General features: G+C 49.6%; 98 protein-coding genes, 2 pseudogenes, 2 riboswitches and 1 other annotated feature (2 of these 103 running past the window's edge). Of the genes and pseudogenes, 72 read left to right on the top strand and 28 right to left on the bottom strand.

What is annotated here, in order from left to right; all coding sequences use genetic code 11:
- The 7 genes from ilvD to BMW55_RS05765 all read left to right on the top strand — a co-directional run.
- Window positions 1–1300: the 3' portion of a dihydroxy-acid dehydratase gene (gene ilvD / locus BMW55_RS05730; protein ID WP_089966251.1), read on the top strand. 371 nt of this gene lie to the left of the window's left edge; only the last 1300 of its 1671 coding nucleotides appear in the window; its start codon lies beyond the left edge, outside the window; its stop codon occupies window positions 1298–1300.
- Window positions 1301–1949: 649 nt separating this feature from the next.
- On the top strand, window positions 1950–3677 hold the full coding sequence (ilvB, locus tag BMW55_RS05740; RefSeq protein WP_089966511.1) for a biosynthetic-type acetolactate synthase large subunit: 1728 nt from the start codon (window positions 1950–1952) through the stop codon (window positions 3675–3677).
- The gene (ilvN, locus tag BMW55_RS05745) at window positions 3674–4174 is read left to right on the top strand and encodes an acetolactate synthase small subunit (RefSeq protein WP_089966255.1); all 501 of its coding nucleotides are present in this window, start codon (window positions 3674–3676) and stop codon (window positions 4172–4174) included. Before ilvB ends, ilvN begins: the two co-directional genes overlap by 4 nt.
- Window positions 4175–4307: 133 nt before the next feature.
- Entirely contained in the window at window positions 4308–5315 is a 1008-nt protein-coding gene (ilvC, locus tag BMW55_RS05750; protein WP_089966257.1) for a ketol-acid reductoisomerase, read from the top strand.
- A gap of 28 nt (window positions 5316–5343) precedes the next feature.
- Window positions 5344–6894, top strand: coding sequence for a 2-isopropylmalate synthase (locus BMW55_RS05755; RefSeq protein WP_089966259.1), 1551 nt, complete (start codon window positions 5344–5346; stop codon window positions 6892–6894).
- Window positions 6895–6915: 21 nt separating this feature from the next.
- Window positions 6916–8037 (top strand): 3-isopropylmalate dehydrogenase, encoded by a 1122-nt coding sequence (gene leuB, locus BMW55_RS05760; protein WP_089966261.1) that lies wholly within the window; start codon window positions 6916–6918, stop codon window positions 8035–8037.
- Window positions 8038–8196: 159 nt separating this feature from the next.
- Window positions 8197–8832, top strand: a complete 636-nt coding sequence (locus BMW55_RS05765) for a spore coat protein (protein ID WP_089966263.1) — start codon at window positions 8197–8199, stop codon at window positions 8830–8832.
- Window positions 8833–8887: 55 nt separating this feature from the next.
- On the opposite strand, the gene BMW55_RS05770 is transcribed toward BMW55_RS05765, so the two are convergent.
- The 3 genes from BMW55_RS05770 to thiD form a co-directional block, all read right to left on the bottom strand.
- Window positions 8888–9928, bottom strand: a complete 1041-nt coding sequence (locus BMW55_RS05770; protein ID WP_089966265.1) for an aldo/keto reductase — start codon at window positions 9926–9928, stop codon at window positions 8888–8890.
- A gap of 191 nt (window positions 9929–10119) precedes the next feature.
- Window positions 10120–10773 carry a thiamine phosphate synthase gene (thiE, locus tag BMW55_RS05775; RefSeq protein ID WP_089966266.1) on the bottom strand — a complete coding sequence of 218 codons (654 nt, stop codon included), beginning with the start codon at window positions 10771–10773 and terminating at the stop codon, window positions 10120–10122.
- The gene (gene thiD / locus BMW55_RS05780; RefSeq protein ID WP_089966512.1) at window positions 10770–11582 is read right to left on the bottom strand and encodes a bifunctional hydroxymethylpyrimidine kinase/phosphomethylpyrimidine kinase; all 813 of its coding nucleotides are present in this window, start codon (window positions 11580–11582) and stop codon (window positions 10770–10772) included. Before thiD ends, thiE begins: the two co-directional genes overlap by 4 nt.
- Before the next feature lie 466 nt (window positions 11583–12048).
- Here thiD and BMW55_RS05785 point away from each other — a divergent pair, with 466 nt between their 5' ends.
- Both BMW55_RS05785 and BMW55_RS19265 read left to right on the top strand, forming a co-directional pair.
- Window positions 12049–12729, top strand: a complete 681-nt coding sequence (locus BMW55_RS05785) for a DsbA family protein (protein ID WP_089966268.1) — start codon at window positions 12049–12051, stop codon at window positions 12727–12729.
- A 162-nt stretch (window positions 12730–12891) separates the two neighbouring features.
- Window positions 12892–13068 carry a hypothetical protein gene (locus BMW55_RS19265; RefSeq protein ID WP_170839750.1) on the top strand — a complete coding sequence of 59 codons (177 nt, stop codon included), beginning with the start codon at window positions 12892–12894 and terminating at the stop codon, window positions 13066–13068.
- An 84-nt stretch (window positions 13069–13152) separates the two neighbouring features.
- Here the strand turns inward: BMW55_RS19265 and sspI are convergent, their stop codons facing one another.
- Window positions 13153–13365: a small acid-soluble spore protein SspI gene (gene sspI / locus BMW55_RS05790; protein ID WP_089966270.1), complete on the bottom strand. Its 213-nt coding sequence runs from the start codon at window positions 13363–13365 to the stop codon at window positions 13153–13155.
- 106 nt (window positions 13366–13471) lie between these two features.
- Here sspI and BMW55_RS05795 point away from each other — a divergent pair, with 106 nt between their 5' ends.
- The 6 genes from BMW55_RS05795 to BMW55_RS05820 all read left to right on the top strand — a co-directional run bounded on the left by BMW55_RS05795 (window position 13472) and on the right by BMW55_RS05820 (window position 19616).
- On the top strand, window positions 13472–14137 hold the full coding sequence (locus BMW55_RS05795; protein WP_170839766.1) for a potassium channel family protein: 666 nt from the start codon (window positions 13472–13474) through the stop codon (window positions 14135–14137).
- Window positions 14130–14939, top strand: a complete 810-nt coding sequence (locus BMW55_RS05800) for a TrmH family RNA methyltransferase (RefSeq protein ID WP_089966272.1) — start codon at window positions 14130–14132, stop codon at window positions 14937–14939. Before BMW55_RS05795 ends, BMW55_RS05800 begins: the two co-directional genes overlap by 8 nt.
- Window positions 14940–14994: 55 nt before the next feature.
- Window positions 14995–15234, top strand: a binding site (T-box leader).
- Window positions 15235–15282: 48 nt separating this feature from the next.
- A complete protein-coding gene (pheS, locus tag BMW55_RS05805; protein ID WP_089966515.1) occupies window positions 15283–16284 on the top strand; it encodes a phenylalanine--tRNA ligase subunit alpha in 1002 nt (333 codons plus the stop codon).
- A gap of 17 nt (window positions 16285–16301) precedes the next feature.
- On the top strand, window positions 16302–18722 hold the full coding sequence (pheT, locus tag BMW55_RS05810; RefSeq protein WP_089966275.1) for a phenylalanine--tRNA ligase subunit beta: 2421 nt from the start codon (window positions 16302–16304) through the stop codon (window positions 18720–18722).
- 87 nt (window positions 18723–18809) lie between these two features.
- Window positions 18810–19061, top strand: a complete 252-nt coding sequence (zapA, locus tag BMW55_RS05815) for a cell division protein ZapA (protein WP_089966277.1) — start codon at window positions 18810–18812, stop codon at window positions 19059–19061.
- A gap of 18 nt (window positions 19062–19079) precedes the next feature.
- Window positions 19080–19616, top strand: a complete 537-nt coding sequence (locus tag BMW55_RS05820) for a CvpA family protein (protein ID WP_089966280.1) — start codon at window positions 19080–19082, stop codon at window positions 19614–19616.
- Between the two features lie 301 nt (window positions 19617–19917).
- Here the strand turns inward: BMW55_RS05820 and BMW55_RS05825 are convergent, their stop codons facing one another.
- Entirely contained in the window at window positions 19918–20532 is a 615-nt protein-coding gene (locus BMW55_RS05825) for a PH domain-containing protein (protein WP_089966282.1), read from the bottom strand.
- Between the two features lie 260 nt (window positions 20533–20792).
- Here BMW55_RS05825 and BMW55_RS19270 point away from each other — a divergent pair, with 260 nt between their 5' ends.
- The 4 genes and pseudogenes from BMW55_RS19270 (at window position 20793) to sleB (ending at window position 23803) form a co-directional block, all read left to right on the top strand.
- Window positions 20793–20954: a hypothetical protein gene (locus BMW55_RS19270; RefSeq protein ID WP_170839751.1), complete on the top strand. Its 162-nt coding sequence runs from the start codon at window positions 20793–20795 to the stop codon at window positions 20952–20954.
- A 28-nt stretch (window positions 20955–20982) separates the two neighbouring features.
- Complete coding sequence (polX, locus tag BMW55_RS05830) at window positions 20983–22704, top strand: DNA polymerase/3'-5' exonuclease PolX (protein ID WP_244527457.1); 1722 nt, start codon at window positions 20983–20985, stop codon at window positions 22702–22704.
- Window positions 22705–22876: 172 nt separating this feature from the next.
- Window positions 22877–23098, top strand: a pseudogene (locus BMW55_RS19925) (peptidoglycan-binding domain-containing protein); the annotation flags it as partial.
- A 51-nt stretch (window positions 23099–23149) separates the two neighbouring features.
- Window positions 23150–23803, top strand: coding sequence for a spore cortex-lytic enzyme (gene sleB, locus BMW55_RS05835; protein ID WP_425283824.1), 654 nt, complete (start codon window positions 23150–23152; stop codon window positions 23801–23803).
- Window positions 23804–23896: 93 nt separating this feature from the next.
- Here sleB and BMW55_RS05840 read toward each other — a convergent pair whose 3' ends face one another.
- On the bottom strand, window positions 23897–24238 hold the full coding sequence (locus BMW55_RS05840; protein WP_089966286.1) for a hypothetical protein: 342 nt from the start codon (window positions 24236–24238) through the stop codon (window positions 23897–23899).
- Window positions 24239–24378: 140 nt separating this feature from the next.
- On the opposite strand from BMW55_RS05840, the gene BMW55_RS05845 reads away from it, so the two are divergent.
- Both BMW55_RS05845 and BMW55_RS05850 read left to right on the top strand, forming a co-directional pair.
- A complete protein-coding gene (locus BMW55_RS05845; RefSeq protein ID WP_089966288.1) occupies window positions 24379–26736 on the top strand; it encodes an endonuclease MutS2 in 2358 nt (785 codons plus the stop codon).
- A gap of 291 nt (window positions 26737–27027) precedes the next feature.
- Entirely contained in the window at window positions 27028–27603 is a 576-nt protein-coding gene (locus tag BMW55_RS05850) for a hypothetical protein (protein WP_089966290.1), read from the top strand.
- 50 nt (window positions 27604–27653) lie between these two features.
- Here the strand turns inward: BMW55_RS05850 and BMW55_RS05855 are convergent, their stop codons facing one another.
- From BMW55_RS05855 to BMW55_RS05865, 3 genes are all read right to left on the bottom strand, one after another.
- Window positions 27654–28820 (bottom strand): S8 family peptidase, encoded by a 1167-nt coding sequence (locus BMW55_RS05855; protein ID WP_089966292.1) that lies wholly within the window; start codon window positions 28818–28820, stop codon window positions 27654–27656.
- Window positions 28821–29305: 485 nt separating this feature from the next.
- The gene (locus BMW55_RS05860; protein WP_089966294.1) at window positions 29306–29500 is read right to left on the bottom strand and encodes a hypothetical protein; all 195 of its coding nucleotides are present in this window, start codon (window positions 29498–29500) and stop codon (window positions 29306–29308) included.
- 125 nt (window positions 29501–29625) lie between these two features.
- A complete protein-coding gene (locus BMW55_RS05865) occupies window positions 29626–32154 on the bottom strand; it encodes a PIG-L family deacetylase (protein ID WP_089966296.1) in 2529 nt (842 codons plus the stop codon).
- Between the two features lie 402 nt (window positions 32155–32556).
- On the opposite strand from BMW55_RS05865, the gene BMW55_RS05870 reads away from it, so the two are divergent.
- From BMW55_RS05870 to BMW55_RS05895, 5 genes are all read left to right on the top strand, one after another.
- On the top strand, window positions 32557–33630 hold the full coding sequence (locus BMW55_RS05870) for an extracellular solute-binding protein (protein WP_089966297.1): 1074 nt from the start codon (window positions 32557–32559) through the stop codon (window positions 33628–33630).
- Between the two features lie 24 nt (window positions 33631–33654).
- On the top strand, window positions 33655–34758 hold the full coding sequence (locus BMW55_RS05875) for an ABC transporter ATP-binding protein (protein WP_244527458.1): 1104 nt from the start codon (window positions 33655–33657) through the stop codon (window positions 34756–34758).
- Window positions 34751–36460 (top strand): ABC transporter permease, encoded by a 1710-nt coding sequence (locus BMW55_RS05880; RefSeq protein ID WP_244527459.1) that lies wholly within the window; start codon window positions 34751–34753, stop codon window positions 36458–36460. Before BMW55_RS05875 ends, BMW55_RS05880 begins: the two co-directional genes overlap by 8 nt.
- A 27-nt stretch (window positions 36461–36487) precedes the next feature.
- Complete coding sequence (gene argH / locus BMW55_RS05885; protein WP_244527460.1) at window positions 36488–38002, top strand: argininosuccinate lyase; 1515 nt, start codon at window positions 36488–36490, stop codon at window positions 38000–38002.
- Window positions 38003–38644: 642 nt separating this feature from the next.
- The gene (locus BMW55_RS05895; protein ID WP_089966305.1) at window positions 38645–39613 is read left to right on the top strand and encodes an aromatic acid exporter family protein; all 969 of its coding nucleotides are present in this window, start codon (window positions 38645–38647) and stop codon (window positions 39611–39613) included.
- A 133-nt stretch (window positions 39614–39746) separates the two neighbouring features.
- Here the strand turns inward: BMW55_RS05895 and BMW55_RS05900 are convergent, their stop codons facing one another.
- The 5 genes from BMW55_RS05900 to BMW55_RS05920 form a co-directional block, all read right to left on the bottom strand.
- Entirely contained in the window at window positions 39747–40550 is an 804-nt protein-coding gene (locus tag BMW55_RS05900) for an energy-coupling factor ABC transporter ATP-binding protein (RefSeq protein ID WP_089966307.1), read from the bottom strand.
- Window positions 40531–41388 (bottom strand): energy-coupling factor ABC transporter ATP-binding protein, encoded by an 858-nt coding sequence (locus tag BMW55_RS05905; protein WP_089966309.1) that lies wholly within the window; start codon window positions 41386–41388, stop codon window positions 40531–40533. Before BMW55_RS05905 ends, BMW55_RS05900 begins: the two co-directional genes overlap by 20 nt.
- On the bottom strand, window positions 41385–42161 hold the full coding sequence (locus BMW55_RS05910; protein WP_244527461.1) for an energy-coupling factor transporter transmembrane component T family protein: 777 nt from the start codon (window positions 42159–42161) through the stop codon (window positions 41385–41387). The genes BMW55_RS05905 and BMW55_RS05910 overlap by 4 nt, the downstream gene beginning before the upstream one ends.
- Window positions 42162–42213: 52 nt before the next feature.
- A complete protein-coding gene (locus tag BMW55_RS05915) occupies window positions 42214–42816 on the bottom strand; it encodes an ECF transporter S component (RefSeq protein WP_089966312.1) in 603 nt (200 codons plus the stop codon).
- Window positions 42817–42966: 150 nt separating this feature from the next.
- Window positions 42967–43197: a hypothetical protein gene (locus BMW55_RS05920; RefSeq protein ID WP_089966316.1), complete on the bottom strand. Its 231-nt coding sequence runs from the start codon at window positions 43195–43197 to the stop codon at window positions 42967–42969.
- 183 nt (window positions 43198–43380) lie between these two features.
- Here BMW55_RS05920 and BMW55_RS05925 point away from each other — a divergent pair, with 183 nt between their 5' ends.
- Together BMW55_RS05925 and galU are read left to right on the top strand one after the other, a co-directional pair.
- Window positions 43381–51627, top strand: a complete 8247-nt coding sequence (locus tag BMW55_RS05925) for a glycoside hydrolase family 94 protein (protein ID WP_089966319.1) — start codon at window positions 43381–43383, stop codon at window positions 51625–51627.
- A 265-nt stretch (window positions 51628–51892) separates the two neighbouring features.
- Window positions 51893–52774 (top strand): UTP--glucose-1-phosphate uridylyltransferase GalU, encoded by an 882-nt coding sequence (gene galU / locus BMW55_RS05930; protein ID WP_139179452.1) that lies wholly within the window; start codon window positions 51893–51895, stop codon window positions 52772–52774.
- Window positions 52775–52879: 105 nt separating this feature from the next.
- On the opposite strand, the gene BMW55_RS05935 is transcribed toward galU, so the two are convergent.
- Window positions 52880–54262, bottom strand: a complete 1383-nt coding sequence (locus BMW55_RS05935) for an RsmB/NOP family class I SAM-dependent RNA methyltransferase (protein WP_089966323.1) — start codon at window positions 54260–54262, stop codon at window positions 52880–52882.
- Between the two features lie 21 nt (window positions 54263–54283).
- Complete coding sequence (locus BMW55_RS05940) at window positions 54284–55558, bottom strand: BaiN/RdsA family NAD(P)/FAD-dependent oxidoreductase (protein WP_089966325.1); 1275 nt, start codon at window positions 55556–55558, stop codon at window positions 54284–54286.
- A 139-nt stretch (window positions 55559–55697) separates the two neighbouring features.
- On the opposite strand from BMW55_RS05940, the gene BMW55_RS05945 reads away from it, so the two are divergent.
- Window positions 55698–56351 (top strand): ankyrin repeat domain-containing protein, encoded by a 654-nt coding sequence (locus BMW55_RS05945; protein ID WP_089966327.1) that lies wholly within the window; start codon window positions 55698–55700, stop codon window positions 56349–56351.
- 278 nt (window positions 56352–56629) lie between these two features.
- Here BMW55_RS05945 and BMW55_RS05950 read toward each other — a convergent pair whose 3' ends face one another.
- Both BMW55_RS05950 and BMW55_RS05955 read right to left on the bottom strand, forming a co-directional pair.
- Window positions 56630–57649: a tetratricopeptide repeat protein gene (locus BMW55_RS05950; protein WP_089966329.1), complete on the bottom strand. Its 1020-nt coding sequence runs from the start codon at window positions 57647–57649 to the stop codon at window positions 56630–56632.
- A gap of 69 nt (window positions 57650–57718) precedes the next feature.
- Complete coding sequence (locus BMW55_RS05955; protein ID WP_089966331.1) at window positions 57719–58024, bottom strand: hypothetical protein; 306 nt, start codon at window positions 58022–58024, stop codon at window positions 57719–57721.
- Between the two features lie 301 nt (window positions 58025–58325).
- On the opposite strand from BMW55_RS05955, the gene BMW55_RS05960 reads away from it, so the two are divergent.
- The 15 genes and pseudogenes from BMW55_RS05960 (at window position 58326) to trxA (ending at window position 71315) form a co-directional block, all read left to right on the top strand.
- Window positions 58326–58625, top strand: coding sequence for a hypothetical protein (locus BMW55_RS05960; protein WP_089966333.1), 300 nt, complete (start codon window positions 58326–58328; stop codon window positions 58623–58625).
- A gap of 78 nt (window positions 58626–58703) precedes the next feature.
- Window positions 58704–59009 (top strand): hypothetical protein, encoded by a 306-nt coding sequence (locus BMW55_RS05965; protein ID WP_089966336.1) that lies wholly within the window; start codon window positions 58704–58706, stop codon window positions 59007–59009.
- A gap of 21 nt (window positions 59010–59030) precedes the next feature.
- A complete protein-coding gene (locus tag BMW55_RS05970) occupies window positions 59031–59291 on the top strand; it encodes a hypothetical protein (RefSeq protein ID WP_089966340.1) in 261 nt (86 codons plus the stop codon).
- Between the two features lie 329 nt (window positions 59292–59620).
- Window positions 59621–60598: pseudogene (locus BMW55_RS05975) on the top strand (DNA glycosylase AlkZ-like family protein); the annotation flags it as partial.
- Between the two features lie 49 nt (window positions 60599–60647).
- Window positions 60648–61286: a dTMP kinase gene (locus BMW55_RS05980; RefSeq protein WP_089966344.1), complete on the top strand. Its 639-nt coding sequence runs from the start codon at window positions 60648–60650 to the stop codon at window positions 61284–61286.
- 107 nt (window positions 61287–61393) lie between these two features.
- Window positions 61394–62995 carry a B12-binding domain-containing radical SAM protein gene (locus BMW55_RS05985; RefSeq protein WP_170839767.1) on the top strand — a complete coding sequence of 534 codons (1602 nt, stop codon included), beginning with the start codon at window positions 61394–61396 and terminating at the stop codon, window positions 62993–62995.
- Window positions 62996–63007: 12 nt separating this feature from the next.
- Window positions 63008–63670, top strand: a complete 663-nt coding sequence (gene tmk, locus BMW55_RS05990; protein WP_089966348.1) for a dTMP kinase — start codon at window positions 63008–63010, stop codon at window positions 63668–63670.
- Complete coding sequence (locus BMW55_RS05995; RefSeq protein WP_089966350.1) at window positions 63667–64068, top strand: NUDIX domain-containing protein; 402 nt, start codon at window positions 63667–63669, stop codon at window positions 64066–64068. Before tmk ends, BMW55_RS05995 begins: the two co-directional genes overlap by 4 nt.
- 52 nt (window positions 64069–64120) lie before the next feature.
- On the top strand, window positions 64121–64561 hold the full coding sequence (locus BMW55_RS06000; protein ID WP_089966352.1) for an NUDIX hydrolase: 441 nt from the start codon (window positions 64121–64123) through the stop codon (window positions 64559–64561).
- Window positions 64562–64792: 231 nt separating this feature from the next.
- Window positions 64793–66280: a spore germination protein gene (locus BMW55_RS06005; RefSeq protein WP_089966354.1), complete on the top strand. Its 1488-nt coding sequence runs from the start codon at window positions 64793–64795 to the stop codon at window positions 66278–66280.
- Window positions 66281–66491: 211 nt separating this feature from the next.
- On the top strand, window positions 66492–68171 hold the full coding sequence (locus BMW55_RS06010; RefSeq protein ID WP_089966356.1) for a long-chain-fatty-acid--CoA ligase: 1680 nt from the start codon (window positions 66492–66494) through the stop codon (window positions 68169–68171).
- A gap of 224 nt (window positions 68172–68395) precedes the next feature.
- Window positions 68396–68980 (top strand): fatty acid metabolism transcriptional regulator FadR, encoded by a 585-nt coding sequence (locus BMW55_RS06015; protein WP_089966358.1) that lies wholly within the window; start codon window positions 68396–68398, stop codon window positions 68978–68980.
- A gap of 40 nt (window positions 68981–69020) precedes the next feature.
- The gene (locus tag BMW55_RS06020; RefSeq protein WP_089966360.1) at window positions 69021–69800 is read left to right on the top strand and encodes an electron transfer flavoprotein subunit beta/FixA family protein; all 780 of its coding nucleotides are present in this window, start codon (window positions 69021–69023) and stop codon (window positions 69798–69800) included.
- A 19-nt stretch (window positions 69801–69819) separates the two neighbouring features.
- Window positions 69820–70803, top strand: coding sequence for an electron transfer flavoprotein subunit alpha/FixB family protein (locus BMW55_RS06025; RefSeq protein ID WP_089966362.1), 984 nt, complete (start codon window positions 69820–69822; stop codon window positions 70801–70803).
- A gap of 188 nt (window positions 70804–70991) precedes the next feature.
- Window positions 70992–71315, top strand: coding sequence for a thioredoxin (gene trxA, locus BMW55_RS06030; RefSeq protein WP_089966366.1), 324 nt, complete (start codon window positions 70992–70994; stop codon window positions 71313–71315).
- 62 nt (window positions 71316–71377) lie between these two features.
- Here the strand turns inward: trxA and BMW55_RS06035 are convergent, their stop codons facing one another.
- Window positions 71378–72457, bottom strand: a complete 1080-nt coding sequence (locus BMW55_RS06035; protein ID WP_089966368.1) for a hypothetical protein — start codon at window positions 72455–72457, stop codon at window positions 71378–71380.
- 98 nt (window positions 72458–72555) lie between these two features.
- Here BMW55_RS06035 and uvrC point away from each other — a divergent pair, with 98 nt between their 5' ends.
- The 3 genes from uvrC (at window position 72556) to BMW55_RS06050 (ending at window position 76702) form a co-directional block, all read left to right on the top strand.
- Window positions 72556–74331, top strand: a complete 1776-nt coding sequence (gene uvrC, locus BMW55_RS06040; protein WP_089966370.1) for an excinuclease ABC subunit UvrC — start codon at window positions 72556–72558, stop codon at window positions 74329–74331.
- A 152-nt stretch (window positions 74332–74483) separates the two neighbouring features.
- Entirely contained in the window at window positions 74484–74975 is a 492-nt protein-coding gene (locus BMW55_RS06045; protein ID WP_089966371.1) for a hypothetical protein, read from the top strand.
- 257 nt (window positions 74976–75232) lie between these two features.
- Window positions 75233–76702, top strand: coding sequence for a phytoene desaturase family protein (locus BMW55_RS06050; RefSeq protein WP_089966373.1), 1470 nt, complete (start codon window positions 75233–75235; stop codon window positions 76700–76702).
- 69 nt (window positions 76703–76771) lie between these two features.
- Here BMW55_RS06050 and BMW55_RS06055 read toward each other — a convergent pair whose 3' ends face one another.
- Complete coding sequence (locus tag BMW55_RS06055) at window positions 76772–76948, bottom strand: twin-arginine translocase TatA/TatE family subunit (protein WP_089966375.1); 177 nt, start codon at window positions 76946–76948, stop codon at window positions 76772–76774.
- Between the two features lie 190 nt (window positions 76949–77138).
- A riboswitch (Lysine riboswitch) is annotated at window positions 77139–77323 on the top strand.
- Between the two features lie 113 nt (window positions 77324–77436).
- Between BMW55_RS06055 and BMW55_RS06060 the strand changes: the two genes are divergently transcribed.
- The 8 genes from BMW55_RS06060 (at window position 77437) to sdhB (ending at window position 86518) form a co-directional block, all read left to right on the top strand.
- Complete coding sequence (locus BMW55_RS06060) at window positions 77437–78678, top strand: aspartate kinase (RefSeq protein WP_089966377.1); 1242 nt, start codon at window positions 77437–77439, stop codon at window positions 78676–78678.
- A 233-nt stretch (window positions 78679–78911) separates the two neighbouring features.
- A complete protein-coding gene (locus tag BMW55_RS06065) occupies window positions 78912–79844 on the top strand; it encodes an ABC transporter permease (protein ID WP_170839768.1) in 933 nt (310 codons plus the stop codon).
- 2 nt (window positions 79845–79846) lie between these two features.
- On the top strand, window positions 79847–80770 hold the full coding sequence (locus BMW55_RS06070; RefSeq protein ID WP_089966379.1) for an ABC transporter permease: 924 nt from the start codon (window positions 79847–79849) through the stop codon (window positions 80768–80770).
- 15 nt (window positions 80771–80785) lie between these two features.
- Window positions 80786–81814: an ABC transporter ATP-binding protein gene (locus BMW55_RS06075; protein WP_089966382.1), complete on the top strand. Its 1029-nt coding sequence runs from the start codon at window positions 80786–80788 to the stop codon at window positions 81812–81814.
- 75 nt (window positions 81815–81889) lie between these two features.
- A riboswitch (SAM riboswitch) is annotated at window positions 81890–81999 on the top strand.
- A 90-nt stretch (window positions 82000–82089) separates the two neighbouring features.
- Complete coding sequence (gene metX, locus BMW55_RS06080) at window positions 82090–83160, top strand: homoserine O-acetyltransferase MetX (RefSeq protein ID WP_089966384.1); 1071 nt, start codon at window positions 82090–82092, stop codon at window positions 83158–83160.
- A gap of 166 nt (window positions 83161–83326) precedes the next feature.
- Window positions 83327–83977 (top strand): succinate dehydrogenase cytochrome b558 subunit, encoded by a 651-nt coding sequence (locus BMW55_RS06085; protein WP_089966386.1) that lies wholly within the window; start codon window positions 83327–83329, stop codon window positions 83975–83977.
- 16 nt (window positions 83978–83993) lie between these two features.
- Complete coding sequence (gene sdhA, locus BMW55_RS06090; protein WP_089966388.1) at window positions 83994–85769, top strand: succinate dehydrogenase flavoprotein subunit; 1776 nt, start codon at window positions 83994–83996, stop codon at window positions 85767–85769.
- The gene (gene sdhB / locus BMW55_RS06095; RefSeq protein ID WP_089966390.1) at window positions 85766–86518 is read left to right on the top strand and encodes a succinate dehydrogenase iron-sulfur subunit; all 753 of its coding nucleotides are present in this window, start codon (window positions 85766–85768) and stop codon (window positions 86516–86518) included. Before sdhA ends, sdhB begins: the two co-directional genes overlap by 4 nt.
- A gap of 332 nt (window positions 86519–86850) precedes the next feature.
- On the opposite strand, the gene BMW55_RS06100 is transcribed toward sdhB, so the two are convergent.
- The 6 genes from BMW55_RS06100 to BMW55_RS06125 form a co-directional block, all read right to left on the bottom strand.
- Window positions 86851–87759 (bottom strand): DUF1002 domain-containing protein, encoded by a 909-nt coding sequence (locus BMW55_RS06100; RefSeq protein WP_089966524.1) that lies wholly within the window; start codon window positions 87757–87759, stop codon window positions 86851–86853.
- Between the two features lie 217 nt (window positions 87760–87976).
- Window positions 87977–89521 carry a fumarate hydratase gene (locus BMW55_RS06105; protein WP_089966392.1) on the bottom strand — a complete coding sequence of 515 codons (1545 nt, stop codon included), beginning with the start codon at window positions 89519–89521 and terminating at the stop codon, window positions 87977–87979.
- A gap of 190 nt (window positions 89522–89711) precedes the next feature.
- Entirely contained in the window at window positions 89712–90308 is a 597-nt protein-coding gene (locus BMW55_RS06110; RefSeq protein WP_089966394.1) for a GNAT family N-acetyltransferase, read from the bottom strand.
- Between the two features lie 128 nt (window positions 90309–90436).
- Window positions 90437–90682, bottom strand: a complete 246-nt coding sequence (locus BMW55_RS06115) for a DNA alkylation repair protein (RefSeq protein ID WP_089966396.1) — start codon at window positions 90680–90682, stop codon at window positions 90437–90439.
- A 44-nt stretch (window positions 90683–90726) separates the two neighbouring features.
- On the bottom strand, window positions 90727–91473 hold the full coding sequence (locus BMW55_RS06120; protein ID WP_139179454.1) for a hypothetical protein: 747 nt from the start codon (window positions 91471–91473) through the stop codon (window positions 90727–90729).
- 120 nt (window positions 91474–91593) lie between these two features.
- Entirely contained in the window at window positions 91594–93162 is a 1569-nt protein-coding gene (locus BMW55_RS06125; RefSeq protein WP_089966401.1) for an alkaline phosphatase family protein, read from the bottom strand.
- 161 nt (window positions 93163–93323) lie between these two features.
- On the opposite strand from BMW55_RS06125, the gene BMW55_RS06130 reads away from it, so the two are divergent.
- The 17 genes from BMW55_RS06130 (at window position 93324) to BMW55_RS06205 (ending at window position 114862) form a co-directional block, all read left to right on the top strand.
- Window positions 93324–94523 (top strand): M24 family metallopeptidase, encoded by a 1200-nt coding sequence (locus BMW55_RS06130; protein WP_089966403.1) that lies wholly within the window; start codon window positions 93324–93326, stop codon window positions 94521–94523.
- A 220-nt stretch (window positions 94524–94743) separates the two neighbouring features.
- Window positions 94744–94962, top strand: a complete 219-nt coding sequence (locus BMW55_RS06135; protein WP_089966405.1) for a helix-turn-helix domain-containing protein — start codon at window positions 94744–94746, stop codon at window positions 94960–94962.
- A 146-nt stretch (window positions 94963–95108) separates the two neighbouring features.
- Entirely contained in the window at window positions 95109–96026 is a 918-nt protein-coding gene (gene metA, locus BMW55_RS06140; protein WP_089966407.1) for a homoserine O-acetyltransferase MetA, read from the top strand.
- A gap of 162 nt (window positions 96027–96188) precedes the next feature.
- On the top strand, window positions 96189–96920 hold the full coding sequence (locus tag BMW55_RS06145) for a MurR/RpiR family transcriptional regulator (protein WP_089966409.1): 732 nt from the start codon (window positions 96189–96191) through the stop codon (window positions 96918–96920).
- A gap of 128 nt (window positions 96921–97048) precedes the next feature.
- On the top strand, window positions 97049–98992 hold the full coding sequence (gene mngA, locus BMW55_RS06150) for a PTS 2-O-a-mannosyl-D-glycerate transporter subunit IIABC (protein WP_089966411.1): 1944 nt from the start codon (window positions 97049–97051) through the stop codon (window positions 98990–98992).
- A 43-nt stretch (window positions 98993–99035) separates the two neighbouring features.
- Window positions 99036–101645 carry a mannosylglycerate hydrolase gene (mngB, locus tag BMW55_RS06155; protein WP_089966412.1) on the top strand — a complete coding sequence of 870 codons (2610 nt, stop codon included), beginning with the start codon at window positions 99036–99038 and terminating at the stop codon, window positions 101643–101645.
- A 262-nt stretch (window positions 101646–101907) separates the two neighbouring features.
- Complete coding sequence (gene helD, locus BMW55_RS06160; protein WP_089966414.1) at window positions 101908–104253, top strand: RNA polymerase recycling motor HelD; 2346 nt, start codon at window positions 101908–101910, stop codon at window positions 104251–104253.
- A gap of 147 nt (window positions 104254–104400) precedes the next feature.
- Window positions 104401–104565, top strand: coding sequence for a hypothetical protein (locus BMW55_RS19275; protein WP_170839769.1), 165 nt, complete (start codon window positions 104401–104403; stop codon window positions 104563–104565).
- 322 nt (window positions 104566–104887) lie between these two features.
- Window positions 104888–105838: a sugar kinase gene (locus tag BMW55_RS06165; protein ID WP_089966526.1), complete on the top strand. Its 951-nt coding sequence runs from the start codon at window positions 104888–104890 to the stop codon at window positions 105836–105838.
- Window positions 105839–105873: 35 nt separating this feature from the next.
- Entirely contained in the window at window positions 105874–107022 is a 1149-nt protein-coding gene (gene dgoD / locus BMW55_RS06170; RefSeq protein WP_089966416.1) for a galactonate dehydratase, read from the top strand.
- A gap of 203 nt (window positions 107023–107225) precedes the next feature.
- Complete coding sequence (locus tag BMW55_RS06175) at window positions 107226–109007, top strand: B12-binding domain-containing radical SAM protein (RefSeq protein ID WP_089966418.1); 1782 nt, start codon at window positions 107226–107228, stop codon at window positions 109005–109007.
- 85 nt (window positions 109008–109092) lie between these two features.
- Entirely contained in the window at window positions 109093–109950 is an 858-nt protein-coding gene (locus BMW55_RS19645; RefSeq protein ID WP_244527462.1) for a M23 family metallopeptidase, read from the top strand.
- Window positions 109951–109998: 48 nt separating this feature from the next.
- Window positions 109999–110865, top strand: coding sequence for a fructosamine kinase family protein (locus BMW55_RS06185; RefSeq protein ID WP_089966420.1), 867 nt, complete (start codon window positions 109999–110001; stop codon window positions 110863–110865).
- 51 nt (window positions 110866–110916) lie between these two features.
- On the top strand, window positions 110917–112161 hold the full coding sequence (locus tag BMW55_RS06190) for a Cas10/Cmr2 second palm domain-containing protein (protein ID WP_089966422.1): 1245 nt from the start codon (window positions 110917–110919) through the stop codon (window positions 112159–112161).
- Window positions 112162–112169: 8 nt separating this feature from the next.
- Window positions 112170–113099, top strand: coding sequence for a hypothetical protein (locus tag BMW55_RS06195; protein WP_139179455.1), 930 nt, complete (start codon window positions 112170–112172; stop codon window positions 113097–113099).
- Between the two features lie 3 nt (window positions 113100–113102).
- Entirely contained in the window at window positions 113103–113939 is an 837-nt protein-coding gene (locus BMW55_RS06200) for a putative CRISPR-associated protein (RefSeq protein WP_089966426.1), read from the top strand.
- A 26-nt stretch (window positions 113940–113965) separates the two neighbouring features.
- The gene (locus BMW55_RS06205; RefSeq protein ID WP_089966428.1) at window positions 113966–114862 is read left to right on the top strand and encodes a tetratricopeptide repeat protein; all 897 of its coding nucleotides are present in this window, start codon (window positions 113966–113968) and stop codon (window positions 114860–114862) included.
- An 82-nt stretch (window positions 114863–114944) separates the two neighbouring features.
- Here BMW55_RS06205 and BMW55_RS06210 read toward each other — a convergent pair whose 3' ends face one another.
- Window positions 114945–115175 carry a hypothetical protein gene (locus BMW55_RS06210; protein ID WP_089966430.1) on the bottom strand — a complete coding sequence of 77 codons (231 nt, stop codon included), beginning with the start codon at window positions 115173–115175 and terminating at the stop codon, window positions 114945–114947.
- Between the two features lie 74 nt (window positions 115176–115249).
- On the bottom strand, window positions 115250–115343 hold the 3' end of the coding sequence (locus BMW55_RS06215) for a DUF2512 family protein (protein WP_089966431.1). Its footprint extends 260 nt past the window's final position; 94 of the gene's 354 nt are visible here — the last part of the coding sequence; the start codon falls outside the window, past its right edge — the gene reads right to left on this strand; it ends in the stop codon at window positions 115250–115252.

Here is a 115343-nt window from a genome sequence, read left to right on the forward strand (position 1 = left end):
GGGGATGATGATGGGAGCCATGCGGGTCAATATCCCCACCATTTTCATCAGCGGGGGGCCGATGAGGGCAGGGGTAACCCCGTCCGGTAAAAAAGTGGACCTGTCCTCTGTATTTGAAGGAGTGGGAGCGTACCAGGCCGGAAAAATTGATGAGCAGGGATTGCAGGAGCTGGAGGAGTACGGTTGTCCCAGCTGCGGTTCCTGTTCGGGAATGTTTACCGCCAACTCGATGAACTGTCTGGCCGAGGCGCTGGGATTGGCCTTGCCCGGAAACGGAAGCATCCTCGCCAATACGAAAGAAAGGGAAGAGCTGGCGAAAAAAGCGGCCCGCCAGATTATGGAACTGATCAAGGCCGATTTGAAACCCCGTGATATCGTCACGCAAAAATCCTTGGACAACGCATTTGTGCTCGATATGGCGATGGGCGGATCGACCAATACCATCTTGCATACCATGGCCATCGCCCATGAAGCCGGAGTGGACTATCCCCTTTCCCGCATCAATGAACTGTCCAAGAAGGTGCCCAACCTCTGCAAAGTAAGCCCTGCCGGCCAATGGCATATGGAAGATATCGACCGGGCCGGAGGCATCAGCGCCATCCTCAAAGAGTTGAGCAGAAAAGAAGGGCTTCTTCATCTGGACTGTCCGACGGTAACGCTTAAAACGCTGGGAGAAAACATCGCGGATGCGGAAATTTTAGACACCGAAGTGATTCATACGCTGGAGAATGCTTACAGTGAAACAGGCGGGATCAGTATCTTGTACGGAAATCTCGCTCCGGACGGGGCTGTGATCAAAACCGGAGCCGTCGATCCGTCCGTGAAAGTGTTCCGCGGTCCGGCAGTGGTTTTTGATTCTCAAGATTCCGCCCTTGCCGGGATTGCCCTCGGCAAAGTGAAAGCAGGGGATGTGGTTGTCATCCGCTATGAAGGCCCCAAAGGCGGCCCGGGAATGCCGGAGATGCTGTCCCCGACTTCGGCCATTGTCGGCATGGGGCTCGGGAAAGATGTGGCTCTAATCACAGACGGACGCTTTTCCGGGGCGACACGCGGCATCTGTATCGGCCACGTTTCTCCGGAGGCGGCGGAAGGCGGACCGATCGCGCTCATCCAATCGGGTGATATCATTGAGATTGATCTGGTAAGAGGAACGCTCCATCTGGAAGTGCCGGAAGATGAATTGAAGTTGCGCCGCGAACAATGGAAGCAACCGAAGCCAAAGGTGGAGGGAGCATTCTTGCGCCGGTATGCGCATCTGGTGACCTCCGCCAATACGGGAGCGGTTTTGAAAGAATACTAATTGGTTTAAAAAGTAAAAATAAACTCCCCGGGATAAAGGGGAGTGATCCTCTCCATGTGCTGTAAACGCTTCCATTTTTGTAACAAAAAAAGATGAAAATCTTTGTTGACAGGGAAAAAAGAAGCTGTCTATAATAACATTCAAATAATCGAAATGGTCGACAAAATAAATCGAATTCAATTTGCTTGAATCGAAAATCAGATGATTTGTCGGAAATGATCGGATCGAAAGTGACCATTTCGCCAACGATGTTTTCTTTTCAGCACTGATTTTGTAACAAACTACATCCATTACACAGAAAATTTGATATTTTAAGACGATGATGAGGACCGGTAGTTTACTCGCGCGATACAGAGAGTCCGGGGTGGCTGAGACCGGAACCGCGGGTTTACTAACTTCTCACCTCGGAGTCGGGTGTCGAAAGGCGCAATTGGCGCTCAGTAGTACACTGCCGGCCGTCGCCGTTATCGACGAGAGTCCTGGTAGGATACCCGGACTCGCTGAGGTCGGTTTTCGTGAGAAGCTGACGAAATTGGGTGGTACCGCGAACCTTTTTCGCCCCAATCGGAAATGGCTAAGCCAGACGAATGGGTGAAAAAGGTTCTTTTACTTTATCAAAAAAGAGGAGGAGTAACCGGTGGCTCCCCAGATGGAAACCATGACGAGTCAGTTAGAGGAGACCAAGAAAGCAGAGAAAGAGTACACAGGTTCAGAAATTTTGCTTCGATCGTTGATCGAAGAAGGAGTCGAGGTGATTTTCGGTTATCCGGGCGGAGCTGTATTACCCATTTACGATTCCCTCTATGAGGGGCATGTGAAACACCTGCTGGCCCGTCATGAACAAGGAGCGATTCATGCTGCCGACGGTTATGCGCGGGCAACAGGAAAACCAGGTGTGGTGATCGCCACATCCGGGCCCGGGGCGACCAATCTGGTAACGGGGATCGCCACTGCCATGATGGACTCGGTTCCGCTCGTCTGCATCACCGGAAACGTACCCCAAAACCTGATTGGAACCGATGCGTTTCAGGAAGCGGACATTACCGGGATCACCATGCCGATCACCAAACATAACTATCTGGTCCGCGATGTGCGGGATCTGCCGAGAATTGTCAAAGAGGCGTTTACGATTGCGACCCAGGGTCGTCCGGGTCCCGTCCTGATCGACATCCCCAAAGATGTTTCCAATGCCAAGGCGACCTTCCACTATCCCGAATCGGTATATATCCGGGGATTTCAGCCCAATACCGATCCGCACCCGCTTCAGGTTCAAAAGCTGCATGAAGCCATCGCCAAGGCCCAACGGCCGGTCATTTTGGCCGGGGGAGGCGTGGTCAGCTCCGGTGCTGCCGATGAACTCGTGAAGCTGGCGGAAACGGCGCAGATTCCTGTCACCACCACTTTGATGGGAATCGGCGGATTTCCCGGGACTCACCCGCTGTGGATGGGAATGCCGGGGATGCACGGGACCTATGCGGCCAACCATGCCCTGCTTGAGTGTGATCTTTTGATCGGCATCGGCGCCCGTTTCGATGACCGGGTGACGATGGGGCGCATCGACAAATTCGCCACCAAAGCCAAGATCGCTCATATCGATATTGATCCGGCGGAAATCGGCAAAAATGTGGAGACATTTATTCCGCTGGTGGGCGATGTCAAGAAGGTTTTGGAGGCGGTGAATGAAAACGTACCGCGCAGCCAGTCGGACGACTGGATCAAACAGGTCGATGAGTGGCGGAGGAATTTTCCTCTTACCTACAAACCATCCGCTGATACGTTGAAACCTCAATGGGTGATTCAGCATCTTCACGATTCCACAGGCGGTGATGCGATTGTGACCACCGACGTGGGTCAGCATCAGATGTGGGTGGCCCAGTATTACCGCTTTGTCCGTGCCCGTTCCTTCTTAAGTTCCGGAGGTCTGGGGACGATGGGCTTTGGTTTCCCCGCAGCGATCGGAGCCCAATTGGCCTATCCGGACCGTACAGTCATCGCGGTAACCGGGGACGGCGGATTTCAGATGACGGCGCAGGAGCTGGCAGTCGTGGCCCTCGAAAACATCCCGGTTAAAGTAGCCGTGATCAATAACCATTGTCTGGGCATGGTTCGCCAGTGGCAAGAAGTATTCTATGAGGAAAGGTATAGTGAAGTTGATTTATCCGGCAGCCCGGATTTTGTCAAACTGGCAGAAGCTTACGGTGTGAAAGGCTGGCGGGCCAAAACGCAGGAAGAAGCCGTCCGGGTGTGGGAAGAGGCACTCCGCCATCCGGGTCCGGCCGTCGTCGATTTCTGGGTCACTCCTGACGAAAACGTTTATCCCATGGTGGCACCGGGAGCGGGGCTTGATGAGATGTTGATGGGAGATGAGGAGAATTGAGGCATATCGTTTCCGTACTCGTAAACAATCAACCGCGGGTATTGGCACGCGTAGCCAGTTTGTTCGGACAGAGAAACTTTAACATCGAGAGCATCAGCGTAGGCGAGTCAGAAGAGCCCGGCCTCTCCCGGATGGTGATCGTCACCAATGGGGATGCGCGCACGATGGAGCAAGTGACCAAGCAGCTCAACAAGTTAATCGACGTGATCAAAGTGCAGGATTTAAGCGCAGATGCCGCAGTGGAGCGGGAGCTGTTGCTGGTCAAAGTGGGAGCCTCCCCCTCTTCCCGGGGGGAGATTGCGGGAATCATCGAACCGTTCCGCGCCTCCATCGTCGATGTCGGAACCCACTCTCTCATCGTCCAGGTGACGGGCGAACGTTCCAAGCTGGACGCGATCATCGAGCTTCTCCGTCCTTATGGAATCAAGGAGATGGCCCGCACGGGCGTAACGGCCCTCGCCAGGGGGAGTAAGGTCAAAACGCCTGTCCATTCCTGAGCGTGTATCACAGCAATCGTCCCGTTCCCGTCGGTTGGCTGAGATTGGATTGACAAGTTCGGGTTAAATGCTCAGACGTGGTAACCATTCAGCAAAATCACTGATTGATAAAAGATTTGGAGGATGGATGAACATGGCAAAAATGTATTACGAACAGGATGCAGATCTCTCTCTTTTGCACGGAAAAACGGTCGCCGTCATCGGTTATGGAAGCCAAGGACATGCTCAAGCGCAAAACTTGCGCGACAGCGGAGTCAATGTAATTATCGGATTGAGAAAAGGAAAATCATGGGAAAAGGCTGAGCAGGACGGATTTCAAGTGTTTGAAGTGGAGGAAGCAGCCAAGCGGGCCCAGGTCGTCCAAATTTTGCTTCCCGATGAGGCTCAGGCGAAGGTTTACAAAGAGCAAGTGGAACCCCATTTGAATCCCGGCGATGCACTTGTTTTCTCCCATGGTTTCAATATTCACTTTAATCAGATTGTTCCGCCTGCCCATGTGGATGTGATCCTCGTTGCCCCCAAATCCCCCGGCCATCTGGTAAGGCGGGTATATCAAGAAGGGTTTGGCGTTCCGGCGCTGATCGCTGTCCATCAGGATGCGACCGGACACGCGCACGCATTGGCCCTTGCTTACTGTAAGGGAATCGGATCGACTAAAGCGGGTGTGATTGAGACCACGTTTAAAGAGGAGACGGAAACGGATCTGTTTGGTGAACAAGCGGTTCTCTGCGGCGGAGTCAGCGCGTTGATCAAGTCCGGATTTGAAACGCTGGTGGAGGCGGGTTACCAGCCGGAAGTAGCCTATTTCGAATGCTTGCATGAATTGAAACTGATCGTCGATCTGATGTACGAACAAGGCTTGGCCGGAATGCGCTACTCGGTCAGCGATACTGCCGAATATGGCGATTATGTGAGTGGAAAGCGCGTCATAGCTGAAGCTTCCCGCCAGGCGATGAAGGAGATTTTACAGGAAGTTCAAGACGGTACGTTCGCGAAGAGATGGATTGAAGAAAATCAAAGCGGACGCCAAGAGTTCGAGAAGATGAGACAGCAGGAAAGAGAGCATGAGATTGAGAAAGTCGGAGCCAAGCTGAGAGAGATGATGGTATGGGTAAGCAAGAAAGAACCGGTGAATCAATAAAAACCGAAAAAATGGGGAGGAAGCGGTTATGCGAACGATTTACATTTTCGATACCACATTGAGGGATGGGGAACAATCACCCGGAGTCAACCTGAGCGCCAGAGAGAAGGTGGAGATTGCTTCCCAGCTGGAAAAATTGGGTGTAAATGTGATCGAAGCGGGATTTGCCGCTTCCTCTCCCGGAGATCTGGAAGCCGTGCGGGAAGTCGCCAAATCGGTCAAAAATGCTTCAGTGGCAAGCCTGGCGCGTTCTGTCCGGGGCGATATCGACAAAGCCTGGGAAGCCCTGAAAGTTGCCGAATCACCTTATCTGCACGTTTTCTTAGCCACTTCTCCGATTCACCGTGAATATAAACTCAACATGACCAAGGAGCAGGTATTGGAGCGGGCGGAAGAAGCGGTCCGCTATGGAAAAAAGTTTTTCCCGATCGTTGAGTTTTCGGCGGAAGATGCGGGCAGAACCGAAATTGATTTCTTGTGTGAAGTGGTCGACCGGGCCATTCGAGCCGGGGCGCAAATTATTAATCTGCCCGATACGGTGGGTTATCTCACCCCAGAGGAATATGCAGAAATGTTTGCCGAGATCAGAAGAAGGGTCCCCGGAATCGAGCGGGTGCGACTCAGCGCCCATTGCCATGATGATCTGGGCATGGCCGTGGCGAACAGTTTAGCTGCCATTCAGGCAGGAGTGGAGCAAGTTGAGGGAACCATCAACGGGATCGGTGAGAGAGCGGGAAATGCAGCGATTGAAGAGATCGCCATGGCCATTAAAACCAGGGAATCGTTCTATCAGGCGCAAACGACCTTAAATCTGAAGGAGATTGACCGGACCAGCCGATTGGTCAGCAAATTGACCGGCATGTTCGTCCCGGCAAACAAAGCTGTCGTAGGAGCGAATGCATTTGCCCATGAATCCGGTATTCACCAGGACGGAATGTTAAAGAACAAATCCACGTATGAGATTATTACTCCGGAAAGCATCGGTCTCGAAACCCGTCTGGTACTCGGCAAACACTCCGGGCGACATGCTTTCCGGGAAAAACTGGAGCAGCTCGGCTATCCGCAATCCGATGATCAGCTCAATTTCCTGTTTGCCCGGTTTAAAGAACTGGCCGACCGGAAGAAGGAAATCACGGATGACGACTTGATTGCCCTTGTAGAAGAAAAACTGACAGATTCTGCGGATCTTTTCACTCTGGAATCCCTGCAAATCTCCTATGGAAGCCACTCTCTGCCGACTGCCTCCCTCCGGATTCGCCATAATCCCGACGGCAGGCTGCTGGAAGAGGCAGCCTGCGGAAACGGCTCCGTAGATGCCATCTTTAAAACGGTAGACCGGATCGTCGGTGAAAAAGTGGAGCTGGTCGATTACCGCATCCAGTCCGTTACCCAGGGCAAAGATGCACTGGGTGAAGTCTATGTGCAGCTCGAACAAAACGGCTTGACGGTACGGGGAAGAGGAGTCAGCACAGACGTATTGGAGGCGAGCGCCCGAGCTTATGTGGACGCGGTCAACCGTTTAATTCGCAGAAAAGAAGTGATGCAGGCAGCAGAAACGGAAGCAAAAGTATCCATTTAAACGAATGGGAGGAGAGGAAAGATGAGCAGAGCAAAGAAAATCGCCGTCCTTCCCGGCGACGGAATCGGTCCGGAAATCATCGATGAAGCGGTAAAGGTTTTGCGTCAAGTGGAAAAAGTATTCGGGCTCTCGTTTGAGTTCCAATTTGCGATGGTTGGCGGGGGAGCGATTGACCGTGCCGGTACTCCCTTGCCGCAGGAAACGCTGGAACTTTGTAAAAAGTCTGATGCCGTTCTCCTGGGTGCGGTGGGAGGGCCCGAGTGGGATGAGAATCCTCCCGAACTGAGACCGGAAAAAGCATTGCTTGCCCTTCGCAAGGAGCTTGGGTTGTTTTCCAATCTGCGGCCGGTGGTTTTATATGAAGGAATGGAAAAGAGTTCAACCTTGCGGCCCGAAGTGATTGCCGGGGTTGACCTGATCGTTGTACGAGAGCTTACGGGCGGAATTTACTTTGGGGAAAAAACAAGGCAAAAAGCGGAAGGCGGAGAAGAAGTAGCCACCGATCTGCTCATCTATTATGAGCATGAAATTGAGCGCATCGTCCGTCTCGCATTTCAGATCGCCCGCGGGCGCAAAAAGCGCGTCACTTCGGTAGACAAAGCCAATGTGCTGGAAAGTTCCCGCCTCTGGCGTACGGTGGCCAACCGGGTGGCCAGGGAATTCCCGGATGTGGAAGTGGAACACATGCTGGTGGACAATTGTGCGATGCAAATGGTTCGCCGTCCCGCTGATTTTGATGTGATCGTCACGGAAAACATGTTTGGCGATATCTTGAGCGATGAAGCCGCCATCTTGACCGGTTCGATCGGCATGCTTCCATCCGCCAGCCTGGGCGAAGGTTCATTCGGGCTTTATGAACCGGTTCACGGCTCCGCTCCCGACATTGCCGGCCAGGGAGTGGCCAATCCCAGTGCCACCATTCTCTCTGCGGCAATGATGCTCCGTCATTCCTTTGGTTATGAGGAGGCGGCAGGGGCCATCGAGAACGCAGTCAAACATGTGTTGAGCCGGGGCTATCGAACCCCTGATCTCGCCACTCACGGGCAAATGGCTGTAAGCACCGAAGAGTTTGGCGATCGTGTGGTGGAAGAGCTGTCAAGGTACGAACCTTCCCCATCCATTCCGCTGGAAGTGATGTTTTAAAAAAACGAGTCTGAGAAGCAGGGGAGACAGTCCCCGCTTCTCAGACTTTTTTATTTTGTCCGTCCGTAAAAAGGAAGGTATTGGCATATGTCGATTGTGAGTGTAATCGGGTGGCACGGAACATATTATTGATGAAAATATTGCATAGGAGGATCTAGTATGGAAATCAAACCCCTGACTGTGTCACCCAATCCGGAAATGGTCGCACAACCCCCGCAAATGAATCACGGCGGACATGAAATGTTTGATGTTCATGAAGTTTTGTCCGGAACGATCGGTGTACTGGATCAGTACACGATGTTTCGCCAACATGTGAAAGACCCTGAGCTCGCGGATATTTTGAACCGGCAGTACAATTTTATGCTCAATGACTACAATATGCTGGTTCAGGCTTTCCAGACAGGGCAAGACCCGGCTCAAGGAACCAAAACGTATATGATGAATCAAGAGAACAATTTTATCTACGGATTGAAACCGTCGGCTCCCAAAACACCCATGCGATCCGCCAATGAAATCAATGATCAACGGATCGCTGGGCAAATGCTCGGAATGCAGAAGACTTGTGCCGGACAGAGAGCGGTTGCCGCCTGTGAGGTAACCAATCCCGTCGTTCGCCGCGTCATTGCGGACAGCGTTCCCAACTGTATTGAGATGGCCTACGAACTTTCCCTGTATGCAAATAAAAAAGGATGGTACCAAGTCCCGCAATTGAGTGCCGAAGATATGCAGCAGATGATGCAATCCTATGGTCCCGCCCAGGGGGCTCCGAACCAAAACCCGACAATGATGCAGTAAACGCATGAAAAATTTCACCCCGGCTCTTGTAAAAAGACCGGGGTGAATTCGTGGATCAAGATTTAGCGGCAACCGGGGTCGGTTTGGTTTTGCTGTTGGAGAACGGTTGTTTCAAAGCCTCTTTTTGCCCGCCTTCCCAGAGCTCTTCAATCTTTTTCAATTCTGCTTGGCTGAGCGGAGTTTTATCCGGGGCCTGGGCAAACTCGCGCAGATTGTCTTCATTGGTGATGTTCGGCAGCACCGATTTGACTGCGGGGCTTGCCAGGCAGAAGAGAATTGCGGCTTGCCCGATCGTCCGGTCTGTGCCCTCATATAAAAATTTCCACTCGCGCACGGCCTGAAGCCCGGCTTCCATCCACTTTTTGGGGCGATGGTTCCGATGGTCGGATTTGTCGAAATGTTTGTCCGGGTCATAGGTTCCGTCCAACAAGCCGGAAGCGTGCGGAACACGGGAGATAAGTGCGCAGTTATGCTCTTCTGCGGCTCGGATCAGTTCACGGGCCGGATCTTGTTCGATCAGGTTGTTAATGATTTGGGCCATGTCCATTTTGCGCTCCGCAATGGTGGCCAATCCTTCATCTCTCCACCCGATATCCGGTCCCAGCGCTACTCCGTAAGTGAGAATTTTGCCTTCTTCTTTCAAGCGTTCCAGTGTTTCATGCACTTCGTCGCTTTGAATCGCTTCCATACGGGCATTGTGCAATTGGTAGATATCAATGTAATCGGTTTTGAGGCGCTGCAGGCTTTCTTCACAAGATTTGCGAATGGATGCGGCATCCCAGCGCTGAGGAAGCTCGCTGTGCCCGCCGTGGCGATCCCCGCGTTTGGCATAGATGTCGTAACCGAATTTGGTAGCGATGACCACTTGATCGCGGATGCCCGAAAGAGCTTCAGCGAGTATGGTTTCTCCCTTTCCTTGTCCATATACATCGGCGGTGTCAAAGAAAGTGATTCCATAATCCTCATAGGCACTGCGAAGCAGTCTTTTTCCCAATTCTTCATCCTTTACGCCCCACCATGGGGTGGCTACTGACCAAACACCAAATCCCACCTCTGAGATGGGGCGGTCAATTCCAGGCATCGAACGATATTTCATATGGAAGATCCTCCTTGCAGGCGTATATCAATGGCTTCGTTTGAGCTAAGGCAAATGTTGAAAGTGATCTGTTATCAATCTGTGTTTCACCCATTCAGTGTAACACAAACGAGAATTAGAATCAGGTTGAGCCGGATGTGTTCGTCCGACCTTATTGTACCACTTTGCAGCGGGGCAGATAAAAACAAGGTTTACAATTTTGTGGAGTTGCCCATCAATTGCAGGAATTGCTTGGCAGCCCCGAGCGGACTTGACGCTTTGCTGATCGCGGAGATGACCGCAACCCCGTCCGCGCCTGCTCCGACCACTTCGGGAGCGCGATCCGGGGTAATCCCTCCAATACCAACGATGGGATAACGATGTCCCATCTGCTGGCGAATGTGGCGAACGGCAGCAGGACCGACCGGCTCTCCGGCATCCGGTTTGGAGGAAGTGGAGAACATGGGGCCGACACCGATATAGTCGGCACCGTCTGCAAATGCGCGCCTTGCCTCTTCCAATGTTTCTGCGGAAACACCTAAAATTCGGTCGGGTCCGATCAGGCGGCGAACTTCATCCGCGGGAAGGTCTTCCTGTCCGATATGCACCCCGGTCGCATCTAAAATCAGGGCGAGATCCACCCGGTCATTGACGATAAACGGAATGTTGTGTTCCCGGCAGATCTTTTGCAGTTCTTTTCCCAGTTCTACGGTTTCTCTTCCATTCAGCCGTGAGTTTTTTTCACGAAACTGAAAACAGGTGATCCCGCCTTGGATCGCTTGTTTCAGTACTTCGACAGGGTTTTCTCCGGGGCAATCCTGGCTGCCCATGACGAAATAGAGGCGAAGAGAATCTTTGAATCTCATGCTTTCCCCTCCTGTAAGCGGTGTGCCCAATGATTGGTCGGACCATGCCCGCCTCCGAGATGCAGGGGGTGACGGATGGCAGCCGTGATAAAAGCTTTCGCTTGCCGGACAGCAGAAAGGACGGCTTCTCCTTTGGCTAAGTGGGCAGCGATTGCCGCCGAAAAAGTGCAGCCTGTTCCGTGTGTATGCGGTGTCTCAAACCGGGGGGATGAAAGGATGGAGAACTCTTGCCCATCGTAGAATAGATCTTCCGCTTCCCCGTCCGGCAAATGCCCTCCCTTGATCACCACCGATCGGGCCCCCATGCCGATGATCATCCGGGCTGCTTCCTTGCGGGCTTCCATGCTGTCCAGTTGAAGGCCGGTCAACACCTCCGCTTCCGGGATGTTGGGAGTGACCACTGTGGCAAGCGGGAGCAAATATCGTTTCAATGCCAGCCGGGCATCCTCGTTCAGCAGGGAATGTCCGCTTTTTGAAATCATGACCGGATCCACGACCAGATTGGGGATGGCGTAGGCTTTCACTTTTTCGGCGATGACCTCCATGATTTCAATGTTGGCGATCATGCCTGTTTTGGCGGCATCCACACCTAGATCTTCCACAACCGCATCGATTTGTTCAGCCACCGCTTGGGGAGGAAGTTCATATATACCTTGAACTCCCAGCGTATTTTGTGCCGTAACCGCGGTCAGTGCGCTCATTCCGAAGACCTCAAGTTCCTGAAACGTTTTCAAATCAGCCTGAATTCCGGCCCCTCCTCCGCTGTCGGAACCGGCGATTGTCAACGCGCGGGCGATGGTTGGCGCCATGTTGGTTTCTCCTCTCCATTTCTCTTTTCTGTGAAAACGGCTGAATCCTTTTCTCCTGTGTGCATCGGGGAGGCGATTTTTCTCCGGGGACGGCCATAAAAACACTCCGTCCGATCACCGTCTCCCCGCCCGGATTGTACCCTTTTCTGATCGTTTATGTCGATGGAGTGTTTTCTTGATTGGTACACTCTCTCTGTTAACAAATCACTCATGTATCGGAGAAAAGCATGTGGATCATAAAGATGATAACCTATGTGACCGGGGTTGTGAAGCCGGGCATGCCGCAGTTCGGATCGGCTGCTACCAGCTGCGGATTTGCTTCCCGCCTGGTCCCACCAGAAAACAAATGACCTGCTCCGCCTGTTGACCACTTTGACAGAAATTAAAGATGAAAACCGATCCTCAAATTGGTATGATTTTTATTGATTCAGAGCGTTGTCATGTTATCAAACGGGAGTGAGAAACATTGTCCAAAAAGGGAAAAAAGTCTTCCAACATGAGCACGATCACCATGGCGACCTTATTGATAGTATTGCTTGGACTGGGAGTCTTTGCGATGATCCGTCCAACGGGGACGAATGAACAAACCGGGCCGAATATACAAAACTTTTCTTATGCGGGGCAACCGAGCATCGGAAATCCGAATGCTCCGGTCAAGTTAATGGAGTTCGGCGATTTCAAGTGTCCGGCTTGCAAAGCATTTCACGACACGATTTATCCTCAGTTGAAAAAGGATTACATCGATACGGGCAAAGTTCAGATGTTCTTTTCCAACTACCAATTTATCGGTCCGGATTCGATCACTGCTGGTATGGCGGGAGAAGCGGTCTATAAGCAAAATAACGATGCTTTCTGGAAATATTATGATGCCGTTTATACAAATCAAAAAGAAGAGTCACAGATTTGGGCCACACCCGAATTTTTGATCGGCCTGGTCAAAAAGCACGTGCCGGGTATCGATACCGACCAATTGAGCCGGGACTTAAAAAATAAAACATACCAAAAAGAGGTAGAGGCGGATAACCAATTAGCGAAAAAAAGCATGGTAAGATCAGTCCCGGCCATTTTTGTCAATGGGAAAGAAGTGGAAGACAGTTTGAATTATGATGCCATCAAAAAGGCGATTGAAGAAGAGCTGAAAAAGTAATCTCCGGGGCGGCATGGCATATCAACTCGGGCTGTGCCGCCTTTGGTTTTGAGTATGTAGCGATACTGCGTAAATAGGCCGGTTTGATCCAACATTTGTCCAACCAGTTGAACAGCTGAAACATATATTATGAAGTAACTCCAAAGTGAAAGGAGTGGGAACTTGGCTAAAGCAGCAGGATTGGGCGGACTGTTTGGCGGTTTTGGAATCAGTTGGATCGCCGTCGCCGTACTGGTCATCCTCTTCTTGTTTTTTATTTTCTTTTGGTGGGGATTCGGAGGTTTTGGAGGTTTCGGTTTTGGACCCGGATTTGGCTTTGGCGGCGGCTTTGATTGGTAGAATAGGTGGATTTTGGGCAAAATGAAGGAAAGATACACCGGAATCAGTTTGTTCGGTGTATCTTTTCATTCAAGCTTGCAACGTTCAGCGCATTTTGGAAAGTTGATCGTGAAGTGTTCCGATCATTTCGCTCCGCTGAGCCGGGCTGCTGTTTTCCCAGATGACTTCAAACAGAACACCAAGACCGGGGAGCAATTTTTCATCCCCTCTGATCGACTCCTCGACTAAATCTTGAAGTTCTTGGTTATTCATGTTATGAATGTTGTTAATCACAGCACCGCGAATATCAAAATTCATTGTCAAACCCTCCTTTCCTTCATAGGTTGTACGGAAAAAAGCACTTTATCCGAAAAGGGAAGATGATCGGCGGATCAGTTGGCAGAATACACGGAGGTGTCCACCTTTGAACAAAACATTTGCAGTGATCGGTTTGGGGCGGTTTGGAGGAAGCGTCGCCCAAACCCTGGATTCAATGGGATATGAAGTATTGGCTGTGGACCGGAATCCCCAGCGCGTTCAGGATATGGCCCAGATTGTCACCCATGCCATCGAGGCGGATTCGACGGACGAGCATGCCCTGAAAGCCATGGGAATCCGCAATTTCGATGTGGTTGTCATCGCGATTGGCGATGATATACAGTCCAGTATCCTGACCACCCTGATTCTGAAGGAGATGGGCGTTAAAAAAATCGTCGTGAAAGCGGTAAATGAGCTGCATGGAAAAGTTCTTTACAAGATCGGTGCAGACCGGGTCGTCTTTCCGGAACGGGATATGGGTGTCCGTCTTGTACATAACCTGATCTCCCCGAATATCCTGGATTATGTGGAGCTCTCCAAAGATTACAGCATTGTGGAAATTCTGGCGGGAGACTTCTTTAAAGGGAAAACGTTGCAGGAGCTGGATATTCGCGCGCGTTTCGGATGCAATGTCATGGCGATAAAAAGCGGGGAAAAGTTTAACATTGCCCCGGCCGCAACCGATGTGATTCATGAAGGGGATTTGCTGATCGTGATCGGACACAATGATCATCTGAAAAAACTTCAGGAACAGGCGTACGGAAATGAATAAGATCATACATCTGACCTCCCCGCAAAACGAACACGTAAAGAAATGGAAAAAATTAAAAACCAAAAAAGGGAGATCAGAATCGAAAACCCTTTTGATTGAAGGGGAACATCTCATCATGGAAGCCATTTCCGCCCGACTCCCCTTTCACGCGGTGATCTTCGATTCGGGAAAGAAAGATGCGGCGCTCAGCGTGTTGGAAAGCTATCCCGTCCAAGCTCCTGTCTATGAATTGGCTTCTCCCCTGTTTACATCCGTGACAGAGACGGATTCGCCCCAGGGAGTTGCCGCCGTAGTCGGGATTCCCGACTGGTCGGCGGAAGAACTTTTATCCAGGGGAAAATCGGGGGCCACGTATCTTCTTTTGGATGCCGTTCAGGACCCCGGCAATCTGGGCACGATCGTTCGTACCGCGGAAGCGGCCGGCGTGACCGGCATCTGGCTGGGAAAAGGAACCGTCGATCCGTTTAACCCGAAAGTGGTTCGTTCCGGGATGGGATCCCTGTTTCGTTTGCCGATGGTTCAGCTGGATCTCGCGGAAGCGATCTCCTTGTTAAAGAAAGACGGCGTAACGGTGGTAGGCACTTCCCCGCGCGGCGGCGTTTATCATTTTGAGTACCCGTTCCCCGCTAAGTCTGCCATTTTGCTTGGAAATGAAGGAAGAGGGGTGGATCCTGCCTTGATGGCTCTCGTCGATGAGATGGTTCAGATTCCCATGCCGGGGAAAACCGAATCGCTCAATGTCTCCGTCACCTGCGCCATTCTCATCTATGAGCGGGTTCGCCAACGTTATCCGCACTTGTAACGGTTGCAAGTCTCATTTGGGTTGGCTATAATATTTAATAATTTTCCAATACAGAACGAAAGCGATGATAGAGAAGAGTAAGCAGCGCGCCCTTGCAGGGAGGAGGTGCCCTGGACTGAAAGCGCCTCTAAGGAAACGGCTGCCGAAGTTCGCTCTGGAGCTGTCCTTTGAACAAGTTACTCGACTTAAGTAGAGGGAACCGGTTTCGGCCGTTATCCGAATGAAGTGGAAAGGCAAGGGCTGTGTTGAACCTGCTTTTCAAAAAGGGTGGTACCGCGGATCTCCCGTCCCTTAGGGCGTGGGATTTTTTTATTTGTACATAAAAAAGAAAGGAGAGTTTCTCGTGCGCGAACGTTTGCAGGCGTTACAGGAGGAAGCATCATCAGCGATTGCTTCAGCAGATGATTTAGACCAGTTGCGTGAATTGAAAGTCAAGTATTTGGGGAAAAAAGGGGAGCTGACGGCTGTGCTTCGGGGAATGGGCAGCCTTTCTCCCGAAGAGCGCCCTGTGATTGGGGGGTTGGCCAACGAGATTCGTGGCAAATTGGAATCGTTGATCGCCGAAAAAGAGGAGGCTTTGGAAGAAGCCGCTCTGGAAACGAGATTGCAAGAGGAAAAAATTGATATCACTTTGCCCGGAGTTCCCCGGGTTGCCGGATCGATTCATCCGCTCAACCTGATCATCGAACAAATCGAGGATATCTTTGTCGGCATGGGCTTTGAAGTGGCTGAAGGAACCGAAGTGGAAGTAGATTACTACAATTTTGAAGCGCTCAATATACCGAAAGACCATCCGGCCCGTGACATGCAGGATTCTTTTTACATCACACCTGAAATATTGTTGAGGACTCATACATCCCCCGTACAAGTAAGAACCTTGGAAGCGAAAGAAGGATATGTCCCTGTCCGCATTATTTGTCCCGGCAAAGTATACCGCCGCGATGATGACGATGCGACGCACTCCCACCAGTTCACTCAGATTGAGGGATTAGTGGTCGATCGCGGGGTTTCAATGAGCGAATTGAACGGGGTCTTGCTTTCTTTTATCGAAAAGATCTTTGGCGAAGGGACGGAAATGAGATTGCGTCCCAGCTATTTCCCGTTTACCGAACCCAGTGTGGAAGTGGATATCTACCATCCCGAAAAGGGCTGGGTCGAAATCCTCGGTGCGGGTATGGTTCATCCCCGCGTGCTGGAAAAAGCCGGCTACAATCCGGAGCGATATACCGGCTTTGCGTTTGGAATGGGTGTGGAACGGATCGCGATGTTAAAGTACGACATCGATGATATTCGCCACTTCTACAATAATGACTTGCGCTTCTTGCGCCAGTTCAGGTCTGTGTGAGAGGAGAGTCTGACACCATGCTGGTATCATACGAGTGGTTATCTCAATATGTGGATCTTGAAGGAATCTCCCCGGAAGACATCGCAGAAGAGTTGAACCGGACCGGGATTGAAGTGGAAGTCATCTATACCCGGGATGCCGGAGTTTCCGGGGTGGTCGTGGGTGAAGTGCTGTCTGTGGAGAAGCATCCGGAAGCGGACCGCCTGAACGTTTGTATGGTCAACGTGGGCAAAGGACAAATGCTGCAAATCGTTTGCGGAGCATCCAACGTCGCCGCAGGCCAGCGGGTTCCGGTGGCGCTCGTGGGGGCCAAGTTGCCCGGCGGAATGAAAATCAAAAAAGCCAATTTAAGAGGCGTGGAGTCCAACGGAATGATCTGCTCGGCCAAAGAGCTTGGATTTCCGGATAAAGTGTTGATGAAAGAACAGACGGAAGGCATTCTCGTGCTGGGGCCGGATGCACCGGTCGGAGAAGATATCAAAAACTACCTGGGCATGAACGATCAAGTCATTGAGCTGCAATTAACTCCCAACCGGTCCGATTGTTTGGGCATGATCGGGGTTGCGTATGAAGTATCGGCCATCTTCGACCGTGAGCTGCGTTTGCCGGATGTATATATTCAATCGGTGGACGAAGAGGAGTCCCCTGTGTCGATCACACTGGAATCGGAAGAAGATTGCCCGTTTTATGCCGCTCAGGTTGTTCATGACCTGAAAATCGGCCCGTCTCCGCAATGGATGCAAAATCGGCTCATCTCCGCCGGAATCCGGCCGATCAACAATATTGTCGATATCACCAACTATGTGATGATCGAGACCGGGCAGCCGCTGCATGCTTTCGACTATGATCAGATACCCGGCGGCAGAATCGTCGTCCGGCGCGCTCGTCCCGGTGAACAACTGGTCACCCTGGACGGCGTCACACGTGAATGCGATGAAGAAATGCTGCTCATCACCGATGGCGATCAGCCGCTCGCCATTGCCGGCATCATGGGGGGAGAATCCTCTGAAGTGACGGCACAAACGACCTCTGTGCTGATCGAAGCGGCCTTTTTTGATCCGGCTGTCGTGAGGAAAGGTTCCCGTAAGCTGGGATTGCGTTCCGAAGCCAGCAACCGCTTTGAGAAAGGGGTGGATCCGGAACGGATCATTCCCGCACTGGCCAGAGCGGTTCAACTATTGCAGCAATTTGCCGGCGGTAAGGTAGGTTCGGATCTTTATGCAGAAAAGATCGGAGACGTTGACGATGTCGTCATTTCATTGCGTCATGAACGGCTGGTAAAAGTTCTCGGAATTAAGATCAAGGAAGAAGAAGTGCTGGACATTTTCCGCCGTCTCCATTTTCCGACCCAGCTCCGCGAAGGCATATATGATGTACAAGTTCCGACCCGCCGTCCCGATTTGACGATGGAGGTCGACTTGATTGAAGAAGTGGCGCGCTTGTACGGCTATGACAGGATTCCGACCACGTTGCCGTGGGGACAGCAGCTGCCGGGCGGTTTGACCCGCGAGCAAAAGCTGCGTCGGGTGATTCGCCATACATTGCGCAATCTGGGGATGAACGAGGTTCTCACCTATAGTTTAACCTCTCCCGAAGCGGGTAAAAAGATTGAGCCGCTCCATCGTACCGCCCGCCCCATCGCGCTGGCGATGCCGATGAGCAATGAACATGCCGTTCTCCGCACCAGCTTGCTGCCCCAGCTCATCGAGACGGCCGCGTACAATATCAAACACGGCAATAACCGGGTCACGATTTTTGAAATGGGTAAAACCTATGTGACCGAAGAAGAGAACCTTACCACTTTACCGGAGGAGCGCTGGGAATTGGCCGGACTCCTGACCGGCGAAGCAGAGCCGACCATTTGGAAGCAGACACCGATCCCGGCAGGGGATTTTTACATCGTCAAAGGGATGTTGGAAGCTCTCTTTACCCGTCTCGGCGTTAGCGGTGTTCAGTACTCGGAAGCATTCCCGGACGGCTTTCATCCCGGCCGCACAGCCGAATTGAGCGTGAATGGGGAAGTGATCGGCCTGTTGGGACAACTTCACCCCAAACTGGCGAAAAAATACGGCTTGGAAGATCCGGTTGTCTTCCAGTTAGACTTGGCTAAACTGTTCTCCGCAGCCAACGACGAAGTGGTTTATCAGCCGATTCCGCGCTATCCGGCCGTCACCCGCGACTTGGCACTGGTTGTTGACGAAGATGTGCTGGCCCAGGAAGTGGAAGAAGGGATTCGCGAGGTTGCCGGAGAATTACTAGAATCTGTGACGCTCTTTGATGTCTTTACGGGTGCGCAAATCGGGGAAGGAAAGAAGAGCATCGCTTATTCCCTCGTGTACCGGGCAAAAGACCGTACCCTGACTGACGAAGAAGTTCAGGAGGTTCACCAGCGTGTGGTCGATTATCTGGAAGACATATTGGGAGCGAAACTCAGATAAACGCGGGGTTTCACCCTGCTGGTGATGCTCCCTGTTCGCCTGAGGGCTGACGGATGAAACCTTCACCACGTGAAGGAGGCGTTTGCAATGAGCAAAAATAAATTGACCGTAGAGATTTACGGACAACAGTATTCCATCGTCGGCAAAGCCAGCCCCGGCCATATGCGGCAAGTGGCCAGCCATGTCGATGAAAAAATGAGGCAAATCGCCGATGCCAATCCGAAATTGGATACGACCCGGCTGGCGGTATTATCTGCGGTGAATATTGCGGATGACTACTTGCGCCTGAAGCAAGAGTACGATGAAATATTGCACCTTGTCGAAGATGAACAACCCTGAGGAGGATTAGAGGATTAGATGAATCATTTTGACTTTATTCTCGTACTCCTTCTCATCGGTTTATGTCTCCGAGGATACCAGCGAGGATTGGTCTTACAAGCCGCCTCGCTGTTTGGCTTATTGATCGGCATATGGGCGGCGTACCAATTTACCGATGAGTTGGCTCCCGTTTTAAGCGAGACCTTGCCGCTTCCCGAACAGGTAAGCAGCGGTTGGATGGCACTCTTGCCGATTGACAAACTGATCTATTCCGGGCTTGCCTTTTTGATTCTTCTCTTTGGCAGCAAACTGATTCTGTCGATTGCGGCAACAATCCTCAACCAGTTTGCCACTCTGCCGGTGGTCTCCCTGTTCAACCGGGCGGGCGGAGTCCTGGTTGCATTGCTTCAGACTGTGCTCCTTTTCATCGTGCTCGTGAATGTGCTCCATGTTTTGCCGTGGACGCAAGGGCAGGATGCGGTCAACGAATCCATGCTGTCGCAAGCCATTTTGCAAATCACCCCGGACTTTACCCGGGAGTTGAAAGAACTGTTCTCTGCAAAAGGCATGGTTTAGAAAAAGCATCAGTATGCCCGTCATGAGGGCGTTGGCAAGATCAAGGATACGTACAAGTGAAGAGGGACTTCGCGAAAACACAGATAAATACGGTAATGGATGGGAACATCTGGCGATGCAGCGGCATCGCTCCAGTAAACAAAAAATGACTTGAGATATCGGGTTCTCAAGTCATTTTTTGTTTATCCAGGAAATTCAGGGATGACGCGTAAAAATACAGATGAAGCGGACTGTAGCAGGAACGGAATACGTTCAAAAACCCCGTTCCAGATTCCTTGGCCAAATGAATCTGTCACCAGGATCAGTTGTTGATATAACGCTCGAAAACGAACCCAAAATCTTTGACATGATATTGTTTTCTCGCATCGACGAGCCAGGAGAAGGCAACCTGGTTCAATTCCTTAAACTGCTCGACCAGATTGTTGTCTGTGTTTCTGAGGCTGCTTAATGTGGTTGAAGCTAAATTGAGGCTTTGTTTGGCATATTCCAGGATGATTTCGTTTTCACGGGAGATTTCCTCGATTTTAAGCAGGGCTTTGTATAAATCCTTCAACTCTTCCAGGTGTTTTTTATGTACGTCAATCGAATAGAGTTCAGATCCTATTTTAAATTTAAGTTCGATATCTAAATCGACCGTTCCGGCCGTTTCAAGAGTTACGCTTGAAATCCTGTGCGTACTGTAATTAAAGCGGCGAAGCGTGCGTTTTTTGCTCGTTGCACTTGTTCCGTCGAGGTGAATGAGGGCTTTGTTGGTAAAGCAGTATTCATCAGATTTTGATTTGATCAGAAAAAAGATTTTCTCGCCATCTTCATGCATCACATAGTCATCTGCGTCTACCTTATCGTAATTCTCCGGTTTAATCACAGAGCCTACATCACTGAGTCCAAGTACATCCGAAGCCACTTTTCCAAACATTCGATCCATCCTTTCTTATCTCATTTTATATTTTTTTCATATTTTAATATTATATCATTTCCGGATCATGCTGCCTAGGGCTGTAAAGCATCGCCAGCGATGGGATCAGTGGCGGTCTTGAAACGGACGTTTGAGGGATTTTGAAAATTAGGATCATTGATGGCGCGCTTCTACGGGAATGTTGGAAATGGGGATGGCAATGTTATGTTAAGATAAATCAATATAAGGGTTCAAATAAGAACGTTATTCCAGGGGGGTTTATGAAAACCGGGCTTTCGATTCAACCGGTGATTTTTGATATGGACGGGACGCTGGCGGATTCGCATGGATCCGGCAGAGATCAACATCGCCTGCAAACAAATGATGAACTCCATTTCCAAACCTTTCCCCCCGCTTCACGAGGTTTTGATTTTTGGGGATAATAATGCAGTACATAAGGAGGGAATGGGGATGAAGAACGCGTACATTTCAGCTGTCTTACAGCAGTTGGCCGACTTCATGGAGCTGAACGGAGAGAATCCGTTTAAAGTGGGAGCCTACCGAAGAGCGGCAAGAGCAGTGGAAAACAGCCGGGTTCCGGTAGCGGAGATGATGGACCGGCTGGAAGATTTGCCGGGGGTGGGAAAGGGAACCGCAGGAGTGATTGAAGAGATTATCACGACCGGCACATCCAGGCAATTGGAGGAATTGAGACAAAAGCTCCCTTCCGGGCTTCCGGACTTGCTTTCTTTGCCGGGGATGGGTCCCAAATCGATACATGCTCTGTACCGTGAATTGAATATCACCAACTTAAATGAATTGAAGGCGGCGGCAGAGCAGGAAAAAATCCGTTCACTTCCGGGATTTGGGCCGAAAAAGGAACTAAAGATTCTGGAAGCGATCGAGCAGTTTCAGAAGAGACCCGAACGCCGGTTGTTGCATGAAGCGATGCTGGTGGCAACGCGTGTGAAAGATTATTTGTCGGACGACGGCAGGATATTGCGGGTTGAGCTTGCCGGAAGCATCCGCCGCCGGAAAGAGACGATCAAAGATATTGATTTTGTGGTCGCCACCCGTGAACCGAAAGAAGTGGGAGAGTACATCGTTTCGATGCCGGAAGTGCTGGAAATCGTGAATCAAGGGGAAACCAAAGTGAGCGTCATTGTCAGGGTGGAGGGAATCGAGATGAACGTGGATGTCCGTCTGGTGTCGCCCTCGCAATTTGCCAGCGCCCTGCATCATTTTACCGGGTCAAAAGAGCATAATGTCCGCATCCGGCAGCGGGCCAAGCAGTTTGGTTGGAAGGTGAGCGAGTACGGCATCTTCGACCCCGAAACAGAGGTCACCCAAACGTTTGACGATGAAGCGGCTTTTTTTGCGCATTTGGGATTGCCGTATATCCCGCCGGAACTTCGTGAAGACAGGGGAGAAATGGAAAAAGCGGAACGGGGAAAACTTCCCCAACTCATTGAACCGGGGGATTACCGGGGAGATTTGCATATGCATACCGTGTACAGCGACGGGGCCGACAGTATATTAAAAATGGCCCGGGCGGCCAGGGAGAAAGGATATGAGTATATTGCGATTACCGATCATTCCCGGTTCCTCAAAGTAGCCAACGGGCTGACCATTGAAGAATTAAAAGAACAATGGGCGGAGATCGACGAAGTCAACAAAGAGTTCGATGATTTTACCGTACTTAAAGGCACAGAGATGGATATTTTGCCTGACGGCCGTTTGGATTTTCCGGATGAAATTCTAGAGCAATTGGATATTGTCATCGCCTCGATTCACAGCAGTTTTAAACAAGATGAGCAAACGATGACCCGCAGGATCGTGGAAGCGATGGAGAACCCCCATGTGGACATCATCGCGCATCCGACCGGCCGGTTGATCAACCGTCGCCATGCTTACGCGCTGGATATGGACCATATTTTCCAAGCGGCCAAAGATACGGGAACGATATTGGAGCTGAATGCCAATCCGCATCGGCTTGATTTGAATGACGAGTATTTGAAAAAAGCGAAAGAAGAGTATGGCCTCACATTTACCATCAACACCGATGCCCACTCTGTGGAAGGTTTAAATAACCTCCCTTATGGGATTGCCACTGCCAGAAGAGGCTGGTTGGAAAAAGGGGATGTGATCAACACCTTGCCTTTGGAAGAGTTGAAAAAGAGATTGAAATCGTGATGCACTTCCTCCCTCTTCCCGTCCTGGGTGTATAGAGAATGAAAATATCGGCATAATAACAGCAGAATTTCAACCTGGAAAGGGTTGTTCTGCTATGCGAAGCCGATATTTTATTTTTATGCTCACTTGTTTGTTCATAGCGGTCACGCTCATTCTGAGCGGCGGAAAGGAAATGGCTGCTTTCCACCTCAAACCGGCCTCTTCTCCCGCTTTTGGTCCCGGTATTTTAAAGGTCGGGGCTCGCGGAGGAGATGTGTATGAACTTCAGGGACGGCTTAAATTCCTCGGTTATTACACGGGAAAAGTGGACGGGGTTTTCTCCTGGCGGACCTACAGGGCGGTACGCCTCTTTCAGTATAGTTACGGAATGAAGAAGATCGACGGAGTCGTCGGCCCCAAAACGAAGCTGAAGTTGTGGCAGGCTTCAAAAAACTGGCGTCCCGGGATGAACAAGGCACCCGCGGGGGGACCCGTTCTAAAAATTGGCTCCCGGGGCGGAGATGTGTATGACCTGCAGGGCCGTTTGAGATTCCTTGGGTTTTACACAGGAAAAATTGACGGCCAGTACGGATGGAGAACCTACCGAGCGGTACGCCTTTTTCAGTATGAATTTGGCATGAAAATCGATGGAGTGGCCGGCCCGAAAACCCTGACCAAACTGAGAGCGGCAACCAAAAAATACCGCCCGACCCGTGCAGCGAGAAGAGTTGCTGCGCCGAGGTTGCCGAAAACTTCGCATGGATTGAGCAGGAATGACTTGAAGCTGCTGGCACAAGCCGTCCATGCCGAAGCCAGAGGGGAACCTTATGTCGGGCAAGTGGCTGTAGCCGCTGTCATCCTCAACCGGCTGGAAAGCGATAAATTTCCCGATACGATCCCGGGAATCATTTATCAGCCTCTGGCCTTTGAAGCAGTCGCTGACGGTCAAATATGGCTTGAACCGGATGAAACGGCAAAGAAAGCGGTCATGGATGCTTTAAACGGGTGGGACCCCTCAAATGGAGCCCTTTATTACTTCAACCCCGCCCGGGCGACTTCGAAATGGATCTGGAGCCGTCCGCAAATCAAGCGAATCGGAAAACATATCTTTACCCGCTAGGCGAAAAACGAACGTGTGTTGACGGAACGGTTCCGATGAGTTGGTCGGAGCCGTTTCCCCCCATCGAGCCGGTTGACGGATGGCTCGATTTTTTTATTCGGTAAAACGGGCTCCAACGGGAACAAAAATATCAATCATACCTACCAGAAGGGAAACTAAAACCAGTCCGAGCAGCGGGACTTCAAAGGCCGGGAGCAGAAGGGAAGCGGAAGGGAGTGCGGAGGCGGAGGCGAGGATTCCGATGATGCCTCTGGCAAACGGTGAAATGTCTCGTCCGAGAAAGAGTTCCGTCAATCCCCCGGTTCCTGCGATGATCAGGGAAACCAAGGCGGCGTTTCCGATGCTGTTCGCCGAAAAGCCGGGCACAACGGTATCAACCAGCACGATACCGACGAAAGCGGAAAAAAAACGGACTAAATGCCGGAAAATATACATCCGTGCCACCTCGCTATTGAAATTCATCCGTGATCGACAACTGCTTTTATTTTGTTGCAAAATAAGAACGGATAAACGGGAAATCTTGCCCGGACGTGATATAATGGAAAAAGAGTTTTGAGGAAGAGGAGTTGTAGGCGTTGGAATGGACGCTGAAACCGCTGGAGTTTAATCAAGTTAAAGAAATGGTCAAAAACCAGGCATCTTCTCAGCTTGGCAAAGCCAAAGTGGATGAGATCACTCCTTCCTCCTCGATTGAGGAGGTTAAACAATATTTACAGGCGACTGCGGAAGGAATGGACCTGCTCCGGCTGAAAGGGGATGTTCCCCTGGGAGGGATCAGAAGCATCGGCTCTTCCGTGCGGCGTGCCAAAATCGGCGGTTTGCTGAATGAAGCCGAACTTTTGGATATTGCGAGCACGATCTTGGCGGGCAGAAAAGTAAAATCTTTACTGCGTCAGGTCGAGGAAGAAACGGCCCCGCTGCCTATTTTGCGCGGATACACGGAACAGATTGAAAGCCTGGAGCACCTGGAAAGAGAGATCGAATCCTGTATTGATGATCAGGGAACAGTGTTGGATCAAGCAAGTCCCCCGCTGGCGCGAATCCGCAGAAGCATTGGGGATCTCCGGCAGCAGATCCAGCACACCTTAAATCAAATGTTAAGAAATTCCCATTATCTGAAGATGATGCAAGAACCGATTATCACTCAACGCCATGATCGCTATGTGATTCCCGTGAAACAGGAGTACCGGGCCCAGTTTGGAGGGATTGTGCACGACCAGTCTTCTTCAGGTGCCACTTTGTTTATTGAACCGGAATCCATCGTTCACTTAAACAATCGCCTCCGTGAGCAAGAGCTGGCGGAAGCAAAAGAAATCGAAAAGATCCTGATGCGATTGACATCCCTTGTCGCGGAAGAAGCGGACCATCTGGAACGAAACTTGTCCATTCTGCAGGAAGTGGACTTCATCATGGCCAAAGCCAGGTTCGGAGCGATGATGAAGGCGGTTTGCCCGGCCATTTCCGAGGACGGAACGATGCGTTTGAAAAGGGCGAGACATCCTTTGATCCCCCCGGATCAAGTGGTTCCCATCGATGTGGAGATGGGGGAGAGGCATCAGGCCATTATCATTACCGGGCCCAATACCGGAGGAAAAACGGTTACGCTTAAAACGATTGGCTTGTTTGCCCTGATGGTTCAGTCGGGCTTTCCGATCCCTGCTGAAGAAGAGAGCATCATGCCCGTTTTCAGCGGAGTCTTTGCAGATATCGGGGACGAGCAAAGCATTGAACAGAATTTGAGTACGTTCTCCAGCCATCTGACCAACATCATCCGTATGTTGAAAGTGATCGATGAACGCAGCCTCGTTTTGTTTGATGAGTTGGGGGCCGGAACCGACCCTGCCGAGGGGGCCGCATTAGCGATTGCCATTTTGGAATACGTGATGGAGCGCGGCAGTTCCGTGGTGGCCACCACCCATTACAGCGAACTGAAACTGTTTGCCCATCATCATCCGCGGGCGGTGAATGCCAGTGTTGAGTTTGACGTTGAAACACTCCGCCCCACTTACCGCCTCTTGATCGGAGTTCCGGGGCGAAGCAATGCCTTTGCCATTTCCAGCCGGTTGGGGCTGCCGCCTCAGATTATCGAAGCAGCCAAAAAACAGCTCAGCAGTGATGAAAATCGGTTGGAAGAAATGATAGCCGCCCTGACCGTTGACCGGAAAGCAGCGGAAGAAGAGCGGAAAAATGCGGAAAGGTTGCGGAACGAAGCGGAAGAGCTGCTTCTGGACCTGAAAAAGCAAATGGAATCGTGGGAAGAAGAAAAAGCGCGGCTCAGGGAAAAGGCCAGGCTGGAGGCGAAGAGCATTGTCACATCTGCCCAGCGGGAAGCGGAAGAGGTGCTCAAAGAGCTTCGTGAATGGGCCAGAGCCCGTCCGCAGGAATTAAAAGAACATGAATTGATCGCTGTGAAAAAGAGGCTCGACGATGCCGTGCCCCAGATGCAGCTTCCGAGAAAAACAAGTCAACGGGTTGCCGTGGCAGAGGAAATCAAACCCGGTGATGAGGTGTTTGTCCACTCGGTCAATCAAAAGGGTGTGGTTGTGGAAGCTTTGGGTCAGGATGAATTCCAGGTTCAAGTCGGCTTTTTAAAGATGAAAGCCCATCTTCGCGACTTGGAAAAGCGTTCCTCCAAGCCGGAAACCGGAGCGGCAAAAGCGACTTCTTCCATCAAGCGGTCGACGGATCATGTACCGCCTGAACTCGATTTGCGCGGCAAGATGGTGGAAGAGGCGATCATGGAAATTGATAAATACTTGGATGACGCGATCCTCGCCGGTTATAAACAGGTGGCTCTGATTCACGGGAAAGGGACAGGCGCGTTGCGTTCAGGTGTACAGGAGTTTTTGCGGAAGCACCGCAGTGTCAAGTCATTCAGGCTGGGCTCCCATGGTGAAGGAGGCAGTGGAGTGACCATTGCGGAACTCAGATGAATTATCCTTTGACGGAGGGAACGAATGAAATATCTGCCGAGGATCTTGGGAACGATTGCGCTCATCTTTTTTGTCGCCGGACTCATCTGGTTCATGTTAAACGCCTGATACTCTGATGTTTGTGAAAGTCCCGTGTTTCTTTCAGAAGCATGGGGCTTTTTTTGGTACATACGCTTCTCTGCCACACTTGGCTGCCCGATCAAGGCCTGAGAACATTGACATTCTGCCGACAAAACGTTTAAATCAATGAAGAAGAGATTATTGAGCATGCGCCAAAGGAGAGCAGTACATATGATGAAATATTTTGCCTCACTTGCAGGAGCGCTTCTCTTTATCTTTGTGTTCACCGCCTGTAGTTCCTCCGGATCTGCCATACAAAGCCAATCGAAAACATCTGGTTCAGGAAATCAGCGCCAGGATTCCCCAAATATTCAGGTAAATAAAAATGTAAACAAACAAACTTTACTATCGGCCATCAATAAAAGCAAAAGTTCAGAGATTCCGATCAAGCGGGTCTTGTATACAAGTTATTATTCCATTCCTCCACGTCCGGCAGGTGGTGTGTGGTATTACACCAAGGATGACCATGCCGGCAATTTGGAAGGGGTGGCGAAGTGGGAACGGGAAGATATGATCTTCGTTCAGGTCCCGGACCGCGAGTATTACGGATATATCGCACGGCCGGTTTCTCTGAAAAAGCAAGGCAAAGAGGTTGTCCAGATCACCCTGAAACTGGAAAAAGGGGATTGGGTCGCTACGAAACTCCCGCCCCGAACGATCATCTCGGTGGCCAAAGGATCGATCGACCCGAAAAGCGTGAAGTTCCGGGTTACGACAGAAAGCGGGGAAAATCTCATGGCACATTAATCAAGCAAAAAAACGGGGGAGCAGCTTCCCCCGTTTTTTTGCTTGATTGATTAGTAATTGACAGCCCTGTAAGCGTTGACCCTTCCGTAAGTCCAGTAAGTACCTGTCCCGCTGATCCGGTCAGCCGTATTTTGAATCGCGGCGCGGATTTGGCTGTTGCTTCTGCCCTGTGCCGCCAACAGACCGGCAAGGCCGGCTACATGGGGAGTGGCCATGGAAGTACCGCTCAAAGAAGCGTAGGTGCTGGTGATGTAAGTGGAATAGATGCTGGAACCGGGAGCAGCCACATCGACCCAGCTTCCGTAGTTGGAGAAAGAAGATTTGGTGTCTGAGGAAGTCGTCGATGCTACAGCGATGGCATTGCTGTAATAAGCAGGATAACTCGGAGCCGAGGTGTTGCTGTTACCGGCAGCGGCTACCACAACCGCACCTCTGTTCCATGCGTAATTTACCGCATTTTGCAAAGTGGTGGTACCGGCAGAGCCTCCTAAACTGAGGCTGATGACCTGGGCACCCTGATCAGCGGCATAAATAATCCCGTTTGCCACATCGTCCAGCGTACCGCTTCCGTTTGCATCAAGGACACGAACAGCCAAAATTCTGGCATTGGGGGCCATCCCGGCTATTCCGGTCCCGTTGTTGGTGGTCGCGGCGGCAATTCCGGCACAGTGGGTCCCGTGCCCGTTTGCGTCGTTCGGAACGCTGTCGTCATAGACGAAATCCCAACCATTGATCACTTTTCCGTTCAGGTCAGGATGGTTGGCTTGAACCCCGGTATCGACGATGGCGATTTTAACGCTGCTGCTGCTCCTGGTCACGTCCCAAGCCTGAGGAGCCTGAATTTTTTGCGGTCCCCATTGGGAGGAAGAGAATGCGGGATCGTTGGGTGTCCAGGCCGCATGGAAATAATAGTTGGGTTCGACGTACTCAACATTGGGGTCTTGCTTGTACTTTTGCATCATCTTTTGAACCGAGTTGTTTTTAAATTTGACTACTTCAAATCCAAGTTTGCTTTTGGAAACAACTTGAGCTCCTTCCTTGGCGTGAAGTGCCTGAATGTTTTTCGCTGAAGTGCCGGATTTAAACTTAACGATCAATTGATCCGGAGCATAGGCGGAATCAGGGGAATCTGGAGTTGGTTGTGCGAAAATCGTGGAGGGGATCACGAGCAAAACCGCCAGTAACACAGCTGAAAGAACACTCAGAAATCGTTTCATAGACATGCCTCCCTCAGATGTTGAACTCGAAAACATAAAACAAATTTGAAGAGTAGGAATAATTTGTCCGGATTGAAAAAGTGATTGGTCCTTTTCTGTGATGAGAATGAGAGAACGATTTTGTTACTGTTAAACTATTAATGCTCTGAAACATCCCGACCATCTTCGCCCATACTTATGGATGCTTTTAAAGCCGCATAAACCCCTCCTTTCTATTTACAGAATAATCCCCCTCTTCTATAAATTCAATACCCATTTTACTGAAATAACAAAGAAATAACATAATTTTTTTGTTTTATTATGTCATATACAATACCTTTCAGTTAAAAAGACAGATTAGATGGTAAAAATTTCAATTATTAATAATTGAGCCTATAAACGATGGTTCGGCATCCGTTTTGACGACCGCTTGCCGGAAATGAAGAGACCACAGGCTTTCTTGTGTCCCTGTGATCGAGTTTGGGATGAATCTTTTTTCTATTCATCTACATACCATATCTTCTCATTTCTTTCTTGAGGTGGAAAAGGTATGCCATCGTGTCTCTTGCCATTTCCGATGAATATTTCTCAGGATTTCGCTGCATCTCGTTCAAGATCCGTTCGGCTCTTTCATAACTGGCCGCTAAAAGATTGTAATAGCATTTTTTGGCAACCGGGGTTTTGCATTCTGCAGTAGTCATCACAAACCGCTCCTTAATAATTAATTCCCACAATTCATATAATACCAAATATATATATGAATAGAAAATAATATAATTTCGTTTACACAAAAAACCAGGGAATATCCTTCCCTGGTTTCCATTTTTTATCTGGTTTTCGGGTAGCTGATGAGGTTGACGAACATGCGGTATCCGCCTGGAACCTGACTTTGGATTTGCCTGTACCAGACGAGGCTGGTGTAGATATAACTTCCTTTACCGTAATGGGCAACCAGCAGCCCGCCGGTAAATGGTTGTTCCCCCGGATCAGCCATGGAGAGCAGAGGGGTATAGGCCGGATCCCAACTGGAAGGGAAATAAAGCCCTCGTTCCTGCACCCAGTGTGAGAAGTCGGTTTCCGTAATCGGATTGGGTGCTTTGAGCAGAGGATGGTCAGGCTCCAACAAGGTTACCGGAGCATTTTCGTCTGTGACCCGCCACTGGATCGAAGGGCTCCCGGGTGTGAGCGGATAAGGAGCGAGTCCGGGATTCCAGCGATCTTCCGGTTTATGGTACTGCATGACGACATGTCCGCCGTTTCTGACATACTCGAGCAAACGGTCGTTGTGCTCCAGGAGATCCGAGCGTGATAGATAAGCGCGAATGCCTACCACGATCGTGTCAAACTGATTTAAATCTCCCGATTCGATCATCTGTTGATCCAGTTTGGTTATCTCAAGGCCGGCCTGACGCAAGTGTTCGGCCACCTGATCGAAACCGCTGTCCACATATCCGATTTTTAACCCTTGCATCAACTTTAGCGGAAAGGCTTGAATTTTGACTTTCGCATCGGTCAGCAAGTAGCTGGTGCCAATATGCTCATAGTGAATTTTCTGGACCTGGACGGAGCTTGTGCGTCCGTTTACGGTAGCCTTGAATGGAATCAAATAGGCTTTTTCCTGAAGCGGCTCCGGGGCTTTCACCGTAAAGTGAAGCTCTTTTGTTTCGCCTTGTTTGGTGAAAGAAACAGGAGCTTGTGAGGGCTCCGCATTCCATCCCTCGGGCAGTGAAGGAGCGACCACCCCGGTATTTGGCCCGGCGGCAAAGTTGGTCACCTGAACGGTGATCACCCGGCTTTTATCTTCTTTTTCCGTGTTGAGGATGGTGGCTCCCGGATTTAAGTTGAGCCCCCATTCTGGTAAGAGCGCAGTTGTTTGCTGTTTCGGATCTGGTGTGATGACGCGTTTCACTGTTTCCCCGTACAGTTTGTAGGTCACCTCCGCCCTCACTGCCGGGGGTGCGTAAGGATCGAAATAGGAGGCGTCATCCGCTGCCTGGACTTGAAGCGATACCGTTCCTTTGTTTCCGGGAAGCAAAGTGTTCGGATAAGCCCCGACCTCCGCCCGCCAGTTGGCCGGAAGGAGAGGCTTCACTTGTACCTGGTTGATCGGGGCATTCCCGTCGTTTTGCATATGCAGGGTGAACATGCTTTTCGAACCATGGGTCAAAACCGGTTGGTTTGTAAATAGGTCCATTTTGACGCCGGAGGAGACAGCGCTCGCATTTTCCAGTTGATGTTCCTTCTTTTGCAGGCGGAACATCAGATCATCCCGCTGCTGTCGGTCGAGCTTCGGGCTGCGACGGGCGATCGCTTCAATTTTACGGGTCTCACGCAGGGCTTGTTGAACAATGGCGGCAACCTTTTGCCGGTTGGGATATGCTTCTTGCGCTTGCTCCAACTGGGTCTGCAGATGAATGAGCCGGATTTTTAGCGCAGGATCCGGAATCGTTTTCGCCAGGTCGCGGAAATTGTAAGGCAGATCATCAAAGATCGTAGACTCTTTTTTTACAGCCCCCACCGAGGAGAAGGCCAGTTCCAGCGATACCCAATAATCCTGAACGGGCAAGTCGCGGCCCATTCCCTGGCTTTGGTGGAGTTTTCGCGATTCTTCACCCAATTGCGGGTAGGTGAGACCGTAGACGGGATCGATCGTACCAATATTAAAACGCAGGGTTTCCTTGTCTGCCGCTCCCGGGAGATACAGTTTTTTCACTTGCCAGGGCTTAATTCCTTGCCGGAGATGTTCCGGGAAGACATGGGGATCGGCAGCATCTTTGAAGGCGCGGAGAGTGAGCAGAGTGATGGCGCGATGGTGTCCGTGTTGGGTGGGGTCATTCCGGAATGAAGGCATGAGGATGTCCGGACGTTCCAGCCGGATCCGGCGAATCAGCCGCTCATAAACAACAGATTCCCCCCACTTGGCCAGTGTTTCTTCCGGGGATTTGGAAAAGCCGAAATCGTAAATGGGGTCATCGATCTTTTCACTGAGCAGAAAGAGGTCGATACCTAGCAAATTTGCAGCCTCTTGCAACTCCCGCGAGCGGATGATACCCAGGCCGTTGCCCAATTCGGTACCGATTTCATTTTGCCCTCCCTCTCCCCGGTTGGCCAGTACACTGGATACTCTGACCCCTTTACCCAGGGAAAGATAAGCGAGCAGCGCACTCTGTTCATCATCCGGATGGGCGCCGGTGTTCATGAAGCTGACAATCGTATCCAACGGGCGAAGCACTTTCCACAACTCTTGATCGGTACCGGTTCCTGCATGCACCGTGACACTCCCAAGCAGAGTGCCGATGACCAGGATCAAGCTTATCCATATGGCAGTCATCTTTTTGCGGAAATGTTGAGCCATGCCTTGTAGCCCTCCCTGACTTGAAAAATTTCCGGGCATTGATCCCATTTTCTGATGCTTCCTAGATATATCATAATGTTTCGAAAAGAACAACTAATCATATAGGGAAAATTGGGACCAAAATGAAAAGAGTGCCCGAATTCATTCTATTTATTTGGATAAATCAATAAATACCAACTTTTATAAATGATTCGTATTGCGTTATATTAAAAGTATCGGCTGTTTGATCTCTTCTTTCTTTGATGGGATAGATGAGAGGGATGTTTCATGAGAAAGGCCTTCAGCTTCCCAAACGGATTGACGAAATAACCATCCGCCGATCCGGAGCTTACGGCTTTGTATGGAAAGAGGACAACTGTTTCTTTCCGGGTGTTTTACAGTTATTTCAAAGGGGGATATTGCATGCGCACACATTCCGTGTGGAAAGGGTTGTTGCTTTCGGGTCTGATCTCGTTGATGATGACCGGATGTCTTGCACCCGATTCATCAGGTGAAAAAGCAAAAGACGGGTTGGAAGAGAAAGTTGTCATTTACTCTCCGCACGGCAAAGACATCTTGCAAGATTTTGAGAAGATGTTTGAAAAAGAACATCCCCATGTGGACGTGCAATGGCTGGATATGGGATCGCAGGAAGTACTCGACCGGATTCGTTCGGAAAAGCAAAATCCGCAAGCCGATGTCTGGTGGGGGGCTCCTTCGGTCATGTTTGAGCAAGCGAGAGAAGAAGGATTGCTGGAGGCTTATAAACCCAGCTATGCAGCTGCCCTTCCGGCGGAATTCCGGGCGGAAGATTTCAGCTGGACCGGGACAAGCCAAACACCGGAAGTGATTATGTACAACACGGATCAAATTTCCAAGCAAGAGGCCCCGAAGGATTGGGATGATCTGTTGGATCCCAAATGGAAAGATCGGATCATGATTCGCTATCCGCTGGCCTCCGGTACGATGAGAACCATTTTTTCAGCGATGATCTACCGCACATACAAAGAGACCAACGATCCGAAACAGGGCTATGAATGGCTGGCCAAATTAGATGCCAACACCAAGGAATACTCGCCCAACCCGGAGATTATGTATAACAAAATCGCGCGGGGAGAAGGGGCGATCACGGTTTGGAATATGCCGGATGCCGTGATGTTGAAAGAGAAAAAAAACTACCCGTTTGACTTTGTGATCCCGAAAAGCGGCACTCCGGTGCTGACGGAAGGAATTGCCCTGGTGAAAGGAGCGAAACACCCGAAAGCGGCGCAAGCGTTTTATGAGTTTGTCAATTCGGAGGAAGCGGTTTTGTTTCTGGCGGAAAATCATTATCGCATCCCGACCCGGACCGATGTGAAGAATTTGCCGAAATGGATTACGGATACAACAATCACCCCGATGGAAATCGACTGGAAAGTGATGCAGGAGAAAGAAAAAGAATGGATGGACTACTGGGACCAAAATATCAAAAACAAACAGAAGCAGGTTGAAAAATAACACGACTTCGTTGGAGTGATGGGGTTGAGCGGGGTTCATCTCTTGCAAGTGACCAAAGCATTTGATGAAGTGGTGGCCGTGAAGGATTTGGAATTGACCATCCGGGAAGGGGAGTTTTTCACCTTGCTCGGTCCGAGCGGTTGCGGGAAAACGACCACTCTCAGGATGATTGCGGGATTTTATTATCCGACCGCAGGAAAGATCTTGTTTGACGACCAGGAGGTCACTTTTGTCCCGCCGCATCGGCGAAATACGGGGATGGTGTTTCAAAACTACGCCCTTTTTCCGCATATGACGGTGTTTGAGAATGTGGCGTTCGGTTTGGAGGTGCGCAAGATTCCGAACGCTGAAATCCGCGAGCGGGTTCGGGATGCACTAAAGCAGGTGCGGTTGGATGGTTACGGTGACCGGCGCATTTCGCAATTGAGCGGCGGACAGCAGCAAAGGGTGGCTCTGGCCCGTGCTCTGGTCATCCGTCCGAGGATTTTGCTGCTGGATGAACCGCTTTCCAATCTGGATGCGCGGCTGAGGGACGAAATGCGCGCCGAGATATTATCCATTCAGCGTTCGCTGGGCATTACGACGATTTATGTGACACATGACCAGGTGGAAGCTTTGTCCATGAGCAACCGCATCGCCGTCTTTCATCAGGGCGTCTGCCAGCAAGTGGGAACGCCGGAAGAGGTGTACAACCGTCCGTGCAATGCTTTTGTGGCCTCTTTCGTCGGAGAGACCAATTTGTGGCCGGTGGTCATCCGGGACGTGACGGAAAATGAGGTCATGGTAACATGCGGGGAATATACGATTCGCGTTCGTCAGGAAGCAGAAAAATTTCCGGTGAAAGCGGGAGATGATCATTGGTTTCTCTCCATCCGTCCGGAAGCTGTCCGGCTGGTTTCCGAGCCGGGCCCCAATACGGTGAAGGCTGAACTGAAGCTCGCCCAGTTTACCGGGACTTCCTTCCATTGTACTGCCCGCTTGGATCAAACACGCACGTTGCAGGCATTGCTGGTGAACCGTCCCGGACTTTTAAGAGATGTAAGAGAAGGAGAGAAATTGTGGTTTCAGCTGCCGGATAACCAGATCCGGTTGCTTCCCGCCGGTTCAGGAGGAACGGCCGATGCTTAAGATGACGAACCGCCTTCGCATCAAGTCGGAGCTGATATTAACGGTCGTTCTTCTGATCCCCGTACTGCTGGTTCTGTTCGCTTATGTCTTGTATCCCAGCTTTCGCACTCTGGCGGAGAGTTTTTGGGCAGACGGTAGATTTACTTTGGAGAACTATGAGCGCTTTTTCAGCACCGACAGCTGGGCCAATTTGGAAGCGTTGTGGAACAGTGTTTATATCTCTTTATTGAGTGTGATTCTAAGTGCGCTGATCGGAGTGCCCCTGGCGTTTATTTTTAACCGCTATGAGTTTCCGGGCCGCGGATTCTTTGCGACGGCGGCCATGATGCCGATCGTGCTTCCTTCTCTGGTCGGCGTGATGTCGTTTATGTTTCTCTACGGGGAGTCCGGCCTCGTCACGCGGTTGATTCAAGATCTCCTCGACTTGAAAGAACCTCCCTTCAAGCTGGGCGGAGTCTCCGGCATTTTGCTGGTTCATGCCTACACTGAGTATGTCTATTTTTACATGACGGTTTCATCGGCGATCCGGGGGATGAATCCATCTCTCGAAGAGGCGGCCGCCAATCTGGGAGCCAACCGGTGGACGGTGTTCCGCCGGATCACCTTACCGCTATTGACCCCGGCGTTGGTGGCAGCATCTCTTCTGGTATTTATGACTTCCATGGCCTCTTTTTCCGCGCCGTTCATGCTGGCAGGAGGCTTTCGCGTGCTCAGTCTGCAAATCTATTTTTCCAAGATCAATGGCGACTTGAACATGGCGGCCACTCAATCGGTCATCCTGTCGGTCATCTCCATTTCCTTTTTGTTGTGGATGCGCTGGTATCAAGGAAGGAGAGATTACCGGATTTCCGAAAAAGGAGTGAGCACCCATCGCCGGGAGGTGCGTAATCCCTGGATCAAATGGCCGTTGGTCGGCTTGGGCGTACTGGGTGTGATCGTTCTTTTGCTGCCTCATGTGACTCTGGTGATCCTGTCCTTTGTCCCGGAGGGAACCTGGACCTACCAAACGTATCCCACGCAGTTCAGCCTCGAAAATTACATGCTGCTCATGCAGGATCCGCGGATCTGGGAACCTGTGCGAAACAGCTTATGGATGGCGACCATCGCGACGGCGGGCAACTTTTTGTTCGGAATTCTGACTTCCTATGTACTGGTCAAACGTAAATTTAAGGGAAAAAGCCTGGTGGATATTCTGGTGATGCTCCCCTGGGCCCTGCCGGCCACGGTTGTCGCCATGAACTTGATTTTTGCCTTTAACATGCCGACTCCGTTTACATTTGGTCAAGTGCTGGTGGGAACGTATTGGATTTTGCCGCTCGCTTACTTCATCCGTCACATTCCGCTGGTCGTCCGGTCGACCAATGCCGCACTGGAACAGCTGGACGATTCGCTGGAGGAGGCGGCGCGAAACCTGGGAGCCCGTTGGTTCACCACTTTCAGGCGCGTGATCTTGCCGATGATTTTGCCCGGCATTCTGGCGGGTACATTGCTCGCTTTTGTCACGGCCGTCGGGGAATTTGTTTCATCCGTGTTGTTGTATACCATCGATAACCGGCCCATCTCGATCGAGATCATGAACCAGCTTCGCATGTTCAACCTTGGCCAGGCCGCGGCATACGCTGTATATCAAATATTGCTCATCGCGGGAGTGCTGTACATCTCCAACCGTTTCTTCGGAGTGAAAGCGCAGGATTCTCTGTAGATGTTCGGACGACTAGGAGGGAAGAGTATGGGCATCCGAGAGGAGTGGCTGAAAGCCGACGGCAGTTCGTTTCCGGGGAAGACCTATGTCGAATGCCTCTTGAAGCCCGTCTTTAACGACCAGCGCGATTATTTGTTTCATGCCATGTTTCAAGTGCACCGGGCGCATGTGCTGATGCTCTGTGATAAAGGAATTCTGTCCGCTGCCGATGCCAAAAAGATTTTACAGGCCGTCGAAGAGCTTTCCAGATGCAATCATAAGGAGCTTCAGTACGACCCCCGTTACGAAGATCTGTTCTTTATGATGGAAGCGAGGATGACGGAAAAAATCGGAACAGAGTTGGCGGGCAATATGCATATAGCCCGGAGCCGCAATGATATGGGCGTCGCCATGTACCGAATCGTATTGCGCGAACGGCTGTTGGAACTGATCGGGAAAGTGTTGACGCTGCGCGAAGTGTTGCTTGAAGTCTGCGAGGAGCACCTGGAAACGGTGATGCCCGCCTATACGCATACCCAGCCGGCCCAGCCGACGACACTCAGCCATTACTTGCTGGCGATCCATGATGTGACCGAACGGGATACCCGGCGTTTGTGGTCCGCCTACCACAATGTAAACCGAAGTCCGCTGGGGGCGGCGGCCATCACGACCACCGGATTTGATATCTGTCGGGATATGGTCAAAGAATCGCTCGGCTTTGCCGGTACGGTGGAAAACTCTTATGATGCGATCGCGGGAGCCGATTACCTGTTGGAAACAGCCGCGGCGACGATCGTTCTGATGACGAACATGGGCCGCTGGATTCAAGATTTCCTTCTGTTCTGCACGCGGGAGTTCGATGCGTTCCGGATTGCCGACCCTTATGTCCAGATCAGCAGCATCATGCCGCAAAAAAGAAACCCGGTCTCCGTGGAACACTCCCGTTCGCTGGCCAGCAGTGCCGTTGCCGATGCGCAAGCTGTTTGTACCATGATTCATAATACGCCGTTTGGCGATATTGTGGACACCGAAGATGACCTTCAGCCTCATCTGTACCGGGCGATGGATAAATCCATGCGCGTGCTGGATCTGATGTCCGCCGTCATCCGCACCATGGAAGTCAACCGGGAACGTTTATTGCAAAAGGCCAGGGAAGGATATATCACCATCACCGAGCTGGCCGATGCGATGGTGCGCGAAAAGGGCATTCCGTTCCGTACGGCCCATCACATTGCCAGTCAACTGGCGCAAAAAGCTTACCGGGAAGGTAAGGAACTCTATGATCTGTCACCGGAGATGATTGAACTGGTGACCAAAGACGTACTGGGAACGAAAATCGCTTTGACTCATGAAGAACTGAGCAGGGTCTCAGATCCTTTATACTTTATTGAAGTGCGAAAATGTCCCGGGGGGCCAAGTCCTGCAGAGACGAAGCGAATGCTTGAGGAAAGGAAAACGCGGACCAGCCAAGACAGACGCGGATGGCAGGAGCAGCACGACGCATTGGAGGAAGCGGAGCGGAAATTGTGCCGCAGAGTACAGGAGTTCATCAGAGGAGCTTAAGTCCAGGGATTCGTGAGGCTCATTTGTGGGAATGTGACAACAGATGTTGTGCTCTGTGGGATGAAATGAAACCGAAAGTGGACTTTCCCGACATGACTGCAAACGGTGGGAGCTTTGATTGCAAAGGAGCGATAAGCGGGCTCCCTTCCTTTTGTTGTTCCGTTTTCGCCATATTGCTCGGCTCGTTCATCAGTTATCGCGTTACTTTGAGCGGAAAAAGAAAACTGCTTCGGCAAAAAATGGGCTTTTTCAGCAGGCATTGGAAACATATCTTCTTTTTTTTTCGATAATACGGCGTTTGGGGCATTTCGGATTCTTTCTTTTATTCCCGGAGTTCGGATGGAAGTGTCATACAGCGCCGGTTTTTTACACTTCCGCTATCGGGAGTATATGCTTTTTTCCCTTATTGGCAGTTTGATCTGGGTAGGTGTCTATCTTATTCTCAGGTATCATATGGGAGTGAAGTGGATGTAACTGTGTTCTCACCTGGTCTCAGGTGAGGCTTTTTTTGTTTGTAAAAACGTTTCAGAGGGGGGATCGAGGATGTTTAAAAAATGTTATACGGGAATGAATGGTTGTTTACAATGGAAATGTTATAATAAAGCCGTTTGAAAAAGATCAAATGCTGAAGCGGGGAGAAGTATGAAAATCGGATATCGTACCATTAAGACTGCGATTGGTACGGGTTTATCGATTGGGGTCGCCCAGTGGCTGGGGCTTGAGTTTTATGCGTCTGCGGGGATTATCACGATTTTGTGCATTAAAACGACAAAAAAACGTTCCTATAGAAGTGCGTGGGAAAGGGTATTCGCCTGTCTGATCGGAATGGTTCTGGCCGCTGTCCTATTTGAACTGCTGGGTTATTATCCGTGGACGATGGCGCTGATTTTATTGCTGTTGATTCCCATCGATGTCTATTTAAAGATTACAGAAGGGATTATTACCAGCACGGTGATCATCCTCCATTTTTACACACTCAAACAAGTAAATGCCGAAATTATATGGAATGAACTGGCGCTGATCGTAATCGGGGTGGGTTTTGCCCTTCTGGTCAATCTGTATATGCCCAACGTGGAGAAGGACCTCAAAAAGTATCAATGCAAGATCGAACAAAACTTTAAGAAAATCATGAACGAAATCTCCAATTATCTTCGCGAGGGTGACAGTGACTGGGACGGAAGAGAAATCATGGAAACCGCGCAGCTGCTCAAGGAAGCGAAAACGCTCGCTTTGCGTGAGATGGAGAACCACCCTCAGGATAAAGGGGATTATTTTCGCTATTTTGAGATGAGGGAGCGCCAGTTTGAAATCCTGGAGCGGATTTTGCCGCTGGTATCGTCGCTGGATGTTTGTTGCACCCAGGGACGGATCATCGCCGGTTTTATGGACCGTCTGGCGGATGCCATTCATCCCGGCAATACGGCGAATATTTATCTGGAAGAGCTGGAAGAGATGAGAAAGGGATTCAAACAGTCACCTCTCCCTACCAACCGGCAAGAGTTTGAAACACGCGCCGCCTTGTTTCATTTTGTGAAAGAGATGAAAAGGTATTTAATGATCAAGCGGGACTTGGCTAAAGATATCCGGAAAGAAAAAGAGAAGCGGTCATAATCGGGCCCTTCTCTGTTCAGTTCCGTCAGAACAACGGGAAACCGAACCAGTAGATTTTCGCGTGTTCGGTTTCAATTTCATGCCGCCTGCCAATCGGGAGTCAGCCCGGTTGGCAGGCGGCATCGCATTCAGGTCATGATTTCCTCCGTTTATACCGGATCCATTCTTCGGCCGTTAAAAACGTTTCCCGACAGCCGAGCTTCTGGCCGAGCTGTGTAACATGGGGAGGTTCCACATGGGCATGTTTTAGCAGCTCGCGTTCGGCGAATACTTCTCTCGTGGTTCCGTCCAGCAGCACCCGTCCTTGGGCAAAGACGATGGTCCGCTCAAATACTGCTGCGGCAAAGTCCATGTCGTGGGTAATGGTAAGCACCAGTTTGCCTTTTTGCCGCAGATGTTGGATGATCTCCTTGATCCGTTCACGCGCAGGATAGTCTTGAGCGATGGTCGGTTCATCAAAGATCACGATCTCCGGTTGCATGGCGAGAACGGAGGCGATGCAGATCAACTTTTGTTCTGACAGGCCGAGGTCATACGGGTTTTTGTCCAGCTTGTTTTCCATTCCCACCATGTGCAGGGCCTCAATGGCGTTTGCTCTGGCGGTCTCCTTCTCCTGTTTGAGATTAAGGGGACCGAACATCACTTCATCGATCACTTTGCTTTTAAAGATCTGATCGTGCGGATTTTGGAAAACCAGGCCGATCTGCCTGGCCAGTTGGGCGGCCGTTGTTTCTTTTGTGTTGACTCCCTTTACATAGACATCTCCGTGTAGAGGCTTCAATAAACCTTTTAACAGTTTGGCAAAAGTCGTTTTACCGGCTCCGTTTTGCCCAATGATGGCGGTTGGACGGCGGTCGAATTGCAGGGTGATTCCTTTTAAAATGTCTTGGCCAGTCGTATACGAAAAATGAAGATTTTCAACAGAGAGAATCGCCATGTTGATTCACCATCGCCAAATATGCTTCTTCCAGCGTTACCGGATACGTTCCCGAGCGGGGATGTTGGATCCCCAATGCTTGGCAGATTTGCGTATAAACCGGTGCAGGCACGCCGTATGATAAAAGATCCGTGCGTGAAAAAATCTTGTGCGGTGTATCAAAATCGATGAGTCGGCCGTTGTAGAGGACCAGCACCCGGTCGGCATAGGCTGCGATCTTTTCGATTTTGTGCTCGGCGATGATCACGGTCATTCCTTCTTTGGCCAGTCGCCGCACCGCTTTGAAAACTTCGTCGGAGCCTTGGGGGTCCAGTTGGGAAGTCGGTTCGTCAAGCACCAGGATACCGGGTTTCATGGCAATAACGCTGGCGATGGCCATCCGTTGCATCTGCCCGCCCGATAATTGGAAAGGATCGCGGTCTTTCAACTGACTGATATCCAGGAGATGCAAGGCTTCGTCGATTCTGGCCGTCATCTCGCTCCGATCCAGGCCCATATTTTCCAATCCAAAAGCGATCTCTTCATAGACGGTCAGTTTGGATCCGGTCACCTGGGTGAAGGGATTTTGAAAAACGATTCCCACATGCAGTGCCAGCTCACTGATTTCACTTTTGATTACTTCCAAGCCGTCAATGACCACTTTTCCCCCGTACGCGCCACGGTAAAAATGAGGGACGAGACCGGTAAGCGCCAGGCACAAGGTGGATTTCCCCGCTCCGTTTGCACCGATGATGCCGATCAGCTCCCCTTGTTCCACCGTAAAAGAGAGGTTGTCCAAGGCCAGTTTCCCGGTCATGGGATATCGGTATTTGAGCTTTTCCACGATGATTTTCTTCATGCAAAGATCCTCCAAACGATGGCGGCGAAGAGAATCAGGATTAATAGAATCCGGATTGTTGTCTGACGGGATGATTGGTTCGCCGCCCGTAAAAATGTTTTTCTCCTGTTGGCGTTGAACCCTCTGACTTCCAGTGCCATGGCCCGTTCCCGGGCTTGAATCAGGGAGCTCATGATCACCGGGCCGATCAGAGGGAGAAATGCTTTGGCGCGGACGATCAAAGGGCCTTCGGTTTCCAGTCCCCTGGCTCTTTGCGCGTCGGTAATCGCATTCACGGACGCCGCCATCTGGGGAATGATTTGCAAAACTGAACTGAGGACGTATCCGATTTTCGGAGATAACCCCCTTCGTACCAGAGAATCGATCAGATCGGACGGTTTGGTGGTCAGGCTGAGCAGAGAGATGCCCAGCAAAAGATTGATCACCCTCAAACTGATTCGGGCCGCATAGCTTAAACCTTCTTTAAAAAATACGAACGGTCCGAACCGGAACAGGAAGGTTTGGTTATGCTCATGAAACAACCCCTGAATGAACAGGATCGAAAGCAGTACCAGCAAAGTAAAGCCGGTAAGCGGGATCACTTTTGTTAAGGTTTTGGAAATGGTCAGCATGGCCAAGGTGACCGCCAGACACAGGACAGCGGTCGGGTTGGCGGGAAGGATGAACGGGAGGACCCCGGCTACCATCACGTAGATGAGTTTCGTAATCGGTTCCAATCGGTGGATGATGCTGTTTCCGGGTACATACAGGCTCATGGATTTGACGGTCTTCAATTTCTGTGAACCCCTTATAAAATGATGTCGGCTGTTGCCGCTGACTCTCGATTCAGAGCGTCTCAATCTTGTCGTCATGGCGGTACATGTGCAGAAGCTGATGGGGAAGACGTCTGAAGATGATCGTACTGACGAAAACAGTGACCAGTTTGTCCGGAAGGTCCACCGTGATTTCATTGAGAAACGAAGCCAGCCACATCGGCATGCCTTGTGCCATCAAAAGAGCGAACAAAGCATCTCCCCAAAGGTTGCCGGTTTGTCCTCCCCAAAAGATGATATTGAGCGGCGTTGAGACAATGGCGACGGAAACCCCGATAACAAGGCCTGCCATCAGCATTTTTCCAAAACTGTCAAACCATCCTTTTGCGGCCAGGATCCCGGCAACCAAGCCGATTGCTACACTGGATATTGCATACACAAAGGAGATCGGGTCCGCGGTAAGACCAAAGATGATGTTATTGACAGCACCTGAAACGGCTCCGACAATCGGACCGGCGAGCAGACTGGCAAGAATGGTTCCGATGGAGTCCAACCACAGCGGCAGTTTTAAAATATTTGCGAACAGCTTTCCGAGATAGTTGATTCCAATGGCTACCGGAATCAAGACCAGAGAAGCAGTGGTGAAGCGAAACGACCAGATGTTTCGTTTGTCCATGCACAACGCCCCTGTCATGTTTTTGTTTGGCAGTCAAGATGGGGTGAGAATCTTTGGAAATCATCGACAATTCTATTTCCATTATAACACCGATAAACAAACCAAACCCAGCCTGGAAGAATGGCTGGGTTTGGTTTTAGCTGCAAGCGACTAGAAACGGGCGCGAAAATTGATCCGGATGTCCGGTTTAGCGGGGCCCGGGGGGGACTTGCCCGAAGCGGTGATTACCTGCGGAGATGTCGCCTCTTCCATCTCTTCTTCCTCGTCCTCGAAAAAGTGGCTCATATACATCCATTCAGGCTGAATCATCCCCATGGCAATCGGCGTGTAAGGTAAGTATCTTGGCCAAACCGGCTTTTTTTCTTCAGATGGATCGCTCATGAGGATGCCCCCTTGATTAATGTTTACTTATCCATATGAAAAAGCGGTGATGTCCTATGCTATCAAAGCGCTTTTCCTCACGTCGCCAAAATCGGATTTCATAACACGCAATCGGAATGGGAATAATTAGATTTGCTAAGCATTGGGCTACCTTATAACTACTGCTTTCATTCGGGAGGACTTATGATCCATACTGAACAACTCCGAGACAAAGCGCATCAACTTGCGTTGAAACACGATCCGTACGCGGGACGCTGGCCGGCGAAGCACTTGTGGCGGCAGTTGGATGAGGATATTGAAAGTTTGAGGTCTTTCGTGCGTACCCTGCAGAATGGTCGTGCAAGTTGTTCACAACCTGCGGAAGAATGGCTGCTCGATCACGCGGAATTTATTGAGGAACAGGCGTTGGTCATCCGGCACCAACTCTCCGGAGCCTTTTTGCGGCGTTTGCCACGTTTGCGCAAGGGTGGTGAATTGCGCATTTTCTCTCTGTGTGCGGATTATCTTGACCATACGGACGCCATTCTGAATGAGGAGTCATTCGTTTCATATATAAATTCTTACCAGGAAGTATCTGTATTGACGATCGCCGAGGCGTGGTCGATTCCTCTGATCCTGCGTATGGCCCTGATTCGGCGCCTCTCCGAAATCATGGAGCTGGTTCGCGAACGCCGGGAGGTGTGTACGCTGGTCGACCGGTTGCTGGCCCGAATCGAGCCGTCCGAGTTAAGCCCGGATGGGCTGAAGGCTGTCCTGGAAGACGCAGGGCAGGATATTCCGCTTTCGGGCCCGCTGATCGCCCACTTGGTGAGTCACTTGCGCGAGTGGGCGGATGATACCAGACTGGTTCGCGAGTGGTTGTTGTGCAAGTTGGAAAATGGTCCCGACAGCCTGGATCGGATTGTCACGTACGAGCATCAGCTTCAGACTGCCTACCAAGCGGAAGCGGGAAACGTGATCACCAGTCTGCGCAAACTCTCCCGTTGGGACTGGCGTGATCCGTTTGAGCAGATTTGCTGGGTTGAGCGCACTTTGCGACGGGAAAGCACAGGAGTTTATCCGCTCCTCGATTTCTCCAGCCGCGATTCTCTGCGAAGACGAGTGGAGGAATTGGCCCGCTCGATGCATGTGCCGGAAAGTTTGGTCGCCAAATATGCAGTGGAATTGGCGGAGGAGGAGTACCGACGAGCGTGTGCGGAACTTGGACGCACCAATCAAACGAGTGGACAGAATCGTTCAGCGGATCGTGCAGGCTGGCCCGAAAGGAAGCCGGTCGTTTCCAATCTGATCGATCCGGCCGGTCTGCCGCGCCAGACGTTTGTTGCATACTATTTGCTGGAACCGGCGGGGGTCAGGAAATTGCGGCGTACACTGAAAATGTGCAGCAGACCCCGCTTTCTGCCGGGTTTAGGAATCCTGCGACGCGCCACCGGGGCGTATTTTACGCTGCTCGCTGGATTGTTTCTGTTCTTTCTTCTCGGGTTCGCCGCGTGGATCGGTGACGGGATTTATCATTCACCTGCCCAATGGTCGGTGATTTTGCCGGCGCTCGTATTTCCTGCGAGTGAGTGGGCCGTCACGGCGCTTCATTGGCTGATCGAGACGACAAGGTCTCCACGCCCGCTCTTGAGATATGATTTCTCGGATGGAATTCCTGATGAAGCGGCCACGATGGTCGTTATTCCTGTCATTTGGTCGTCTCCCGAAGAAGTAAAAGAATTAGCGGATCGGCTTGAACTGCATTACCTGGCGAACCGGGACCCGAATATCCATTTCGCCCTGCTGGGAGATTTTATCGATGCTCCTGCAGAAACCCTTCCGGAGGATGCCGGGGTTCTTGAGGCTGCACGCGAAAGCATTGAGGAGTTAAACAGGATGTATTCTCGCCCAGGAGGGACCACGTTCCATCTCTTTCAGCGGCGCAGGTTGTGGAATCCCTGCGAAGGAGTTTGGATGGGCTGGGAGCGTAAGCGTGGAAAATTAGTGGAATTCGTTGAATTGCTCAAAGGGCGGACAGATACCACGTATGAATTCATCATCGGAGATTCCTCAGTTCTCTCACGCATTCGGTACATTATCACGCTGGATGCGGACACGCGGCTTCCCATCGGCAGCGCCCAGCGGATGATCGGTACCCTTCATCTGCCTTACAACCGCCCGAGGTTAAACGAATCCGGAACAAGGGTGGCAGAGGGCTATGGCGTGCTGCAGCCGCGGATCGGCATCAGCCATGAGGCAGCTGTACGCTCGCGTTTTGCCTATTTGTGGACGTGGGAAACGGGAATCGACCCGTACGCGTTTGCAGTTTCCGATCCGTATCAAGACGCACTGGGGCAGGGAATTTTTACTGGCAAGGGCATTTTCGATGTCGATACGTTTGCAGAGATCCTGTGCGACCGCATTCCCGAAAACCGGGTACTCAGCCACGATTTGTTGGAAGGAGGCTTTCTTCGCGCCGGTCTCCTGTCAGACATCGAATTGATCGACGATCACCCTGCGACATTCAGCGTCTATCAGAAGAGACTGCACCGGTGGGTGCGCGGTGATTGGCAATTGCTCTGCTGGTTGTTTGGCCGCGTTTGCGACCGGCGGGGAACATTGTTGCCGGTTGATCTGTCTGGTCTCACCCGCTGGCAGATGATCGATAACCTGCGGCGCAGTCTACTCCCTCCTGCCTTATTTGTGCTTCTGACTCTCGGGTTGACGGTTCTTCCCGGCTCTCCGTGGAGATGGCTGGCGATCGTCTTTGCTACTTTGTTCCTGCCGGTCATCCGACAATTGGTGACGATTCGGCGGACCGTGCGGCGCCTTCGTACGTTGTTGGCGACGTTCGGGCAAGTTTTGGTCACCATTTTGACACTTCCGTTTCAAAGTGTCTTGTTGCTGGATGCCATGGTCAGAAGTGTATACCGTTTATTCGTTTCCAAACGTCATTTGCTGGAATGGGTGAGCGCGGCGGAAACGGAGCGCCGCAACCGAGAGGGGCGCCATCCGGTTTTGATGGGGATGCGCGGAGGTTATGCACTCGTGCTTCTCTTTGTGCTGTCAGCGGCGATGAGCGATGGTTCATCGCTTCAGTGGACGGGTTTTGCGCTTAGTACCCTATGGGCTCTGGCTCCGCTTGCGGTCCGCTGGTTGGAACAGCCCGTTCAACAACCCGACCAGCCGCTCTCAGAGGCAGAGGGGGAACAACTGCGGGTACTGGCGCAACAGATTTGGGCTTTTTTTGAAGACTTCACTACGGAAAAAGACCACTGGCTGCCGCCCGACAATGTACAAATCGATCCCCCCAACGGGGTCGCTCATCGCACGTCTCCCACCAACATCGGGCTTTATCTCGCTTCTGCCCTTGCTGCCCGGGATTTCGGATTTATCGATACCCCCGGGCTGATCGAGCGTCTGGATCGAACGCTCACGACGATTGAGAGGCTCGACAAGTGGAAAGGGCATCTGTACAACTGGTATGACACGGTCACACTGGATCCGCTTCCTCCTTTATATGTATCGACAGTGGATTCCGGGAATTTTGTGGCGTATCTGCTGGTGGTCAAAGAGGGATTGAGGGAATGGCTCGAGACAGACTTCTCCGGGAAGGAGCAGGAAGGGTCTGTTGATGGAAACGAGTACGCGGAAGAAGATTGGCTTTCACGCGGACTGAAACTGATTGACCGCCTGGAGGCAGTGATTCAGGAAACCGACTTTCGGCCGCTGTATGACGCCAAAGCGAAATTGTTCACGCTGGGTTATAACGCGGCACTGGATGAGCGTGATCCGATCTTGTATGACCTGTTGGCATCAGAGGCGAGACAGGCGAGCTTCATCGCGATCGCCCTCGGGCAGGTTCCTGTCTCCCACTGGTCAGCCCTCGGGCGGACCATGACCAGAATCGGGCAGAGGGTCACTCTGCTATCGTGGTCCGGGACGATGTTTGAGTATTTGATGCCCTGGCTCATTATGCCTACCTATCGCAATACGGTGTGGGACAGCACCTACCGCGGCGTCGTCAACCGCCAAATCGAGTATGCTCACCAACGGGGTGTGCCGTTTGGCATCTCTGAATCGGGATATTACGCATTTGATTATCAGATGAACTATCAATACCGGGCGTTTGGCGTTCCCGGTCTCGGGTTTAAACGCGGACTTGAACAGGATTTGGTTGTCGCTCCGTATGCCACGATCCTGGCGCTGCCTTTTGCAACGCGGCAGGGGCTTGAGGATTTGCGCAAAATGGAGGACATCGGCGCGCGCGGAAAATACGGCTACTATGAAGCGATCGACTTCACGCCCGAACGCATGCCGAAAGATAAGACGAACATGGTGATCCGCAGCTTTATGGCACATCATCAGGGCATGAGCCTGCTTACCCTGGCCAACTTGCTTTCTTCCAGGAAAATGTATGAGCGTTTTCACAGCGACAAGCGTGTGCAAGCCGCCGAATTGCTCCTCCAGGAACGGATTCCGGCTCGTCCTGTGGTGATTAAGCATCCTGTCATGAGACGCGTGCATCAGCCGGATCCAGGACCGGCGCAAACCGTGGCTCTGCGGGAATATCTCTCCGCCGACACCCGGATCCCCGAGGTGTGTGTCCTTTCAAACGGAGAGTTCATGACGGTTGTGACCAACAGCGGCAGCGGGTTCATCCGGCGGGAAAGCCAGGCCGTTTCCCGGTGGCGTGAAGATCCTGTGGCAGACGATTGGGGAAGCTACATCTATATTCGCGATGTGTCCGGCGATCAAGTGTGGTCGCCATCGTTTCAGCCTTGCCGTGTCCCGTCCTCCGAACAGCGTGTGCAATTCTCGCTTGATCGTGCGACCTTTATGCGTGTGGACGGAGACGTGCAGACAAGTCTTGAAATTTGCGTTTCACCGGAATGCAATGCGGAAGTTCGCAGGCTCACCCTCACCAATACGGGGAGTGAAGAGCGGGTGATTGAAGTCACGACGTTTCTTGAAGTGGTCCTGGCTTCTCCGATCGCTGATGATGCGCATCCGGCCTTTAGCAAATTATTTGTCGAAACGGAATATGAAGCAGATGCCGAATGCTTGCTCGCCCGCCGGCGGCCTCGTGATCCGAGCGAAAAACCGTTATGGGCCGTACACTCGTTGATGGTGGATGGGGAGTCCTTGGGACCGGTTGAATATGAGACAGACCGGGCCAGCTTTATCGGCCGGGGCCACACGCTCGCTCAACCGCGGGGAATCCGCTCCCGCCTGCGAAAAACAGTGGGAGCTGTTGCAGATCCGGCCTTTGTGATGCGCCGGCGATTGATGATGAAACCCGGGGAACGGGTGCAGTTGTTTGCTGTCACTGGTGTCGCGGATACGAAGGAGGAAGCCGTCAGCATGGTCCGCCGGTTCTCCGGTGACCTTCAGGTGGAACGGACGTTTCAGCTCGCCTGGACTCGCAGCCAGATTGAACTTCGTCATTTTCAACTGTCTGCCGCCGAAGCGATGGTCTTTCATCGTTTGGCGGGTCAGGCGTTATACACATCGCCCCTGCGAGACGAACGGGAACAAAGTATCGCGTTGAATGAAAAAGGGCAGTCCGGCCTCTGGGCTTACGGGATTTCCGGTGATTGGCCGATCATCCTGGTGCGGATTGCCGATTCGGCCCATATGAAGTTTATTGTCAAGCTGTTGATTGGGCATGAATATTTGCGCCGCCGGGGATTGCTCATCGATCTGGTCATCCTGAACGAATCGGCGGGGGGATATCAGCAGAATTTGCAGGAAGCGCTGCTGGGGGCGGTGGAACATAGCGTGGGTCATCACGCGAAAGGACCTGGGGGTGTCTACGTCATTGCCGCCAATCAGTTACAGGAGGAAGATCAGAGACTGCTCTATGCAGTAGCCCGCGTCGTGCTTCGTGCAGACGGTCCCAGCCTCAAGGCGCAAATCAAATTGTCCGGGAGGAACGATGTCTTGCCTCCTCCTCTTGTTGCGAGTCGACCGTTACCCAGATACGGGAACTCAATGCCGGAAGACACCCGTGACTGGATATTTTTTAACGGTCAGGGAGGTTTTTCTCCGGATGGCCGGGAGTACCGGATCTTACTCAAAAACACCCATTATCTGCCGGCTCCATGGATCAACGTGATCGCCAATCCGCGTTTCGGCTGTCTTGTCTCCGAACTGGGGACGGGCTACACATGGTGGCGGAACAGCCGGGAGTGCAAGCTCACCCCGTGGTCCAATGATCCTGTACTCGATCCTCCCGGCGAAGTGTGCTATCTGCGGGATGAAGAAACCGGCGAAGTATGGTCCGTGACCGCATCGCCCGCACGTGCGGATCAGCCTTACCTCGCGGCGCACGGCAGGGGGTATACCCGTTTTCGCCATGAGAGCCACGGTCTTCTGCAGGAAGTTACCGTGTTTGTGCCCAAGGATGATCCCGTCAAGGTGGTGAAAGTGCGGATCGCAAACAGGACTGACCGCCAACGGCGCCTGTCCGTCACCTATTATGCAGAGTGGGTGTTGGGGGTCAGACGTGAACCCAACGCTTCTTTCATCGTCACTGACTGGGACAAGTCGGCCAATCTCTTGCTTGGCCGCAACACTTATCAGGAACCGTTTCGCGATGCAACCGTTTTTCTAGGCGTGTGTCCCCAGTGTGAAACATCCGAACCGGAAGATCTGTCTTGGACGGCGGACCGCGAGGAATTTCTCGGTCGCAACGGGACACTGAAACATCCGGCTGCCCTGCGGCGGGAACGTCTGTCCGGCAACACGGGACCTCAGTATAACCCATGTGGCGCCGTGCAGACCAAAGTGAGCATTGAACCAAATGGAGAACAAACGGTTTATATTCTGTTCGGTTGCGAAGATTCACGTGATTCCGCGTTGAAACTGGCCCGTAAATACAGCCAACCGGGCACGTGTGAGCAGGCGTTTGAGACCGTACAGGAATTCTGGAACTCGGTGCTGGACCAGATCACGGTTTCGACACCCAGCCCGGAAATGGATGTTCTGTTGAACGGCTGGTTGCTTTACCAGTCGCTTTCCTGCCGGATGTGGGCCCGCACCGCTTTTTACCAGGCGGGAGGCGCATACGGCTTTCGCGACCAGCTGCAGGATTCACTGGCGTTGCTTCACACCCGTCCCGACCTCACCCGAAAACAGATTTTGCTCCACGCCGCGCATCAATATAAAGAGGGTGACGTGCAGCACTGGTGGCATGAAGAGACCGAGCGCGGAATCCGGACGCGATTCTCCGACGATTTGCTGTGGTTGCCGTACGCCGTTTCCCGCTACATTGAACACACAGGGGACGACCGTTTGCTTGATGAGGTGGTTCCGTATCTTCATAGTGAACCTTTGCGGGAGGGTGAACATGAACGATACGAGCCAACCCAAGTCTCTACAGAGAGCGGCAACGTTTTCGAGCACTGTGTTCGCGCGATCGACAGGGCATTAAGCTGGATCGGGGAACACGGACTTCCGCTGATCGGAATCGGAGACTGGAACGATGGTATGAACCGTGTCGGGGAGGCCGGTCGCGGCGAGAGCGTCTGGCTCGGATGGTTTCTGTGTGAAATTTTGAATCGGTTCGTCCGGCTGTGTGAGCGTCAAGGTGAAAGGGAGCGGGCGGACCGCTACCGGAACATGCGGGAGCAACTTACGGTCTCCCTTGATCAGCATGCATGGGATGGCCAGTGGTACCGGCGCGCTTTCACCGATGACGGACAATGGCTGGGCTCCGTCCATAATGAGGAATGCCGCATCGACGCCATCGCCCAGTCGTGGTCAGTCATTTCCGGTGCAGCGGCAAGGAGCAAAGCGATCCAGGCGATGCAGTCGTTCGACCGCGAACTGGTAGACCGCGACTTGTCCGTCGCACGTCTCTTGACACCGCCATTTGACCGCACGGACCCAAGCCCCGGCTATATCCAGGGCTATCCTCCCGGAATTCGCGAGAACGGAGCGCAGTATACCCACGGAGTGATATGGGGAATCGTTGCCTGGTGCCTTCTGGGTGAAGGGGACAAGGCGTTTGAGTTGTTTCATATGCTAAACCCTCTCACTCACACCCGGACACCTGGCGAGGTGCGTCAGTATGCCGGTGAGCCGTACGTCATGGCGGCAGACGTGTACACAACCGATCCGCACAAAGGACGTGCCGGCTGGACCTGGTATACCGGAGCTGCGGGATGGATGTACCAGGCGGGCATCGAGTGGATCCTCGGCCTGCGCCGCCGTGGGGACCGGTTGTACATCCGGCCGTGTATTCCGAGCGAATGGCAGGAGTTTTCCATCACGTACCGTTTTGGGAACAGCCGATATCAAATTACCGTTCAAAATCCTGAAGGCAAGTCTGCCGGATGGACGACCTTACTCATCGACGGCCGGAAAAAGCACATTGCAGAGGAAGACGGCCCCTGGATCGAGCTGTGCGATGACGGGCAGGTCCACCATGTCATCCTGGCGATGTAGCCGCTTGCCGGAGGAGCGATCGTCCGGCAGTCATTGGAAGCCCATTTCAACCGGTGACTGCCGCGACTGCGAAAAGTGCTGCTGAAGGAGTAAATAATGGAAGAACCATCCTATATATATTATGTATGGAATCAGGATCGCCGCGGAGGAGGGTCAACCCTTCCGCGGCGATATGTTGAGAAAGGGGCGAAAGTACTCGTACCAAACACCTGTCTCCTTTGCACGAGCTTCTCAGGGAATATCGAGTAGAAGGGAAGTTTGCATGGTGAGAAAAATACGGAAGGCCATTATCCCGGCAGCCGGATTTGGAACCCGGTTTTTGCCCGCCACCAAAGCCCAGCCCAAAGAAATGTTGCCTTTGATCAACAAGCCGACGATTCAATACATAGTCGAAGAGGCCATTGCTTCCGGGATCGAGGATATCCTGATTGTAACAGGACGAAATAAGAGAGCCATTGAAGATCACTTCGATCATAATATCGAGTTGGAACATTTTCTCAGACAGAAGGGGAAATGGGCGCAATATAAGGAAGTGTTGGAGATTGCAAAAATGGTGGATATCCACTTTATCCGCCAAAAACAGCAGCTCGGACTCGGCCACGCTGTTTTGTGTGCCCGTTCTTTTGTCGGCAACGAGCCATTCGCGGTTCTGCTCGGCGACGATATTATCGATCACCCTGCGAAACCGGCTCTTCAGCAGTTGATGGAGGAGTTTTACGAACATCAAAAGACTGTGATCGGAGTACAGCCGGTATTGCCGGAAGAAGTGTCCAAGTATGGAGTGATCGCAGGCAAGCAGATCCGGAACCGTGTTTATCAGCTGGAGGATTTGGTTGAAAAGCCCGGGCTGGACCAAGCCCCGTCCAATCTGGCTATCGTGGGACGTTATATCATCAGCCCGGAAATCTTTGATATCTTAGAGGTTACCGAACCCGGCAGCGGCGGCGAAATTCAGCTTACGGATGCGCTCAGGGTTCTCTGTCACCACCAGGGCATGTACGGGTGTCTCTTGGAAGGAGACCGCCATGATATTGGGGATAAATGGGGATATATCAAAGCGACGTTATCCTTTGCCCTGCAGGGGGATGACTTACGCGATCATGTGCTGAAGTATTTGCATGAACGGTTGCAATCCATCCCCCATTGATCACGGGCAAAATCGGAACGGCCTGCTTGTTGGGTGTGACAAAGGGGTGTCGATGACCATGACAGGGCCACTTTAGCAGTGGCACGTCTTTTTTTGCGTGCTTTGTCAATATTTATCCCAGCGGAGCCACTTGGGGTAATGGTTTTTCAACAGTCCGCCGGATACCTTCCCCCAGCCGAGCGGGAAATGATCCACTGTTACCAATGTCCAACCCGCATCCAATGAGGCCGGCAAGGCTTCTCCCTGAAGATACAGGAGCAGTTCCGGGTCTTCGGCGCTGAAATTGAGTGTTTGTCGGACCTGGCCGGGCCGGCTGGATAAGGCCAGCGCATGTGAAGGGACAAAGCGCCCTTTTTTTACTTGACCCAGGTAGCGGCCCGGTCGTTCTACCTTCAGCCCCTTGAGTGAAGGGAGTTCTTCCGGTACCTGATACAAATGCTCCCCGTACAGAGTGAAGGCTCCTTTAATTTCGCTGTTTTTGTAGGTTTCCATGACAAACTGTTTCCACTGTTTCATGGCATCGGCATGGACAGGGGGAAACTTGCCGGGGCGTTGTCTGGTTCCCGCCGCAGCTGGTTCCTTTTCCAATACGGCGACAAAATGCCCTTCTCCGCGGAGGTGATGGGGCCAGAGACGCGACGTTTGCCGCAATTCACCTTGCGGATGGTCGGCCCAATCCGGCCGTCCCGGTTGGTAATGAACGGCTTGCGGGACGGGAACGAGATGAAAGTCGGGATGTTGTTCCAGAAAATGCAGGATTAAAGATTCATTTTCCGTCGGATTGAAAGTGCAGGTAGAGTAAACGAGGCGTCCGCCGGGACGGAGCATCGGTGCTGCCGCTGTCAGTATTTCCAGCTGAAGATCAGCGCTTTTTCTGACGGACCGCAAACTCCACCGTTCACACACTTCCGGGTCTTTGCGAAACATGCCTTCCCCCGAGCAGGGAGCATCGACCAGAATACGGTCAAAAAATCCGGCAAAGCGGGAAGTGAGCCGGACGGGATTTTCATTCAGGACCACCGCATGGGTCACTCCGCAGCGTTCGAGGTTTTCCACCAGCGCTTTGATTCGCTTGTCATCAATTTCATTGGCGACCAGAATCCCTTCACCTTTCATCTTGGCGGCGATTTGCGTTGTTTTGCCCCCGGGTGCGGCGCAGAGATCCAATATTTTTTCTCCCGGCTCCGGCGCCAATGCTTCTGCCGGGGCCATGGCGCTCGCATCCTGAATGTAATACAACCCTGCGGCATGATAAACGTGTTTTCCCGGGCGGTTCGCCTCATGCTGATAATAAAAGCCTTCCCGGCACCAGGGAATCGCCTCCAGATGAAAAGGAACCCGCTTCACCAGCTCTGCGGGGGAAATTTTCAGGGTATTTACGCGCAAGGCGCGGGTAGCCGGTTGGTCATATGTATGGATGAATGCGGAATACTCGCTTCCAAGCAATCGCTTCATCTGATCCAAATAATCCTGGGGAAGCGAAGTCACGTGATCTCCTCCTTTACCGTTTCAAGCTTTCATGGCGAGAACTTGCTCCGCCGCACTCTTGCCCGCCACATAGCCCGTGCAAGAGGCTGCGGTAATGTTGTATCCCCCCGTGTAACCATGAATGTCCAATATCTCCCCGCAAAAGTAGAGCCCGTTCATCCGCTTGGATTGCATCGTTTTCGGATCGATTTCCTTGACGTGAACCCCACCGCCGGTGACAAACGCTTTTTCGAGGGGAAGCGTTCCGTTCACGTGTACGGGAAAAGCTTTCATCTTCATGCAGAGGGAACGCAACTCACCTTTGGAAAGATGGGAGCAGGTGCGTTCGCCGTCCAGATCGGCCAAGGGAAGCAAAACTGGCAAAACCCGTTCCGGCAGCATGCTTTTCAGGGTGTTTCGGATCGTTTTTTTCGGGTTTTCTTTGACCAGCCGCCACCCTTCTTGCTCCAGCTGATCGAGGGGTTGGTCGGGAAAAAAGTCGATCTCGATCAACGTGGAAGGTACACCGAATTTTTTTAAACTCTTCACCACAAACTGGCTGCACCTGAGTGCTGCCGGGCCGGACAGGCCAAAGTGGGTAAAGATCATATCTCCCCGGTGCTGCACTAATTTTTTCCCTTTCGGATTGTACACCGTCAAGGTGACATCGCGCAAAGACAATCCTTGCAGCGACTTGTTCCGGATAAAAGACTCATCGGAAGTGAGCGGGACTTCCGTCGGAAACAGTTCCGTTACGGTATGTCCTGCTTCTTCCGCCCAGGCATATCCGTCTCCTGTCGATCCTGTATGGGGGACCGATTTACCCCCGACTGCCACGATCACCGCCGGAGCGAAATACTTTTTCCCGTTCCGGCACTCGACGCCGATCACTTTTCCGCCTTCGTACAGCACTCGTTGGACCGGTGTATGGACCCGGATCTCAGCTCCCACAGATTTTACTTTATGGATCAACGCATTCACTACCGACTTGGCGCTGTCGGAGACAGGAAACATCCTTCCGTTATCTTCTTCCTTTAAACGTACACCCATCTCCTCAAAAAAACGGGCCAGATCCCGGTTGTTAAAAATCGAAAAAACACTGTATAAGAACCGTCCGTTCCCGGGGATGTTTTTGATTAATTCATCCACCTCCTTCATGTTGGTCACATTGCACCGACCGCCTCCGGAAATGGCCAGTTTTCGTCCCAACTTGTCTCCTTTGTCCAACAACAGAACGCGGGCACCGTGCAGTCCGGCGGAGGCGCTGGCCATCAATCCTGCCGGGCCTCCGCCGACGACAATGACATCATATCTCATTCCAGAACTCCTTTTTATTCTTCATTTTTCCCCAACTTCACCCATTGTAGGATAGACGGCTCCATCTGAAAAGAGAAAAGAAGGTTTCGTACACAGACGTCAAGAATCATATTGAAAAGCGTGCAAAGGGTGGTGGAAAATGAGCAGGGATCAGTTGTTGGAAGCGATTCGCACAGGGGTGCTGGCAGAAGTGAAACAGATGGTCCAAGAGCATCCGCAATGCGTCGAAACGGGGAAGGAAGAGAAAACCACACGGGTGATTACGGCGGCTTACAAGTGGAAGAAAGAGATTCTGGATGAATTGTTGTCCCAAAGGCCCAATCTTACTTTTTTCGAAGCGGTGATCGCCGGAGAAGTAGAAAAAGTAGCCGTCTTTTTGCAGCAGCACCCGGAACGAATGAATGAGATGAGCCGCGATGGATGGACCCCGCTCCATCTGGCCTCTTTCTTCGGACATGTGGAACTGGTCCGGTTTTTACTGAAAAAGGGAGCCGATGTCCGTGCCATTTCCCGCAATCAAATGGCCAATCAGCCCCTGCATGCCGCGATCGCCGGCGGGGTGGAAGAAGTTGCTCTCCTGTTGCTCAAACACGGAGCCCGTGTCAATACGCCACAGCACCTGGGATATACACCTTTGCATGTAGCGGTTCTGACGGGGAGTACGGTACTCGTCAAACGTCTGTTGGAATGGGGAGCAGATCCCAGTGTACATACGGACGAAGGAAAAACGGCTCTCGATCTGGCCATGGAAAACGGGAAGCAGGAAGTGTTGGATTTGCTGAGGGTAAGATAACCGCCCGGAGATGAAGGGGACCCGATAAGGTCCTCTTTTATTTAACATGTTTGCATCGCGGGACTCTACTTCAGTATTCTGAATAAAAATGGGAATTTGCTAGCAGAATGAAAAGAAGTCGAAAATCTGGTTAGGGATATCGGCTCCTCAGATCCTATTATGGGATTTCCCCAAACGAAAAGCCTTCGGCTTTGTACCGAAGGCTTTTCACATACTATTTGGAGCCGATTGAAGGCGGATCATCGTCATCATCGCCTGCTTTTTTTGCTAAATGGAGTTCAATAAAAAACTTCATAAATCTCGACCTCACTTTTTATACAAAGTTCAGTTTCAAGCCGGTACTTTTTTACAAGGGATTCAATAAATTCGTTTGTCCTACCCATCTTATCAAAACAGTAGATTAATTTCAATAACGCCGTATGTTGTCTATGTTTGTAACTGTTTAGTTCGAGAATATTTTCTGCCTCTTGGTAATAGGGTAGGGCTTCCGAAAATTGTTCTTGAAAAAGATGAACATTACCTCGGATAATCAACGCTTTACCTAAGCGAAATACATCTTGACGTTCCCGTGCGATATTAATTGCTTTTTCAAGGTGTGTCGTTGCTTGAGACCAGTCATTTTTGGCATTAAATAGAATACCGAGGTAAGTGTGTGCATCAATATGCCGACGTGGATATTTACACTCGCTATCAGCATTAAGCACTAATTCGAATCGATCATAAGCCCGGTCAAAATCGCCTTCCGACAAATAAATGCTTCCTAATATGATCATTAAGTCGAGATAACGATTATCACTACGAATACTGGTTGCAATATCGATACCTTCGTTACAGCATTGACGGGCAGCTTCAAACATCTTCTGGTTACGGAGAATAATCGATCTGAACTTATAAAAGTCCAGTAAGGCATAATTGTTTTTGTCAATTTTTGATCTCTGCGGCCAAACTTCATAAAGAATAGAGGCAGCCTGATCATACTGAGATGAATTCCACAAGTACATCATTTTGTTTGCCAATAAGTTGTACTTGTTATTTGTTAATAAATTGTTTTTGCCTTCCTTTGCTTCATCATATGCCGCTAAACCTTGGTTTATGTAGTCGATGGCTTTGTCCAAGTCGTTCAAAAAATAACGGCAGGCAGCTAACCTGTTGTAACAGGCGGCAATAATGTTGTCCTCAGGATTAAGGCCATATTGGTTACACACTTGGATCGCGTGTTTAAACTTTTTTTCCGCTTTTTTATATATCTTTTTTCTGTCCTTTCCATCCCTGTCTCTTTGAATGATTCTACCCTCCAAATAAATTGCGAAAGGAGCAAGGGGATGGAAATCTTCAATTTGATGCTTTTCCAGTTCGCATTTAGCTGTTTAAATGTATCCGGTTTCAACCATTCTTTCAATCTGCTTGAGTTTAAATTTCAATTCTTTAGCTTCTTCTGTTGCTTTCTCCACTAATTTTTTCAGTTCCTTTTTTGTCGTCCCTATTGTTTCTAAATATAGTTTGAAAGTTTCCTCTTTTACAACCTCTCCTTTCTCTATGTTGCTTGAAGTAGAGGACGGGAAGTTAAAGTTGACTTCAATGTCCGTCAAGCTCAACGCCCTTTCAACTATTCTCTTTTTTCTGACAACATACCGAGCGATTTCATTATCTAACCGGATCTTTTTCTCGGACATTAAAACACCTCTCATTAATGGGCGTTCAAAATTATCATACAACAGTAGATGGAAATATCAACCTCCTACTCATCCAAGATAATACGTGGAAGAACGGTTACAAAGAAGAGTGAAAAACCTATAACTTGCTTCCCAAATACATTAAATTACGAATTATTCCAAGATAAAACTTGCGGGCAAGTAATATTGAGAAAATTTAAATTTTTATAATATAATTTAATCACAAGAAGGCGATTTTCGCAAATATATCCTGTTGTTTGAGTGTTGATGAACTTATTTATTTCAAAGGAGGCAGAAAACTTTGCTGACAATGCTCGTTCAAGGTCAGGCGAACCGTGTTATGGCATTTTTGAATGATCTTCAACAACGTCCACAAATCGAAATGCTACATCAGGAAGTACAGGGCGAAAAAATGGAGGGGGATGTAGATGTAAAGGTCACATGCTATGTGAAGCACTGTCCTGAGCGGCGGCTGCGGATGATCAATATGGAAACAGTTGATGGAACCGTCATTGTGATTCCCTTATTGGACGCCGTTTGCGTGGAAATTGATGCAGGAACAAAGATTTTCTCAGGCAGAGTTTTTGATATATTCGCATAAAAAAGAGAGCCAATATAGATAATGGCTCCCAAAAGAATTAAATCCATGACTCCATTATAACACAAAGGGTGTTTTCAAGTGTTGCGACTGACTGTAGAGGGACCTGAAGAGAAAGTGAGAGACTTTTTGAAGGATTTCTCAAACCTTCCGCAACATAAAGTGATAACTACATCAGAGCTGTTTTTCAATGGTGGCACTGAAGATGCAACCGTGATTTGCCATTTTTTTCACTACCCTTTGGAAGAGATAAATGAACCGATTTCCGTCTTGTTTAGAACAACTGACGGCAAATATTTGGGCTTTACACTGCTAAAGGGCAATGTAATCAGAATCGGTAATGAAATTACTATTTCAGGAAAGGCCACGTCCGGTCTATTGGAATAGATGGAAAGGTGGAAAGAAGTTTTGGGCAAGACCGACACCATCAAAAAGGATGAGGCTGTAGGGTGCTTCGTCCGTGTCTTGGCAAAGCTCGGTGATTCACGGAAGAAGATCGAGGAAGTCGTCAAACAATTAGCAGGTTCATTTGATTTGAATTGCAGCGAAGAGACATTCGATATTAACTTTGTTGCCGGTAAGGTCGAAAGAAAAACATTGTTGCCAACACAAGTTAACAACCGAACCCAGTCGGCAATACCACGAAATATCTATGGAAAAAGCCTATAAAGTTTTATCGGTTTGAAACCTTATGCGAAGTAGTTATGCCTGGTTAGTGGCAAGAATTTCGCTCATTCTTCACAAGGACACGAAACGATTTTAGATAATAGTTATCTTGTATTTCTTCTCTAAACGTTAGACTAATTAATTTTATTTTAGTGGAGGATGACATGAGCAACTTAATTGAAATGACAAACGACCAATTTGCTCCTAACCAGGTTATGAACTACTTGCTTAAAAAGCATCATGTAGTTCCAGGATACCAGAGTAACTGCGTGATCGAAGTCGCTACCCATTTGTTCGGTCTTCATGCTGCTCGATAACCCACGCCTTTTGTCTCTCTTGCCGTGCGTGTGAACAACTTTAATTCAAATATGTTATGGAGAACTCTGTACCAAGATAGAGAGCTAATCAAACTGCGATGTATGAGGCGAACCCTGCACATTTTGCCGCCTTCATTCTCACCAATAGCCCATCGTGCGACTATATCCTTTCGAGTAGCTGATTGTCGGACAAAGTATAAAAAAATTGCAATTGACGATCAGAAAAAAGAAGAAATCAAATCGATTATTATCGAGTTGGTTAAAGCAAATCCTTTGTCTGCAAGTGATATTCAATCGTTGAGTAAATTTAAACTTGGAGTATTGACTGATGAATACTCTCAGGCCATCTCGATTGCAATAAAAGAGTTATGGGAGAGCGGAGAGCTTTGTTATATTAATGAGTCGCCCCATTGGGGAAAAGAGCAACGCTTATATGGACATGCTCCAACACTCTATCCCAAGCATCGCCTTAATGATCTTTCTATAGAGGAAGCACGAAGAAGGCTTGTTTTTCATCATATTGATACGTTCGGTCCCGTCACAGAGGTTGATATTGCTTGGTGGTCGGGTCTTGGGAGAACGGTAATTCGGGAAGCAATTGAGCATTATGCCGAGAAATTGGTTAACGTGACCATCCAATCAAGTGATAAAACCTTCTATATGACCAAATCCAATTATGAGCATTTATGTAAGATGCGGGATGAGAATGATCCTTGGATTTCGCTATTGGCTTATGAAGACCCGAGTTTAAAAGGTTACTATGAAAGCCGGTTCCTTTATGTAGATATGCAACATTACAATCGTCTCTTCAATACAATTGGTGAAGTCCGCGCAAGCATCTTTTCTAACGGAAAAGCGATTGGTATTTGGTCAATAGATAAGGTGAAGAAGAGAATTGATTGGGAAACGTTCGAGAAAACGGATCGGAAAACAAAGTCTCATATTGAAAAGAAAATCAGCGAAATGAGAAACTTCTTGTTTGAACAAAGCTAGGCCCTGGGAGGAAAATTCCTCCTTGGGTTTAGTCAAGGAGGTCTCTCGAATGAAAAAAGGGAGATTGATTGTACTGGAAGGGATGAGTGGCGTCGGAAAAACAACGCTCGCTCGAAATTGGGTCAAAACTCTGACAGATCGAGGTGTGCCCGTGATTTACCTTCATGGAGCGTTATCGGACACGCCTGTAGGTCAACGGTTTAAAGAAGTAGTCCAATCACGGAAGCTAGAGCTGACCTCTACCTACTACTACCTAGCTGATCTTGTTCAATTCACGCAATCCCATATACAGCCTATGTTAAAACGAGGTTATGTTGTTATACAGGATCGCTATGTAGACTCCATTATTTCGTTTCATCGGGCATTGACTAAAATGAACGGAATAATCGAGGATATCAAACCAGTAGTGGACTTGTATACAGAGGTTGGCTTATTAGCCCGACCGGAAGCGACGATTTGGTGTTATGCGTCAGATAAGGTTATTCAAAGTCGTTTAAACTCTGATGATGGAGCCCACCGCAAGTATATTAAGAATCCCCATTTGTTACGAAGCGTTTCGGAGGAGTTTGCCTTATTAATGGATGAAAGAATTCAGGATGGAGAGACGATCCATACCGTTAAGATGGATCAGGTTCAGCATCTCTCTTTTATGGAACGGTTTATTTTCGATCTATGTGAAACTTTATGATATGAAAGGAGAGGGCATGAAGATGGATATCTTGCTTGTTCAGTGTCGCCCGAAACATGAGTTGAATGATTTTCGTTACCAGTCGGAAAATCTGGCATTGGGGTTACTTGGCGGCATCTTTACGGGAAGCGCAGTATGAAACAGGGGTATTAGACGCTCACTTATTGATGTTGACCCCTGAGCAAACGGTACAAGAAATACTTGATAAACGCCCTTGGATGGTTGGCATATCGGCTTCCGCCCAAGATAATATCACAGCCACGTTCGAAGTAGTTGGATTATTAAGAAAAAATGGGTACATGGGACATATTACCATCGGAGGTCATTTTCCCACATATGAACATGAGAAGATATTGACTCATGTTCCAGGGATCGATAGCGTGGTTCGTGGAGAAGGCGAAATTACTGTCGTTGAACTTGCCGAATATGTAAAAGACGGAAAGCCATTAGACGATGTAAAAGGCATTACGTTCAGAAACCGCTTCGGGGAAATTGTTGTCAATCCAGACCGCCCTCTTGTTGAAGACCTAGACACCTTGCCGCTGCCGCATCGAGATACAATTGGCATTCTTTTGGAAAAGAACCGTAGGATTTCGATGCTGGCGAGCCGTGGTTGTTATGCTCGATGTTCTTTCTGCTCTATTCAAACGTTCTTCAACTGGCGTCCCAGAAGAGTGAGAAAAGTTGAGCATGTTGTCAGGGAGATGCTTCAACTTTATAAAAAATATGGAGTTCGCAAATTTAAGTTTGTTGATGATTTGTTTATCGACCCAAGTAAAAAAAGTCGGGATTGGATTTTATCGTTCTGCGAAAAAATCAAGAAAGCTGGCATGAATGATTTAAATTTGTGGTTACAAGTTCGTGCTGTTTGTGTAAGGGAAGACATATTCCTTGCGTTAAAAGAAATAGGTCTTAAAAAGATTTTTCTTGGTCTGGAATCAGGTCATGCTGACAGCTTGAAGCGGTATCAAAAAGATATTACCCCGGAACAAAACGTCGAGGCAGTTCGGATTCTCAAGAAAGTAGGCATTCCTGAAATATCCATCGGAATGATGCCGTTTGAACCGGAAGTTTCTTTAGAAGGGATGAAGGAAAACATCGAGTTTTTGAAGAAGCTCGGGACCTTCGACATTCGTGATGTAACGGGCAAATTCAAGCCTTATTCCGGCACATCCCTTACAGAGAAACTTTTGGCGGAGGGACGTATTAAACGTAAAAATTGGTATGACTTAGGGGACTACGACTTTACAGATCCAAGAGTAGGACAACTTTATCACATGGTCATGAGCTATTTTGGACATGCAAAACCGAGTTTAAAGCACATTTATCAGATGGACTACCGAATGAGGAAAATTGAAGGACGTGTGATGCAACCTGGCTTGAATAGCGAGGAAAGTGAGTATAAAGAATCTTATCTCGCGCTAAGAAGAGATATAGAGAGGTTTATTCAGGATCATGGTGAAATGATGTTGCAATTGGTGGAAGGAACGATCGAGGCAATTGAATCTGGTATGACTCCTTCTATGGAACAGGAATGGATGAGAAAATCGGAAAAGAAGTTTCATCAAGCTGAACAGTTGACTATTCCTCTGTTTGAACGGATTTCAGTTTTGGAAAGTCAATTAGGTTTAGTGAAAAAAGAGCCCCACTCTCTTCATGTTGCTGAAGTTAAAGTGTTGTTGAATCAAAATTCGAAAAGTTTAGAATAGAGGGAAGCCAAAGTGGATGAGAAGCAAGCGAAACTCATTGTCTTTGAAGGTGCAGGAAGAAGCGGTAAGAGTACATTAATTCATCTGGTTAAGAATGCGCTTGAAAAAAGAGGAATGCAGACAACTTTCACGGAGTGGAATTCTTATCCATCGATACAAAGAATTATCAATCAAAAAAAGGTCGATTCCTCTTTTACACCGCTAACCTACTGTTTATTACATTTGGCAGAATTTGCCCTTCGCTATGAAGAGATTATTCAGCCTGCACTAAAAAAGGCGGATGTAGTTCTGGCGGATCGTTGGGTTTACACAGCATGGACGAGAGACAGCGCGAGAGGAATTGAGAACGAATATGTTCGTCAATGTTACCAATTCGCAAAGAAGCCTGATTGTGTTTTTTATATCGAGGTTCCCAGTGATATAGCACTTCAGCGGCATATTCAAACCAAGCCTTTTTTTGGCTACAATGCCGGGGTTGATATTTGGCCCGACCGAACTAAAGAGGAAGCGTTTCTTCTTTATCATCAACATATCACTCAGCATTACTCCCTGATTGCAGAAGAAGAAAATTTTGTGGTATTGAATGGGCTTGAGTCTTCGGAAAATCTTTTGCACCAAGCTCTCGAGCATTTGAAAAGCAATGGCTTCATTGCTTGTGAGGAGAGTTTCAAATGAAAGATCGAGGATCAGTGATTTTGATTCGTGGAAACCGCGTCGCTTTAATAAAAAGAGTTCGTGACGGGATGACATTTTATGTTATCCCTGGTGGAAGAATTAAAGAAGGGGAGTCGCCAGAAGATGCAACAATACGCGAGGCATTTGAAGAATTAGGTGTTACCATCGCGATAAAAGAAAGGGTAGCCATAATCGAATTTAATGGCGGGTTGCAATATTATTTCCTCGGTGAGATTACTGGAGGTACTTTTGGTACAGGCCAAGGAAAAGAATTTACTCAACTGGATAGAAAACGTGGTACATTTGAAACTGTATGGATGGAGATCAAGGATTTAGCTGATCATGATGTTCGACCAAGAGAAATAGCTGATCTTTTATTGACAGGATCAGTCAAGTAGATTTCGGAAATGACTTGGTGATCTATTCAAATGTAATAATTGGAGGACTAAAATGTATCAGAAAATCGTTTGTACAGGTTTTATTTATCATCAAGGAAAGACGCTTATTGTAGAGCGGTCTTTACAAGAAGCCTTTTTGCCGGGTTACTATGAGTTGCCGGGCGGAAAAGTGGATTTTGGTGAAGACCCGGCCGATGCTCTGAAAAGAGAATTCCGTGAAGAAGTAAATTTAAATGTCGAAGTCATCAAGCCGTATAAAATCTTTTCCTATCTCTCGGAGAACGGAACCAGGCACACAGTGGAAATCGTTTATCTGGTTCACCTTACAGATGATCCGGCAAATATCCAATTGAGTGAAGATCATTCTGCTTATCAGTGGATTTCCGAAAATGAAGTTCTGAATTATCTCATTAGCGACGAAACCAAAGATTCGATTTTTCGAGGATTTAAAGCGGCTCCGCCTGAAATGGTTAATCGTTACCCGCTGGAATAATAGGGCAGAACTGATTAATTATCAAAATAATTCTTAAGCACTATCAATAAATTAGTTTAGTTCTGCTTATGTCTTATTTCCCCTGAGATGATAGACAACATGAATGGTGTATTAGCAAAATGGGGGATTTCAATGTTCCCCGAACAGTATTCAGCATAGCTTCCACGGATGGTTTGAACTTCATTTTGTCTGGAAATAATGGAGAAATCAATAGTGTACAGGTGATCTCCCATGAGCCAGACTGAAAGCCAACCGGCTTGGAAGACAGCGAAGGTAGATGTGTCCATCGAGAAAAATATCGATCTGCTGAACCGGATTTTGGGTGTCGGTGAGAGTTTTGACGTGATTTGCCGTCGTCTCACTTATGCTGAAAAAAAGGTTGCCTTATATTTTATCGATGGTTTTGCCAAAGATGGCATCTTGAACCGGGTGATGGATCATCTCTCCACCTTGAAACAGGAGCAATTGGCCGTTGATCCCTTGCGGAGACTTCTCGAAACTGAAATCGCCTATATCGAGGTGGAAAAGACCGACCAGACCGAAAAGGTGGTCAGTTCCGTTTTAGCCGGTTCTACAGCCATGTTGATCGATGGGGAAGCTCAGGCGATCGTGATCGATGCGCGCACTTATCCGGCCCGCAGTCCGGAGGAACCGGACGTGGAGAGAGTGGTGCGCGGTGCACGGGATGGGTTTGTCGAGACGATTATTTCGAATACTGCTTTAACCCGGCGCCGTTTGCGCGACCCGAATCTGCGAATGGAGTATTTTCAAGCGGGCAAAAGGTCAAAGACAGATATCTGTATTGCTTACATCAAGGATATCGCTGACCCGGCCCTGGTGAACACCGTGCGGGAGAAGATCGAAAAAGTGACGACGGACGGGCTTCCGATGGCGGAGAAGAGCCTGGAAGAATTTATGTTTAAAAGGTATTGGAACCCGTATCCGATGGTGCGGTTTACGGAACGCCCCGACGTGGCGGCCGTCCATCTGTTGGAAGGACATGTCCTCATTTATGTCGATACTTCCCCCAGTGTGATGATTACTCCCACCACTTTTTTTCATCATGTCCAACACGCGGAAGAATACAGACAAACGCCGGTGGTGGGCGTGTTTTTGCGCTGGGTCCGTTTTATCGCCATGTTTTTGTCGCTCTTTTTGCTGCCTTTTTGGTATTTGGCAGCGGCGGACCCCCAGCTTCTTCCGGATGCGCTTCAATTTATCGGGCCCAAAAAAGAGGCTGCCATTCCCTTATTTTTGCAAATTGTGATTGCTGAAGTGGGTGTGGAGATTTTACGGATGGCTTCCATTCACACTCCTTCCCCCCTGGCGACTGCCATGGGCTTAGTCGCCGCGATCTTATTGGGGGAGACTGCGGTGGAAGTGGGTCTTTTCACATCCGAGGTCATTTTATATGTAGCCATCGCCGTGATCGGCACTTTTGCCACCCCCAGCTATGAAATGGGGTTGGCCAACAAAATCGTGCGGCTTATTTTGCTGGTGCTTACGGCCGCCTTTCATCTGCCCGGTCTGGTCATCGGGATTGTCGCGTTATTCATTTGGCTCGCGCGAATCAGAGTGTTGGATACCCCTTATCTGTGGCCTCTGGTTCCTTTTAATGCAAAAGCATTCCTGGACGTGCTGGTGCGATCGCCCATGCCGATCAAAACCAAGCGCCCGCGGGTGTTATCCCCCGGGGACCCGGACCGGAAGCAAGGATAAACATCTCCCCCCATGTCTTGAAAGGGGGGAGATGTTTTGCGGGTAAAGCATCAAGAGAATCGGGTGACCGTATAAAATTCTTCTCTTAAAAAGAAGGTTTAAAAACGGAGAAAAATTGGATAAAATAATCTTGAGCGATCATAAAATATATTCTAAATTATTTTTCGCGTATATTGAATGACTGTTCAGTCAGAAAGGGGAGGGAAACAAAATGTCAGGCACAGAGAAAGTTTGGCTCCGTCATTATCCTCCACAAATTCCGAAAACACTGGAGTACCCGGATGTTCCGTTAACCCGTTTCCTGGTTGACGCGGCAAATGACTTTCCTCATCGTGATGCGATCTTCTTTTTGGGAAAACGGCTCACATTTCAAGACTTGCTCCTCGATGTGTATCGTTTTGCAAACGCTTTAAAAGAATTGGGTGTGCAAAAAGGAGAACGGGTCGGCATTATGCTTCCCAATTCACCCCAGGCGGTGATCGCTTACTACGCGGCCTTGTTTGTCGGAGGAGTCGTGGTGCAGATCAATCCTTTGTATACGGAAAGGGAATTGGAGCATCAGCTGGCGGATTCGGAAGCGGAAACCTTGATCTGCCTGGATCTGGTGTACCAAAAGGTTGCCAATGTACGGGCAAAATGTCACCTCAAGCGCATCATCGTTACCAGTATCAAGGATTATCTTCCTTTTCCCAAAAATTGGCTCTATTCGCTAAAAATGCTCAAAGACGGGACGAATGTCAGGATTCCGTATGGAGGAGATGTCTACGCTTTTTCCCGCCTGATCGAGAAAGCGGTTCCAACCGCCGTGGAACCCGTTTATGAGTCGGGAGACGATCTGGCTCTGCTGCAGTACACCGGGGGAACGACCGGCCTTGCCAAAGGGGCCATGCTGACCCACCGCAACCTTGTGGTAAACTGTTGCCAGGCGGAGGCATGGATCTATCAAGCAGAGCGGGGCAAAGAGTCGGTTCTGGGCGTTTTGCCGTTTTTTCATGTGTACGGGATGACGGTCGTGATGAATTTTGCGGTTCGGATCGCGGCAACGATGATTTTGGTTCCCTCATTTGATCGCGACTTGATTTTAAAGTTGATCAGCAAGCACCGTCCCACCCTGTTTCCGGGGGCTCCTACCATGTATGTGGGTTTGATCAATCATCCGGAGATCGGCAAGTATGATCTTTCTTCCATCCGGGCCTGCCTCAGCGGATCTGCGCCCCTTCCGCTGGAAGTGCAGGAGAAATTTGAGGACTTGACCGGCGGTTTGCTGGTGGAAGGATACGGAATGACTGAAACATCGCCCGTCACCCACGCCAACCTGATCTGGGACAGGGTGAAAAGCGGTACGATCGGACTTCCGTGGCCGGATACCGATTGCCGCATTGTTGATCCCGAAACGGGCGAGGAAGTTTCCATGGGTCAACTGGGAGAACTGCAGGTGAGAGGTCCCCAGGTGATGAAGGGATACTGGAAGCGTCCGGAGGAAACGGACAAAGTGCTTCGAGACGGCTGGCTCAGCACGGGGGATATCGCCAGAATGGATGAAGACGGCTACTTTTATATCGTCGACCGCAAAAAAGATGTCATTATTGCCGGGGGATTCAACATTTATCCGCGCGAAGTGGAAGAAGTGCTGTTTGAACATCCGGCTGTCCAGGAAGCTGCTGTGGTGGGTGTACCTCACCCCTATCGCGGGGAAACGGTGAAAGCATTTATCGTCTTAAAAAAAGATCACCAGGTTACTGAAGAAGAGCTCGACCGATTTTGCCGTGAAAAATTGGCTGCTTACAAAGTTCCGCGCCTCTATGAATTTCGGGACGAACTGCCGAAGTCATCAGTCGGAAAGGTATTGCGGCGGGTGCTGAAGGAGGAAGCGGGGAAAGTGGCCGTCTGAACATATTCAATCAGCCGGGGTTTCGGCCTCGGTTTGTTTGTGGAATAAAAATCTGCTAAACTATTCTCGACAGAGATAAAAAGATTTCAAAATGCATAAAAAGGTAAGCGATTCCATTAGATTCTATATTTGAAAATGTGTCGAAAGCGTTGACAAAAAAAGATTTGAATACTAAACTATAAATTGAATGAATAGTCATTCAGTATTGGAGAGAGGAATATGACATGGCCAAACGGACGGGAGAAAAGTACGATGCAATTATAGATGCCGCGGTGAGGGTCATCGCCGAGCATGGATACCATAACGCTCAGGTATCCAAGATTGCCCGTGAAGCCAAGGTGGCGGACGGAACCATTTATCTTTATTTCAAAAACAAAGATGATGTGCTGATCTCGGTGTTCAGCGAAAAGATGGGATCATTCATCTCCGATGTGGAAGAAGCGCTCCAATCGGTCGAGTCAGCCGTGGATCAATTGTACACGTTGATCCGGATTCACTTTGAAAGGCTGGAAAAAGACCGGCGTTTGGCAACAGTGACCCAGATCGAACTTCGCCAGTCCAATCCGGAGGTGCGCAAAGGGATCGGCGAGATTTTAAAACGCTATCTGGATATCATTGATCAAGTGGTGGAAAATGGAATCCGGCAAGGCGTATTTCGTCCTGATCTGGATGTCCGCGCCACCAGAAAAATGATTTTCGGCACCCTGGATGAAACCGTTACTTCCTGGATTATGAATGATTATAAATACAGCTTGTCAGGCCAAGTTGAACAGATCCATCGGCTGTTTATCGACGGAATGAGGAAGTAACACACTGCACCAATTCTTTTTTGAATAGGGGGAGAACCATATGAACATCTTGGTTTGCTTAAAACAAACGTTTGACACCGAAGAGCGGATCACCATTGAAAACGGCAAAATCAATGAAGACGGTGCGGAGTTTGTGATCAACCCTTATGACGAGTACGCGGTGGAAGAAGCCATTAAGCTGAAGGAGCAGCACGGAGGAGAAGTGACGGTGATCACCATCGGTCCGGAACGGGCGGAACAAGCTCTCCGTACCGCGATGGCGATGGGAGCGGATAAAGGGGTCATCGTCGATCTCGAAGATCTGGGAGACCAGGTGGATGAACATACGATTGCCCAAGTTCTGGCTGCGACCATTCGGGAAGAGGATTTGGATTTTGACATCATTCTGTGCGGATATATGGCGGTCGATGACGGCTCCGCACAAGTGGGCCCCCGATTGGCTGAACTGCTTGAAATTCCCCATATCTCCACCATTACCAAATTGACCGTCGAGGGAGACAAGGTTTCCGTGGAAAAAGACGTCGAAGGGGATGTGGAGTATATCGACGCCAAACTGCCGATTCTGGTAACCGCACAGCAAGGGCTGAATGATCCGCGCTATCCGTCCCTCCCGGGCATTATGAAGGCAAAAAAGAAACCGCTTACTCGCCTGGAATTGGATGACCTGGATCTGGACGAAGAGGAAATTGCGGCAAAAACAGAGATCATCGAAACCTTCCTTCCGCCGAAAAAAGAAGCCGGAAAAATCTTAACAGGCGACCTTGCTGACCAAGCAAAAGAATTGGTGCAATTGTTGCGTTCCGAAGCGAAAGTGATCTAACAGCGAGGAGGATCTGAGGATGAGCAAAAATGTACTCGTTTTGGCAGATGTTCGTGAGCAAAAATTGCGGAATGTCAGCTTTGAAGCTTTGGCCGCGGCCCGCATGGTTGCCGAAGGAGGACAGATTACCGCCGCTGTCTTCGGAAGCTTTGCCAAAGACCTCGTCGATCCCCTGGCTCATTACGGTGCCGACAGGGTCATCACCGTTTTGAACCCGGAACTGGATCAATATACCACCGATGCTTATTTTCAAGCGTTTAAAAAAGTGATTGAACACGTTCAACCCGATGTGATTTTGACCGGGCACACGGCAGTGGGAAGAGACGTCTCCCCCCGGGTGGCTGCCCGTTTGGGAACGGGTTTGATCTCCGATTGTACCAACGTGGAACTGGTCAACGGCCAAATCGTCTTCACCCGCCCGATTTATGCCGGGAAAGCATTTGTGAAAAAAGTGGTAAAGGACGGCATCGTCTTTGCTACTCTGCGTCCCAACAACATTGCTGCCGGAGAGCCCGATGGCAACCGTACGGCTCAAGTGGAAGAGTTGCAAGTCGATTTTGCCCCCGATTCGCTTCGTACTCTGGTGAAAGACATCGTGAAAAAGTCGGCAGGCGGAGTGGATCTTTCTGAAGCTCGCATCATCGTTTCCGGGGGGCGCGGGGTGAAGAGCGCTGAAGGCTTTAAGCCCCTTCAGGAGTTGGCTGACGTGCTTGGAGGTGCCGTAGGAGCCTCCCGTGGCGCCTGTGATTCCGGCTATTGTGACTACGCTCTGCAAATCGGGCAGACAGGGAAAGTGGTAACCCCTGATCTATATATCGCTTGCGGAATCTCCGGGGCCATTCAGCACCTGGCCGGAATGTCCAACTCCAAAGTGATTGTCGCGATTAACAAAGACCCGGAAGCGCCCATTTTCCAAGTGGCCGATTACGGGATTGTCGGTGATTTGTTTGAAGTGGTTCCGTTGTTGACGGAAGAATTTAAAAAACTGTTGGCCAGTGGGTAAAGGGACAGAATCGGAATTGGTTTTGCAATACTCGAAAGGGCACGGAAGCCGTGTCCTTTCTTTATTTCGTATATCGAAACACTTGGAACTTTTTTTAGACAGTGGTATACTAACATTGTGAATCGGTCACAGGAAACAATTTCATTTAAAATGGCTTTTGCACAAATACGAAGGAGGATTTGCGTTTCATGGCCATTGTAGATATCACGGACCAAACATTTGCCACCGAGGTGGAAAATCCCGAAGCGGGAACGGTTTTGGTGGATTTCTGGGCACCATGGTGCGGCCCTTGTAAAATGCTGGCTCCCATTCTGGAAGAAATAGACGGAGAAATCGGCAATAAACTCAAAATTGCCAAAGTAAACGTGGACAACAATCCCGAATCTGCAGGCCGCTTCGGAGTGATGAGCATTCCGACGCTCATGGTTTTCAAAAATGGTGAAATGGTCGCCAAAATGACCGGCTTGCAACCGAAAGAACAATTGCTGGAATGGGTCAACGAATACCTGTAAAAAAGAGCGGTGCAAACTCCTTGCACCGCTCTTTTATGTCGGTCATTGAACGGGACCCGGAATCACTGATTTTTTTCCGGACCATCCGTGTCCCAGTTAAAAGTTTCATCGGAATCGGAACGGTTTGAATGTTGTGAGGGTTCGGCATCTGTTTTGATCGAGAAAGAAGGCTTGAAGTCAGTGTTTGGATGGTTGCCGCCGGGTGCAGACTCCCCGCCGGGGACATGCGGGTTGATCCAATGTCGCAAATACTTAAAGTAACGATGAATAATCAACAGGGACGTGATAGTGGTGAACACGGGTCCAACCACCCAACTCAAGGCCATTCCGACCAGGTTGCCAATCAGGGAAAAGATGGCGGCCGCTTCTTCCCCTCCCGTCCCTGCGGCACTGAATCCCGCAAAGACGGAACCGAATATCAACAACACGATAAAATAGATCACAAACAATCCCGCCGTGATCAAGAACGCGTAAAAAGCACTGCCGAAAACCCGGCCAAAGGCTTTTTTAAACAGATAAAAGGATTTGGAGATGGCTTGGGTGACCTTTGTATGTTCGGCAATGAGAATCACAGGTGCATGCATCAAAGCGAGCCCGAGCAACACGGCCAACACGATCGCGGCCAGGGTTAACAATACACCGAGAATGATTCCTCCCCCGTTGTCAGTGGCGAAGAAGGGAAAAGCAATTCCGCCAACCACAAAGACTGCTAAATATAGTAAACTGGAAAGCAGGAAGAAGAGAAACATTTTCCCCGTGTACTTGAACCCTTTGGAAAAAAAGGTCCCGACATCTGAACGGTTAAAGGCGGCCGCTTCAACAGCGACGGCGATGGAACCGGCAGTTTGAAACGCTGTCGGAAGAAGGATCAGGATAAAGAAGAGAACGAACAAGATGAGAATAGACAGGGCGATGCCGGGAGCTAACAAGGACTGATCGATCACCCGGAACATCTCTTCTTCAGTCATATTCTGATCGAGTCCCATCAACAGCGGGCCGGCGGTTGCGCCGATGAGGATCAGTCCCCCGAACACCAGAATGAAAGTAATCACTCCGATGACGATGGATGTGGCCACATTTCCCAGAAAGTTGCTGAGCCAAATTTTCAGCCCGTGTTTTTTAAGCAGTGAAGAATAACTCAACGAAATATGCCTCCTTCCATTTTCATACGCTAACTATACCATGATTGACTCTCTTCGACACTACCTGTTCATCAAGGATTTCTGTAGAGAGGAGGGGAATGGAGACGATGATTCAAGAAAAACTTTCTCTCCTGCCTGAACAACCCGGCTGTTACCTGATGAAAAATAAAGACGGGGAAATCATCTATGTGGGGAAGGCGAAAAATTTGAAGAGCCGGGTACGCTCTTATTTCACGGGCAGCCATGACGGGAAAACCCAGCGACTGGTGATGGATATCGCTGACTTTGAATATATCGTCACCAGGAGCCCCCTGGAAGCTCTCATTCTGGAATGCAATTTAATCAAGAAGCACCGGCCGCGTTATAACGTTATGCTGAAAGATGACAAATCGTATCCTTACATCCGTTTGACCAGAGATAAGCACCCCCGGCTGGAAGTGACGAGAAAGCTGAAAAAAGACGGGTCCAAGTATTTCGGTCCCTATCCCGATGCGGGAGCGGCCAAGCAGACGAAAAAGTTGCTGGACCGCCTGTTTCCCTTGCGAAAGTGCCGGACTCTGCCCAAGAGAGTCTGTCTCTATTATCACCTGAACCAGTGTCTGGCTCCTTGTGAGTACCCGGTTGACCCTGATCAATATGAAGAAATCACAAAGAAAATCACCCGCTTTCTAAACGGGGGATATCCCGAACTGGTACAGGAACTTCGCAAAAAGATGGAGGAAGCGGCGGAACAGCTTCAATTTGAACGGGCCAAAGAGTACCGGGACCTGATTTCGGATATTGAAGCGGTGATGGAAAAGCAAAACATCGTCCTGAATGACCAGTCGGACCGGGATGCGTTTGGGTATGCGGCGGATAAAGGTTGGATGTGCGTGCAAGTCTTCTTTGTCCGTCAGGGGAAGTTGATCGAAAGAGAGGTTTCGATTTTTCCCCACTATAACGAACCGGAAGAAGAATTCCTCTCTTTTGTGGCCCAGTTTTACCATGAGACGCCCGCCTTGCCGAAAGAGATCCATCTCCCGACAGGTGTGGACAGCGACCTCATCGCCGGTTATCTGACCGGGGTGCATGTCCACGTGCCCCGGCGCGGATTGAAGAAAAACCTGGTCAACATGGCGATGGAAAATGCCAAAATCGCCTTGCAGGAACGGCTCAGGCTGATGGAGAGGGATGGGGAGAAAACGATTCAAGCGATTCAAAACCTGGGTATGGCGATGGGGATCGGGACCCCCCGCCGCATTGAAGCGTTTGACAACTCCAATATCCAGGGAGCGGATCCCGTGTCGGCGATGGTCTGCTACATTGACGGAAAACCGGAGAAAAAAGAGTATCGAAAGTTTAAGATTCGTTCAGTGACCGGACCTGATGACTATGAATCGATGCGGGAAACGATTCGCCGTCGTTACCAGCGGGTACTGAAGGAAAATTTGCCTTTGCCCGATTTGATTTTGGTTGACGGCGGGAAAGGACAAATGTCTGCGGCAGCTGATGTGCTGGAAAATGAGTTGGGGCTCTATATTCCCGTCGCGGGGATGGTCAAAGATGAAAAACATCGGACCGCCCGGCTCCTGTTTGGCGATCCGCCGCAAGAAGTGGATCTGAAGCGAGGTACACAGGAATTTTATCTGATCCAGCGCATTCAGGAAGAAGTGCACCGCTTTGCCGTGACGTTCCATCGGCAGACGCGCGGCAAGAATATGATTGAGTCCCGACTGGACAAGATCCCCGGCGTGGGTCCAAAAAGAAAACAACAATTGTTTCGCCATTTTGGCACGATCGACAACATGAAAGAGGCGACTGTTGAAGAGTATCGGAAAGCAGGGATCGGGGACCAGTTGGCACGCACGATTATAGAAGCATTGCGGCAAAGTTGAGTTATGAAGGAGAGAGACCATGACTCTGCCGGAGATGAACTCCGGCAGAGTTTGTTTTTGGAGTGGTTTTAGAAATATATTCACTCTAAAAATAAGTTATTAATTATTGGAAATGTTATAATCGGATTAGAGTTTACATAAAGGAGGATATCATGACAGAACGGGAGAAACGCCTTCAGCAATTGGAAAACGTCGATCCGGTCGAATTGCTTTCAGAATATAACGGGGGAAAGCCGGTTCCGAAACCCCTCATTCAAATCATCTATGACCTGAAAGAGAAATTCAGATTTTCCAATGGAGTTATAAATGGATTATTGGAGTTTTGCCTTGAGGAAAATAACCACGCGATTTCCCGGGCGCATGTGTTCAAACTGGCTGAAGAATTAAGTCTCTATCGAGCCAGGAATGCCCGTGAAGCATATAGTTATTTGAAAAATGCGAGTCCCGGTTATTTAAAAACCGAAAAACTGACTAAATCAATAGAGATGGAGTATAATGCCGAATACGTCGAAACCAATATCGCTTTAATCGCGAGACAGCTCCATGATTTGCGCAAAGAAGTGAATGTTAAATTCAATCAAATGAATCAACATTTAGATCAAATTGAAAAGCACCTTAAACAGTTGGCCAAGCTGATAAAATAAAAATGCTGCGTACGCCTGAAAGAATGAGGAATGCTTGGTTCGCGGGAAATTGACGAACATATGATTCCGTGCCTACAATAGACATATTCGGTCAGCATGGTCGGTCATCAGCCTGACCTCGATTTTCAACCGGGCCGGCCCAGCGGAAGCAGCTGTAAGTAGAGAATACGCAGGCATCCGTCTTCACGGGTGAATGAAGTTTGTCACCCTTGCTCGGACGGTAGAAGGAAAGATAAACGGAGGGGAAGAAGATTGCCATGAAAAAGGGTGTGATAATCGGGGGAGGGATGGCGGGGTTAGTTTCAGCCATCAAACTCGCAGCCCGCGGCTATGAGATGATTCTGCTGGAAAAACAAAAAAAGCTGGGCGGAAAGCTGCAAGAGGTAACCTTAAAAGATTATCGGTTTGATTTGGGCCCTTCGATGATCAGCATGCCGTGGATTTTCGAACAGGTCTTTCGCGAGGCGGGAAAAACGATTGATCCGGACCTCCGCTTGATCCCTCTGGCAGTCAACAGCCGTAACTTTTTTTCAAATAAAACAGTGATCGATTTAACGGCAGATCCTGATGAGATGAGCAAACAATTAGCCCGGTTTTCACCCGAGAACCGGCAGGGTTTTTTGGACTATCTTGTTGAGATTCAACGGATGTACGAGGTGGTTGAAGAGCATTTTTGGCAAAATCCGATGGGTGACTGGTCGGATTTTTTTTCTCCGCGCATGCTAAAGGCTTTCATGTCGGTGCATCCTTTCCGGTCCATGGATTCATTCCACCGGCGCTTTTTTGATGATCCAAGGTTGCTGGCGATGATGAACAGGTATGCCGCTTATGTCGGGTCTTCTCCGTTTCATACCCCGGCCACGGTTTCACTCATCGCCTATCTGGAACTAGTGCAAGGCGTTTTTTACATAGAAGGCGGAAATTACCGTCTGATCGAAGCATATGAGAAGTTGGCCAGGTCGCTGGGAGTGCAAATTTATACTGAGTGTCCGGTCGATGAAATTCTGGTGCAAGAGGAACAGGTGGTTGGCGTCCGGTCGGGTGATGAGAAGTGGGAAGCAGACTTTGTCATTTCCGATGTAGATGTGCGCACGACCAAGGAGCGGATGCTTCTTGAAAAAAGCAAACCGGTATTTTCCGCTTCATTCAGGCAGTCCGCTTTTCTCTGTTTGTTTGGGGTAAGTAAAGTATTTCCCCATCTGCACCATCACAACTTCTTTTTCCCTCTGGACTATGGCCGGGAGTATATCGATATTTTCGAACGAAGAGAGTGGCCGCTCTCGCCTTCCATTTACATTTGCAATTCCAGCTTTTCAGAACGGGATCACGCCAAGAGGGGGAGTAACTTATACGTACTGGTCCATGTACCGGCAAGTCACGGGTATAAGGAAGAAGAACTGGCAACCCGGATGGAGGAGTACCGTCATCACCTGATCTACTGGTTGGAAAACGACTGTGGGCTTAGCGGGCTGTCTGATTGCCTGGAAGTGGAAAAAATCTACGGTCCGAAGGAGTTGGAAGAAGGTTCCGGAACATGGGGAGGACCGCTTTATGGTTCCGCTGTTCATCGCATCAAATCGTTCTTGTGTCTACCTGTCAAAGATCGGAGAATCAAAGGCTTATATTATACCGGGAGCACGACCCGGCCGGTCGGTGGCGCACCCATGGCGGTGATCAGCGGATTCCACACAGCTAAAATGGTTGAACGGGATTGTGAACAAGAATGAATCAAGTGCGGGTATGGAGGTCCCGCACTTTTTTTAATCAAAAAGCCCACCTGTGCCGGTGAGCAAAGTTTACTTGGAGTGGTCTTTTTCGTCGGTTTCGTTATCGGGTTTACCTGAAATGGAATCGCGGAAAGCTTTTAAGGTTTGGCCGGTTGCACGACCAAGCTCAGGCAGTTTTTTGGGGCCGAACAGCAAGAGGGCCACGATGAGAATCACGATTAAACCGGGCAGCCCGATTGTACTCATTTTTAATCACGCTCCAATTGGAGTTAAATAGGGAATCATACCACGTTCATTATATCTTTCAGAAGGTACCGTGCCAAGTTAAGCTTTGATGAATACGTGAAGTACATCACAATAACTGTTGCCAGAATAGGAAACTTTATGATATTATTATTAGCAACATGAAACTTCATATTTATGCATCTCGCTGATCATGTGAAGTAGAGGCGCGGAGGTTCAAGAGTACTTGTTCCGAGGGACGGGACCGATGAGGAGCAGGGAAAGGGGACATCCGCCGAAGTCCGGATTGGATCCCGTATTCAACCGGGCTGGGGCCGTACCCGAACAGGGACGGCACTGTCACAGAAGCCACTGCTTTTGTGAAGAGCTATCTCACAGAGAAGAGCGAACTGGAACGTTTTGTGAAAAGGCGACAGCTTGCTACTCTCTGCTGTGGTCTTCTGTTTTTTTATAGCGAGTTTTTCTGCAAACATGCAAAAAGGAGAGGAACCATGGGAATCGTTGTGCAAAAATTTGGTGGAACCTCCGTGGGCAGTGTTGAACGAATCCAGAGAGTGGCTGATACGGTGGCCAAGACGAAAGCGTCGGGTCATCAGGTTGTCGTAGTCGTTTCAGCGATGGGAAAATCAACGGATGAACTGGTAGAACTCGCCTATCAGATTAACGACGACCCTTCTCCGCGGGAGATGGATATGCTCCTGACAACCGGAGAACAGGTGTCCATTGCCTTGCTGACCATGGCTCTCAATGCCAAAGGACTGCCGGCCCGATCCATGACCGGATGGCAAGCTGGAATCCGGACCAATCGCATCCATGGAAAAGCCATGGTGCAATATGTCGATACCAAGCCCATTATGCAGTGTTTGGAACGCGGTGAAATTGTAGTTGTAGCAGGTTTCCAGGGAATATCCCCGGATGGGGAGATCACCACGTTGGGCCGTGGAGGATCGGACACCAGTGCCGTTACATTGGCCGCCGCCCTCCAAGCCGATTATTGTGAAATTTACACGGATGTGACAGGGGTGTATACGGCTGATCCCCGTGTTGTGCCTAACGCTCAAAAAATGGACGAAATCTCATATGAAGAAATGCTGGAATTAGCTCACTTGGGAGCAGGTGTACTTCACCCGCGTTCGGTGGAAAGTGCGCTGTTACATCAAGTTCAACTCGTGGTGCGATCCAGTTTTGTCGATGAGCCCGGAACATGGGTGAAGGAGGCTGACGCTATGGAAACGGCATTGAATGTACGCGGTATTGCACATGATTTGAATGTGGCAAGAATCAAAGTGCTCGGTCTGCCAAACCGTGAAGATACTTTGGCCCGCCTGTTCGGCTGTTTGGCCGACGCGCACATCAATGTGGACATGATCGTGCAAAGCGAGCATGATTCCAAGCATGTAGACGTGGCATTTAGTGTGGATGAAGCGGAAGGCAAAGAAGCGAAAAAAGTGTTGGAGGAAGCCAAAGAAGAGTTGGGATATGTAAAAATATTGTCCGAATCCGGACTGGCGAAAGTATCGGCCGTCGGTGTGGGCATGATGACCCGTCCCGGCGTGGCGGCCAAGATGTTTGCCACATTGAGCGAAGCGGGAATCCGCATCAAAATGGTGTCTACATCGGAGATCAAAATATCCTGCGTTGTAGACCGTGAATCGGCTTTGGATGCGGTCCGCAAACTGCATACGGCTTTCGGATTGGATGTAAAGGAACTTGCCGAGGCAACTCATTCCTGATCATTGCAAAAAGTGCCGCTCTCCCCTTGGGAGGGCATTTTATTTTTTTGCTGACGGGCATTCAGCAATGAAGTGTAGGTGGATGGATTGGAATCAATGGAAAGACGGTGCCGGAGCGTGTTGCCAACATGCTTCCCGTCTTGACTGAAAAATGGGATTTGGGGGATGATTAGAAAGGATAACGCTTTTCGATTATTTACAATCCTTTTAAGTCGAAACAGGGAGTGGGTTGCTTGAACCGTTATATCATTCGGCGGCTGTTCCAGATGGTTATAACTTTATGGGTGATTGCCACATTAACTTTTCTGATGATGAAAGCAATCCCGGGAGATCCCTTTTCCGGGGAAAAAAAGTTGCCCGAACAAGTGCTGAAAAATCTGATGTCGTACTACCACTTGGATGAGCCGATTCCCGTTCAATATCTCATTTATATGAAGAGTCTGCTTCAACTGGATTTGGGACCTTCCATCAAATATGAGACCCGCACGGTGAACACCATTATTTCCGAGAGTTTTCCCGTGTCTGCTCAATTGGGGACCCAGGCGCTGATCCTAGCTGTCGTGACCGGTCTTCTTCTGGGCGTGGTTGCTGCTTTGCGCCATAATCGGCTGATTGATTACGGAGCCATGTTTTTTGCCGTTCTTGGGATTTCCGTCCCCAGCTTTGTTCTGGCCCCGCTGATGCAGAAATATTTGGCCGTGGAATGGGAGTTATTCCCGGTGGCAACGTGGGAAGGGTGGGAATACAGCATCTTGCCGTCGATCGCGCTCGCTGCATTTCCTCTGGCAACGATTACACGGCTGATGCGTTCCAGCATGGTGGAAGTGCTGACGCAAGATTATATCCGAACAGCCCGCTCCAAGGGACTGCCCCCTTATTTGGTGGTGTTCCGCCATACGATCCGCAACTCGATTTTGCCGATTGTCACCATCATTGGCCCGCTGACCGTGGGCATTTTAACAGGAAGCTTTGTCATTGAAAAAATTTTCTCCATCCCGGGCATCGGCAAATATTTTGTGGAGAGCATTTCCAATCGTGATTATCCTTTGATTATGGGTGTGACTCTGTTTTATTCCTCTCTCTTAATCTTTGTCAATTTTCTGGTCGACCTGGCTTATGGACTCATCGATCCTCGGATTCAACTGTTCAAAAAAGGGGGCAATTAAGGATGGAACCGGCTTTCAATCCTCGCTTTCAACCCGCTGTCCGTTCCCGGAACGCTTCGGAAAAAATCAAGCGCCCCCCTGCCGGCTACTGGAAAGATGCCTGGCGCAGGCTGAGGAAAAACTGGTTGGCGATGACGGGGTTGGTGTTGATTTTGCTCATCGCCCTGATGTCCGTCATCGGTCCGTGGATCTCTCCTTATGATTACAGCGAACAAAATTTGCGGACAGGCAAAAATCTGGAGCCGTCGGCTGAACACTGGTTTGGCACGGATGATTTGGGGCGTGACGTTTTTGTCCGCGTCTGGGAAGGGGGAAGGATCTCTCTCACGATCGGTTTGCTGGCCGCCTTGATCGACTTGTGTATCGGGGTGATCTACGGAGGGATCGCGGGTTATCGCGGGGGCCGCACCGATGAGATCATGATGCGGATGGTGGATGTCCTCTGGGGCCTGCCTTACTTGCTTACCGTCATTTTGTTGCTGGTGGTGATGGGGCCCGGACTGGGAACGATCATTGTGGCCTTGACCGTCACCGGTTGGCTCCATATGGCCCGCCTGGTACGAGGACAAGTGTTGCAACTCAAAGAACAGGAATTTGTGCTGGCCGCAGTGACGCTGGGAGCGGGAACGAAGCGCCTGCTTTTCAAACACCTGATCCCCAATGCGATGGGGCCGATTATCATCATGTTGACGCTGACCGTCCCCCAAGCCATTTTCGCGGAAGCATTTCTCAGTTTTCTTGGATTGGGTGTACAAGCGCCTGTCGCCAGCTGGGGAACCATGATCAATGATGCGTTAATCACAGTATTATCCGGCGAATGGTGGCGCCTCTTTTTCCCGGCGCTCTTTCTCTCTTTAACGATGCTGGCCTTTAATGCTTTTGGCGACGGACTCAGGGATGCTCTTGACCCCAAGATGCGAAAATAAGAAAGGAAGAGCGGGATGGAATCACTCCTCAAAGTAAGCGGACTGCAAGTTTCTTTTGAAATGGCGGCCGGGGAAGTGCAGGCGGTGCGCGGCGTCTCTTTTCACTTAAATAAAGGGGAGACGCTGGCGATTGTGGGGGAATCAGGGAGCGGCAAAAGTGTAACGGCCCTCTCCCTCGTGCGCCTGATTCCTTCTCCTCCCGGCAAAGTGAAGAGCGGAGAAATCATTTATCAGGGGAAAGATCTCCTGAAACTCCCTGAGCGGGAATTATTTAAAATCCGCGGTTCGGAAATCGGCATGATTTTTCAGGATCCGATCTCTTCTCTCAACCCGACGATGACAGTGGGAAAGCAGATTATCGAAGGGATTCGCTGGCATCAGAAAATCGGGGTGACGGCAGCCAAAGAAAAAGCGGTTCAGATGTTGACCCTGGTGGGCATTCCCAACCCGGAAAAGAGGATTGCCCAGTATCCGCATGAATTCAGCGGCGGGATGAGGCAACGGGTGATGATCGCCATGGCGCTGGCCTGCAGTCCGAAAATGTTGATCGCCGACGAACCCACGACGGCCTTGGATGTGACCATTCAGGCACAAATCATGCGGTTGATGAAGGAGTTGCAGAAGAAAACAGGAACGGCCATTCTCTTAATTACTCACGATCTGGGTGTCGTTGCTGAAACAGCGGACAGGGTGGCTGTGATGTACGGGGGTTCCCTGGTGGAGACAGGCCTGGTAAGCGAAATCTTTTACCAAGCGCGTCATCCTTATACCTGGGGCCTGTTGGCTTCCATGCCCCGGATGGACTGGTCCAAACAGAGGGAGCTGCAGCCGATTCCGGGCTCTCCGCCGGACCTGTTTGATCCTCCCCCCGGCTGTCCGTTTGCCGACCGTTGCCCGTATGCAATGAACGCGTGCCACGAAGAGATGCCCCCTGAAACAGACGTCTCTCCCACCCATCGGGTCGCCTGCTGGCTTGAGCACCCGGAAGCTCCTTCCGTCGACAGGGAAAAAGCGGGCTACAAAACGGTCCATGTCCCCTCTTGACAGTGGGGCAGGCCAGTAATATGATAAACGATAAATGCGTGGAAACTTGACAAATCAATAAATTTTCACGATTTCTTCTTATCCAGAGTGGCGGAGGGACTGGCCCTATGATGCCCGGCAACCACGCTTGTTTCAGCGAATGGTGCCAATTCCTGCAGAACGGGATCCGTTCTGAGAGATGAGAAGAAGAGGTTTTCTCAAGGTGCTATTTGCATATATCAGCCCCTCTTCTTCGGAAGAGGGGCTTTTCATTTTCTGCCAAGGGGGAAACGGGGATGTTGACTCGTTTACAGAGAGAGGCGCGATTGGTGAACATCGGAGAGTTCCGTTTGGAATCGGGAGAACGCTTGCCGGAGGTAAACATTGCCGTTGAAATTGCGGGCACCATCTCACCCGGCAAAAATAATGTCATATTATTGTGCCATGCTTTGACGGGGGATACGCGCGCAGTTGGCGATTCAACCGGTCCGGGCTGGTGGGACGGGATGATCGGGGAGGATGGATTTATCGACCTCCACCGGTTTGCGGTGGTTACGATGAACGTATTGGGAGGGTGCGGAGGGAGCACCGGGCCTTCATCGAACAACCCCGAGACGGGCCGGCCTTACGGAAGCCGTTTTCCCAAGGTGACCATCCGGGATATGGTGAGAGCCCAGCAGCGATGTTTGCACAAGCTGGGGATCAACCGCGTGGAAGCGGTGATCGGCGGTTCGATGGGCGGGATGCTGGCCCTGGAATGGGCGATCCTGTTCCCAAAACAAGTGAAAAAATGCATCCCCATCGCCACGGGTGCGACGTTGTCCTCCTTATCCATCGCATATAATGAAATTGGACGCCAGGCGATCCTCACCGACCCCATGTGGCAAGGGGGGGACTACTATCCGGGACCGGGGCCCGTCAATGGTTTGGCGATCGCGAGAATGATCGGAATGGTTACCTACCGGACGGAAAAATTGTTTGAAGAGCGCTTTCGCATGAAGCGGGCGGATAACCCTGTCACGCTCGGAGTGGCAAGTTATTTGCATTATCAGGGAAAAAAGCTGGTGAACAGATTTGATGCCAATACTTACCTTTTATTGCTCCATGCCATGGATACCCATGACATCGGACGCGGACGCGGAGGAGTCGAACGGGCGATCGCCAGAATTGAAGCGGAGATGCTGACCATCGGGATCACGGAAGACCTTTATTTTCCGGTCAGGCAGCAGAGGGAGTTGCACGAAGTCTGCTTGAAGAACAACAAGAAATCCACCTATCTTGAATTTGGCTCCCCTTATGGACATGATGCTTTTCTGATCGAATTTGACAAGTTTGGTTATCAGGTAAGGGAATTTTTGGAATCCTAGGGAGTGGTTGAAGCGCCAGGTCAACCTTCCCCTTTCTTGACGCATTTATGACAAAGGGAGTAAAATAAGGGCGACGAAGTGAAACCCCTTTCTGATCCAATGGTGTTTGGAAAGAGCGGTAAAGCAATACAGAACCTGCGACTAAGTCCTAGATTGGAGGCACAAGATGAGCACGCAACGCAGTTTCTTCAACCGTCGGTTACACTCTTTATTGGGCGTCATACCGGTGGGCTTTTTTTTACTTGAACACTTGTATACCAACTGGCATGCCACAAAAGGGGCAAAAGCATTCATTGAGCAGGTAGAATCAATTTGGAGTCTGCCGTTTTTGCTCTTACTGGAAATCTTTTTTATTTTCTTGCCTCTGTTATACCATGGGGTTTACGGGTTATACGTGGCTTTGCAAGCGAAAAACAATGTTGGAAATTTTGGTACGTTTCGTAACTACATGTTTATGCTGCAACGGGTTACCGGTGTCATCACTTTGGTATTCGTGGCGTGGCACGTCTGGGAGACCCGGATTCAACTGGCGATTTACGACTTTACGGCAGCTGAACTCGCAAACCATACGCACCAATTGATGCAGAACCCCGTCACCCTCACCCTCTACATCATCGGAGTGGTTGCTGCGGTCTTCCATTTCAGCAATGGCATGTGGTCATTCCTGGTCAGCTGGGGTATCACGGTGGGCCCGCGTGCCCAGTATATTTCCACATGGGTATGGGGTGTTGTATTTGTTCTCGTTTCCTACCTTGGAATCAGTTCTCTGTTAGCTTTTGCAAACCCAGAATTCATGCAGCAATTGGCACAGCGTTAGAAGGGAGCACTCGCCAATGAATGAAAAAATAATCATCGTCGGCGGCGGTCTCGCTGGATTGATGGCTACACTGAAGGCAGCGGAGGCAGGCGCCAATGTTCAATTGTTTTCGATCGTTCCCGTGAAACGCTCTCACTCTGTGTGCGCACAAGGGGGCATCAACGGGGCGGTAAATACCAAAGGGGAAGGAGACTCCCCGTGGGAACACTTTGACGATACCATCTACGGGGGAGACTTTCTGGCCAACCAGCCGCCGGTAAAAGCGATGTGTGAAGCGGCTCCGGGAATCATCTATCTGATGGACCGCATGGGAGTGCCGTTTAACCGCACCCCGGAAGGTTTGATTGACTTCCGTCGTTTTGGCGGAACCAAACACCACCGGACGGCTTATGCAGGTGCCACGACAGGCCAACAACTCTTGTATGCACTTGACGAACAGGTCCGCCGTTACGAAGTGGAAGGGAAAGTAACCAAGTTTGAGCACTGGGAATTCTTATCCATCGTGCAAGATGACGAAGGCCGTTGTCGCGGAATTGTTGCGCAAAACTTGAGAAGTGGTGAAATTACCGCATTCCCGGCAGACGCGGTCATCCTTGCGACCGGTGGACCGGGAATTATCTTTGGTAAATCCACCAACTCCATGATCAATACCGGAACGGCGGCAAGCTCTGTTTATCAACAAGGTGCTTATTACGCAAACGGTGAATTTATCCAGGTACACCCGACAGCCATCCCCGGTGATGATAAACTGCGCTTGATGTCCGAGTCCGCGCGGGGTGAAGGCGGTCGCGTCTGGACTTATAAAGACGGGAAGCCCTGGTACTTCCTTGAGGAATGGTACCCGGCTTATGGAAACCTGGTCCCGCGCGATATCGCTACCCGTGCCATCTTCAAGGTTTGTGTTGACATGAAACTCGGGATCAACGGGGAAAACATGGTTTATTTGGACCTGTCACACAAAGACCCGAAAGAGCTCGATATCAAACTGGGCGGAATCATCGAGATCTATGAGAAATTCATGGGTGAAGATCCGCGCAAAGTTCCGATGAAAATCTTCCCGGCCGTTCACTACTCCATGGGCGGACTCTGGGTAGACTATAACCAGATGACCAACATTCCTGGTCTTTTTGCGGCCGGGGAATGTGAGTATCAATATCACGGAGCCAACCGTCTCGGGGCAAACTCGCTCTTGTCCTGTATCTTTGGCGGAATGGTTGCCGGCCCGAAAGCGATCGAATATGTACGCGGGTTAGAGAAATCCGTCGATGATATGGAATCCCGACTGTTTGAGACCCAGCGCAAAGTCGAGGAAGAGAAATATGAGAACATCATGAAAATGGACGGCAAGGAAAACGCGTACTTGCTCCACAAAGAGCTGGGACAATGGATGACTGACAACGTGACGGTCGTTCGCTACAATGACCGCTTGAAAAAGACGGATGAAAAGATTCAAGAGCTGATGGAACGCTATCAAAACATCAGCATGGTAGATACCAGCAAATGGAGCAACCAGGCGGGGCCGTTTACCCGTCAATTGTGGAACATGCTGCAACTGGCTCGTGTGATTACTCTGGGGGCGTATCATCGCAATGAGAGCCGCGGCGCTCACTACAAGCCGGAATTCCCGGATCGTAACGATGAAGACTGGCTGAAAACGACCAAAGCGAAGTTTACGCCGGAAGGTCCTGTGTTTGAGTACGAACCAGTTGACGTGTCTCTGATTAAACCGCGTCCGCGCCGTTACGATGTGGCGAAAGAGGAGACGGTCAAAGAAGGGAGCGTCAAGAAATGAGCGAACAACAGACCATACACCTGATCGTAACCCGCCAGGATGAACCGAATGGAACGCCGTATCAAGAAGAGTTTAAGATTCCTTACCGCAAAAATATGAACGTCATCTCGGCCATGATGGAGATCCAGCGCAATCCGGTGAACGCGAAAGGGGAAAAAGTGGCCCCGGTCGCGTGGGAATCCAACTGCTTAGAAGAAGTTTGCGGCGCTTGCTCCATGGTGATCAACGGCCGTCCGCGCCAGGCTTGCACGGCTTTGATCGACAAGCTGGAACAGCCGATCCGCATTGAGCCGATGAAGACCTTCCCGGTGATTCGTGACTTGATCGTTGACCGCAGCCGCATGTTTGACGCATTAAAACGCGTGAAAGCATGGATCCCGATCGACGGAACCCACGATCTCGGTCCGGGTCCCCGCCAGCCTGAAACCGAACGCCAGTGGCGCTATGAGCTTTCCAAGTGCATGACCTGCGGGGTCTGTCTGGAAGCTTGTCCGAATGTGAACTCCAAGTCCAACTTTATCGGGCCTTTTGCAGTGGGCCAAGTGCAACTGTTCAACTCGCATCCAACCGGTGCGATGAACAAAGAGGAGCGTTTGGGATCCCTCCTGGATGACGGCGGCTTGCAAGAGTGCGGAAACTCGCAAAACTGCGTGCAAGCGTGCCCCAAAGGAATTCCGCTCACCACTGCCATCGCCAAAACCAACCGTGAGGCAACCAAGTATATGTTCAGAAAGTGGCTGTCTATGTAATCACCAGCCTCTCTGCATGACCTGCAGAGAGGTTTTATTTCTTTGCGAGGGAGAAAACCCCCGGCTTCAGCTGTAGGGATGAGAGAGAGCGTACCACGGGCACTCCCTTTGGTCGTCGGACGAGGGAGGGTTCATTCTCTGAAAGATTGACCAAGAATCTCCCGCCATCCGGCATGGGGAGTGGTCAAATGTGCGATGTTCGGACAAGTTAGATTTTTTGGAACAAGAAGATGACAGTCAGCTGGGAGTTGAGCTTCGGGATCTGTCCTGACAAACGAACCAGCCCTGCCATCCAATTTGGCAGGGCTGGTTGAGTACTCTTTATACTTGATTTATTGCCGGGAAGAAGAGGAGGTGAAGAAATCACCGATGGCTTTGAAGAATTCTCCCAGCCATTCCAGGATCGAATCAATGATACCGCGGGTTTGCTCGTCATTGAGGATTTTGTTGATATCCCCGCGCAGATTTTCAAGTTGTGAGCTCAATTGATTCCAGTCGATGTTTAATTGAGAGAAATTTTGCGCGAACTGAACCAACTGGTTGATGGTTTGTTCATTTAAGTTGATGTTAAATTCGTTGGAAACGTTAATGATGATATCTTTATATTCTTCCGGTGTTTGCGGATTTTCTTTCGCGATTTCTTCTTTCACCCGGTTCATGAATTGAGCCGCTTTGTTCGGATCGCCGATTTGCTCTGCCACTTCGGAAGTGCGGACAATTTCTTCGTTCGCCACTTGTTTTTTGTTTTCGTCGATTTTTTGTCCGGTCGCCGTTTCAAACGCCTTGATAATTCCAGTCAGACCGGCGGTTCCGGAAACTTTGAACGGAGCGGTAACATAGATGTCCGCATCCTTGATCCCTGCTGTGATCGCTGCGTTGGCGTACATACTCGGGGTAATGGTCGTGATGTTGTTGGTTTTTACGGAGATCCCTTTACCGCTGTCAGCGAGAACGATCTTTGCCGAAGAGATGGCACGGGTTCCGATGGTGGCTTTGCTGATATATTTACCCAGATATTGATGCTCTTCCTCATTGGTCACTTCAATGGTCCTGACATCGGTTCCCACCCCCATCTCCTTGAGAATGGCGTCACGTTGGGTTCCCGTTAAATCTTTTCCCAAAGTCACAACGGTTTCTCCGACGACGGCATCCGCTGAAGCCATGGACGGCACCAGCAGTGAAACAGCGGTGATTGCCGTGAGAGCAATCATCCCTATTTTTTTCCATCGTTTCAGTTTCATTAAAAATGAAACCCCCTTTTTGGTATTCACCGGGTTATGTTCCCGATACATTCCATCCGTATCTCCCGATAAACGTTCCCGGTATACGCGTGTTTTGTTGAAGGAGAGAGGAGAATGTCGGATGAACATATCAAATCTTATTTTATCGTTTCCGGCTGTTTCTGTGAACAGTAAAAAAGTAGGGAATCCTTTTTCCCTACTTTTTACCGGCCGAGATTTATTTAAAGACGGGTTCTTTTAATTCCGCTAGTTTCTCCAGCGAGGATTTTTCCACATCTTCGTGCAGGCTGTTGCCATGCGCATCCATGGTGACGATGGCGGCGAAGCCCTTCACGTGTAAATGCCACATGGCTTCCGGAATGCCGAATTCCATCATGTCGACGCCGTCCACTTGGGTGATGCAATCCGCATAGTATTGAGCCGCTCCGCCGATCGCATTCAGATAGACTGCCCCGTGTTCTTTGAGCGCTTGGAGTGTCTTTTTCCCCATACCGCCTTTTCCGATCACGGCGCGGACGCCGAATTTTTTGATGATGTCCGCCTGATAAGGCTCTTCGCGGATGCTGGTCGTCGGTCCGGCTGCTTTGACTTCCCAGTTACCGTCCTTGTCTTTGAGCATGACCGGGCCGCAGTGGTAGATGACACCGCCTTCGAGATCAACGGGCGAATCGTGATCGATGAGATATTTGTGGAGCGCATCGCGTCCCGTGTGGATGAGTCCGTTCAGGATGACGACATCTCCCACTTTCAGCTGGCGGATTTGCTCTTCGGTGATGGGTGTGGTGAGTTCGATTTGGCGCGAACCCTCGGTTTGCGGCGCAACAGTCAGCCCATCATTCTTTTGTTTTGGAGTGTCGGCAGGGATTTCGTCTTTGTACAGCCACTCTTTGATTTTGCCGGTTTCCGGGTCGATGGTGACACCCTGGCGGCGGAACGCCCAGCAGTTATAAGCGACAGAGACAAAGAAGCTGGCGGGAATCCGGTTCATCGATCCGATTTTGCAGCCGAGCAGGGTGGTATTTCCGCCGAAGCCCATGGTTCCGATGCTCAGGGTGTTGGCCTTCTCCATGATGTACTCTTCCAGTTTGGCCAACTCCGGGTTGGGATTGGTATCGTTTACTTTTCGGAACAATTGTTTTTTTGCCAGCTCATAACCGGTCGTCCGGTCACCGCCGATGCCAACGCCGATGAATCCGGCGCTGCATCCTTGCCCCTGGGCCTGGTAAACGCTGTGCAAAATACATTTGCGGATTCCGTCCAAATCGCGTCCGGCACGGCCCAATCCGGGCAACTCACAGGGCAGGCTGTACTGGATGTTTTTATTTTCGCATCCGCCTCCTTTGAGGATGAGCCGAACTTCGATTTCATCTTTTTCCCATTGCGTAAAGTGAATGACCGGGGTTCCTTCACCTAGGTTATCTCCGCTGTTTTCCCCTGTCAAAGAGTCCACGGAGTTGGGACGCAATTTTCCCAGCCGGGTCGCTTCAGCAACTGCTTCCCGGATGGCGGCGGTCATTCGAATTTGATTCGCTCCGACGGGAACGTGTATTTCAAACGTGGGCAACCCGGTATCCTGGCAAATCGGGGAGACGTTTTCTTCCGCCATGTCGATATTTTGCGAAATCGTCGCCAGAGCCAGTGCCGCACGGGTTCCCGCATCCTCTTTTTCTCTGGCGGCGCGAATCGCCTCGCGGACGTCCGGAGGCAGATTGGTCGAAGTTTCCGTGATCAGTTCCAGAATTGATTGTTTAAATGCTTCCATCAGTAACCCCTCTTTGTTTTCGGTTAGGTAAAAAATCGGTATCAAACTTACACCTGAATTATATCACTTTATATGGCTTATCTATTATTTATTATATACCCTCTGGCAACTATGTTCATATGGAAATAGATTCGGCTGTTCATGCTTCGGACCGAATCTATTTCATGACCGGTTGAGTTGAAAAAGAGAGTCAAGCGTGTGCCGCCGGGTTGAGGAGGTTTTCCAGGCGTTTTTTTACCCTGGGCCATTCTTCGTCAATAATGGAGTAATAAACAGCATCACGGATATAACCGTTATATAGAATGCGTTCGTTGCGGAGAATGCCCTCTTTTACGGCCCCCAATCGTTCAATCGCTTTTTGCGCGCGGAGATTGCGTGCATCCGTTTTGATCTGCACCCGGACAGTATGTAATTTTTCGAAACAGTGGGAGAGAAGCAGGTATTTGCATTCGGTATTCACGCGTGTCCGCCAGACCCGGGGAGTATACCAGGTAGACCCGATTTCCAGGCTGCGGTTGGCGGGGGAAATACTGAGAAAACGGGTGCTGCCGATCACTTCCCCGTTTTCTTTGTCGATGACGACAAACGGAAGTTCCGTTCCTTCGGCTTGATGAGCCAAGGCTTCCGTTACCAGGTTTTCCATATCTTCGAGCCGTGTCATCGGGCGGGTCATATAAGTCCAGATTTCCGGGTGGTTTCCTGCCCGAAAGAGAGCTTCGGTATGATGGGATTGAAGCGGCACTAACCGGACTCTGTTTCCTTCCAAATCAATGGGGCGTACGTCCACGGTTGTCTCTCCTTTGGTTGTTTATATTTATTTTTTTATACTAATCGATCTGATTTGAATGGCGCAACCATGCAAAAAAGCCTTACTTTCGTGACAGTAAGGCTGTAAAACGTTGCATGTGCCGCTCCTCACAAGTGTGTCTGCCGTTCAGCGTTTCGGATAAAGATTTGTTCGGATTCAATGATGCCGCATACGCCGCATTGGACCCGGTATTTGTCACCGCGGTACGGGTATTGCAGCGGATCGGAAGGGTCCACATGCTCCACAATTTCACCTGTTGTCGGGTCCTTCTTGACCGGTTGAACGACTTGCTCAATCAAATTAAAACGACTGCGGTTCGCGCCGCAGGAGGGACATAGGTAAGGAAACGCCATTCTAAGACACCTCCGGTTGTTACCATTCCCCGGCCTGCCTGATTTTATGTGGATTCGTCCTGTATCTCTTCTTCCGCCGAGGTGCTTTGTATGGTTTGTACCAGCTTTTTGATTTTTTGGAAGTGTTCGCGGATCTGGATTTTCGTCCATCCTTGTTTGGTCAGGAAGAGCAGTTGATCCAAGAGCAGCGGCGACCAGTTGAGACCCATCGCCGCTTGTGTAAACGCATGGGCAGCAATTTCCCTGGTTCGGCGAATCGTTTTTTTGGTCGTCAAGAGTCCTTTTTTTATTTTGATTTTGGGCAAGGCAAGATCCGTCCGGCCGCATTTGGTCTCTTCCAAGTGGTGAAACCATTCATGATACAAGTGCAGGCAAATAATATCCTCCGTGCAAACCGGCTGGTTCATCATCCGGAAAAATTGCTCCATTTGGTCAAGGGAGGGGCGGTAAATTTCAATCGTGGACGTTTTGGCGAGATACTGGGCCCGAACCCATTCATCCAACGCATGTTGGTTCAAGAACCGGACACCGACACCTTGTTTAAGCAGGACATTGATCAGCTCTTGCAGGTTAAAATCCTTCGCGTAAGAACAGGCCGCTTCTTGACCGATCCGGATCGCTTGATCTATATAGAACGGGATTTGTTCCGGTTGGATGAACGGGTACCATTCATCTCGTTCCAGTTCCGTGTAGGCCAGACAGAATGGGGATAAGACAGGCCATGCTTTTTCCAGCGAAACTGTTTTTAACCGTTTCGTATTGGACTCCGGTTTGGATTGGATCACTCTCACACTCTTTCCCCGTTTCGACATTTTTTGTTTCAGGTGTATGACGGGGCCGGCTTGACCCATTCCTGCCCGATTCATAAAAAAAGCAGACGGGCTTATCCACCGTCTGCAGAATCGGCTTTTTCACAATGGGCGAGGAGAGATCAGCTCCAAAATCCATTGTTTAAGGTCAACGTAACGCAAATGCTCAGGCTTGCTGTCAGTTCCCGAGACGATCATCGGCACGTATGAATCGAGGTAGTGCAGCGACCCGTGGGCAGCGCCTTTGTGAGTGGGTGAGCTTTCCCCGATCATTTCATATCCCGGTGCGCAGGTGATGACAATCACCCTGTCGGCTGTTTCCATGACCCCTGACAGGCGTGCCAACACATCGGGATAAACTCCGTATTCAATCTTTTTATCATCTGCGCGGTTCAGGTCCAGGACGGAGAGATCCCCTTCCAGTTCCCAGCTTTGCCGGTATTCATCCTGCTCATGCCCGCCCTGACGGAACCGGAATGTTCCCTTGTGTTGACCGCTGGCAACATGGATCCACCCCTTTTCTTTCCACGCGATGACATCAAGGAGGCGGTGTTGCCTGAGTTTGTGAACCACTTCGTCCATGGATAGCTGTGGGTCGACGAGATAGATATAGGCCATCCGTTCATTTACACAGAGAACGATTTGGTCTTTCGCACGCGGCTTTTTTTGTTTGAGGGGCATGATGGCGTATTTATCCAGTACTTTTCGCACATCGATATACGCTTGCCGTTTCTCTTTTATCAGATTGGTTTGCCCGCTGTCACCCAGCACAATCCATGTAATCTGATTCGCGGCGTCTTCCCAGGAAGAAAAAGCGTGCAAAAGCTGCTGCAGCTCCTGATCCGCTTTCTCAATTCCCTCGATAACGTTGGCCCCTTTTTTGTGGATGATCTCATCGTTTTTTGGAAAATAGGCGATCGTAAAAGCGGGCAACCGATTTTGTCTGATTAAGGAAACAAGCTCTTGTCTGGAAAAAGTATCATTGATTCCGTAACGGTTCCACACATGATCATGCCCGTTGCCGGAATCGATTTTGGAAAGGGAACCGAAAGAAAGGAACTCCGGGCCCATCGTCTCGATTTTACGGGGGAGGATTCCGGTCACGACGGCCAACCAAGGGGTTTGAAGCGTATGCTTTTTCTTCCCCCGGTAGATGACGGCATTGAGAGAGGCGGTCGGTTGGCCGGTGGCTTCGTGGATCGTTTGCACGTCTTTGCCGAGAAAATGTTGATTCAGATTTTGCAAACCGTCTCTCAGAACGTCTTTCAGACCCACTCTGAACGTTTCCCCCAAACCGGTGCCAAAGTTGACGATCCGGTTCAGCTCCTTGTGAAAGTAGGAGAGGCCGAATATTTTGTGATCGTTGGGATATGCTCCGGTCAGGAGGGTGCTGTCAATCGAGACCGACATCGTTGGAAAGCTGCTAACCACCCGAGGATAATAATGTCCTTTTTCCGAGAGAAACTTCAGAGCAGGAGCCCGTCCGAGTTTCATCGCCTCCTGTAAGGGAGCGTCCATCAAGGAGTCGATGACAATCATGACTACCGGCCGGGTGGGACGGGAAGCGAAGGCAGAAGGCTTATCCGGTTTCTTTTGGTTAAAGAAGAGGCTGATCCCGATCACGACCAGAACCACAGTTGCCACGATCAACACAGATTTCATCGATTTCATCCCGTTCCATTCCTCTATATACGACTTTCATTCCTATCGTTTCACAATAAATATTTATATATGCAAAAAGTAACAGGCACGAATGAAAAGGGTTTCCAAGATCCCATCGAGAAAGAAAAAAGAAAAGAGATTTTTCGAGATTAGAAAGGAATGAATCCCTTATGCATCATCTGCCAAAAGTACCGACAACAGAAATCGAGAACCGGTTGAAAAAATTTCAAAACCATTTGCAGCAGTCTCAGCTGGACGGGGCACTCATTACCCAAAATATCGACATCTATTATTTGACAGGCACGATGCAAAACGGGGTTTTGTTTGTTCCAAAGGACGGCGAACCGCGGTTTTATGTAAAAAAGAGCGTGGCCAGGGCCGAGTTTGAAGCATCCGTGCCCGTTGAAGAGATGGGCAGAATGAAAGAACTGGGACAAAAAATTGAATCCCGGTATGGCAAAGTGAGCCGGATCGGACTGGAAACGGATGTGTTGCCGTACGGGCTGGCTGTGCGTTATTTGGGGATGTTTCCGGGTGCGGAGCCCGTGGATATCTCTTTTCCGCTTCGCCTGCAGCGGGCGGTTAAATCCCGTTATGAATTAGACCAGCTCCGTGAAGCGGCCAGACGAATCAACGATATTATCCTTTCGCTCCCTGAGATGATCCGCCCGGGCATGAGTGAATTGGAGTTGACCGCAGCGATTGAGTACCGGCTTCGATTGCAAGGAAATATCAATATCTATCGCATGCGGGCATATAATCAGGAGTTGGCCCTCGGGATGGTGGCGTCCGGAAAAGCGGCAGCCACACCCACTTATTTTGACGGTCCTGCAGGAGGATTGGGGCTGTCCACCGCCAGTCCGCAGAGCGCAAGCCACAAAGCGCTGGCACCCGGAGAGCCCATTCTGGTCGATATCAGCACGGTGGTGGAAGGGTATCTCGTCGATCAGACCCGTCTCGCAGTGATCGGTGAACTGGAAGAGGATCTTGTCCGGGCATATGAAGTGAGCAGAAACATTTTAAAAGAAGTGGAGCAAATGGGACGGCCTGGTGTTGCGTGGGAGGAGCTTTACCTGAAGTCGCTGGAAATGGCAAAAGAAGCGGGACTGAGTGAGCATTTTATGGGCTATGGCAAAGACCAGGCCAAATTTCTCGGCCATGGGGTGGGGTTGGAATTGGATGAGCTGCCTGTCCTGGCCAAAGGGTTCAAGCAGCCGTTGGAGGAAGGAATGGTCATCGCCATTGAACCCAAATTCACCTTCCCCGGGCGCGGGGTGGTGGGGATCGAAAACACCTATCTCGTGACCGGCAGCGGTTTGGAAGCCATCACGTTTGCACCGGAAGAAATCGTGCAAATCCGGGCGGACTAAAACTGAATCCACCCCATCAAACCGATGCTTTTTGTAACCCGATTCCCTTCCTCTGCATAGAATGTGAGAGCATGGTGGAGAAGGACTTCAAAGTCAACAGGTAATACAGCCTATTTTTACACCAATGTTTCACCACGATGTAAGCCCGCTCATACTATAACTTGACTGGTCCCTGACCCTCGTGTTTCTAAAGTGCTCGAGCAAGGAAGGGTGGCATAATTTGAGTAATCAAAAAGGCAAACCCTTATTGACGAATCGGGAGAGGGAAGTTTTTGAATTGCTCGTTCAAGACAAAACCACTAAAGAAATTGCCCAACAGCTGTTTATCAGCGAAAAAACGGTTCGCAACCATATCAGCAACGTGATGCAGAAATTAAACGTCAACGGCCGGTCGCAGGCGGTTGTGGAACTTGTTCGGTTGGGCGAGTTAAAAATTTAATTCTGGCCCTTGTCGGGAACCCTACTGTATTTTTGAGCACGGTAGGGTTTTTTGTCGTGGGTTTTGCTGCGGGAATTAAAAAAATATTTGCATTCATTTATGCTATTATAATGAAAAATGAATGGTGTTCTGAAGGGGGAATTCCAATGCCGATCAAGATTCCGGATCACCTGCCCGCGGCTGAAATTCTAAACAGGGAGAATATTTTCGTGATGGGGGAAAGCCGTGCCTTCCATCAAGATATCCGCCCGCTCAGAATCGTGGTCCTGAATATCATGCCGACTAAAATCACAACGGAAACACAAATTCTTCGCCTGCTTGGGAATTCACCCTTACAGGTCGAAATCGATCTGATCCACCCCAAAACCCATACATCCAAAAACACATCCAAAGAACATCTGGCCACTTTCTATAAAACGTTCGACCAAATAAAACATCAAAAATACGACGGTATGATTATTACGGGTGCCCCTGTGGAACACCTGAGCTATGAAGAGGTCAATTACTGGGAAGAGTTAAAGGAAATCATGGACTGGAAAATGAAACATGTTACATCCACCATGCATATTTGTTGGGGCGCTCAAGCCGCACTTTATCATCATTATGGTGTCCCTAAATATCGGTTAGAGGGGAAGATGTTCGGGGTATTTCCGCACACTGTCACCAAGAAAAACACCAAACTGCTTCGCGGTTTTGATGATTGTTTTTACGCTCCGCATTCCCGGCATACGGAGATCCGCAGAGAGGACATTGAAAAAACGGACGAACTTGAAATCTTGTCGGAATCCGAAGAGGCCGGTATTTATATTGCCGTGAGCAAAGACGGCCGGCAAATTTTTGTGACGGGACACCCGGAATATGATCCGCTTACCTTAAAGGAAGAATATGAGCGTGATCTCAGAAGAGGCTTAAACATTGCCATGCCCAAGCACTATTTCCCAAATGACGACCCGGCCCAAACACCTGTACAGATGTGGCGGGCACACGCCAACTTGTTGTTTGCCAACTGGTTAAACTACTATGTGTACCAAGAAACGCCTTATGATTTGAATGAGATTAAATAAAACCACTCAAGCCGAGTGGTTTTTTGCTGCGTCCATTATCTGCCGGCCGGACTGAACGGTACTTTTCCCGGAATTGCGTCGCCCGATCTTTCTTCATTGCGGCTGAATGGATGATGGAGGCATAATAATGGGTGGACAAAGAATTGAGGGAGATATTCGGTTATGCTTTTTGAAGAGCGTGTTCAAAAATTCGAATACAAGTTGAACGATACGGATGATCAAATTATAGAGTATATCCTCAAAAATAAAAAAGAGGTAGCCAACATGTCGATTCAGTGTTTAGCGGCCAAATTGTTTACCGTGCCCAATACAATCGTTAGGTTATCTAAAAAATTAGGGTATGATGGGTACTCTCAATTAAAGAACAGCCTGAAGGATGAAATCCAAAGGGAACCAGAAGACAGCCTGTTCTTTCATATTCAAAAAACATTCAGTATCATTGACCCGGATCAAATGAAAATGGCCGCCAAACTCATTCATGAGGCCAGGCATGTCTTGTTTTTTGGTGTCGGAGATACCGCTCCATTTTGCGAGATGATGGTGAAACATCTTAAAGTTGTTGGAAAACAATCGGCTTTTTATCTGCACCGGCACGAAATTTTGTACGAGATGAACCGGTCTCATAAAAAAGATGTTCTCTTTCTCATCAGCTTATCGGGAGAAACACCTCAGGTACTGGAAGTCGCAAAGGTGGGAAAAAGCAAAGGAATCCGGACCATCTCGCTTACTCAGTTCAGTAAAAACTCTTTACAGCAGTTAGCCGATGTGAATTTATACTGTTACGCTCCCATACAAACGCTGAATGGATATGATGTTTCAGATCGAACCCCCATCATGATCGTATTGAGAAAATTTGCTGAGTATTATTGGGAATACACCGGAAGTTGTGTATAAATACACATGAAAGCGCTTCATCATGGGGGGACGGTGTAAAAATAGAGAAAAAACTTCTTCATGCTTTTTTTTGTGCTAGTATGAATTCACGACTGAACCACGAGAGAAAGGTATGGGGGCACATGAGGATGTTGTTAAAAAATCTCACGTCACCAACGTTGATCAGTACCCGGAAAACCTTTGGTTCAAAAGAAGAAATCATTGGATATTTGGTTAAAAAATTGTGGGAAGCCGGGAAATTGCATTCCGAGGAAGAGTTTTATCAGGCTGTCATGAACCGGGAGAAATTGTCTCCCACAGGAATCGAAGGCGGGCTGGCGATTCCCCATGGAAAGTCAACTGCAGTAAAAGAAGCCTCTTTTGCAGTCATCACATTGGAGAAGCCGGTCCATCATTGGGAAAGCATCAACCCCAACAACCAGGTGGAATTGGTCTTTTTGCTTGCCATACCGGAAGATGAAGCAGGTTCCACACATCTCACCTTATTGTCAGAGCTTGTAACCAGATTGTCTGATGAGAATTACAAAAAACTTCTGCTGCATTCCGAGACAAGCCAGGAACTGTTTGATCACTTGGACAGTCACCATGCAGATGACAGAGGAGCAGACGAAAAACAGTCCAATAAAACGATTTTAGCCGTTACCGCCTGCCCGGCGGGGATTGCCCATACCTATATGGCGGCGGAAGCGTTGGTCAAAGCCGGCAAAGAATTGGGTATCGATGTATATGTGGAAAAGCAGGGGGCAAATGGAATTGAAGACCGACACACGGAAGAATTAATAGAAAAAGCACACGCCGTCATATTTGCAGCGGATGTAGCCGTTAAAAACGAAGAGAGATATGATTCCCTTCCAAAAGTGAAAACTTCGGTGGCAGCACCGCTGAAAGACGCCAAAGGAATTTTAATGAAGGCATTGGCAAAATCGGGAAGCTCTGTTCATCGCAAGGACACCAAACCAGGTGTCTCTGTTAAATCAGAGCAAAATGAGCAAAAATCGTTCAAGACCGAACTCAAAGATTCGATCTTAACGGGAATTTCCCACATCATTCCTGTAATTGTGTCAGGTGGCATGACGTTGGCCGTCGCAGTTTTCCTGGCACAAGCCTTTGGTCTGCAAGAGATTTACGATACGGAAGGTTCGTGGCTTTGGCTGTTAAGAAAGTTGGGTGGAAACTTATTAGGCACGTTAATGGTACCGATTCTTGCGGCGTATATGGCTTATTCCATTGCTGATAAGCCGGCGCTGGGTCCGGGATTTGCCGCGGGAGTAGCCGCCAACCTGATCGAAAGCGGTTTCTTGGGCGGTATGCTGGGCGGTCTGTTGGCGGGTTATTTCCTCAAGTATCTTAAGACTGTCGTCAAAGCGAAGGGGACGTTTGCGGGATTTGTCAGCTTCTGGTTATATCCTGTTCTTGGAACACTGGTGGTCGGTTCCATCATGCTGTTTGTCATAGGAAAACCGTTGGCTTCGTTAAATCAAGGGTTAATTGACTGGTTAAATGGTTTGTCGGGAGTGAACGCGATTATCTTGGGAGCCATCCTGGGAGCGATGGTTTCGTTTGACCTGGGCGGCCCCGTCAACAAAGCGGCTTATACTTTCTGTATCGGTGCCATTGCAAACGGTAACTTTATTCCTTATGCAGCCTTTGCTTCAGTCAAGATGGTATCGGCATTTGCTGTAACCGGAGCAACGATCTTCGGCAAGCGATACTTTACTGAAGCGGAAAGAGAAGTAGGAAAACAGACATGGTTGTTGGGCTTGGCAGGGATTACGGAAGGAGCCATACCGTTGATGATTAACGATCCGCTCCGTGTCATTCCGTCCCTGGTTGCCGGATCGGCGATTACGGGAGGGATTGTGGCCTTTTTTAACATCGGGTTAAATGTCCCCGGCGCCGGCATATTCTCTCTGGCCTTTTTACAAGGGCAGCCGGCTTTGATGGCTGCAGGAATTTGGCTGGGAGCAGCCGTTCTTGGCGCTTTGGTTACGATGGTTTTGTTGATTGCAACGAGAAAAAACAAACTGCGTAAAGAACAAGAAGAGAAAACATTCTCACGAGCTGCTGCGTAAGCAGCTTCTGATTTTTATACAACCAACACGACTGGAGGATACCATGAAAAAAGTTCATATCGTACCACATATGCATTGGGACAGGGAATGGTACTTTTCAACAGAAGAATCCAGAATCCTTTTAGTCAATAATATGGAAGAAATTATGGAGATGCTGGAAAACAATCCGGATTATCCTCACTATGTTTTAGACGGGCAAACGGCGGTATTGGAAGACTATTTTGCCGCAAAGCCGGAAAATAGAGAGAGAGTCAAAAAGCTGGTACAGGAAGGCAAGCTGATTATCGGGCCCTGGTATACACAGACGGATGAAATGATCGTCGGTGGGGAATCGATTGTAAGAAACTTATTGTACGGGATTAAAGATTGCAAAGAATTGGGAAGTCATATGCAAATCGGATATCTTCCGGATTCGTTCGGTCAATCTTCTCAAATGCCGCAAATTTTAAATGGCTTTGATATTAAATATTCGATCTTCTGGCGGGGAGCTTCGGAACGCCATGGCACGGACAAAACGGAATTTTATTGGGAATCCGGGGAAGGTTCCAAAGTGCTGGTCCAATTATTTCCCTTAGGTTATGCCATTGGAAAATATCTGCCGGAAGATGAGGAAAAGCTGAAGGAGCGCATCGACAAATATTTTGCGGTGTTAGACCGGGGAGCGACAACGGATCATATCATCCTGCCGAACGGTCATGACCAGATGCCCATTCAAAAAAATATTTTTGCCATCATTGAAAAGCTGAAAAAATTATATCCGGATCGGGAGTTCTTTCTGAGCAAATATGAGAACGTGTTTGAGGAGCTGGAAAAAAACAGGAATTTGCCGACCTTAGAGGGTGAATTCTTAGATGGTAAATACATGCGTGTTCATCGCAGCATCTATTCCACTCGTATGGATATTAAAGCGTCCAATACAAGAATAGAGAATAAGATCACAAACATTTTAGAGCCGCTCGCTTCCCTGGCATACAGCCTGGGTTTTGAGTATCATCACGGACTGATTGAGCTGATTTGGAAAGAAGTATTGAAAAATCATGCACATGACAGTATTGCTTGCTGTTGTTCAGATCAGGTGCACCAGGAAATTTATAACCGCTTCTGCCTTGCGGAAGAGAAAGTGGATCAGTTAATCCGATTCTATAAAAGAAAAATTGTGGACTCCATCGATACGGAATGGAACGTTGACCGACTTACGGCATTCAACCTGCTTCCTTATGATCGTGAGGAAGTGATGACAACGACGGTGATTACAAAATTGGAGTCGTTCAAGCTCTTGGATGAAGAAGCCAATGAGCTCGAGTTTGAAGTGCTGCACAGCGAGATGATAGATCCCGGATTAATTGACCGTCAAATCGTCCATTACGGAAACTATGACCCGTTTATCAAATATACGATCCAGTTCAAAGATTGCCTTCCCCCGTTAGGTTATAAAACCTATTTCGTGGTGGAAAGCAACGGGAAAATGAACCATTCCACCGTCCATAAAGATCAGGTGGAAACCGATTTTTATGAGATCACGGTGAATCCAAACGGAACATTAAATATCTTTGATAAGCAGTTAATGAAAACGTTCCGCAATGTCCTTTTGCTTGAAAACGGCGGAGATGACGGGGATGAGTACGATTTTTCCCCATTGCCGGAAGAACAATTGATTTACAGTGATCAAGTAGAGGCAGATGTAGACATCAAGCAAAATCAATATGCCGCGACGATCGATATTCGGTGTACGCTGAAAGTTCCCGGGGATATAAATAAGAGAAAAGAAGGGGTCGCAGACAGTTCGGTAGATATTCATCTCACCTTAACCATTCCCAACCACAAGCCAATCATTGAAGTGAACGTTGAAATTGATAATCATGCCAAAGATCATCGCTTAAGGGCGTTGATCCCGACCGGCATTGCCTCTCAATTCTCGGTTTCCGACAATCAGTTCGGATTCATGAAGCGCGATGTATATGATTCTGCCTTGGACATTTGGGAGAAAGAAGGTTGGGACGAGCGTCCGGATCCGATCTACCCGATGTTGAACTTTGTCGGTTTATCCAATGAAAAGTTTGGTGTCAGCGTGTTGACCAACAGCACAAGGGAATTCGAAATTGTCGGCGATGAGTACGATACCATTGCTGTTACGTTGTTCAGGAGTGTAGGGGTTTTGGGGAAAGAAGACCTGCTAAGAAGGCCAGGCCGTCCTTCGGGCATTAAATTGCCGACCCCTGATTCGCAAATGCTTCGAAGGATCACGTTGCAATTTGCGATCACCACCCACGCAAAATCTACATTGCAAGCAAATGTTGCCCGTATGGCCAAAGAGTATTTGACGCCGATTCATTTCTATAATAAAATCCCGTTCGACGCCATGAAGATGAATAAAGCAGATGTAAAAACACCAGCACGCTACAGCTTCTTAAAAGAAGTACAGCCCGAAGTGGTTATGAGTACGCTGAAAAAAGCGGAAAATAGCGACCAATTTGTATTGCGTTTCTTCAATCCGACTGATGAAGAAAAGACGGCTTCATTTCAATTGACCACTTCCGGAAGACAAGTGTATACGGCAAATCTCAATGAAAAGCCTTTAGAAGTTTTGAAGGCGGAAGACGGTCAGTTTCAGCTGAAAGTACAAAGAAATCAAGTGAAAACGATTTTGTTTTGAAAAACATGATGTAAAAAGACACTGCTCTTTTTGTCCGAGAGACGAAAAGAACGAGTGTCTTTTTACATTTTCTTTATCGATTGCGCTTCTACCGGCCTAGCCAACACAATCTGGAAACGAGCGGCAACTTTTGGTATTTAGAAATTTACGAAATATGGGATTTCCTCACTCGCTGTATATAATAAATGAATATAATGTACAAAGGGAATGAAACGGGTTTGCCGATGCTTCCGGGAGGAAATTTTATGAAAGGGGCATGACCATGAGCATAACAGAGCATGACTGGCAAGCGGAACAACAGCGGGTAGACCGGGTTGTCCGTAAGATCAGCCAACGGATCGCCGCTCTTCGTCAACATGCCGGTAAAATGAAAACAGATATTGTAGACATCCGCAAGAATTTCTGGGAAGATGTGACCGTCAATCTTGATGATCCGGGTGAAGCGGCAGAAACATATGCAAGCATGAAGCAGCAAGCAGAAGTGTTGTCAGAGAGGGAACGCAGCCATCGGCATGTGCAAAATCAGATCACGACGTACATGCGGCTGAAGCGGTCCCCCTATTTCGGGCGGATCGACTTCAGAGAAGACGGGGAGGAGAAAGCGGAGCGCATTTACCTCGGTATCGCTTCTTTTTTCGATGAGCAAAACGACCAATTTCTTGTCTATGACTGGCGGGCGCCGATCTCCAGCCTCTATTACGATTATTCGCCCGGACCGGTTGAGTACGAGACCCCGGCAGGCAAAGTGCGTGGAGAGATGGAACGGAAGCGCCAGTACATGATCCGCGACGGTCGCATCCAAAGCATGTTTGACACGGGCATCACCATCGGCGATGAACTGCTGCAGGAAGTGCTCGGCAAACGGTCGGATACGCAGATGAAGAGCATTGTCGCCACGATTCAGAAAGAACAGAACCGCATCATCCGCAATGAGCGAAGCCCGATCCTGATTGTACAGGGAGCCGCAGGCAGCGGCAAAACATCTGCAGCCCTGCAGAGAGTCGCCTATTTGCTGTACAGGTATCGGGAAACGCTCCGTTCGGAGAATATCGTGTTGTTTTCTCCCAATCCCCTGTTCAACAGCTATGTTTCCACTGTACTTCCCGAACTCGGCGAGGAGAACATGCAGCAGACAACCTTTCAGGAATACCTGGAACAACAGCTCGGTCAGACGTTTCAGCTGGAAGATCCGTTCACGCAAATGGAGTACATACTCACAGCCGTAAACGAACCCGGGTATTCCGCCCGAATGGAGGGAATTCGTTATAAAGCTGCGCTCGAATTTATGCAGGTGATGGAGCGGTACATCACCTTTCTCGGACGGGAAGGCATGATTTTTCGGGATCTGAAATTCCGGGATGAAGCGATTATTTCCGCTGAACGCATCAAGGAACGATTTTACTCACTCGATCCCTCCCTGCCTGTATCCAACCGGATCAAGTTGACGGCCGACTGGCTGCATGAGGAATTGAGGAAAAGGGAAGTGGAGGAGCGGACCAAGCCATGGGTGGATGAGGAAATCGAACTGCTGGATAACGAGGCTTATCTGCGGGTGTACCGGAAGCTTCAGCGGGAAAAGCGTTTCACGGAGGAAACCTTTGACGACTTCAACCGCGAACGCGAGATGCTTGGGGCCATGATCGTTCGGGAGAGGTTCAAGCGGCTGAGAATGGATGTGAAGAGACTGCACTTTGTCGACATACCCGCCCTTTACCGGCAGTTGTTTGCGGAGCCGGAGCAGATTCTCCGGGTTGCGCCCGGTGCGAGGTTGCCTGAGCATTGGGAGGCTATCTGCGCACAAACGGCTGAAAGGTTGAAGCGCTTTGAACTGGCCTACGAGGATGCAACCCCCTATTTGTATTTGAAACAAAAGATCGAGGGATTGAATACCCATCCCTCTGTCCGGCACGTATTTATCGATGAAGCACAGGACTATTCCCCTTTTCAGTTCGCCTTCATCAAGCAATTGTTTCCGCATGGCAGAATGACGCTGCTCGGCGACTTGAACCAGGCGATCTACATTCATGCGACCGATGGTTTTGACCCGCTGTTACCGCTATACGGGACCGAACAGACCGAAACGATCGTACTGACGCGAAGTTACCGTTCTACACGCCAAATCGTCGAATTCACGCGTCAATTGATTGCCGGTGGAAAAGAGATCGTACCGTTCAACCGCAAAGGGAGCAAACCCACACTGGCACAGGCATCTGATGAAACGGAGCTTGCGGCAAAGGTGGCTGACCGGATCCGGAAGCTTCAGTCGGACGGACATCAGACGATCGCAGTGATTTGCAAAACAGCGCGAGAAAGCCTGGAAGCGTATGATGCACTGAAAGAACATGCGGATCTCTCTCTGATCGGGAAAGAGACAACTTCCTTTGAAACAGGCACACTGGTCATTCCGTCTTACCTGGCGAAAGGGATCGAATTTGATGCGGTCATCATTTACAACGGTTCACGGGCGCAGTATGGAAGAGAGAGCGAGCGAAAACTGTTCTACACTGCCTGTACCCGGGCCATGCATGAGTTGCACATTTATTTCATCGGGGAGATGAGCCCGTTTATTTCCGGGGTTTCTCCTGATACCTACGAATGGGAAGCCTGAGGACGCAACCCTCTTTCCTTATTCTTACGGAACCCGCCATGGATCAACGCGGCGGGTTCTTCTCATCTCATCGCCAGTCTTTGCGGTTGGGTGTATGCTCCCTCTTCTGGGTAAACCTAATAACATTCGAGTTTGGAGGTGTACCCAGTGAGGAAGAATGTCGATACGTACCAAGAAAAAACGTTCCCGCTCAGATCCCCTGAAGAATTGAGAGAAGCAAGATGGAAAATTCCAGAAGGGAGAAAAGGGAAGAAACAAGGGGAACACGGAGGCATAGACACAGGCGGAACTCCACCGGAAGATGTGAATTGACGCGTATTTGAAGTAGATAAAAATAGACTTTCCTGTTCAAAAACCTGCTGTACCACTCGTGCAGCAGGTTTTTCATGATATGAGTTTCACTGTTTGGTTTGTTTATCGAATGAATTATATGATATATTCAAATTATATCGTATATAATCAAGGTTCGTAAAAAAATTTGCTGCCTTGCCGAGTCTGTTGACTCGCCAGAAATGGACCGGAGCTGTCAGCGTTGATCCGGTTCATAGATCGGGTCCCGTGCGCGATGCAACATGAGTGATTGCAAAGGAAGACACGATGGGTCAAGCCTGAAAAAGGTGGTGGTTTCATGCAAATGGATGTAGTCACGATTGGAGAAACCATGGTGATGTTTACTCCACAGACAACCGGGCTCTTACGATATGCCAAAAACTTTACTTTAAGTTATGCAGGTGCTGAAACCAATGTGGCCATCGGCCTGTCGCGATTGGGGCACCGGGTGGGTTGGATCAGCCAGGTCGGGCAAGATGAGTTGGGGGAATCCCTGATTTCATTTGTACGCGGAGAGGGGATTGACGTCAGCCAAGTGAAAAAGCACCCGACCGCCCCCACCGGCCTCTATATAAAAGAGTATCTGAATCAGAAAGAAGTCAGGATTTACTATTATCGCCATCAGAGCGCAGCCAGCATGATGGACCGGAGAAATATTGATACAGACTACATTTCCCGGGCCAAATTTCTGCATATTACCGGCATCACGCCGGCGCTCAGCGGGAGTTGCCGCGAGATGATATTTGAAGCGATCGATGCGGCAAAAGTACATGGAGTCAAAGTGGTGTTTGACCCTAATTACAGAGCGAAATTGTGGGATGCCGAAACGGCGAAGCCTGTTTTACTGGAAATTGCCGCACGATCGGATATCATCTTGCCGGGAATCGATGAGGCAAGACTTTTGCTGGGAAAAAGCGATCCGGAAGAGATTGCAAATGATCTGTTCCATTTGGGAGCTCAACTGGTTGTAGTGAAATTGGGACCCGAGGGAGCCTATTACCAGTCAAAAAAAGAGGTTGGTTTTGTTGCAGGCTTTCCGGTAGACGAAGTTGTGGATCCGGTGGGAGCGGGTGATGCATTTGCGGCCGGATTTTTATCAGGGCTTCTGGAAGGGCTTTCGTTGGAGTCAGCGGTGCAAAGAGGCAATGCGGCGGGAGCTTTGGTCGTCATGGTGCGGGGCGATTACGAGGGATTGCCGCAAAGGGAAACGCTCATGCGGTTTATGAAAGCCTCCGGACAAGACGTTCTCAGGTAAGAAAAACCGGACAGTGTGCAGAGGTGAAAGTGAAGATGAAAATCATTGGTTATGAAACATTCAAAGTACCGCCACGTTGGCTGTTTTTAAAAATTGAGACAGATGAGGGGATTACGGGCTGGGGAGAACCGGTGATTGAAGGGTGTGCAGATCCGGTTGAGACGGCCGTCCGTGAATGGATGAACTATTTGATCGGTAAAGATCCGTTGCGCATTGAAGATCATTGGTCAGTCATGTACCGCGGCGGATTTTACCGGGGCGGTCCCATCTTGATGAGTGCCATCGCCGGTATTGATCAGGCTTTGTGGGATATTAAGGGCAAATATTTTCAAGCGCCCGTTTATCAATTATTGGGAGGAGCTTGCCGGGACTCCATCCGCGTTTACTCGTGGATCGGGGGCGATCGTCCGAGTGAAGTGGTGGAAGCTGCGAAAAAAATGGTTGAAAAAGGGTTTACGGCGGTCAAAATGAACGCAACCGAGGAACTGCAATATATCGATTCTTATGAAAAAGTGGAGCAAGTGATTGAGCGAGTGGCCAGCATTCGGGAAGCGGTGGGCAACCGGATCGGAATCGGAATTGATTTTCACGGGCGTGTGCATAAACCGATGGCCAAAATTTTGGCCAAAGAGTTGGAGCCTTATCACCCGATGTTTATTGAGGAGCCTGTATTGCCTGAAAATAATGAAGCGTTGCGGGATCTGGCCCATTTAACTTCCATACCGATTGCCACAGGCGAAAGAATGTATTCGAGATGGGATTTCAAAACGTTGCTGGCCGATGGTTATGTGGACATCATTCAACCGGACCTGTCGCATGCCGGAGGAATTACCGAATGCAAAAAAATCGCCTCGATGGCAGAAGCTTATGATGTGGCACTGGCCCCCCACTGCCCGCTGGGTCCGATCGCGTTGGCCGCTTGTTTGCAGGTGGACGCGACAGCCCATAATGCGTTTATACAAGAGCAAAGTCTGGGCATTCATTATAACGAGGGAACCGACCTTCTTGATTATCTCACTGATCCCTCTGTGTTCCAATATCAGAACGGATATGTACAAATTCCCCAGGCCCCCGGATTGGGAATCGAAATCAATGAAGAGCATGTGCGAAAAATGGCTGAGGTTGGCCATAACTGGAAAAACCCTCTCTGGCGCCATCCGGATGGAAGTGTTGCCGAATGGTAAAAACGGGGGATGCTTTTTCCTCTTATCCATCCATTCAGCCAATGATAAAAGAAGATTTAAAAATCCTTGCGCCAAGGCTTGGCAGCAGGGCTTTTTTTTGGACGAATTGCTCTTTGGAAATGCTGCCTGTTCTACTTCCTTCCAATTTCGGTGTAAAATAAGGGGAGAAAACGGTAAGTCATCGTAAAATGAGGTTGAACGCCATGAAAATCGTATTATCTACATTAAATGCCAAATATATCCATACCTCTCTGGCGCTGCGCTATCTGAAGGCCTACAGCGGCAGAGACTTTGACATTGAAATTGCCGAGTATACGATTAAAGATCCGGCGATGAATATCGTATCGGACTTGTATGGCCGCGGACCGGATCTTGTCGGTTTCTCCTGTTATATCTGGAACATAGAAGAAACGATTACGGTCATCGATATGCTGAAAAAAGTAAAACCGGATCTAAAAATCGTGCTGGGCGGCCCGGAAGTATCCTATGACACGGGATATTGGATGGAGCGCTTACCCCAGGTAGATTTTATCGTGATGGGAGAAGGAGAGGAAACCTTTCACCATTTGCTCACTGAATTATCCGGCGAGCAAAAGTTTCACTATGTCTTCGGGCTTGCATACCGCAAAGGAGAGGAAATCCTGCTCAATCCGCCGCGCCCCAAATTGAATTTGGCAGAGCTGCCGTCCCCGCATCGGTTTCCGGAAGACATCCCTCATCTTCCCAACCGGGTGATCTATTTTGAGACAAGCCGGGGCTGTCCGTTCAGTTGCCAGTTCTGTCTGTCCAGTATTGAAGTAGGGGTGCGTTATTTTGATATCGAGCGGACCAAGCAGGATTTGCTGTACTTGATAGAACATGGAGCAAAGCTGATCAAGTTCGTGGATCGGACATTTAATATCAAGCGTGACTATGCCATGGAAATCTTTCAATTTCTGATTGAAAACCATCGGGGGTGCGTCTTTCAATTTGAAATCACGGCCGACATTATGAGACCGGAGGTGCTGGATTTTCTGTCAGAAAATGCGCCGCCCGGCATTTTCCGTTTTGAGATCGGGGTTCAGTCTACCAATGATCCGACCAATGAGGCCGTCAAGCGTCGGCAAAACTTTGCCAAATTGGCCCGGACGGTGACCAAAATCAAAGAAAGCGGCAAGATTGCCCAACACCTTGACCTGATCGCCGGTCTCCCGCTGGAGGACTACCAAACGTTTAAGAAAACGTTCAACGATGTGTTCGCGCTCCGGCCGGAAGAGCTTCAGCTCGGTTTCCTTAAAATGCTCCGTGGAACGGGAATGCGTCTGAATGCTGAAAAATACAACTATGTCTATATGGAAAGAGCCCCTTATGAAATCCTGGGCAACGATGTTCTTCCCTTTTCCGATCTCGTGCGGATCAAGCGGGTGGAAGACGTGCTCGAAAAATATTGGAATGCCCACCGGATGGATCATACGCTGGAGTTTTTAATCGAGCATGAATTTGCGTCTCCATTTGACTTCTTCCAGGAGTTCGGCGACTACTGGGAAGTCCGGGGATGGCAAAAAATCGGGCATCAACTGGAAGACTTGTTCATCCGGTTAAGAGATTTTCTGGAACACCGGGGTACGAAGCGGATGGATATCATTCTTGGTTTGATGAAGTACGATTATTATTTGAATCATAAACAAAGACCGCGCAAGGGTTGGTGGAACTTTACCCTGAACAAGGAACACCATGCTGCCCTGCTCCGCCGGGCCGCGGAACAACCGGAGCGCGTGTCCGGGGATTTTTGTGAGCTGGGCTTGACAGAACGGGATCTGCATAAGCATGCCGTGGTCGAAGTCCTGCCGTTTGATCTGGACACTTTCCTGAAAAGCGGGGAATTGTTGGAGCAGAAGACAGCTTTGTTTGCGGTATATCGCCCCGGCGAAAGGGTACGTTGCTATACGATGAAGTTGGACCCGCAACTCGTACAGAGCGATTGGCGGTTACAAGGGAATGGTTGAGGGGCTGTGTTTGGGTGGATCTTGGATCCCAAGTGGGGGGTATTTCTTGAAAAAACCATAGCTGTATGGGGAGGAGTTTCATTCCTTGCGCAAAGTTCTCATCCCTTTGATCCTGTTGATTACAGCGGGAAACATCTGCTGGTATGTATATGACCAGACCAGGCTCTACTGGGAAACCCATGAAGTGAGGGAATTCCGTGTTCCGGGCAAATGGGCTCCCCACTATTTGGCAACCGCTAAAAAATATCGGGTGTCCTGGTTTTATCTTGCCTCGATCGATGAAGTCAGGACAGGATATGAAAAGGTGAGCCGAAAATCGATTGAAAATCATGCACGGCAACTGAGAAAATTGCTGGATCGGAAAGAAGATACACCTCAACACGTGGAACAGGCACTTTTGCAGCTCTATCCGCGCCAAGATGTGATCCGGATGATGCAGATTGCCGACTCTTACGCATGGGAAGCAGCTCCGCTTTCCAAGGATTATCAGTTTCCGTTTCGACGACAAGACCGTCACAAGGTTGCTTATTCCGACACCTGGGGAGAAAGCCGGACTTACGGAGGCAAGCGGAAACACGAAGGCATTGATTTAATGGCCCCGAAAGGAACTCCGGTGGTTTCTGTAGCCGATGGAGAGGTCATCCGAAAAGGCTGGAATCGCCTGGGAGGATGGCGCCTTCTGGTGCAGGATGCCGATCATCCATATATTTACTACTATTACGCCCACTTCAGTAAATATGCGAAAAACATCGAAGAGGGAGACAAAGTGAAAAAGGGGCAAACCATTGGTTATGTGGGGGACAGCGGCTACGGCCCGGAGGGAACCACTGGTAAATTTCGGCCGCATTTGCATTTTGGGATGTATGTGAGGGAAGGCATGTTTTCCATTCAGCGGGATGCCGTCAACCCTTTTCCATTTTTACGGGTATGGGATGAGAAATGATTTTCCGTCCTGTTTACAGTTCCAAATGACCGGAAAGAGGTGAATGCCATGGACGGGTCCATCTCTGAAGCGTTAACCCGGCTCGGCGACCGATCCCGCCCCGGACAAATCCGCCCTTTATCGGGAGGGTGCATAAATCAGGCGTTTTATGTTCAAACCGGAAACAGCGAATACTTCGTCAAAACCAACGAAAGAGCGGGCAGGGACTTTTTTCAAAAAGAAGCGGAGGGCTTGAGGCTGCTGGGGAATGCTCAAGCGATACAGGTTCCGAACGTGTACGGGTATTTCTATTTTGAGGAGACGGAAACCTCTGTCCTGGTGTTGGAGTGGGTTGAGGGGAACAAAAACAGCCGGACGGAGGAACAGTTAGGCAGAGGAGTGGCCGGGCTGCATCAAACGTACGGCGGGGCCTTTGGGTTGGAAGCAGATAACTATATCGGTTCACTGCCTCAGGTCAACCAGTGGCAAGATGACTGGATCGCTTTTTACCGTGAACAGAGATTGGGCGTACAGGCGGCATTGGCGGAACAACAGGGGTATATGCATCCCGGCCGGTTCAAGAAATTGCAGAAGTTGATGGATCGTCTGGAAGAGTGGCTGCCGGATCACGTCAAGCCTTCCCTGATTCATGGGGATCTTTGGAGCGGCAATTGGATCACCGGACCCGGCGGGGAACCTTATTTAATCGATCCAGCGGTCTGTTTCGCCCATTTTGAGCTGGAATTGGCTTTTACCGAGTTGTTTGGGGGCTTTTCCGAAAAATTTTACCGGGCCTATGATGAAGTCAATCCGGTAAGTGAGGGCTACCAGGACAGAAAGCAGCTTTATCAGCTTTATTATCTGCTGGTTCACCTGAATGTGTTTGGCGAATCCTACGGCAGTGCGGTCGACCGGGTTCTGGAGTATTATGTATAAAATATCTTGTTGGGATTAGCGTGGATCCTGCACAAAAAGAAGAGGAGTAAAATGGCCAACAAAATTTTTCATTTCAAATTGATTCCCGCAAAACATTTTATCCTTAGCTCAGAATTGCCGACAGATTATATGAGCGGTTCTTTTTTGGTCTCCTATTTGGTCGGAGTGGCGATCCAAAAAGTGATCGAGCAAGGAGGAAAAATGATTTTGCCGCTCACTGCCGATCCGGAAAGCCGGGAAGCGGCGCATCCGATTTTGCATGCCATTCGGGGCCGTGACCGCAATCAGCCCCGGGAACCGTGGATTGGAACCATCCCCAACTATTTCAAGGCAGAGGTCCCCTCCTCCTTCGATCCTCACATCTGTATATCCGCCTTAAAGAAAACCTGGTTGAAAATCGCCAACTCCATCTGGGAGAAGGTCATACAGGATGTTTCGTGTTTGGGTGAGAATACGAACAAAATATGGAAGAAACAAATCCGCAGTTACTGGCAGGTTTATTGGGGCTTTGGTTCCGAACATGACGCTATGTTAAGGAGGAGTTTATGGAATACATATGTGTTTCAGAGTGAAACCGGCCCCGGTTGTTCGATGTTTGACCATTTGCGGGAGCTGTCCGGACACAGGGATGAAACCCGGCGGGAAAAGTTTTGGAAAGCAATGAATGAGCAGTTGCGCTTGCAGTTGAAACAGCAAGCGTGGCCGGGGCCCTTCCTGCATCGCGGAAGCCAATTGAGCGCCCTGGGATTGGTCAAGAGGTTATTCCCGCTTTTTTCGGAAGAAATCGTCGGCTGGCCCACACCGGACTTAAAAGTAAACGAAAAAATGTCCCCTTCCGCCTTGATGTTGATTGATTGCGACCGTGCCGGCGAAATGATCTCATCCAACCGCAGACTGAGTTATCTCCTCTCTAAATTCCTCAGAAACATGATCCGGGACGTGACCGAATATGGAGGCAAGGTTATCTATGCCGGGGGAGACGAGTGTTTGATTCAATCTCCCGTTCACGCGGGTGTCAGGTTGGCACGGATTTTAAGGAACAAATATACCTGGTTATGTGTCAATGAGTTGGATCTCTACGGAACGATGTCCGCGTCCATTTTATTGATTTATGACGAAAGAAAACTCAACCAGTCCGTCCACTATTTAAAATGGACGTTGAAGTACCTGGTCAAAGAGCGATATGGCGGGGATGGTTTTATCGTAAGCTCTTGGTTGTATAAGCAACCGCAAATCCTGCGTCGATGCAATTGGGATGACCCGTGTGGCTGGGACGAAACCATTCAAATGAACTGAGGATGATTATGATTCGTGTGTTAAGAGTGGAGCTTTGTATAGAGGATTTATTTTTCCATCCGCACTTGTTCTCTTTTCAAGACGATCTGGTCACGAATATACAAACTTATGTGGAGCGCAGTCGTTTACATCTGATGCAAAAGTTGGGGAAACGGATCTGGAAGATCACGGGTCCGTGTTACTCTTATCAAAATGAGTCTGTGTACCCCCTCCCGAGAGTGTTTTACGGTCCCGACTCACACAGGCCCGCTCACGGCGAAGCGTTTGATATGATTCACCCGGGAAAGCCTGTTGCCTGTGATCTCGGGCAAAAACTGCTGCCGGTTGTGTCAGATCGGGATTTTCCCGATCAAGGTTCGATTTTAAAAGGATGGATCACCAGAAGAGGGTTGGAGGCTCTACGAGCGAATCAACAGCCGGATATAAAAGATATCCATCTGGCCAAAAAAATTTTTTCATCTGTGTTTGATCCTCCATCCCGCGGTTTCGGAAATCTAAAAGTAATTTTTTACGTTCACATGAGAGATTTTCCTTCCCAAGAAGTTTTAAAAGAATTAAAACAGGAAAAGAAATATAAAATTCGTATTAGTAATATAGAGAAAAACTATTTTTCCTTTGCGAAAGGAGATGTGTTTCCGGCAAAGGGCATTTTTATTTCATTAATGACCTCGATGATCACCGACCGGGTCAAGGAAGTATTGTTGAACGGCCCGCTTCCTTTATCTTTGCCTTGCATTTCGGCCAGTACGCCTTGGCCCTTACGGCTGTTCGTCAGAAGAAAGCAAAAGAAATTCTACCTCATCCCGGAAGGCAGCACTTGGTTTTATTACAGCGATTCCAGGTTAATGCGCGAACTTCAGCAATTGAAAAGAAACGGAGCGGGTGAATGGACGGTATACGGATATGGAAAATGTTTCGCGGGCCCTTGGGGAGGATGAAAATTGAAACAGGTCATTATCTCTACCGTTGGAGTTTCCATGTTGACAAGAAATATCAAAGAAAAGGAGAAGTTAGGTCGGCTCAGAAGCGGGACAGTGGATCAATATCCGGAATTTACCGCCCTGATGAATGAACTGATGGACGAGCTGGAGCAGGCGGCGCTCCGGTATCGTTCATCCCCCAAACTTTTGGGTGCCGAGCTCAATAGTCTGGACAGGATCGGAGTGAACAAGGGGGATCAGCTATACTTTTTAACCACCCATACGTTGGATGGAATGCTCGTCGGTGAGGCATTGAAAAAAATCGTGACCCGGTTTTGGGAAGTGGATGCCTATTATGAAACGGTTGAAGGGTTACAGGTACAAAATGCCGATGCGTTCTGTTATCTGGGACTGCCTCAATTGGTCAACAAGGTAACGGCGATTTTGGAAAAACATCCGGCAGATCAATATAGGCGAATTTTTAATACGACAGGCGGATTTAAAGCGGTGTCGTTTTATATGACGATTTTGGGAATGTTGGAAGGGGTCACGGTTAAATATTTGTTTGAGAACTCTGATCACATCATCGAAATGCCGGCTGCGCCCGTTTATTTTAATATCGAATCTTTTTACCGGTTGGGACGGGTGATCGAAAAAATGCTGAACGGGGCCATTCATGAATCGGAACTGATTTGGCTCACAGGCCGATCCCGCCAACAGCTGAAGGGGGAGTTCAGCGATATTCTCGTCTGGCAACCGGACGGAACAGTCACTCTGTCTGCGTTGGCGCGAATCATTTATATCCGGTTGGTCTGGAACAACCCCGGCAAATTCATCATCAATTTTCCAAAAAAATAATGGTTCTGAAATGGGAGTCAAGCCAAATGGAGGAACAGTACAAAAAATTTCTCATTGTTTCAACCTTGAGCGTGATCTTATGCCTGATTTTGATCTTTGGAGTCTATATTCTCCCGATCAGTCCGAAGCTTATCATTAAAACGGAGAGCTCGGACCAGATCGCAAACCAGATCGCCTACATGAATTTTCTGCTCACTTTCTTGGCGACGCTGGGTACGGTCACCGGACTGGCGTTTGCTTTATACGGCTACTATCAGACGCAAAAGATTCCGGAGTTAGTGAAAGACCAGGTAAGAAAACAAATCAATGTACAGATGAATCAGGTAACCAATGAAATGAACGAAACGGTCAAAAAAAGTTTAAAGGCGCTGGTGCAGTTGTCAGAGAGGTCAGTGCTAGGCAGGCATAACTATGTCAATCCCCTGTCTCCTTTATATGATATTGAAGAGGCGGAGCAGACATTTCCTGAACTTTGGGGATTGGAATACTTTAAAGCGATTTACAAATGGTATGAATCGTACGACTTCAAAAACAAGAAGGATGAAGCGATCGCGCTCATGAAAAGCCATATTGAAAAGAACCCCGAACATATCAAGGCTTATATTTACTTGATTTTTTGGCATAAGATCAGCGGAAGCCACATCGAAGCCATCATCGTATTGCGGGACCTGTTAAAAGTACAACCCTCTCTTTGCTACGAAGAAGGGCTGTACCAGGATTTGGACTGGAACAGCAGCAGGGAAATTGTGGAGTTCAGGAACAAGGTGTTATTTGATGCCGAGAAAAAGCTTTATGAAGCAGAAGGGAAATTGGACGAGTTTTTTGATTTCGGCAAACCTACTGTTTTAGAGGAAAAATTGCAGAAATACAGAGCGAATATGGAAATGGAGATCTTTAAGCGCAAATATTTTTATGCTCGCTAGGATCAAAAGCAAATGCAATGGGCATTCCCCAAAGGCGGGACATGCCCCTTTTGCTGAAACCAACGTCCTCCGACGCAGCAGCTCAGTCCTGTTCGTTTTCAATCTGCCTTCTTGTTCGTTCGATCCGGTCCCTTTCTTCTGCGATGGCCAGATCGACGGCATTGTGCGTTAAAGATTCCAGGGGAAGGCCTTGAAATTGTTCCACGGTTGGAGAAGGGTCGATTTCAATCCCGCCGACCGTGGTTCCGTGTTTGTCTTGCTCATTTTGATTATCCTTATTTTCCATTTCGAAATGCTGATCGCGTGTCTTCAATGCCGAGTAAACCTCCGATGCTATTTATTTGTCAGGAGTCTTAGGGAAACCGCTCCTATGTTCTGCAAAGCGGATTATGCTCCTTTGTCCGTTTTTCCCGTACGGAGGAGCCACAAATGCTGGAAATACTCCGTGACGGCTAATAAAAAGGCGGTGAGAGTGGCTCCC

It is taken from the genome of Lihuaxuella thermophila, assembly GCF_900110165.1.
Classification (GTDB): Bacteria; Bacillota; Bacilli; order Thermoactinomycetales; family Thermoactinomycetaceae; genus Lihuaxuella; species Lihuaxuella thermophila.

What these genes read in the sequence shown, in the direction of transcription:
- sdhA (WP_089966388.1), top strand. Translation starts at nt 83,994, where the DNA reads ATGAATGAAAAAATAATCATCGTCGGCGGCGGTCTCGCTGGATTGATG.
- BMW55_RS06085 (WP_089966386.1), top strand. Translation starts at nt 83,327, where the DNA reads ATGAGCACGCAACGCAGTTTCTTCAACCGTCGGTTACACTCTTTATTG.
- BMW55_RS05955 (WP_089966331.1), bottom strand. Translation starts at nt 58,024, where the DNA reads ATGTCCGAGAAAAAGATCCGGTTAGATAATGAAATCGCTCGGTATGTT.
- BMW55_RS06100 (WP_089966524.1), bottom strand. Translation starts at nt 87,759, where the DNA reads ATGAAACTGAAACGATGGAAAAAAATAGGGATGATTGCTCTCACGGCA.
- BMW55_RS06115 (WP_089966396.1), bottom strand. Translation starts at nt 90,682, where the DNA reads ATGGCGTTTCCTTACCTATGTCCCTCCTGCGGCGCGAACCGCAGTCGT.
- BMW55_RS05895 (WP_089966305.1), top strand. Translation starts at nt 38,645, where the DNA reads ATGAAAATCGGATATCGTACCATTAAGACTGCGATTGGTACGGGTTTA.
- thiD (WP_089966512.1), bottom strand. Translation starts at nt 11,582, where the DNA reads ATGGCGCCAACCATCGCCCGCGCGTTGACAATCGCCGGTTCCGACAGC.
- BMW55_RS06025 (WP_089966362.1), top strand. Translation starts at nt 69,820, where the DNA reads ATGAGCAAAAATGTACTCGTTTTGGCAGATGTTCGTGAGCAAAAATTG.
- BMW55_RS05825 (WP_089966282.1), bottom strand. Translation starts at nt 20,532, where the DNA reads ATGTTTGGAAAAGTGGCTTCGGATGTACTTGGACTCAGTGATGTAGGC.
- pheT (WP_089966275.1), top strand. Translation starts at nt 16,302, where the DNA reads ATGCTGGTATCATACGAGTGGTTATCTCAATATGTGGATCTTGAAGGA.
- BMW55_RS06060 (WP_089966377.1), top strand. Translation starts at nt 77,437, where the DNA reads ATGGGAATCGTTGTGCAAAAATTTGGTGGAACCTCCGTGGGCAGTGTT.
- trxA (WP_089966366.1), top strand. Translation starts at nt 70,992, where the DNA reads ATGGCCATTGTAGATATCACGGACCAAACATTTGCCACCGAGGTGGAA.
- BMW55_RS05920 (WP_089966316.1), bottom strand. Translation starts at nt 43,197, where the DNA reads ATGAGCGATCCATCTGAAGAAAAAAAGCCGGTTTGGCCAAGATACTTA.
- BMW55_RS05755 (WP_089966259.1), top strand. Translation starts at nt 5,344, where the DNA reads ATGCGAACGATTTACATTTTCGATACCACATTGAGGGATGGGGAACAA.
- BMW55_RS06145 (WP_089966409.1), top strand. Translation starts at nt 96,189, where the DNA reads ATGCTTTTTGAAGAGCGTGTTCAAAAATTCGAATACAAGTTGAACGAT.
- BMW55_RS05905 (WP_089966309.1), bottom strand. Translation starts at nt 41,388, where the DNA reads ATGAAGAAAATCATCGTGGAAAAGCTCAAATACCGATATCCCATGACC.
- BMW55_RS05915 (WP_089966312.1), bottom strand. Translation starts at nt 42,816, where the DNA reads ATGGACAAACGAAACATCTGGTCGTTTCGCTTCACCACTGCTTCTCTG.
- BMW55_RS05860 (WP_089966294.1), bottom strand. Translation starts at nt 29,500, where the DNA reads ATGACTACTGCAGAATGCAAAACCCCGGTTGCCAAAAAATGCTATTAC.
- BMW55_RS05770 (WP_089966265.1), bottom strand. Translation starts at nt 9,928, where the DNA reads ATGAAATATCGTTCGATGCCTGGAATTGACCGCCCCATCTCAGAGGTG.
- BMW55_RS06185 (WP_089966420.1), top strand. Translation starts at nt 109,999, where the DNA reads ATGGACGGGTCCATCTCTGAAGCGTTAACCCGGCTCGGCGACCGATCC.
- argH (WP_244527460.1), top strand. Translation starts at nt 36,488, where the DNA reads ATGGGCATCCGAGAGGAGTGGCTGAAAGCCGACGGCAGTTCGTTTCCG.
- BMW55_RS05945 (WP_089966327.1), top strand. Translation starts at nt 55,698, where the DNA reads ATGAGCAGGGATCAGTTGTTGGAAGCGATTCGCACAGGGGTGCTGGCA.
- BMW55_RS06130 (WP_089966403.1), top strand. Translation starts at nt 93,324, where the DNA reads ATGCATCATCTGCCAAAAGTACCGACAACAGAAATCGAGAACCGGTTG.
- BMW55_RS05765 (WP_089966263.1), top strand. Translation starts at nt 8,197, where the DNA reads ATGGAAATCAAACCCCTGACTGTGTCACCCAATCCGGAAATGGTCGCA.
- BMW55_RS05850 (WP_089966290.1), top strand. Translation starts at nt 27,028, where the DNA reads ATGATGAAATATTTTGCCTCACTTGCAGGAGCGCTTCTCTTTATCTTT.
- metA (WP_089966407.1), top strand. Translation starts at nt 95,109, where the DNA reads ATGCCGATCAAGATTCCGGATCACCTGCCCGCGGCTGAAATTCTAAAC.
- uvrC (WP_089966370.1), top strand. Translation starts at nt 72,556, where the DNA reads ATGGAGACGATGATTCAAGAAAAACTTTCTCTCCTGCCTGAACAACCC.
- BMW55_RS06015 (WP_089966358.1), top strand. Translation starts at nt 68,396, where the DNA reads ATGGCCAAACGGACGGGAGAAAAGTACGATGCAATTATAGATGCCGCG.
- BMW55_RS06020 (WP_089966360.1), top strand. Translation starts at nt 69,021, where the DNA reads ATGAACATCTTGGTTTGCTTAAAACAAACGTTTGACACCGAAGAGCGG.
- leuB (WP_089966261.1), top strand. Translation starts at nt 6,916, where the DNA reads ATGAGCAGAGCAAAGAAAATCGCCGTCCTTCCCGGCGACGGAATCGGT.
- ilvB (WP_089966511.1), top strand. Translation starts at nt 1,950, where the DNA reads ATGGAAACCATGACGAGTCAGTTAGAGGAGACCAAGAAAGCAGAGAAA.
- BMW55_RS06190 (WP_089966422.1), top strand. Translation starts at nt 110,917, where the DNA reads ATGGCCAACAAAATTTTTCATTTCAAATTGATTCCCGCAAAACATTTT.
- ilvC (WP_089966257.1), top strand. Translation starts at nt 4,308, where the DNA reads ATGGCAAAAATGTATTACGAACAGGATGCAGATCTCTCTCTTTTGCAC.
- BMW55_RS06075 (WP_089966382.1), top strand. Translation starts at nt 80,786, where the DNA reads ATGGAATCACTCCTCAAAGTAAGCGGACTGCAAGTTTCTTTTGAAATG.
- BMW55_RS19270 (WP_170839751.1), top strand. Translation starts at nt 20,793, where the DNA reads ATGAAAACCGGGCTTTCGATTCAACCGGTGATTTTTGATATGGACGGG.
- BMW55_RS05865 (WP_089966296.1), bottom strand. Translation starts at nt 32,154, where the DNA reads ATGGCTCAACATTTCCGCAAAAAGATGACTGCCATATGGATAAGCTTG.
- dgoD (WP_089966416.1), top strand. Translation starts at nt 105,874, where the DNA reads ATGAAAATCATTGGTTATGAAACATTCAAAGTACCGCCACGTTGGCTG.
- BMW55_RS06050 (WP_089966373.1), top strand. Translation starts at nt 75,233, where the DNA reads ATGAAAAAGGGTGTGATAATCGGGGGAGGGATGGCGGGGTTAGTTTCA.
- BMW55_RS06045 (WP_089966371.1), top strand. Translation starts at nt 74,484, where the DNA reads ATGACAGAACGGGAGAAACGCCTTCAGCAATTGGAAAACGTCGATCCG.
- BMW55_RS05800 (WP_089966272.1), top strand. Translation starts at nt 14,130, where the DNA reads ATGAATAAGATCATACATCTGACCTCCCCGCAAAACGAACACGTAAAG.
- BMW55_RS05840 (WP_089966286.1), bottom strand. Translation starts at nt 24,238, where the DNA reads ATGTATATTTTCCGGCATTTAGTCCGTTTTTTTTCCGCTTTCGTCGGT.
- BMW55_RS06125 (WP_089966401.1), bottom strand. Translation starts at nt 93,162, where the DNA reads ATGAAATCGATGAAATCTGTGTTGATCGTGGCAACTGTGGTTCTGGTC.
- BMW55_RS05925 (WP_089966319.1), top strand. Translation starts at nt 43,381, where the DNA reads ATGATCCATACTGAACAACTCCGAGACAAAGCGCATCAACTTGCGTTG.
- polX (WP_244527457.1), top strand. Translation starts at nt 20,983, where the DNA reads ATGAAGAACGCGTACATTTCAGCTGTCTTACAGCAGTTGGCCGACTTC.
- sdhB (WP_089966390.1), top strand. Translation starts at nt 85,766, where the DNA reads ATGAGCGAACAACAGACCATACACCTGATCGTAACCCGCCAGGATGAA.
- BMW55_RS06205 (WP_089966428.1), top strand. Translation starts at nt 113,966, where the DNA reads ATGGAGGAACAGTACAAAAAATTTCTCATTGTTTCAACCTTGAGCGTG.
- BMW55_RS05980 (WP_089966344.1), top strand. Translation starts at nt 60,648, where the DNA reads ATGAAAAAAGGGAGATTGATTGTACTGGAAGGGATGAGTGGCGTCGGA.
- BMW55_RS05995 (WP_089966350.1), top strand. Translation starts at nt 63,667, where the DNA reads ATGAAAGATCGAGGATCAGTGATTTTGATTCGTGGAAACCGCGTCGCT.
- BMW55_RS05855 (WP_089966292.1), bottom strand. Translation starts at nt 28,820, where the DNA reads ATGAAACGATTTCTGAGTGTTCTTTCAGCTGTGTTACTGGCGGTTTTG.
- BMW55_RS06175 (WP_089966418.1), top strand. Translation starts at nt 107,226, where the DNA reads ATGAAAATCGTATTATCTACATTAAATGCCAAATATATCCATACCTCT.
- BMW55_RS06000 (WP_089966352.1), top strand. Translation starts at nt 64,121, where the DNA reads ATGTATCAGAAAATCGTTTGTACAGGTTTTATTTATCATCAAGGAAAG.
- zapA (WP_089966277.1), top strand. Translation starts at nt 18,810, where the DNA reads ATGAGCAAAAATAAATTGACCGTAGAGATTTACGGACAACAGTATTCC.
- BMW55_RS05940 (WP_089966325.1), bottom strand. Translation starts at nt 55,558, where the DNA reads ATGAGATATGATGTCATTGTCGTCGGCGGAGGCCCGGCAGGATTGATG.
- thiE (WP_089966266.1), bottom strand. Translation starts at nt 10,773, where the DNA reads ATGAGATTCAAAGATTCTCTTCGCCTCTATTTCGTCATGGGCAGCCAG.
- metX (WP_089966384.1), top strand. Translation starts at nt 82,090, where the DNA reads ATGTTGACTCGTTTACAGAGAGAGGCGCGATTGGTGAACATCGGAGAG.
- BMW55_RS05870 (WP_089966297.1), top strand. Translation starts at nt 32,557, where the DNA reads ATGCGCACACATTCCGTGTGGAAAGGGTTGTTGCTTTCGGGTCTGATC.
- BMW55_RS06070 (WP_089966379.1), top strand. Translation starts at nt 79,847, where the DNA reads ATGGAACCGGCTTTCAATCCTCGCTTTCAACCCGCTGTCCGTTCCCGG.
- BMW55_RS06010 (WP_089966356.1), top strand. Translation starts at nt 66,492, where the DNA reads ATGTCAGGCACAGAGAAAGTTTGGCTCCGTCATTATCCTCCACAAATT.
- BMW55_RS06055 (WP_089966375.1), bottom strand. Translation starts at nt 76,948, where the DNA reads ATGAGTACAATCGGGCTGCCCGGTTTAATCGTGATTCTCATCGTGGCC.
- BMW55_RS05900 (WP_089966307.1), bottom strand. Translation starts at nt 40,550, where the DNA reads ATGGCGATTCTCTCTGTTGAAAATCTTCATTTTTCGTATACGACTGGC.
- BMW55_RS05880 (WP_244527459.1), top strand. Translation starts at nt 34,751, where the DNA reads ATGCTTAAGATGACGAACCGCCTTCGCATCAAGTCGGAGCTGATATTA.
- mngA (WP_089966411.1), top strand. Translation starts at nt 97,049, where the DNA reads ATGTTGTTAAAAAATCTCACGTCACCAACGTTGATCAGTACCCGGAAA.
- mngB (WP_089966412.1), top strand. Translation starts at nt 99,036, where the DNA reads ATGAAAAAAGTTCATATCGTACCACATATGCATTGGGACAGGGAATGG.
- BMW55_RS06005 (WP_089966354.1), top strand. Translation starts at nt 64,793, where the DNA reads ATGAGCCAGACTGAAAGCCAACCGGCTTGGAAGACAGCGAAGGTAGAT.
- BMW55_RS06165 (WP_089966526.1), top strand. Translation starts at nt 104,888, where the DNA reads ATGGATGTAGTCACGATTGGAGAAACCATGGTGATGTTTACTCCACAG.
- sspI (WP_089966270.1), bottom strand. Translation starts at nt 13,365, where the DNA reads ATGAATTTTGATATTCGCGGTGCTGTGATTAACAACATTCATAACATG.
- BMW55_RS06195 (WP_139179455.1), top strand. Translation starts at nt 112,170, where the DNA reads ATGATTCGTGTGTTAAGAGTGGAGCTTTGTATAGAGGATTTATTTTTC.
- helD (WP_089966414.1), top strand. Translation starts at nt 101,908, where the DNA reads ATGAGCATAACAGAGCATGACTGGCAAGCGGAACAACAGCGGGTAGAC.
- BMW55_RS05820 (WP_089966280.1), top strand. Translation starts at nt 19,080, where the DNA reads ATGAATCATTTTGACTTTATTCTCGTACTCCTTCTCATCGGTTTATGT.
- BMW55_RS06105 (WP_089966392.1), bottom strand. Translation starts at nt 89,521, where the DNA reads ATGGAAGCATTTAAACAATCAATTCTGGAACTGATCACGGAAACTTCG.
- sleB (WP_425283824.1), top strand. Translation starts at nt 23,150, where the DNA reads ATGAACAAGGCACCCGCGGGGGGACCCGTTCTAAAAATTGGCTCCCGG.